This window comes from Amorphus sp. MBR-141 (assembly GCF_053628695.1).
On sequence record NZ_JBRJGW010000011.1, the window covers coordinates 56368 to 168107 of the forward strand.

At 68.3% G+C, this 111740-nt stretch carries 101 protein-coding genes, 1 pseudogene and 2 riboswitches (2 of these 104 only partly in view); of the genes and pseudogenes, 38 read left to right on the forward strand and 64 right to left on the reverse strand.

Going from position 1 to position 111740, the window contains the following annotated elements; genetic code table 11:
* The 3 genes from ACSSVZ_RS15655 to ACSSVZ_RS15665 form a co-directional block, all read left to right on the forward strand.
* Window positions 1-286 carry the 3' end of a sarcosine oxidase subunit alpha family protein gene (locus tag ACSSVZ_RS15655; RefSeq protein WP_453971503.1) on the forward strand. 2720 nt of this gene lie to the left of the window's left edge, so the window shows 286 of its 3006 coding nt (coding positions 2721-3006); its start codon lies off the left edge, out of view; it ends in the stop codon at window positions 284-286.
* On the forward strand, window positions 279-887 hold the full coding sequence (locus tag ACSSVZ_RS15660) for a sarcosine oxidase subunit gamma (protein WP_453971505.1): 609 nt from the start codon (window positions 279-281) through the stop codon (window positions 885-887). Before ACSSVZ_RS15655 ends, ACSSVZ_RS15660 begins: the two co-directional genes overlap by 8 nt.
* A gap of 115 nt (window positions 888-1002) precedes the next feature.
* Entirely contained in the window at window positions 1003-1980 is a 978-nt protein-coding gene (locus tag ACSSVZ_RS15665) for a LysR family transcriptional regulator (RefSeq protein WP_453971507.1), read from the forward strand.
* Window positions 1981-2039: 59 nt separating this feature from the next.
* Here ACSSVZ_RS15665 and ACSSVZ_RS15670 read toward each other — a convergent pair whose 3' ends face one another.
* Together ACSSVZ_RS15670 and ACSSVZ_RS15675 are read right to left on the reverse strand one after the other, a co-directional pair.
* On the reverse strand, window positions 2040-2174 hold the full coding sequence (locus tag ACSSVZ_RS15670; protein WP_453971509.1) for a hypothetical protein: 135 nt from the start codon (window positions 2172-2174) through the stop codon (window positions 2040-2042).
* 244 nt (window positions 2175-2418) lie between these two features.
* Window positions 2419-4008 carry a gamma-glutamyltransferase family protein gene (locus ACSSVZ_RS15675; protein WP_453971511.1) on the reverse strand — a complete coding sequence of 530 codons (1590 nt, stop codon included), beginning with the start codon at window positions 4006-4008 and terminating at the stop codon, window positions 2419-2421.
* A gap of 213 nt (window positions 4009-4221) precedes the next feature.
* Here ACSSVZ_RS15675 and ACSSVZ_RS15680 point away from each other — a divergent pair, with 213 nt between their 5' ends.
* The 3 genes from ACSSVZ_RS15680 to ACSSVZ_RS15690 all read left to right on the forward strand — a co-directional run bounded on the left by ACSSVZ_RS15680 (window position 4222) and on the right by ACSSVZ_RS15690 (window position 7850).
* Window positions 4222-5910 (forward strand): DEAD/DEAH box helicase, encoded by a 1689-nt coding sequence (locus tag ACSSVZ_RS15680; RefSeq protein ID WP_453971513.1) that lies wholly within the window; start codon window positions 4222-4224, stop codon window positions 5908-5910.
* 166 nt (window positions 5911-6076) lie between these two features.
* Window positions 6077-7177 carry a diguanylate cyclase domain-containing protein gene (locus ACSSVZ_RS15685; RefSeq protein ID WP_453971515.1) on the forward strand — a complete coding sequence of 367 codons (1101 nt, stop codon included), beginning with the start codon at window positions 6077-6079 and terminating at the stop codon, window positions 7175-7177.
* 163 nt (window positions 7178-7340) lie between these two features.
* Window positions 7341-7850: a hypothetical protein gene (locus tag ACSSVZ_RS15690; RefSeq protein WP_453971517.1), complete on the forward strand. Its 510-nt coding sequence runs from the start codon at window positions 7341-7343 to the stop codon at window positions 7848-7850.
* Between the two features lie 119 nt (window positions 7851-7969).
* Here ACSSVZ_RS15690 and ACSSVZ_RS15695 read toward each other — a convergent pair whose 3' ends face one another.
* From ACSSVZ_RS15695 to ACSSVZ_RS15740, 10 genes are all read right to left on the reverse strand, one after another.
* Window positions 7970-8323: a TfoX/Sxy family protein gene (locus ACSSVZ_RS15695; RefSeq protein WP_453971519.1), complete on the reverse strand. Its 354-nt coding sequence runs from the start codon at window positions 8321-8323 to the stop codon at window positions 7970-7972.
* Window positions 8324-8415: 92 nt separating this feature from the next.
* Window positions 8416-9081, reverse strand: a complete 666-nt coding sequence (gene tenA / locus ACSSVZ_RS15700) for a thiaminase II (RefSeq protein ID WP_453971521.1) — start codon at window positions 9079-9081, stop codon at window positions 8416-8418.
* Window positions 9082-9084: 3 nt separating this feature from the next.
* Window positions 9085-9459: a Fe-S cluster assembly scaffold SufA gene (gene sufA / locus ACSSVZ_RS15705; RefSeq protein ID WP_453971523.1), complete on the reverse strand. Its 375-nt coding sequence runs from the start codon at window positions 9457-9459 to the stop codon at window positions 9085-9087.
* A gap of 39 nt (window positions 9460-9498) precedes the next feature.
* On the reverse strand, window positions 9499-9900 hold the full coding sequence (locus ACSSVZ_RS15710) for an SUF system Fe-S cluster assembly protein (RefSeq protein WP_453971525.1): 402 nt from the start codon (window positions 9898-9900) through the stop codon (window positions 9499-9501).
* An 11-nt stretch (window positions 9901-9911) separates the two neighbouring features.
* Window positions 9912-11171, reverse strand: a complete 1260-nt coding sequence (locus ACSSVZ_RS15715; RefSeq protein ID WP_453971527.1) for a cysteine desulfurase — start codon at window positions 11169-11171, stop codon at window positions 9912-9914.
* 7 nt (window positions 11172-11178) lie between these two features.
* On the reverse strand, window positions 11179-12510 hold the full coding sequence (gene sufD, locus ACSSVZ_RS15720) for a Fe-S cluster assembly protein SufD (protein ID WP_453971528.1): 1332 nt from the start codon (window positions 12508-12510) through the stop codon (window positions 11179-11181).
* Between the two features lie 11 nt (window positions 12511-12521).
* Window positions 12522-13268 (reverse strand): Fe-S cluster assembly ATPase SufC, encoded by a 747-nt coding sequence (sufC, locus tag ACSSVZ_RS15725; RefSeq protein WP_453971679.1) that lies wholly within the window; start codon window positions 13266-13268, stop codon window positions 12522-12524.
* A 13-nt stretch (window positions 13269-13281) separates the two neighbouring features.
* The gene (locus ACSSVZ_RS15730; RefSeq protein ID WP_453971530.1) at window positions 13282-13626 is read right to left on the reverse strand and encodes a hypothetical protein; all 345 of its coding nucleotides are present in this window, start codon (window positions 13624-13626) and stop codon (window positions 13282-13284) included.
* Between the two features lie 9 nt (window positions 13627-13635).
* Window positions 13636-15153 (reverse strand): Fe-S cluster assembly protein SufB, encoded by a 1518-nt coding sequence (gene sufB, locus ACSSVZ_RS15735; protein ID WP_453971531.1) that lies wholly within the window; start codon window positions 15151-15153, stop codon window positions 13636-13638.
* Window positions 15071-16384, reverse strand: coding sequence for a cysteine desulfurase family protein (locus ACSSVZ_RS15740; protein ID WP_453971533.1), 1314 nt, complete (start codon window positions 16382-16384; stop codon window positions 15071-15073). The genes sufB and ACSSVZ_RS15740 overlap by 83 nt, the downstream gene beginning before the upstream one ends.
* A 237-nt stretch (window positions 16385-16621) precedes the next feature.
* Between ACSSVZ_RS15740 and ACSSVZ_RS15745 the strand changes: the two genes are divergently transcribed.
* Window positions 16622-17275 (forward strand): alpha/beta hydrolase, encoded by a 654-nt coding sequence (locus ACSSVZ_RS15745; RefSeq protein WP_453971535.1) that lies wholly within the window; start codon window positions 16622-16624, stop codon window positions 17273-17275.
* 18 nt (window positions 17276-17293) lie between these two features.
* Here ACSSVZ_RS15745 and ACSSVZ_RS15750 read toward each other — a convergent pair whose 3' ends face one another.
* A complete protein-coding gene (locus ACSSVZ_RS15750) occupies window positions 17294-18379 on the reverse strand; it encodes an anhydro-N-acetylmuramic acid kinase (protein ID WP_453971680.1) in 1086 nt (361 codons plus the stop codon).
* A 125-nt stretch (window positions 18380-18504) separates the two neighbouring features.
* Between ACSSVZ_RS15750 and tyrS the strand changes: the two genes are divergently transcribed.
* Complete coding sequence (tyrS, locus tag ACSSVZ_RS15755; protein WP_453971537.1) at window positions 18505-19758, forward strand: tyrosine--tRNA ligase; 1254 nt, start codon at window positions 18505-18507, stop codon at window positions 19756-19758.
* Window positions 19759-19834: 76 nt separating this feature from the next.
* Here tyrS and ACSSVZ_RS15760 read toward each other — a convergent pair whose 3' ends face one another.
* Window positions 19835-23167, reverse strand: a complete 3333-nt coding sequence (locus ACSSVZ_RS15760; RefSeq protein ID WP_453971539.1) for a hypothetical protein — start codon at window positions 23165-23167, stop codon at window positions 19835-19837.
* 244 nt (window positions 23168-23411) lie between these two features.
* Between ACSSVZ_RS15760 and bcp the strand changes: the two genes are divergently transcribed.
* Both bcp and ACSSVZ_RS15770 read left to right on the forward strand, forming a co-directional pair.
* A complete protein-coding gene (gene bcp / locus ACSSVZ_RS15765) occupies window positions 23412-23879 on the forward strand; it encodes a thioredoxin-dependent thiol peroxidase (RefSeq protein ID WP_453971540.1) in 468 nt (155 codons plus the stop codon).
* On the forward strand, window positions 23876-24727 hold the full coding sequence (locus ACSSVZ_RS15770) for a ferritin-like domain-containing protein (protein WP_453971542.1): 852 nt from the start codon (window positions 23876-23878) through the stop codon (window positions 24725-24727). The genes bcp and ACSSVZ_RS15770 overlap by 4 nt, the downstream gene beginning before the upstream one ends.
* Window positions 24728-24805: 78 nt before the next feature.
* Here the strand turns inward: ACSSVZ_RS15770 and prfB are convergent.
* From prfB to ACSSVZ_RS15785, 3 genes are all read right to left on the reverse strand, one after another.
* Window positions 24806-25937 (reverse strand): peptide chain release factor 2 gene (prfB, locus tag ACSSVZ_RS15775; protein WP_453971544.1). Its coding sequence is split into 2 segments (ribosomal slippage): window positions 24806-25867 and window positions 25869-25937, totalling 1131 coding nucleotides; the frame shifts between segments, so codons are not numbered across the junction.
* A gap of 110 nt (window positions 25938-26047) precedes the next feature.
* Window positions 26048-28552 carry a penicillin-binding protein 1A gene (locus ACSSVZ_RS15780; RefSeq protein WP_453971546.1) on the reverse strand — a complete coding sequence of 835 codons (2505 nt, stop codon included), beginning with the start codon at window positions 28550-28552 and terminating at the stop codon, window positions 26048-26050.
* Between the two features lie 275 nt (window positions 28553-28827).
* Window positions 28828-30060 (reverse strand): N-acetylmuramoyl-L-alanine amidase, encoded by a 1233-nt coding sequence (locus ACSSVZ_RS15785; protein WP_453971547.1) that lies wholly within the window; start codon window positions 30058-30060, stop codon window positions 28828-28830.
* Between the two features lie 663 nt (window positions 30061-30723).
* On the opposite strand from ACSSVZ_RS15785, the gene ACSSVZ_RS15790 reads away from it, so the two are divergent.
* Window positions 30724-33315, forward strand: a complete 2592-nt coding sequence (locus ACSSVZ_RS15790) for an Rne/Rng family ribonuclease (protein ID WP_453971548.1) — start codon at window positions 30724-30726, stop codon at window positions 33313-33315.
* 137 nt (window positions 33316-33452) lie between these two features.
* On the opposite strand, the gene ACSSVZ_RS15795 is transcribed toward ACSSVZ_RS15790, so the two are convergent.
* Window positions 33453-34568, reverse strand: a complete 1116-nt coding sequence (locus ACSSVZ_RS15795; RefSeq protein ID WP_453971682.1) for a pyridoxal phosphate-dependent aminotransferase — start codon at window positions 34566-34568, stop codon at window positions 33453-33455.
* 316 nt (window positions 34569-34884) lie between these two features.
* Between ACSSVZ_RS15795 and ACSSVZ_RS15800 the strand changes: the two genes are divergently transcribed.
* The 5 genes from ACSSVZ_RS15800 to aat all read left to right on the forward strand — a co-directional run bounded on the left by ACSSVZ_RS15800 (window position 34885) and on the right by aat (window position 40270).
* A complete protein-coding gene (locus ACSSVZ_RS15800) occupies window positions 34885-36354 on the forward strand; it encodes a M48 family metalloprotease (RefSeq protein WP_453971550.1) in 1470 nt (489 codons plus the stop codon).
* A 120-nt stretch (window positions 36355-36474) separates the two neighbouring features.
* The gene (locus ACSSVZ_RS15805; RefSeq protein WP_453971552.1) at window positions 36475-37224 is read left to right on the forward strand and encodes a DsbA family protein; all 750 of its coding nucleotides are present in this window, start codon (window positions 36475-36477) and stop codon (window positions 37222-37224) included.
* 459 nt (window positions 37225-37683) lie between these two features.
* Window positions 37684-38139 carry an acetyl-CoA carboxylase biotin carboxyl carrier protein gene (accB, locus tag ACSSVZ_RS15810; protein WP_453971684.1) on the forward strand — a complete coding sequence of 152 codons (456 nt, stop codon included), beginning with the start codon at window positions 37684-37686 and terminating at the stop codon, window positions 38137-38139.
* Between the two features lie 11 nt (window positions 38140-38150).
* Window positions 38151-39494, forward strand: a complete 1344-nt coding sequence (accC, locus tag ACSSVZ_RS15815) for an acetyl-CoA carboxylase biotin carboxylase subunit (protein ID WP_453971554.1) — start codon at window positions 38151-38153, stop codon at window positions 39492-39494.
* Between the two features lie 110 nt (window positions 39495-39604).
* Window positions 39605-40270 (forward strand): leucyl/phenylalanyl-tRNA--protein transferase, encoded by a 666-nt coding sequence (aat, locus tag ACSSVZ_RS15820; protein WP_453971555.1) that lies wholly within the window; start codon window positions 39605-39607, stop codon window positions 40268-40270.
* Here the strand turns inward: aat and ACSSVZ_RS15825 are convergent.
* The 8 genes from ACSSVZ_RS15825 to ACSSVZ_RS15860 form a co-directional block, all read right to left on the reverse strand.
* Window positions 40253-40738, reverse strand: coding sequence for a DUF2155 domain-containing protein (locus tag ACSSVZ_RS15825; protein ID WP_453971557.1), 486 nt, complete (start codon window positions 40736-40738; stop codon window positions 40253-40255). The genes aat and ACSSVZ_RS15825 overlap by 18 nt on opposite strands.
* Window positions 40739-40944: 206 nt before the next feature.
* On the reverse strand, window positions 40945-41697 hold the full coding sequence (locus tag ACSSVZ_RS15830) for a class I SAM-dependent methyltransferase (RefSeq protein WP_453971559.1): 753 nt from the start codon (window positions 41695-41697) through the stop codon (window positions 40945-40947).
* A 93-nt stretch (window positions 41698-41790) separates the two neighbouring features.
* Window positions 41791-42738 (reverse strand): amidohydrolase family protein, encoded by a 948-nt coding sequence (locus tag ACSSVZ_RS15835; RefSeq protein WP_453971560.1) that lies wholly within the window; start codon window positions 42736-42738, stop codon window positions 41791-41793.
* 46 nt (window positions 42739-42784) lie between these two features.
* A complete protein-coding gene (locus tag ACSSVZ_RS15840; RefSeq protein ID WP_453971562.1) occupies window positions 42785-43978 on the reverse strand; it encodes a M24 family metallopeptidase in 1194 nt (397 codons plus the stop codon).
* Between the two features lie 32 nt (window positions 43979-44010).
* Window positions 44011-44955, reverse strand: coding sequence for a D-2-hydroxyacid dehydrogenase (locus ACSSVZ_RS15845; RefSeq protein ID WP_453971564.1), 945 nt, complete (start codon window positions 44953-44955; stop codon window positions 44011-44013).
* A 115-nt stretch (window positions 44956-45070) separates the two neighbouring features.
* Window positions 45071-46375, reverse strand: coding sequence for a TRAP transporter large permease (locus ACSSVZ_RS15850; protein ID WP_453971566.1), 1305 nt, complete (start codon window positions 46373-46375; stop codon window positions 45071-45073).
* A complete protein-coding gene (locus ACSSVZ_RS15855) occupies window positions 46372-46923 on the reverse strand; it encodes a TRAP transporter small permease (RefSeq protein ID WP_453971568.1) in 552 nt (183 codons plus the stop codon). Before ACSSVZ_RS15855 ends, ACSSVZ_RS15850 begins: the two co-directional genes overlap by 4 nt.
* Window positions 46924-47031: 108 nt before the next feature.
* Complete coding sequence (locus tag ACSSVZ_RS15860; protein WP_453971570.1) at window positions 47032-48033, reverse strand: TRAP transporter substrate-binding protein; 1002 nt, start codon at window positions 48031-48033, stop codon at window positions 47032-47034.
* Window positions 48034-48332: 299 nt separating this feature from the next.
* Here ACSSVZ_RS15860 and ACSSVZ_RS15865 point away from each other — a divergent pair, with 299 nt between their 5' ends.
* A complete protein-coding gene (locus tag ACSSVZ_RS15865) occupies window positions 48333-49103 on the forward strand; it encodes an IclR family transcriptional regulator (protein ID WP_453971572.1) in 771 nt (256 codons plus the stop codon).
* Window positions 49104-49329: 226 nt separating this feature from the next.
* Entirely contained in the window at window positions 49330-50220 is an 891-nt protein-coding gene (locus tag ACSSVZ_RS15870) for a hypothetical protein (RefSeq protein ID WP_453971573.1), read from the forward strand.
* Between the two features lie 130 nt (window positions 50221-50350).
* Here ACSSVZ_RS15870 and ACSSVZ_RS15875 read toward each other — a convergent pair whose 3' ends face one another.
* The 5 genes from ACSSVZ_RS15875 to ACSSVZ_RS15895 all read right to left on the reverse strand — a co-directional run bounded on the left by ACSSVZ_RS15875 (window position 50351) and on the right by ACSSVZ_RS15895 (window position 58479).
* Window positions 50351-53173 carry a valine--tRNA ligase gene (locus ACSSVZ_RS15875; protein WP_453971575.1) on the reverse strand — a complete coding sequence of 941 codons (2823 nt, stop codon included), beginning with the start codon at window positions 53171-53173 and terminating at the stop codon, window positions 50351-50353.
* Window positions 53174-53422: 249 nt separating this feature from the next.
* Window positions 53423-54157, reverse strand: coding sequence for a PopZ family protein (locus ACSSVZ_RS15880; RefSeq protein ID WP_453971577.1), 735 nt, complete (start codon window positions 54155-54157; stop codon window positions 53423-53425).
* 232 nt (window positions 54158-54389) lie between these two features.
* The gene (locus ACSSVZ_RS15885) at window positions 54390-55757 is read right to left on the reverse strand and encodes a TolC family outer membrane protein (protein ID WP_453971579.1); all 1368 of its coding nucleotides are present in this window, start codon (window positions 55755-55757) and stop codon (window positions 54390-54392) included.
* A 247-nt stretch (window positions 55758-56004) separates the two neighbouring features.
* Window positions 56005-56682, reverse strand: a complete 678-nt coding sequence (locus ACSSVZ_RS15890) for a protein-L-isoaspartate O-methyltransferase family protein (protein WP_453971580.1) — start codon at window positions 56680-56682, stop codon at window positions 56005-56007.
* Window positions 56683-56793: 111 nt separating this feature from the next.
* Window positions 56794-58479, reverse strand: a complete 1686-nt coding sequence (locus ACSSVZ_RS15895; protein WP_453971581.1) for a hypothetical protein — start codon at window positions 58477-58479, stop codon at window positions 56794-56796.
* Between the two features lie 210 nt (window positions 58480-58689).
* Here ACSSVZ_RS15895 and ACSSVZ_RS15900 point away from each other — a divergent pair, with 210 nt between their 5' ends.
* A complete protein-coding gene (locus ACSSVZ_RS15900) occupies window positions 58690-59559 on the forward strand; it encodes a transglutaminase family protein (RefSeq protein WP_453971582.1) in 870 nt (289 codons plus the stop codon).
* Between the two features lie 30 nt (window positions 59560-59589).
* Here the strand turns inward: ACSSVZ_RS15900 and ACSSVZ_RS15905 are convergent, their stop codons facing one another.
* From ACSSVZ_RS15905 to ACSSVZ_RS15920, 4 genes are all read right to left on the reverse strand, one after another.
* On the reverse strand, window positions 59590-60903 hold the full coding sequence (locus ACSSVZ_RS15905; RefSeq protein ID WP_453971583.1) for a TRAP transporter large permease: 1314 nt from the start codon (window positions 60901-60903) through the stop codon (window positions 59590-59592).
* On the reverse strand, window positions 60900-61433 hold the full coding sequence (locus tag ACSSVZ_RS15910) for a TRAP transporter small permease subunit (protein WP_453971585.1): 534 nt from the start codon (window positions 61431-61433) through the stop codon (window positions 60900-60902). The genes ACSSVZ_RS15905 and ACSSVZ_RS15910 overlap by 4 nt, the downstream gene beginning before the upstream one ends.
* A gap of 185 nt (window positions 61434-61618) precedes the next feature.
* Entirely contained in the window at window positions 61619-62662 is a 1044-nt protein-coding gene (gene dctP, locus ACSSVZ_RS15915) for a TRAP transporter substrate-binding protein DctP (protein ID WP_453971587.1), read from the reverse strand.
* Window positions 62663-62742: 80 nt separating this feature from the next.
* Window positions 62743-64047, reverse strand: coding sequence for a hydroxymethylglutaryl-CoA reductase, degradative (locus ACSSVZ_RS15920; RefSeq protein ID WP_453971588.1), 1305 nt, complete (start codon window positions 64045-64047; stop codon window positions 62743-62745).
* A gap of 141 nt (window positions 64048-64188) precedes the next feature.
* Between ACSSVZ_RS15920 and ACSSVZ_RS15925 the strand changes: the two genes are divergently transcribed.
* Complete coding sequence (locus ACSSVZ_RS15925; RefSeq protein WP_453971589.1) at window positions 64189-65574, forward strand: aminotransferase-like domain-containing protein; 1386 nt, start codon at window positions 64189-64191, stop codon at window positions 65572-65574.
* Window positions 65575-65612: 38 nt separating this feature from the next.
* A complete protein-coding gene (locus ACSSVZ_RS15930; RefSeq protein WP_453971686.1) occupies window positions 65613-66506 on the forward strand; it encodes a hydroxymethylglutaryl-CoA lyase in 894 nt (297 codons plus the stop codon).
* Between the two features lie 86 nt (window positions 66507-66592).
* Here ACSSVZ_RS15930 and ACSSVZ_RS15935 read toward each other — a convergent pair whose 3' ends face one another.
* Window positions 66593-67630 (reverse strand): uroporphyrinogen decarboxylase family protein, encoded by a 1038-nt coding sequence (locus tag ACSSVZ_RS15935; RefSeq protein WP_453971590.1) that lies wholly within the window; start codon window positions 67628-67630, stop codon window positions 66593-66595.
* Between the two features lie 88 nt (window positions 67631-67718).
* Window positions 67719-68402 carry a GntR family transcriptional regulator gene (locus ACSSVZ_RS15940; protein ID WP_453971591.1) on the reverse strand — a complete coding sequence of 228 codons (684 nt, stop codon included), beginning with the start codon at window positions 68400-68402 and terminating at the stop codon, window positions 67719-67721.
* A gap of 208 nt (window positions 68403-68610) precedes the next feature.
* Here ACSSVZ_RS15940 and ACSSVZ_RS15945 point away from each other — a divergent pair, with 208 nt between their 5' ends.
* The 5 genes from ACSSVZ_RS15945 (at window position 68611) to ACSSVZ_RS15965 (ending at window position 73651) form a co-directional block, all read left to right on the forward strand.
* Window positions 68611-69396: a citryl-CoA lyase gene (locus ACSSVZ_RS15945; RefSeq protein WP_453971593.1), complete on the forward strand. Its 786-nt coding sequence runs from the start codon at window positions 68611-68613 to the stop codon at window positions 69394-69396.
* A 10-nt stretch (window positions 69397-69406) separates the two neighbouring features.
* On the forward strand, window positions 69407-70723 hold the full coding sequence (locus ACSSVZ_RS15950; RefSeq protein ID WP_453971594.1) for a phenylacetate--CoA ligase family protein: 1317 nt from the start codon (window positions 69407-69409) through the stop codon (window positions 70721-70723).
* A 50-nt stretch (window positions 70724-70773) separates the two neighbouring features.
* Window positions 70774-71778, forward strand: a complete 1005-nt coding sequence (locus ACSSVZ_RS15955) for a TRAP transporter substrate-binding protein (RefSeq protein WP_453971595.1) — start codon at window positions 70774-70776, stop codon at window positions 71776-71778.
* 117 nt (window positions 71779-71895) lie between these two features.
* Window positions 71896-72345 (forward strand): TRAP transporter small permease, encoded by a 450-nt coding sequence (locus tag ACSSVZ_RS15960; protein ID WP_453971596.1) that lies wholly within the window; start codon window positions 71896-71898, stop codon window positions 72343-72345.
* 4 nt (window positions 72346-72349) lie between these two features.
* Window positions 72350-73651 carry a TRAP transporter large permease gene (locus ACSSVZ_RS15965; protein WP_453971597.1) on the forward strand — a complete coding sequence of 434 codons (1302 nt, stop codon included), beginning with the start codon at window positions 72350-72352 and terminating at the stop codon, window positions 73649-73651.
* 57 nt (window positions 73652-73708) lie between these two features.
* Here ACSSVZ_RS15965 and ACSSVZ_RS15970 read toward each other — a convergent pair whose 3' ends face one another.
* The 6 genes from ACSSVZ_RS15970 to ACSSVZ_RS15995 all read right to left on the reverse strand — a co-directional run bounded on the left by ACSSVZ_RS15970 (window position 73709) and on the right by ACSSVZ_RS15995 (window position 79282).
* Window positions 73709-75019, reverse strand: coding sequence for a TRAP transporter large permease (locus ACSSVZ_RS15970; protein WP_453971598.1), 1311 nt, complete (start codon window positions 75017-75019; stop codon window positions 73709-73711).
* Entirely contained in the window at window positions 75016-75588 is a 573-nt protein-coding gene (locus tag ACSSVZ_RS15975) for a TRAP transporter small permease subunit (RefSeq protein ID WP_453971599.1), read from the reverse strand. The genes ACSSVZ_RS15970 and ACSSVZ_RS15975 overlap by 4 nt, the downstream gene beginning before the upstream one ends.
* Before the next feature lie 26 nt (window positions 75589-75614).
* On the reverse strand, window positions 75615-76691 hold the full coding sequence (locus ACSSVZ_RS15980) for a C4-dicarboxylate TRAP transporter substrate-binding protein (protein ID WP_453971601.1): 1077 nt from the start codon (window positions 76689-76691) through the stop codon (window positions 75615-75617).
* 20 nt (window positions 76692-76711) lie between these two features.
* A complete protein-coding gene (locus tag ACSSVZ_RS15985; RefSeq protein WP_453971602.1) occupies window positions 76712-77107 on the reverse strand; it encodes a YciI family protein in 396 nt (131 codons plus the stop codon).
* Between the two features lie 204 nt (window positions 77108-77311).
* Window positions 77312-78463 (reverse strand): CaiB/BaiF CoA transferase family protein, encoded by a 1152-nt coding sequence (locus tag ACSSVZ_RS15990; protein ID WP_453971604.1) that lies wholly within the window; start codon window positions 78461-78463, stop codon window positions 77312-77314.
* A 9-nt stretch (window positions 78464-78472) separates the two neighbouring features.
* Window positions 78473-79282 (reverse strand): citryl-CoA lyase, encoded by an 810-nt coding sequence (locus tag ACSSVZ_RS15995; protein WP_453971606.1) that lies wholly within the window; start codon window positions 79280-79282, stop codon window positions 78473-78475.
* A 126-nt stretch (window positions 79283-79408) separates the two neighbouring features.
* On the opposite strand from ACSSVZ_RS15995, the gene ACSSVZ_RS16000 reads away from it, so the two are divergent.
* Both ACSSVZ_RS16000 and ACSSVZ_RS16005 read left to right on the forward strand, forming a co-directional pair.
* Window positions 79409-80263 (forward strand): dioxygenase family protein, encoded by an 855-nt coding sequence (locus ACSSVZ_RS16000; protein ID WP_453971608.1) that lies wholly within the window; start codon window positions 79409-79411, stop codon window positions 80261-80263.
* 11 nt (window positions 80264-80274) lie between these two features.
* Window positions 80275-81090 carry an IclR family transcriptional regulator domain-containing protein gene (locus ACSSVZ_RS16005; RefSeq protein WP_453971609.1) on the forward strand — a complete coding sequence of 272 codons (816 nt, stop codon included), beginning with the start codon at window positions 80275-80277 and terminating at the stop codon, window positions 81088-81090.
* A 53-nt stretch (window positions 81091-81143) separates the two neighbouring features.
* On the opposite strand, the gene ACSSVZ_RS16010 is transcribed toward ACSSVZ_RS16005, so the two are convergent.
* From ACSSVZ_RS16010 to ACSSVZ_RS16035, 6 genes and pseudogenes are all read right to left on the reverse strand, one after another.
* Window positions 81144-82163, reverse strand: coding sequence for a transketolase family protein (locus ACSSVZ_RS16010; RefSeq protein ID WP_453971611.1), 1020 nt, complete (start codon window positions 82161-82163; stop codon window positions 81144-81146).
* Entirely contained in the window at window positions 82156-82995 is an 840-nt protein-coding gene (locus tag ACSSVZ_RS16015) for a 1-deoxy-D-xylulose-5-phosphate synthase N-terminal domain-containing protein (protein ID WP_453971612.1), read from the reverse strand. The genes ACSSVZ_RS16010 and ACSSVZ_RS16015 overlap by 8 nt, the downstream gene beginning before the upstream one ends.
* A gap of 153 nt (window positions 82996-83148) precedes the next feature.
* Window positions 83149-84234: a C4-dicarboxylate TRAP transporter substrate-binding protein gene (locus ACSSVZ_RS16020; RefSeq protein ID WP_453971613.1), complete on the reverse strand. Its 1086-nt coding sequence runs from the start codon at window positions 84232-84234 to the stop codon at window positions 83149-83151.
* A 188-nt stretch (window positions 84235-84422) separates the two neighbouring features.
* The gene (locus tag ACSSVZ_RS16025) at window positions 84423-85283 is read right to left on the reverse strand and encodes an enoyl-CoA hydratase/isomerase family protein (RefSeq protein ID WP_453971614.1); all 861 of its coding nucleotides are present in this window, start codon (window positions 85281-85283) and stop codon (window positions 84423-84425) included.
* Window positions 85284-85442: 159 nt separating this feature from the next.
* Complete coding sequence (locus ACSSVZ_RS16030) at window positions 85443-85859, reverse strand: NAD-binding protein (RefSeq protein ID WP_453971687.1); 417 nt, start codon at window positions 85857-85859, stop codon at window positions 85443-85445.
* A pseudogene (locus ACSSVZ_RS16035) lies at window positions 85860-86405 on the reverse strand (NAD(P)-dependent oxidoreductase); the annotation flags it as partial.
* A gap of 184 nt (window positions 86406-86589) precedes the next feature.
* Here ACSSVZ_RS16035 and ACSSVZ_RS16040 point away from each other — a divergent pair.
* From ACSSVZ_RS16040 to ACSSVZ_RS16060, 5 genes are all read left to right on the forward strand, one after another.
* A complete protein-coding gene (locus ACSSVZ_RS16040; RefSeq protein ID WP_453971615.1) occupies window positions 86590-87369 on the forward strand; it encodes a FadR/GntR family transcriptional regulator in 780 nt (259 codons plus the stop codon).
* Between the two features lie 319 nt (window positions 87370-87688).
* Window positions 87689-87877: a DUF3008 family protein gene (locus tag ACSSVZ_RS16045; RefSeq protein WP_453971616.1), complete on the forward strand. Its 189-nt coding sequence runs from the start codon at window positions 87689-87691 to the stop codon at window positions 87875-87877.
* A gap of 112 nt (window positions 87878-87989) precedes the next feature.
* Complete coding sequence (locus tag ACSSVZ_RS16050; RefSeq protein WP_453971617.1) at window positions 87990-88838, forward strand: SDR family oxidoreductase; 849 nt, start codon at window positions 87990-87992, stop codon at window positions 88836-88838.
* Between the two features lie 114 nt (window positions 88839-88952).
* Window positions 88953-89279: a hypothetical protein gene (locus ACSSVZ_RS16055; protein WP_453971618.1), complete on the forward strand. Its 327-nt coding sequence runs from the start codon at window positions 88953-88955 to the stop codon at window positions 89277-89279.
* Window positions 89280-89516: 237 nt separating this feature from the next.
* A complete protein-coding gene (locus ACSSVZ_RS16060) occupies window positions 89517-89792 on the forward strand; it encodes a hypothetical protein (protein WP_453971620.1) in 276 nt (91 codons plus the stop codon).
* A 168-nt stretch (window positions 89793-89960) separates the two neighbouring features.
* On the opposite strand, the gene ACSSVZ_RS16065 is transcribed toward ACSSVZ_RS16060, so the two are convergent.
* The 9 genes from ACSSVZ_RS16065 to ACSSVZ_RS16105 form a co-directional block, all read right to left on the reverse strand.
* Complete coding sequence (locus ACSSVZ_RS16065; protein ID WP_453971621.1) at window positions 89961-93416, reverse strand: CheR family methyltransferase; 3456 nt, start codon at window positions 93414-93416, stop codon at window positions 89961-89963.
* A gap of 79 nt (window positions 93417-93495) precedes the next feature.
* Window positions 93496-93930, reverse strand: coding sequence for a DUF6894 family protein (locus ACSSVZ_RS16070; RefSeq protein WP_453971622.1), 435 nt, complete (start codon window positions 93928-93930; stop codon window positions 93496-93498).
* A 66-nt stretch (window positions 93931-93996) separates the two neighbouring features.
* The gene (locus ACSSVZ_RS16075; RefSeq protein WP_453971623.1) at window positions 93997-95019 is read right to left on the reverse strand and encodes a chemotaxis protein CheB; all 1023 of its coding nucleotides are present in this window, start codon (window positions 95017-95019) and stop codon (window positions 93997-93999) included.
* Window positions 95020-95047: 28 nt separating this feature from the next.
* On the reverse strand, window positions 95048-95803 hold the full coding sequence (locus ACSSVZ_RS16080) for a Crp/Fnr family transcriptional regulator (RefSeq protein ID WP_453971624.1): 756 nt from the start codon (window positions 95801-95803) through the stop codon (window positions 95048-95050).
* 737 nt (window positions 95804-96540) lie between these two features.
* A complete protein-coding gene (locus tag ACSSVZ_RS16085) occupies window positions 96541-97476 on the reverse strand; it encodes a DUF6925 family protein (protein WP_453971626.1) in 936 nt (311 codons plus the stop codon).
* A complete protein-coding gene (locus ACSSVZ_RS16090) occupies window positions 97473-98276 on the reverse strand; it encodes an ABC transporter ATP-binding protein (protein WP_453971627.1) in 804 nt (267 codons plus the stop codon). The genes ACSSVZ_RS16085 and ACSSVZ_RS16090 overlap by 4 nt, the downstream gene beginning before the upstream one ends.
* Complete coding sequence (locus tag ACSSVZ_RS16095; protein WP_453971629.1) at window positions 98273-99277, reverse strand: FecCD family ABC transporter permease; 1005 nt, start codon at window positions 99275-99277, stop codon at window positions 98273-98275. Before ACSSVZ_RS16095 ends, ACSSVZ_RS16090 begins: the two co-directional genes overlap by 4 nt.
* Window positions 99274-100155, reverse strand: coding sequence for an ABC transporter substrate-binding protein (locus ACSSVZ_RS16100; RefSeq protein WP_453971630.1), 882 nt, complete (start codon window positions 100153-100155; stop codon window positions 99274-99276). The genes ACSSVZ_RS16095 and ACSSVZ_RS16100 overlap by 4 nt, the downstream gene beginning before the upstream one ends.
* Window positions 100155-102227, reverse strand: coding sequence for a TonB-dependent receptor plug domain-containing protein (locus ACSSVZ_RS16105; RefSeq protein WP_453971632.1), 2073 nt, complete (start codon window positions 102225-102227; stop codon window positions 100155-100157). Before ACSSVZ_RS16105 ends, ACSSVZ_RS16100 begins: the two co-directional genes overlap by 1 nt.
* Window positions 102228-102253: 26 nt before the next feature.
* Window positions 102254-102457, reverse strand: a riboswitch (cobalamin riboswitch).
* Between the two features lie 257 nt (window positions 102458-102714).
* A riboswitch (cobalamin riboswitch) is annotated at window positions 102715-102924 on the forward strand.
* Window positions 102925-103043: 119 nt separating this feature from the next.
* On the opposite strand from ACSSVZ_RS16105, the gene ACSSVZ_RS16110 reads away from it, so the two are divergent.
* The 5 genes from ACSSVZ_RS16110 (at window position 103044) to ACSSVZ_RS16130 (ending at window position 107113) form a co-directional block, all read left to right on the forward strand.
* On the forward strand, window positions 103044-104288 hold the full coding sequence (locus ACSSVZ_RS16110; protein WP_453971634.1) for an aromatic ring-hydroxylating oxygenase subunit alpha: 1245 nt from the start codon (window positions 103044-103046) through the stop codon (window positions 104286-104288).
* An 8-nt stretch (window positions 104289-104296) separates the two neighbouring features.
* On the forward strand, window positions 104297-105418 hold the full coding sequence (locus ACSSVZ_RS16115; protein ID WP_453971635.1) for a 2Fe-2S iron-sulfur cluster-binding protein: 1122 nt from the start codon (window positions 104297-104299) through the stop codon (window positions 105416-105418).
* 2 nt (window positions 105419-105420) lie between these two features.
* Window positions 105421-105840 (forward strand): hypothetical protein, encoded by a 420-nt coding sequence (locus ACSSVZ_RS16120; RefSeq protein ID WP_453971636.1) that lies wholly within the window; start codon window positions 105421-105423, stop codon window positions 105838-105840.
* A gap of 176 nt (window positions 105841-106016) precedes the next feature.
* A complete protein-coding gene (locus ACSSVZ_RS16125) occupies window positions 106017-106643 on the forward strand; it encodes a TetR/AcrR family transcriptional regulator (protein WP_453971638.1) in 627 nt (208 codons plus the stop codon).
* Between the two features lie 26 nt (window positions 106644-106669).
* Window positions 106670-107113, forward strand: a complete 444-nt coding sequence (locus ACSSVZ_RS16130) for an SRPBCC family protein (protein ID WP_453971640.1) — start codon at window positions 106670-106672, stop codon at window positions 107111-107113.
* A gap of 71 nt (window positions 107114-107184) precedes the next feature.
* Here the strand turns inward: ACSSVZ_RS16130 and ACSSVZ_RS16135 are convergent, their stop codons facing one another.
* From ACSSVZ_RS16135 to ACSSVZ_RS16160, 6 genes are all read right to left on the reverse strand, one after another.
* Complete coding sequence (locus ACSSVZ_RS16135; RefSeq protein WP_453971641.1) at window positions 107185-107958, reverse strand: SDR family NAD(P)-dependent oxidoreductase; 774 nt, start codon at window positions 107956-107958, stop codon at window positions 107185-107187.
* A complete protein-coding gene (locus tag ACSSVZ_RS16140; protein ID WP_453971642.1) occupies window positions 107955-109142 on the reverse strand; it encodes a zinc-dependent alcohol dehydrogenase in 1188 nt (395 codons plus the stop codon). Before ACSSVZ_RS16140 ends, ACSSVZ_RS16135 begins: the two co-directional genes overlap by 4 nt.
* A gap of 12 nt (window positions 109143-109154) precedes the next feature.
* Entirely contained in the window at window positions 109155-109907 is a 753-nt protein-coding gene (locus ACSSVZ_RS16145) for an SRPBCC family protein (RefSeq protein ID WP_453971643.1), read from the reverse strand.
* Window positions 109908-110296: 389 nt separating this feature from the next.
* On the reverse strand, window positions 110297-111118 hold the full coding sequence (locus ACSSVZ_RS16150; RefSeq protein ID WP_453971644.1) for a hypothetical protein: 822 nt from the start codon (window positions 111116-111118) through the stop codon (window positions 110297-110299).
* Between the two features lie 159 nt (window positions 111119-111277).
* The gene (locus ACSSVZ_RS16155) at window positions 111278-111601 is read right to left on the reverse strand and encodes a hypothetical protein (RefSeq protein ID WP_453971646.1); all 324 of its coding nucleotides are present in this window, start codon (window positions 111599-111601) and stop codon (window positions 111278-111280) included.
* A gap of 120 nt (window positions 111602-111721) precedes the next feature.
* Window positions 111722-111740, reverse strand: partial view of an AraC family transcriptional regulator ligand-binding domain-containing protein gene (locus ACSSVZ_RS16160; RefSeq protein WP_453971648.1) — the final stretch only. It continues 1010 nt past the right edge of the window; only the last 19 of its 1029 coding nucleotides appear in the window; the start codon falls outside the window, past its right edge; the stop codon is at window positions 111722-111724.

A 111740-nucleotide genomic window follows, 5' to 3' on the forward strand; every position in this document is an offset into this window, starting at 1 on the left:
CAAGACGATGGTGGGACTGAAGGCGCTCGACGACCGGCCGCTGCGGACCGGGGCGCATGTCGTCTCCGACGCCATGCCGGATGGCGTCACCAGCCTCGGCCACGTCACCTCGCCGACCTATTCGCCGGCGCTCGGGTGCCACATCGCCCTGGCGCTGGTCGCCGGCGGCGGGCGGACCGGCGAACGGCTTACGGTGGTCGACCCGATCCGCGGCGGCGATCCCCTCGCCGTCGAGGTCGTCTCGCCGCATTTCTTCGATCCAGAGGGAGACCGGCTCCATGGCTGACCCGAGAGACCCGTTCGGCGGACACCTGGACGCCGGCCGCAGCGGCGGACGACGGGGCGGCGCACCGGTCCGGATCGCCGCCATCGCCGGGATGGCCGCCGCGCAGATCCAGGCCTGGCCGGGCAAGCGGAGCGAGCTCACGACCGCGCTCGCCCCGCTCGGGATCTGCCTTCCCGACGGGCAAACGTTCGACGACCGGGACGGGCGGCTCTCCGGCCGCATCGCGCCGGGGCGTTACCTGGTGCTGTCGGAGGGCACGATCGCCGACGTCCAGGCGGCGGTGGCGGGCGCCGTGGGCGCGGTCGCCGACCTGTCGCACGCCCGGGCGGGCGTGCGCATCGCCGGCGCCAGCGTCGAGGCGCTGATGGCGAAGGCGGCGGCGATCGACTTTTCCGCGGCGGCCTTTCCGCCGGGGCGCCTCGCCCTGACGTCGATCCATCACATGGGCTGCCTGGTGCTCCGGCGCGCCGACGACGCATTCGACCTCCACGTGCCGACGAGCTTCGCCGTGTCGTTCGCCGACTGGCTGACGGACGCGGCCCGGGAGTTCGGCTGGATGACCGGGACGCCGGTGGGGCTGCGGGGGGGCGCCGACGCCTGAGGCAGACCCGCGGCCCACGGCTCCGCGCAATCCGGTTGATCGCGGCCTCGAAACCGAAGCAGGATGGCGGTCCCGCGGCCGCCCGCCGGCCCGCCGCTCACCCTGGATGCATGCCGTGACCGACTTTCCCACCGGCTTCGACCTGAAGGCGCTGCGCGTCTTCCTCGCCGTCGTCGAGGCGGGCGGCATGACGCCGGCCGCCCAGCGGCTGGGCATGACCCAGTCGGGCGTCTCCCAGACCATCGCCAGCCTGGAGCAGGCGGTGGGGGCGACGCTGTTCGACCGGTCGCTCAGGCCGATCGCGCTGACCGGGGCCGGCACGCTGCTGTTCGAGCGCAGCCGGGCGCTGGTGAGCGAGGCCGGTGGGGCGCTCGCGGCGCTGCGCGGCATGGAGGCGCGGCCGCGCGACTGCATCACGCTGGCGATGGCGGAGAGCATGGCGGGCACCACCGGGCCGGCGCTGGTGCGCCGGCTGGCCGGGCTGTCGGAGCGCTGGCGGATCTGGTCGGGCATCTCGCCCGATCACCACGCGGCGCTCTTGTCGCGCGCGGTGGACTTCGTCGTCTCCGCCGGCGAAGAGCTGGACGGGCTCGACGGACTGACCCGCCACGAGATCTGCACCGAGCCGTTCGTGCTGGTGGCGCCGAAGGACGCGGCGCTGCCGGAGGGCAGCTTCCCAGACCCGGCGCGGCTGCCGTTCATCCGCTACACGCTGCGCTCGTCGATCGGCCGCCAGATCGAGCGGCAGGTGAGCCGGCTGGGCCTCGACCTGCCGAACCGGGCGGAGTTCGACACCGCCACCGGCCAGATCGCGGCGGTGGCCGACGGCATGGGCTGGTCGCTGACGACGCCGCTGTGCCTCGCCCAGGAAGCGCACCGGCTGGACGGGCTGGTGGTGACGGCGATGCCGCGGGGCACGTTCACCCGGACGATGGCGCTGTTCGGCCGCTCCGACGACCCGGGCGACCTCGCCGGCCGGATCGCGGAGGAGCTGCGGCGGATCCTCGACGCCACGGTGCGGCCGCGGCTGGCGGCGGCGCTGCCCTCGATCGGCGCGCTGCTGTCGATCGCCGGGGCGCCCGGGAGCCGGTGAGGCCGGCGGCGATCGCCGGACCGGTGGTCAGTCGCTTCGGAGGTGAGCCGTCCCGTGCGTCAGGGACGATCGGTGCCGCCCTGGCCGTTGCAGGCGCGGCGGGCGGCGGCAAGGCGCGCGTCCTCGGCGTCGGTCCGGCGCGCGCGCTCCAGCAGCGCCGAGATTTCCTCGCTCAGGTCCCAGTCCGCACCCATGACATCCTCCGCCGATGTTTCCCCCGCCCTCGCAAGTCCGGTGCCAGACCGGCTGCGACCGCGCGGGATGTCCCGTCGCCTCGCCTGGCGAGCGGCCGGCGAAGCATCGAGGATGAGGATGCCGCTGGCGGCGCGACGATGCTGTGACGATCGTCACAAAAGCGCGGGTCGCAATGATCGGGGCGGAAGACGGCGCTGACGCGGCGAGGTCCCGCGTCAGCGATCGACGATGCCGGCCCGGCGGTCAGAAGCCGACGGCCTGGCCGTCCTTGCGGTGGTCGGAGCCGGCGACGTAACCCGTCGCCAGACGCCGGATCGCCTGGGCGCCGCCGAAGCCGAACGCCTCGCCCGGCGCATCGAAGGTGACCTCGTGGCCCATTGCCTCCAGGCCCGCGAGCGCCTCCTTGCCGATGTCCGGCTCGATGGCGACGCGCCTGGCGTCCAGCACCCGCCAGCGCGGCGCGTCGATGGCCGTCTGCGGGTCCTGGCCGAAATTCTCCATCCGGAGCACCATCTGGACGTGGCCCTGGGCCTGGATCGGCCCGCCCATGACGCCGAACGCGGTGAGCGGCGCGCCGTCCTTCATGATGAAGCCCGGGATGATGGTGTGGAACGGCTTCTTGCCGGGCGCGACCTGGTTCGGGTGGCCGTCGGCCAGGCTGAAGCCGGCGCCGCGGTTCTGCAGGCTGATGCCGGTGCCCGGCACCACCACGCCCGAGCCGAAGCCGGCGTAGTTGGACTGGATGAAGGACACCATCATGCCGTCCGAATCGGCGGCGGAGATGTAGACCGTGCCGCCGTCCTGGGGCTTGCCGGGATCGAAGGTCTGCGCCTTGCCCGGATCGATGAGCTTCGCGCGCTTCGCCAGATAGGACTTGTCGAGAAGATCGGAGGCCGACACCGCCTTCATGTGTGCCGGATCGGCGACGTAGGCCCCGAGGTCGGCAAGCGCCAGCTTCATCGCCTCGATCTGGAAATGCAGCGACTGGGCACTGTCCGGCTCGGAACCGAGGTCGAGGGTCTCGAGGATGCCGAGCGCCATCAGCGCGGCGATGCCCTGGCCGTTCGGCGGGATCTCCTCCAGCGACACGCCGAAGGCGTCCATGCCGATGGTGCCCACCCATTCGGCGTTGTAGCCGGCGAGGTCGGCCTCGGTCATGGCGCCGCCGCAGCTGGCGGAATGGGCGGCGATCCTGCTCGCCAGTTCGCCGCGGTAGAAGGCTTCGCCGCTGCTGCCGGCGATCAGTTCCAGCGAGCGGGCGAGATCAGGCGCCTGGAAGCGTTCGCCCGCCGCAGGCGCCCGCCCGCCCGGCATGAACATCTCGGCGAAGCCCGGCTGGCTCGCGAGTTCGCGCGCGCCGAGTTCCCACAGCTTGCCGATGATCGGGGTGACCACGAAGCCATCGCGCGCGTAGTGGATGGCCGGCTCGAACAGATCGGCGAAATCCAGCCGCCCGAACTTCTGCGACAAAGCGGCCCAGGCCGACACGGCGCCCGGAACGGTGACCGCCTCCCAGCCGCGAAAATGCATGGCGGTGCGGCCGGCGAATCGCTCCGGCGTCCATCCGGCCGGCGCCGGACCCGACGCATTCAGCCCGTGCAGCTCCGATCCGTCCCACAGAATCGCGAACGCATCGCTGCCCAGACCGTTGCCGGTCGGCTCGACGACGGTCAGGGTGATGGCGGCTGCAAGCGCCGCATCGACAGCGTTTCCGCCCTTCGCGAGCATCGACAGGCCGGCCTGTGCGGCCAGCGGCTGCGACGTGGCGACGACGTTTCCGGCGAACACCGGAGACCTCCGCGAGGGGTAGCGGGCGGTCGGATCAAAGCGCATCGAACATTCTCCTCCATTCGGCCGGCGCACTTTGATATGTGATGCGCGGCTGCGCCACCCTTCTTTGATCTGCCCGTTTCCGGCCGAAATTCGTGCGGATCACGTTGACAACACCTGCCAGATGCTTAGGTAAGCATGTGACCAAGCAGCCGCGGGTCACTTATCACGACGTTATCTTTGACCAAGCGGCAGAAAGTGGCATTACCCACCCACATGAGTTTTGAAACGCTCGGACTGAGCGAAAAAGTGCTGAGCGCCGTTCTCGCGGCCGGCTACACCGAGCCGACGCCCATCCAGGCCGGCGCGATTCCGCACGTGCTGGAACGGCGCGACGTTCTCGGACTGGCGCAGACAGGCACCGGCAAGACCGCGTCCTTCGTGCTGCCCATGCTGACGCTCCTTGAAAAGGGACGCGCCCGGGCACGCATGCCCCGCACCCTGATCCTGGAGCCGACGCGCGAGCTGGCGGCCCAGGTCGAAGAGAACTTTTCGCGCTACGGCGTGAACCACAAGATCAACATCGCCCTGCTGATCGGCGGTGTTTCGTTCGAGGAACAGAACCGCAAGCTGGCGCGCGGCGTCGACGTGCTGATCGCCACGCCCGGCCGGCTGCTCGACCACTCCGAGCGCGGCAAGCTGCTGATGCAGGGCATCGAGATCCTCGTCATCGACGAGGCCGACCGGATGCTCGACATGGGGTTCATCCCGGACATCGAGCGGATCTGCAAGCTGCTGCCGGCGACGCGCCAGACGCTGTTCTTCTCGGCGACCATGCCGAAGGAGATCCAGCATCTCGTCGACAAGTTCCTGACGAACCCGGCCCGCGTCGAGGTGTCGGCGCCGTCGTCGACCGCCGAGAACGTTGCGCAGACCCTGGTCGCCTCCCGCGACGATCCGAAGGACAAGCGCGCCGCGCTGCGCCGTCTGATCGAGGACGCCAAGGATCTCACCAACGCGATCATCTTCTGCAACCGCAAGCGCGACGTGGGCGTCGTCGCCCGGTCGCTGGAGCGACACGGCCTCAACGCCGGCGCGCTGCACGGCGACATGGACCAGCGCTCGCGCACCAACATGCTCGACGGCTTCCGCAAGAACACGCTGACCTATCTGGTGGCCAGCGACGTGGCGGCCCGTGGCCTCGACATTCCGGCGGTGAGCCACGTCTTCAACTACGACGTGCCGCACAGCCCGGAGGACTACGTCCACCGCATTGGCCGGACGGGCCGCGCCGGCCGCGCCGGCACGACCCAGATGATCGTGACGCCTGGCGACAAGCGCGCCGTCGACAACATCGAGAAGCTGATCGGCAAGAAGATTCCCTGGGAAGGCAACGCGCCGGCCGCTCCGGCGGCCGACGACGACGCCGCTCCTGCGGCGCGCAGCTCCGGCCGACGCCGCAGCGGCACGTCCAGCCGACGCGGCCGGGACACCGAGGCGAAGCCGGCACCGGCCGAGACGGTCGATGCCGCGGACACCGCCGAGACGAAGCCCGTCGAGACCCACGCCGAGCCGGCCGCCGAAACCAAGGCCGAGACGAAGCCGGCACCGCGGTCCCGCAGGGGATCGCGCAGCAAGCCGGCCGAGGCCGCCCCGCCGAAGGAGCCGGCAGCCGCCGCTCCGACGCCGCCGGCGCCCTCTGCTCCGGCCCCTGCGCCCGCCGCCCGGACCGCACCTGCAGCCCGGGATACGGGCTCGCGGGACACCGGCGCGCGAGATCGCTCCTCTTCCCAGCGCGGCGGCGGACGCCGGTCGCGCCAGGAGGCCGAGCCGGTGTTCGGCGAGAGCGAGTTCGTGCCGGCCTTCCTGCTCCGGCCCGTGCGCCCGAGCCCGGCACCGCAGCCCTCCACCGACGACGAGGACGGCGGCGAGGAAGACACCAGCTCGGACACGCTGGTGGACTGAGGGCCGCACCGGCCCTCGCCTCCCGTTCCGTCCGCCTGCGGCTGCCGCCTCGCCTTTTCGCGCGGACATGCCCGCCGGTTAACCCGCGGTTAACCGAGATTTAGGAGAGTTCCCCAGGACCGTCGTACGGCCTCGTGCCGTTCGACCGCGTGATGGGGAACTCGAGTTGACCAACGCCGCCACCGATACGTCGATCTCGCTCGCCCGGATGGCCATCCAGGAAGCGCAGCGGCGCGGCTTCTCGGTCGACGCCGACACCTTCCGCGTCTGGTTCGCCTACGTCACCCAGGAAGACCCCATCGTCACCGGCTACATCGACCGGATGGACGGGCGCGGCCAGGACATCACCCGCGACGACATCGACCGGCTCCTGATGCTGCTGCCGAGCGAGCCGCCGGCAGCCGCCGGCATGGCCGCCGAGCCGGCCGTGGAACCGGTGCGCGCCGCCGCACCAGCGCTTGCGGCCGCCACCCGGACCGCCGTGTCGGAGGCGTTCCACGGCCTGTCCCGGGCGCCTGACCGCACGGTCGAGCCGCGCCACCGCCAATCCGACGTTCCGACCCGAGATCATCCGCCGATCCGCCTGTCGCGCCCGGCAGCGCCGCAGCTGCAGGCCGAGGCCCGCCCCGCCCCGCCGCGCCCGCGGCCCGTCGAGGGCAGGTCCGACTCGTCGTTCGTCCGCGCCACGCCGTTCGACAAGCTCTCGGAGCTTCCGAATCGCCACGCCTTCTCCAAGGACGTGCGCCGCCGCTGGCTGCACCCGGACGCCAAGAAGGGGCCGCAGACGATCTTCCTGTCGTCGTGCCGCCGCCCCGGCGAGGCGAAGGCGGAGAACGAGCTGCTGATTGCGCCGATGCAGGCGGTCATGCTGGTGGCGCTGACGCGGGTGTTCGAGAGGCTCGGCCCCGTCTACCGCTACGACGCCCAGACCATCGGGCTGATCCTGTCGGGCGTGACGCTGCGCCAGACCGTGTCGATCGCCGAAGCCGTGCGCCGCAGCCTGGAGGCCAAGAAGGACCTCGCCGAGATGCACGGCAACACGAAGGTCATCTTCGCCTCCGCCGCCGTTTCGCTGATGGCCGACGAGGACCCGGCGAAGGCCATCGCGCTCGCCGACCGCTGCCTCACCGTCGCCGCGCGCAGCGGCGAAAGCCGGGTGATCTGCGAGACCGACCCGGAGATGCAGCCGCCGGCCGATCCGGCCCGCGCCAACCGGCCGATCGAGGACCAGTACGCCCGCATCCGCACACTTCTGAACGTGCGCTGAGGTCTTAGCCCGCCACCACTGAATACTGCGGGGCGAACGTCGGCGCCTGACAGGTCAAAGCGTCATGATTGGCCGGCCGGCGCGCTTATGATCTCCCGGAAGCCTTGATAATCTGCTTTGCGTGGAACTATGTTGCCAAAGGATCTGCTTTGGTGGGCGTTTGATGAAGATTTTTCTGACCGCACTCGTGTTCCTATTTTTTGTCCCGTCAGCGCAAGCTGGAACGATGCGCTACGGACCGGTTAGTCTGGAACATACGATCGCCGAAACGGCTAAAAATCTAAGTGAATGGTTCGATTTTAAATGCGTGGAACGTGAGCACTCGAAGACATCGGCTCACTTTACATGCTACGATCAAGCAAAAGCGAACCGATTGGGCCGCGACACCCCTACTGTTACCATGGTACGTGGTGTAATCCGTATCGACTGTCGCGTCTTTGAGGATGTTGAAGACTGGTGCGGAGAGACCGCGGACTCGATCGAGAGTGGCTTGGTGCAGGCGGGACGTAGGCCTAAACGCGTTCATCATAGCGAACTTCGCAATGGTCATTTCGTCGACGGAAAGAACATCGTTCGTTGCATGTATGTAGACGGCGATGATGCGTTATGTATTGTCCGGCCGGAGAAGCTACTGACAGAAAATCACCACTATATATATTTGCTTGAAGACTAAGACAGAATCCAGCGCCTCTTCTTGGATTCAGGAAGCCGGCGCGCACCTGCCAGCCACCCGCCGGGCCCTCCGAGCGGAGGCGGCGAGCAGAGCGAAGCCGGCGTGGGCGCTGAGGATATTCACTTGCTCTTTCGGGGCTTACGGGCCAGGCCCTTCGCCGCAGAGCGCCGCGCCGCATCCAGCGCCAGCTCCGCCCATTCCCGCAGGGCGTCGGGATCGTCGACGGCCTCTTCCGGCATCCGCCAGTACGACAGGCTGACCGACTTGCCCTTGCGGTCGTAATCGAACGGCACCGAGCCTGCTGCCTCGAAGCGCGGCACCGTCTCCGCATCGGCCTTCAGGTAGATGTCGCCGCGCAAGACAAGCGCGATCATCAGGTCGCCGAAGCGCACCCCCTGCCCGCCGAACATGCGACGCACGGTGATCGGCCCGAACGGGGCGAACAGATCCTCAAGGTAATCCTGATCGAGCAAGGGTCGGTCCCGGGCTTCGCCAGGCCGCGCTCAAGCCGGCGATCCCGCCATGATGGCAGCGGAGGCGCCGCAGCGCCATCGCCGTCAGCGCCCTACTGGGAGAGCGTGATGCCCATGTCCCAGAACTCCGCCTCCAGCCGGGTGGCCTGGCGGAAGATGCCGACGAGGTCGGGCCAGCGGCTTTCGGTGAGCCGCTCCCGGGCCAGCTTGTCGAGGGCGGCACGCGCCTCGGCCGCGGCCCTCTGGAAGGCCTCGCCGGAGTATTCCGCGACCCATTCTCGGTAGGGGTTGGCCGAGCCGAGGGCACCGGGCACCTCGGAAAGCTCCGCGCCGATCTCGGCGTAGCCGATCATGCAGGGCGCGAGCGCGGTGTAGAGGTCGAGCAGATCGCCGCGCTGGCCGGTGTCGAGGACGTAGCGGGTGTAGGCGACGGTGGCGCGGGCCTCGACGGCGCCGGCCAGATCGTCGCGCGTCAGACCCCAGCGGGCCGACATGCGCACGTGCAGGTCCATCTCAGTCTCGACGATGGCCGACACGCCGCGGGCCGCCGTGCGCAGTTCCTCCAGCGTCGTCGCCTTGTAGGCGGCGAGCGCATAGGCGCGCGCGAACTGGATGAGGAACAGATAGTCCTGGACGAGGTAGTGCTTGAAGGCGCCCTCATCGAGTTCGCCCGAGCCGAGGCCCTCGACGAAGGGGTGGCCGACATAGGCGGCCCACTCGTCGGCCGCCTCGTCCTTCAGGCGGTCGAAGACGTCCATGGGTCAGGCGTCTTCGAGACGGGCCGGCTTCAGTTCGACCGATTCGCCGCAGCCGCAGGCCGACACCTGGTTGGGGTTCTCGAAGACGAATCCCGCCTGCAGCTTGTCGACCTTGAAATCCATGCGGGTGCCGAGCAGGAACAGCACCGCCGACGGATCGACGAAGACGCGCACGCCCTTGTCCTCGACGCAGTCGTCGGAGGGCTTCGCCTCCTCGACATACTCCATCGTGTATTCCATGCCGGCGCAGCCGCCCTTCTTGACGCCGATGCGCAGCCCGGCGACGGACGTTTCGGCATTGCCCATGATCTCGCGCACGCGCTCGGCGGCGGCGTCGGTCAGGGTGATCACCTGTGGCTTCGGTCTCGCTACGGTCATGGCTGAACTCTCCAGCAAACCCAACTCGTGTACCCGGAACTATCCAAAGAAATCGAGGGCGACGCGCGCCTCGTCGGACATCCGGCTCATATCCCACGGCGGATCGAAGACCATCTTCACCCGCACGTCGCCGACCCCCTCGACCGTGGAGACGGCGTTTTCCACCCAGCCCGGCATCTCGCCGGCCACCGGGCAACCCGGTGCGGTGAGCGTCATGTCAATGTCCACCGTCCGGCTGTCGTCGATGTCGATCCTGTATATAAGACCGAGTTCGTAAATATCGACCGGGATCTCGGGATCATAAACCGTCTTTAGAGACGCTATAATGTCGTCGGTCAGCCGGTCGAGTTCTTCCGTCGGGATGGTCGAAACCTGCCCGCCGTCGCGTTCAACGTCGGCCACGGCCGCATCCGGAGCGGATTCGAGCGTCGTTTCATTCATTCCGGCTCTCCTCACACAAAGAATCTATGGGCTTTCTCGATGCCGTCCGCAAGGCGGTCGACTTCCTCGAGAGTATTGTAGAGCCCGAATGATGCCCGGCACGTGGCGGTGACGCCGAATTGCGCGAGCAGCGGCTCGGCGCAATGGGTGCCGGCCCGGACCGCGATGCCCTCCAGGTCGAGGATGGTCGCCACGTCGTGGGCGTGGGCGCCGTCCATGTCGAACGAGAAGATCGCACCCTTGTCCGGCGCGTTGCCGTAGAGCCGGATCATGTTCATGCCCTGCAGACGCTCCTGAGCGTAGGCAGTCAGCGCGCGCTCATGGGCGGCGATGCGGTCGCGGCCGAGCGCCTGCATGTACTCCAGCGCCGCCCCGAGCCCGATCGCCTGGACGATCGGCGGCGTGCCCGCCTCGAACTTGTTGGGCAGGTCGCCGTAGGTGATCGTGTCGCGGGTGACGCTGCCGATCATCTCGCCGCCGCCCATGTAGGGCGGCATGGCCTCCAGATGCTCGCGCTTGCCGTAGAGCACGCCGATGCCGGTCGGCCCGTAGAGCTTGTGGCCAGTCATCACGTAGAAGTCGCAGCCGAGGTCCTGCACGTCGACCGGCATGTGGACGGCCGCCTGGCTGCCGTCGACCAGCACCGGAATGCCGCGGGCGTGGGCGATCTCCACCACCTGCTTCACCGGCACGACGGTGCCCAGCACGTTCGACATGTGGGTGATGGCGACGATCTTCGTGCGGTCGGAGAGCGCGCGCTCGAAGGCTTCCAGGTCGAACGAGCCGTCGTCGCGCACGTCGACCCACTTGAGGACGGCGCCGTTGCGCTCGCGGTGGAAGTGCCACGGCACGATGTTGGAATGGTGCTCCATGATGGAGAGCACCACCTCGTCGCCTTCGCCGAGCACCATGCCGCCGTAGCTGGTGGCCACCAGGTTGATCGCCTCGGTGGTGGAACGGGTGAAGATCACCTGTTCGCTCGACGGCGCGTTCAGGAACGCCGTGACGGTCTCGCGGGCGCCCTCATAGGCCTCGGTGGAGGCGTTGGCGAGGGTGTGCAGGCCGCGGTGGACGTTGGCGTAGTCTTCCGCGTAGGCGCGCCGGATGCGGTCCAGCACGGCGTTCGGCTTCTGGGCCGAGGCGCCGTTGTCCAGGTAGACCAGCGGCTTGCCGTGGATCTGGCGCGACAGGATCGGGAAATCCCGGCGCACCGCCGCCACGTCGTAGGCGCCCGTCGCCTGGCCGCTACCGATGTCGATGGCGTCGCTCATGATGTCCTCATTCCGTCTCGAGGGCGGCACGCATGCGCGCCGCGAGGACCTCGGCGAAGTCGGCGTCGCCGATCCCCTCGATGGTCGCCAGCAGGAACGATTCGATCAGCAGGCGTTCGGCATGGCGCCGTGGGATGCCGCGCGAGCGCAGGTAGAACAGCGCCTCTTCGTCGATCTGGCCGGACGTCGCCCCGTGCGCGCACTGAACGTCGTCGGCGTAGATTTCCAGCTCCGGCTTGTTGACCACCTCCGAGCCCTCGCTGAGGAGCAGGGCGTTAGACATCATCCGCGCGTCGGTCTTCTGGGCGTATTGCCAGACGTTGATGCGGCCCTGGACGACCGCCTTGGCGCTGTCGTCGACGACGGTGCGGAAGCGCTCCTGGCTGATGCCGTTGGGCACCTTGTGGTCCAGGACCAGAGTGATGTCGGCGTGCTGGTCGCCGCGGACGAAGGTCGACCCGTCGAACGACGCCTCGACGTTCTCGCCCTCGATGCGGGCGAACACCTGGGAGCGGGCGAGCCTGGCGCCGAGCGTCACCGTGAGGTGGGCGATGCGGGCGTCCGCGCCCACCGCGGTGGTCATCGTGCCCACGTGGGTCGCGGTCAGCGGCTCGGCCTGGAGCTTGGCCCAGACGACGGAGGCCTTGGGCGCCACCTCCAGCTCGATCGCCGCGTTGGTGGTGTGCGCAACCTGTCCGGTCGCCTCGTGGCGCTCCAGGATGCGCACCGAGGCGCCCTCGCCCACGAACACCGCGTGACGGGGCATGGTGGTGAGCGCGGTGTCGCCGGCAATGACGTGGAGCAGCTCGATGGGGCGGGCCACGGTGGCGCCGGCGGCCACCGTGATGACCACGCCGCCGTCGAACAGCGCCGTGTTGAGGGCGAGCATCGGGTCGTCGACGCCGGCGGCGAGCGCACCGAGCTTCGACAGGACCGGCTCGGCGCCGGCGAACAGTTCCGAGAAGCCCTGTACGGTCACCGCGCCGTCGAGGCCGTCGAGATCGGAGAGCGCCCGCTCGAAGCGGCCGTTGACGATGGCGATGCGCGCCGGCGCGAGGCCGCCTTCCAGGGCGGGCACGGCGGCGAGGGCCGCAGCGGCGGCCTCCCGCATCGCCGGTTCGGCCGACGGCGGCAGCGTGCGCAGCGTGGCGCGCAGGTCGGTGTACTTGTAGGCCTCGACCCGGCGGTGCGGCAGGCCCTGGCCGCTGAAGCGGTCGAACGCCTCGGCGCGCATGTCGCCGACCGGGCCCTCGCCGGCCCGCTCGCCCTCGCCGGCGGCGAACCATTCGGCCAGCGCCGTCTCGGCGGGCGTGCGGTTGATGTCGGGGGTCTGTGCCATGTCAGCCTCCCTCACGCGGCCTCGACATAGTCGGCGTAGCCGCGCGCTTCGAGTTCGAGCGCCAGCTCCTTGCCGCCGGTCTTGGCGATGCGGCCGCCGGCCAGCACGTGCACCACGTCCGGCACGATGTGCTCCAGCAGGCGCTGGTAGTGGGTGATGACGATGAACGAGCGCTCGGGCGACCGCAGGGCGTTGACGCCGTCGGCGACGATCTTCAGGGCGTCGATGTCGAGGCCGGAGTCGGTCTCGTCGAGCACCGCCAGCTTCGGATCGAGCACCGCCATCTGCAGGATCTCGTTGCGCTTCTTCTCGCCGCCGGAGAAGCCGACGTTGACGGGCCGGCGCAGCATCTCCTGGCTGATCGCCAGCTTGTCGGCCGCCGACTTCACCCGCTTCATGAACTCCGGCGTCGACAGGTTCGGCTCGCCGCGCTCCTTGCGCTGGGAGTTCAGGGCGGTCTTGAGGAAGGTCATGTTGGCAACGCCGGGCACCTCGATCGGATACTGGAAGGCGAGGAACACGCCGGCCGCGGCCCGCTCTTCCGGCTCCAGTTCCAGCAGGTCGACGCCGTTGAAGCGGACCGTGCCCTCGGTGATCTCGTAGTTGTCGCGTCCCGCCAGCACGTGGGAGAGCGTCGACTTTCCGGAGCCGTTCGGCCCCATGATGGCGTGCACCTGGCCGGCGCCGACCTCCAGGTCGATCCCCTTCAGGATCTCCCGGTCCTCGACCCTCACGTGCAGGTTCCTGATTTCGAGCATGTTCGTCATCGTCTCAATGTCCGTTCGTTGCGTCGGGACCGTCGGCCGGCTCGCGAGAGGCATCTCGGAGCGGCGCCGGGCCGGTTTCATCTGCGTTCGGGCGCCAGGCCCAGTCTCCGTCGGTGCGGGCGCGGGCGATCCCCAGGAAGCCAAGGGTCCAGATGACCACGAAGCCGAGAAAGATGGCCGTGGCGGCGATCGCCGGGCCGGTGTGGGCTTCCGTCAGGGCGGCGATGAAGCCGAGCGTGGCGACGAAGACGACGGCGAGGTAGATGCCGACCGCCGTCCATCCCCGCCAGTCGACGGGCACGGCGCCATAGCCCCACTTCTTAGGCCTGAACCAGAAGCGCGCGTCCATGGCCCGAAATCAGCCCACGGACCCTTCCAGGCTGACCCCGATGAGTTTCTGCGCCTCGACGGCAAACTCCATCGGAAGCTGCTGGATGACGTCCTTGACGAAGCCGTTGACGATCAGCGCGACCGCCTCCTCCTCGCCGATGCCGCGCGACCGGCAGTAGAAGAGCTGGTCGTCGGAGATCTTCGAGGTGGTCGCCTCGTGCTCGAACTGCGCCGAGGGCGTCTTCGCCTCGATGTACGGCACCGTGTGGGCGCCGCACTGGTCGCCGATCAGCAGCGAATCGCACTGGGTGAAGTTACGCGCGTTGGTGGCCCGCCGGTGCGCCTGCACAAGACCGCGGTAGGTGTTCTCCGATTTGCCGGCGGCGATGCCCTTGGAGATGATGCGGCTCGAGGTGTTCCGGCCGAGATGGATCATCTTGGTGCCGGAATCGATCTGCTGGTGACCGTTGGAGATGGCGATCGAGTAGAACTCGCCACGCGAATTGTCGCCGCGCAGGATGCAGCTCGGGTACTTCCAGGTGATGGCGGAGCCGGTCTCGACCTGGGTCCAGGAGATCTTCGAGTTCGCGCCGCGGCAGTCGCCGCGCTTGGTCACGAAGTTGTAGATCCCGCCCTTGCCGTTCATGTCGCCCGGGTACCAGTTCTGCACCGTCGAGTATTTGATCTCGGCATCGTCGAGGGCGATCAGCTCGACCACGGCGGCGTGCAGCTGGTTCTCGTCGCGCTGGGGCGCCGTGCAGCCTTCCAGATAGGAGACGTAGGACCCCTTGTCGGCGATGATCAGCGTCCGCTCGAACTGGCCGGTGTTCTGCTCGTTGATGCGGAAATAGGTCGACAGCTCCATCGGGCAGCGCACGCCCGGCGGCACGTAGACGAACGAACCGTCGGTGAAGACCGCCGAGTTCATCGTCGCATAGAAATTGTCGGTGACCGGGACGACCGTGCCGAGGTACTTGCGGACCAGGTCCGGGTGTTCGCGGACCGCCTCGGAGATCGAGCAGAAGATCACGCCCGCCTTGGCGAGCTCCTTCTTGAACGTCGTCACCACGGAGACGGAATCGAACACCGCGTCGACCGCCACGCGGCCCGACGGCGCGCTCAGGCCGTCCTCGTCGAGGGTGCTCGCCTCGCCCTGCTTGCGGACGCCGGCGAGGATCTCCTGTTCCTTCAGCGGAATGCCGAGCTTCTCGTAGGTCCGCAGCAGCTCCGGATCGACCTCGTCCAGGCTCTTCGGTCCCGCCGCCGTCGACGGCGCGGAATAGTAATAGAGGTCCTGGAAGTCGATCTTCGGGTAGTGCACCCGCGCCCAGGTCGGCTCTTCAAGCGTCAACCAGCGCTTGTAGGCCTCCAGGCGCCACTGCAGCATCCAGTCCGGCTCTCCCTTCTTCTGGGAGATGAAGGCGATGGTGGATTCATCGAGGCCCTTAGGCGCCTTGTCGGACTCAATGTCCGTGATGAAGCCGTACTTGTACTTGTCTAGATCGATCGACTGAACCTGGTCGATCGTTTCCTGCACTGCTGGCATCGGTCTCTCCATCCATGGCGGGTTCAAGGCCCGCTGGTTGTCGAAGACGATCTGAATGCGGCGCCGGTTCGTCCGGACGCCGCGCGAAACGGTGGCTGACGGTCTGCCACGCGGAGAGGAGCCGCTCGATCTCCTGATCGGAGGTCGAAGGGCCCAAGCTGACCCGGATCGCGCCCGCCGCTGTCCCGGCCGGCACGCCCATGGCGCCGAGGACATGGGAGGCGGAAACCTTGCCCGACGAGCATGCCGACCCGGAGGATACGGCGACGCCGGCAAGGTCCAGCGCGATCACGGCCGTCTCTGCGCTCACGCCGGGCACCGAGAAGGCCGAGGTGTTGGGCAGCCGGGCGACATTCGCGCCGAAAACCGTCACACCGGGGGAGATAAGCATGAGCGCCCGCTCAAACCAGTCCCTTTGGGCCGAAACCCGCGTTTGTGACGCGAGATCGTCGATCGCGCCCCGGGCAGCGGCCCCGAAGCCGGCGATGGCCGGCGGATTTTCCGTGCCGGCGCGGGACCGGCCTTCCTGACCGCCGCCGGTGAGCAGCGGCGCGATGGCGAGGCCCGGACGGCCGCGCACCACGGCGCCGGCGCCCCGCGGACCGCCGATCTTGTGGGCCGACAGCGTGACCACGTCGGCGCCGAGATCGGCCACCGACAGCGGCAGGCGCCCGGCCACCTGGACCGCGTCGACGTGCAGCAGGCCGCCGGCGGCGTGCACGATGTGGGCGGCGTCCGCCACCGGCTGGATCACGCCGGTCTCGTTGTTGGCCGCCATCAGCGAGACCAGCACCGGCCCCTCGCCGTCCGCCAGCATGCGCTCCAGCGCCGCCAGATCGACGACGCCGTCGGTGTCGACCGGGACGATGCCGACCGCATCTGCCGGAAAGCGGCCGCCGGCCATGACCGAGGGATGCTCGACTGCCGACACCAGGAGCCGCGCGAAGCGGACCGGCCGGCCGTCGATCTCCATCGAAGGCGAAAGCGCCGTCTGGTTGGCCTCAGTGCCGCCGCTGGTGAAGGTGACGGCTGCCGGAGCCACGCCGCACAGCGCCGCGACGGAAGCGCGGGCGGCCTCGATCAGCCCGCGCGCGGCACGGCCCTCGGCGTGAATCGAGGACGGGTTGCCGGCGAGCGACAGGGCGTCGACGACCGCATCGCGGGCGGCAGCCGTCAACGGCGCACCCGCGTTCCAGTCGAAGAAGACCCGGCTCATCGCCGTCGTCGCCATCTCAACCCCGATCCGTTCCGGAAAAATCTTGCAATGGGCGGCCTGGCTGTGGATAACCCGCCCACTTCGTCGCCATCCGACATCAAAGGATGTGCGCCGCAAGGCGCGCTATCGATTTCGAACGGTTCCAGATTATCTTAGTGTAGGAAGGTGACCCTTGCCGTCAAGATTTTCATATCTTGCGGCGACCCCGGTGCCGACCTTCCCCCGCAACAGTCTCCTAAAGGATTCGATCCTATGCCCGAAGTGATCTTCGCAGGGCCGGCTGGCCGCCTCGAGGGCCGCTTCCAGCCCGGCAAAAGCCGCAACGCGCCGATCGGGATCGTGCTGCATCCGCACCCGCAGTTCGGCGGGACGATGAACAACCAGATCGTCTACAACCTCTTCTACATGTTCCAGAAGCGCGGCTTCGCCGTGCTGCGGTTCAATTTCCGCGGCGTCGGCCGCAGCCAGGGCACCTTCGACCACGGCTCGGGCGAGCTTTCCGATGCCGCCGCCGCCCTCGACTGGGTGCAGACCATCCATCCGGACGCCCGGGCCTGCTGGATCGCCGGCTTCTCGTTCGGCGCCTGGATCGGCATGCAGCTTCTGATGCGCCGCCCAGAGGTCGAGGGCTTCATGTCGATCGCACCGCCGGCCAACCTGCACGACTTTTCGTTCCTGGCGCCCTGCCCGTCGTCCGGCCTGATCATTCACGGCGACCAGGACAAGGTCGCGCCGATGAAGGACGTCCAGGTGCTGGTCGACAAGCTGAAGACCCAGAAGGGCATCGTCATCGATCAGCAGATCGTGCCCGGCGCGAACCACTTCTTCGAGGATAAGATCGACATCCTCATGGAGCACTGCAGCGGCTATCTCGACAAGCGGCTGGGCGCCGACGGCCACCTCTGAGAGACGGCGGCCCGATCGTCACGGGCGGACGATCACGCCGCCGGTGGTCGGCGCCGGCACGCCGGTGGTCTTCGGGAAGGTGATCGGCAGGCCCTTCAGCGCCCGCACGGCCAGATAGCCGAACGCCTGGGCTTCGAGAAACGCCGCCGACCAGCCGAACGCATCGGCGCTCTCGGGAACGAGGCCCGTCGCCCGTTCCAGCGCCGCCATCAGCGTCGGGTTACGCGCGCCGCCGCCGCCGATGGTCAGGCTCTTCGGCATCGCCTGCAGCATCGACAGGCCGCGCGCCACCGCCCCCGCTGTGACCTCGACCAGCGTCGCGGCCGCGTCCTCAGTCGACAGGTGATCGACGAGGGATCGGTCGAAGTTGCTGCGGTCGAGGGATTTCGGCGCCGGCCGGTCGAAATAGGGGTCGGCGAGATAGGCCCGCACCACCGCGGCGTCGGCGGTGCCGGCCGCCGCCCGGACCCCGCCCGCATCCATCAACTCCCGGTGCCGGGCCTCCATCAGATCGTCGAGCAGCGCGTTGCCCGGACCGGTGTCGAAGGCGACGATGTCGCCGTCCGCCCCGACACAGGTGACGTTGGCGACGCCGCCGATGTTGAGCACCGCGGCGGGAAGCGGCAACCCCGCCTGCAGCACCAGCGCGCGGTGGAAGACCGGCACCAGCGGTGCCCCCTCGCCGCCGGCGGCGACGTCGGCGGCCCGCAGATCGTAGACGACCGGGATGCCGAGCCCGCGCGCCATCGCCGCACCGTCGCCGAGCTGGATCGTCATGCCGCGCTCGGGCGCGTGCATCACCGTCTGGCCGTGGAAGCCGACGACGTCGGGCCGGCTGTCGAGACCGGCGACGAAGGCGGCCACCGCTTCGGTCTGGGCGCGGGTCACCCACGCCTCCGCCTCGGCCAGCGGTTCAGGCCGGGCCGTGCGGTCGTCGAGGCCGAGGGCAACCGCGTTGGCACGCTTCAGAAGCCCGCGAAGCTCGGTCGGATAGGGCGTGAACGCGGTTGCGCCAAGGACCACCCGGGCATCGCCGTCGGTCTCCACCAGCGCCAGGTCGACGCCGTCCATCGAGGTGCCGCTCATCAGGCCGATGGCGCGCATCACCCGGTCGTCGCGCATTTCGAGGCTCAATATCCACTCCGCATCTGGAATTTGTCGGCAAGGCTGGTAAACCGCGAGGCCACGGGGCGGTCCGGCCCCGACCGATACCACAGGATCTCCGTTCCATGACCGGCTTCAAGTCAGACTTTCTGGCGACGCTCTCCGAGCGCGGCTTCATCCATCAGGTCTCCGACGAGAGCGGCCTCGATGACCTGTTCCGCACCGAGACCGTGACCGCCTACGTCGGCTATGACGCCACCGCGACCAGCCTGCACATCGGCAACCTGATCTCCGCGACGATGCTCCACTGGCTGCAGGAGACCGGCCACCGGCCGATCGCGCTGATGGGCGGCGGCACCTCGATGGTCGGCGACCCGTCGTTCCGCGACGAGCAGCGGGGGCTGCTGACGCCCGAGGCCATCGACAGCAACATCGACAGCATCAAACGGATCTTCGCGCGCATCCTGCGCTTCGGCGACGGGCCGTCGGACGCGCTGATGGTGAACAACGCCGACTGGCTGATGAAGCTGAACTACGTCGAGTTCCTGCGCGACGTCGGCCGGCACTTCTCGGTCAACCGGATGCTGTCGTTCGACAGCGTGAAGCTGCGGCTCGACCGCGAGCAGTCGCTGTCGTTCCTCGAGTTCAACTACATGATCATGCAGGGCTACGACTACGTCGAGCTGAACCGGCGCTACGGCTGCCGGCTGCAGATGGGCGGCTCGGACCAGTGGGGCAACATCATCAACGGCGTCGACCTCGGTCACCGGATGGGTACGCCGCAGCTCTACGCGCTGACGACGCCGCTGCTCACCACCGCCTCGGGCGCCAAGATGGGCAAGACCGCCAACGGCGCCGTCTGGCTGAACGAGGACGTCTTCAGCGCCTACGACTTCTGGCAGTACTGGCGCAACACCGAGGATGCCGACGTCGGCCGCTTCCTGAAGATCTTCACCCGCCTGCCCCTCGACGAGATCGCCCGGCTGGAGGCGCTCGGCGGCGCCGAGGTCAACGAGGCGAAGAAGATCCTGGCGACGGAGGCGACCGCCATCGTCCACGGCCGCGAGGCCGCCGACAAGGCGGCCGAGACCGCCCGCCAGACCTTCGAGGCCGGCACGCTGGCCGACGACCTGCCGACCGTCGCGGTGGCGCGCGGCGAGCTGGAGGCCGGCATCGGCGTGCTGGAGGCGTTCCGGCGCGCCGGACTTGCCGCCAGCAACGGCGAGGCGCGGCGGCTGGTGAAGGGCGGCGGAGCCCGGGTCAACGACCAGGTGGTCGACGACGACCGGCGCGCGCTGGGCACCGGCGACCTCACCGGCGATGGCGTCATCAAGCTGTCGCTCGGCCGCAAGAAGCACGTCCTGCTGAAGGCGGAGTGAGCGGGACCGCCCGCGCTGCCGGCGGACCGGACGACCTGCCCCCGCGTCGACGTCGCCCCGGCGTCGGCTGGACCCTTCAGTAGCGGTTGTTGCGGCCGTCGCGGGCGGCGGGGGGGGCGAAGGCGGGCACCCCGTCGGCGTCCTGCTGCTCGAAGATGCGCCGGAAGATGCCCGGCGTCACCGCCGAGACCGGATTGAACGAGAAGGACGGGCTTTTCAGCGGGCCGTCGAGGCGGAAGGTGACGCCGAACAGGCCGCCGTCCTTGCCGCCACCTAGGATCTCGCCCAGCACCGGCACCCGGCCGAACAGGTTGTTGATGGCGTAGGCCGGGATCACCGTCCCGCTGATCTGCATGCGGTCGGTGTCGAGATCGAGCACGCCGCCGGCGGTGCCGCCGATCGACGGCCCCTTCAGGACGGCGTCGGTGATCTCGATGCGGCCGCCGCTTTCGCGGAACGGCACAACCAGCTCGTCGAAGCCGCCGCCCGACCGGGCCGCCTCGGGACGCTGGAACGCCAGCGGACGCGGGTCGGAGTTCGCCCGGCTGCCGCCGCTCACCGTCTTGTCGATCAGGTTGGCGACGGCGGGATCTCCCGACACGTCGAAGTGCCGCACGGTGACCATGCCGGTGGTGGGCTGGCCCTGCTGCAGCGTCGCGTCGAGGCTGCCCTGGCCGCCCACCAGGCGCTGGTAGATGCCGAGGAACTTGAGGACGCGGCCGGTGTCGCCCGTCGTCACCGACAGCGCCTGGCTGCCGCCGGAACGGGGCGCCAGCGTCGCCACGACGTCCTTGGAGCGACCGCCGTTGCTGGACCCCGTCAGGTCGAGGGCACCGAGCTTGTCGCCGTTCAGCCGCACCGTCCCGTTCAGGTCCGTCAGGTCGATGCCGCCGTTGCCCTGAACCGTGTCCAGCGCGACGCGGAGGTTCAGCGGCCCGCTCATCCCGGAGGCGCCGCTGCCGTCGCCGTCGGCCCGCTCCTTGAGCGAATTCAGAAATCCGCGTCCGTCCAGGGAGCGCCCGGCGAGCGAGACGTCGTAGCCGCCATTGGCCGCCCGCTGCACCTTCAAGGTCGCCTGGTCGTTCGGCCGCAGGGCGAAGCGGTCGAACACCGCGGAGGCGAGCTGGCCGTCCTCGATGCGCACGGAGCCGACCACGTCGAGACCGTCCGAGCTGACCTTCAGGTCGTTGACCTCGACCGTCTTGTCGCTCTCCACGAGTTCGAACGACGCCGTGGCGGGAACGCCAGCCCCCTTGGTCCATCCGAAGCCCGGCACCGTCAGCCGGGCGTCCTTCAGATTGGCCTCGACCCGGCGCTTGCCGTCGGAGGAATCGACGACGCTGATCTCGATCGGCCCGCCGAGCAGCGAGCCCAGGTCCCAGCCGCGCTTCTTGCGCTCGGCTTCGGTCAGCACGAACGACACGTCGCCCGCCTGCCCCTGGTCGTCGCCCGCGAACACGGCCGTGTAGTCGATGGTGGCGTTCACCCCGTCGACAGTCGCCTTGCCCTTCAGTGTCGCCTGGGTCTGATCTGCGACCACGGAAAGCGTGGCGCCCTTGACCGTCTTGCCCTGGATGGGGGCGGAACTGGAGACGTCGGTCAGCTGGGCGTCGACCGCCCATTTCAGGGCGTCGGGGGCGATGTCGTCGCCGAGCGGCCCGACGGCATCCAGGCTCGCCGAGATCGATCCGCTGAGGTCCGCCGGCGCCACGCCCAGCAGCTTCAGCGCGTCGATCGGCTTGAGGCTGGTCAGCGACGCCATCGCCGTGGCGGAGCCGTCGAGCCGCGTGCGGATCGTGCCGATCGGCGGCTGGGCGATCACCGAGGGAATGTCGGCGTAGAAGTCCGCCACCTCGATCCGCCCGCCCTCGGGCGGATCGAGCGCCGCGGTGCTGGCGTTGAGGGTCACGTGCTGGTTGGCGACGACCGCCGTCCCGGCTGCCGCCACCATGGCCGGCAATTCGCCCGGCAGGACGAGGGAGGCGTCGCGATAGGTGATGGCGATGTCGATGGTGCGTTCCATCGGGCTGTTCGACTGCGGGTCGCCGTCCATGTCGAGCGGCAGCAGCGAGAATTCCATCTCGCCGGTCTCGATCTGACCGCTACGCACGTTGTCGACGATCCACTTGCGGGCCTCGTAGCCGAGGGTCACCGGCCACAGGCGCAGGAGGGTCGCGGCCGACATCGGCGACAGGCTGAGGGCGGCGGCAAGGTTAGGGCCGTTGGGGCCGAAATCGAAGGAGCCCGCCCCCATCATCGCGCCCGACGTCGAGCGCGCGACGAATTTTTCGAAGGTGAGATAGCTGCGGCTCGGGATGATGGTGCCGGAAATGCTGAGCACCGGAATGTCCAGCGGCGGGCCGTCCACGTCGTCGGGCGCGAGCCGGGCGTGGTCGGCGCTGAGCTGATACTGCCAGATGTCGCTGTCGTCCGTCGGCGGGGTGAACGTGCCCTTGCCGGTCAACAGCGTCGAGCCGGCGACGATCTCGATCGGCTCGACCGTCACCACTTTGCTCCCGGCGTCCCAGGTGGCGGCGATCAGCAGGCGATCGACCGTGCGCGGAGGATCCCTGGCGATCTGGAACACGCCCTGGTCGACGCCGATCTGAAACCGCGCCCGGTCAAGCTTGCCGTCGGCGGAGAACCACGCCGTCAGCTCGGGCGACAGGGAAAAGCCGGATTTGATGACCGGCAGGTTGAGGAGGTCGGTGAGGCCGAGCCCGGTGCCGCCAGCGACCAGGCGCGAGCCGTCGGGATGGCTCGAGCGGTTCATGGTGTAGTGCCACGCTCCGGAGCTGGCACGACCGCGGACGTCGATGGCGACGTCGCCGTCAGCCTCGGGACGCAGGGTGGCGTTGATGTCGGTGAACACGCGATCCGGCAGACGCGCATCGGGGACCGGGACGCGCACCTCCCCGTCGACGATGCGGAACGTGGCCAGCCCGTAGTTGCGGGCGATCGTCGACAGCCGGGCGAGACGCTGCTCCATTTCCGGCAGGAAGGCGACCGGCAGCGGCGGGCCGCGATCGGCGGCGACCGTGCCCGGAGCATCGGCGCCGGCCGACGGGTAGTTGATGCTGAGCTCCGGCTTCTCGATGGCGATCGAGTGGATCTTGACCTCGCCGGAGAACAGCGATTTCGTCGACACGTCAAAGACGGTGCTGGGAGCGGTGAGCGTGCCGGCCGGCCCGCGCAGCACCACCTCCCGCACCACGATCTCGAACCCGCTCTTCTTCGCCCAGGCGATCGACACGCCGCCGACCTCGACGCGCCCGTTCTCGCCGGCGAGGCTGGTCAGGATCGACCGGACGGTGCGGTCGGCGATGGGGATGTTCAGCGGCGCGGTGAAGACGCGGACGACCAATGCGGCAAGGAGGACGAGGACGACGATGCCCGCGATCCCGGCCACGCGCGCGGCCTTGCGCGGACGGGACCGTCCACGACAGAAAAGATGGGCATGGAAGAGCCGGTTCGGCCCGCGTCCTTGTCTCATGCTCCCTTCAGCCAAGCTCCGCGCAACGCGACCGGCGGCGCGCCTTGACCGGCGCTCCGTTGCAGGCAACACCCCTTGCGAGGGGTGGCGTGGCCGTTCCCCAGACACATCATCGGCAGGCCGGGACGGATCCCGCGCCAGAGACAACGAGGCCCACCAGATGAGCACGCTTTCCGAAGGCGATCATGCACCGGATTTCAATCTCCCGACCGACTCGTCCGGCACGGTTTCGCTGTCTTCCTTCGCCGGCAAACCGGTCGTTCTCTATTTCTACCCGAAAGACGACACGCCTGGCTGCACCAAAGAGGCCGTGACATTTTCCGGGCTGATGCCGCGATTCGCAGAGCACGGCATCGAGATCATCGGAGTTTCACCCGATTCCGTCGCCAGCCATATGAAGTTTCGCAACAAGCACGACCTCGGCGTGACGCTCGGGTCGGACGAAGACAAATCGGTATGTCAAAGCTATGGCGTCTGGGTGGAGAAATCCATGTACGGGAAGACCTACATGGGCGTCGAGCGCGCGACGTTCCTGATCGCCCCGGACGGCACGATCGCCCGCATCTGGCGCAAGGTGAAGGTGCCGGGCCACGCGGAAGCGGTGCTTGAGGCCGCCGTGGCCCTGTGACCGACGATCGTCCTCCCGTTCCGCCCGCCTCCCCGCCGCCGGCCTCGCTGGCGGCGGCCGCCCGCACGATCGTCGCCACCGCCGATCTCGACGCGAAGATCGCCCTGTCGCACCGCGCGGCAGCCCATTGGTTTGCCCGCGACCTCTCGCTCCGTCTGCCGTCGCTCGATCCGCCGGCGCCCAAGCGCCCCGGCCGGCCGGCGGAGCCGCGCCTGCTGGCACCGCGCGACATGCCCCGCCGCTCGTCCGACAGCCGCAAGGGCCACATCGCCCTTCTGCACGCCATCGCCCACATCGAGCTCAACGCCGTCGACCTCGCCTGGGACATCGTCGGCCGCTTCGCCGGCGAGCGCATGCCCCGCTCGTTCTTCGACGACTGGGTGACGGTCGGCCGGGAGGAAAGCATCCACTTCGGCCTGCTGTGCGACCGTCTCGCCGATTTCGGCGCGCGCTACGGCGACCTGCCGGCCCATGACGGCCTGTGGCAGGCGGCCGAGGAGACCGGCGGCGACCTGACCGCCCGCCTCGCCATCGTGCCCCTGGTGCTGGAGGCGCGCGGGCTCGACATCACCCCCTCGATGATCGCCAAGGCCGAGGCGCGCGGCGACCTTGCCGACGCCGCCGTGTTCCGCCGGATCTACGAGGACGAGAAGAAGCACGTCTATTTCGGGGCGAAATGGTTCCGCTTCCTGTGCGACCGCGAGCGGCGGCCGGCGGAGGCGACCTTCCACGCGCTGGTGCGCAAGCATTTCAGGAGCCCGCTGAAGCCGCCGTTCAACGACCGGGCGCGCTCGCAGGCCGGCCTCACCCCCGGCTTCTACCGTCCGCTGGAAACCATCCGGACATGAAAAAGGGCGCCCGCGGCGCCCTCTTCCGGTTCACTTGATGGGCGCCGCAGGGACGCAGGCCGCCTGCGGCTTGCAGCCTTACTCCACGTCGGCGATCTCGACGCTGCCATCACCGTAGGCGCGCTGGGCCAGCGAGGCCTCCATGAAGGCGTTCAGGTCGCCGTCGAGCACGTCGGAGGGCGAGGTGCTCTCCACGCCGGTGCGCAGGTCCTTGACCAGCTGATAGGGCTGCAGGACGTAGGACCGGATCTGGTGCCCCCAGCCGATGTCCGACTTGGATGCCGCTTCGGCCATCGCCTTCTCCTCCCGCTTCTTCAGCTCCGCCTCGTAGAGGCGGGCGCGCAGCATGTCCCAGGCGGTCGCCCGGTTCTGGTGCTGCGACCGGCCCGACTGGCAGGCCACCACGATCCCCGAGGGCGCGTGGGTCAGGCGGACGGCGGAGTCGGTGGTGTTGACGTGCTGGCCGCCGGCGCCGGACGAGCGGTAGGTGTCGACGCGCACGTCGGATTCGTTGATGTCGATCTCGATGGAATCGTCGATGACCGGATAGATCCAGAGCGACGCGAAGCTGGTGTGCCGCCGCGCCTGGCTGTCGAACGGCGAAATCCGCACCAGCCGGTGGACGCCGGACTCGGTCTTCAGCCAGCCATAGGCGTTGTGGCCCTTCACGTGGATCGTGGCCGACTTGATGCCCGCCTCTTCGCCGTCGTGAACCTCCAGCGTTTCGACCTTGTAGCCGGCGCGCTCGGCCCAGCGCACGTACATGCGCAAGAGCATGTTGGCCCAGTCCTGGCTTTCGGTGCCGCCGGCACCGGCATGGACTTCCAGGTAGGCGTCGTTGGCGTCGGCCTCGCCGGACAGCATCGCCTCGACCTGGCGGCGCGCAAGCTCGGCCTGCAGCGCCTTCAGCTGCTTCTCGGCGTCCTCGACGATCGTCGCTTCACCTTCGGCCTCGCCGAGTTCGATGAGATCGACGGCGTCGGTCAATTCCTGCTCGAGCCGGCGCACGGCGCCGATCTGGTCCTCCAGCGTCTGGCGCTCGCGCATCAGGCCCTTGGCGACCTCGGGGTCGTTCCAGAGGCTGGGATCCTCGGCCTTGGCGTTGAGCTCGTCGAGCCGCTTCAGTGCCTGATCCCAGTCAAAGATACCTCCTCAGCAGGCCCAACGCCTGCTTGATTTCCTCGACCGTGTTGATCGTGTCCGTTCGCATCGCAAATGTCCGATTGGAGTGGCGCGGCCCCGCCGCGCGGGCGGGACCACCGACATAAGGGGTCGGGACCGATCGCACAATCGGCGAGCGGTCCGCACAGCCGCGGAGGGCTAGTACAGGCCGCCGGTGCCCGAGAGCACGGCCCGTTCGCTCTCGCGCGTCACCGAGGACCGCGACGACTTGCCGTTGTTGCTCATGCCGATGACCGAGAAGGTGTCGCCCGGCGCGGTGCCCGGCTTGAACGCCTCGAGAATCACGCCCGGCCCGCCGTTGGGAGCCGGCTGCCCCGACTTCGCATAGACGGGAACAAGCTTGATCCCCTCCGGCACGCGGAACTCAACGCCCGGCGTGTCGGCGAGCGCCTCCTTCATGAAGTCGATGAAGATCGGCGCGGCGATGGTGCCGCCGGTGGCGCCCCGGCCCATCGGCCGCGGCTGGTCGTAGCCGACATAGACACCGGCCACCAGATCCGGCGTGAAGCCAATGAACCAGGCGTCGCGCTCGTCGTTGGTGGTGCCGGTCTTACCGGCGATCGGCTTACCGACCGCCTTGACGCGAACCGCGGTGCCGCGCTGGACCACGCCCTCCATCATCGAGGTGATCTGGTAGGCGGTCATCGGATCGAGCACGTACTCGGATTCGTCGATGATCGTCGGCTCCGGCTGGTTGTGCCACTCGTCTGCCACGCAGCCCTGGCAGACGCGGTCGTCGTGGCGATAGATGGTCCGGCCGTAGCGGTCCTGGATACGGTCGATGAGGGTCGGCGTGACCTTCTGGCCGCTGTTGGCGATGATCGAGTAGGCCCCGACCATCCGCATGACGGTGGTCTCGCCGGCGCCGAGCGACATCGGCAGGTACGGCTTCAGATGGTCGTAGATGCCGAACCGGCGCGCGTACTCGACCACGAGCGGCATGCCCATGTCCTTGGCGAGACGGACGGTCATCACGTTGCGCGAACGCTCGATGCCATACCGCAGCGTCGACGGACCGGCGAACTTGCCGCCGTAGTTCTTCGGACGCCAGACGGCCTGTCCGGCGCCCGGGTCGATCTCGATCGGGCCGTCGAGCACGACGCTCGCCGGCGTGTAGCCGTTGTCGAGGGCGGCGGCGTAGACGAACGGCTTGAACGACGAACCGGGCTGGCGATAGGCCTGCGTGGCGCGGTTGAATTCGCTGTCGGCGTAGCTGAAGCCGCCGACCATCGCGAGAACGCGGCCGGTGTGCGGATCCATCACCACGATGCCGCCCGAGATCTCCGGTACCTGGCGCAGCCGCCAGACGTCGTTGCCCTCCTCGGAATCCTGGACCTTCTCGACGTAGACGACGTCGCCGCGCTTCACCAGATCCGTCATGTTCCGCACGCCGGTGTAGCGGGCTTGATCCTGGCCGCGCTTGGGACCGTCCTGCAGCCGGCGCCACGCGGTCTCCTTGTAGGGGATGCGTCCGCGATTGCGCTCGATCGACAGCGCTCCGGAGGCCAGCCGCGGCGGCTGCAGGCCGATCGAGGCCTCGGTGTCGTCGACGGACAGGACGACCGCCAGGCGCCATTCCGGAACGTCGGAATAGGCCTCGACCTCGCCGACACGGGCGCCCCAGTCGGCGCCGTTGTCGAGATCGACGGTGGTCACCGGGCCGCGCCAGCCCGTGCGCTTGATGTCGAAGTCGATCAGGCCGTTCATCAGCGCGTTGCGCGCCATCACCTGATACTCGGGATTGAGCGTCGTGCGGACCGAGAGGCCGCCCTGATAGAGGCCCTTCTCGCCATACATGGAGGCGAGCTGGCGACGGACCTCCTCGGCGAAATATTCCGACGCGAGCAGATGCGATCCGGTGTCGCGCGGGGTCACCCGCAGCGGCTCGTTCTTGGCTTCCTGGGCCTGGGCCTCGGTGATGAAGCCGTTCTCGAGCATCCGGTCGAGCACCCAGTTGCGACGCTCGATCGCCCGGGCCGGCTCGCGGAACGGGTTGTAGTTGTTCGGCGCCTTCGGCAGCGCCGCGAGGTAGGCGACCTCGGCGATGGTCAGCTCGTGGACGGACTTGTCGAAATAGACCAGCGCGGCGGCGGCGACGCCATAGGCGCCCATGCCGAGATAGATCTCGTTGAGATAGAGCTCGAGGATCCGGTCCTTGGTGTAGGCCTGCTCCATGCGCAGCGCCAGGATCGCTTCCTTGATCTTGCGCTCGATGGAGACCTCGTTGGTGAGCAGGAAGTTCTTCGCCACCTGCTGGGTGATCGTCGACGCACCGACGGGCCGGCGCCCCGTCCCCCGGTTGCGGAAGTTGGTGACGGCGGCCCGGAACACGCCGCCGACGTCGACGCCGTTGTGGACGTAGAAGTTCTTGTCCTCGGCGGAGAGGAACGCCTCCTTGATGATCGACGGGATCGCCTGGATCGGCAGGAACAGGCGACGCTCGGTCGCGTATTCCGCCACGAGGCTGCCGTTCGACGCGTGGATGCGCGTCATCACCGGGGGTTCGTAGTTGCGGAGCTGGGTGTATTCCGGCAGGTCTTCCGACATCTTGGAGATGTAGAAGCCGACGGCGCCGGCCGCGATCAGGCCGAGCACCACGCCGATGCCGAACAGGTAGCCGATGGTGTTCAGTAGGAAGCGCATCGTGCCGTCTCAACTCCAGTGTCGTACCGGGACCCGTCGCCCGACGCGTCCCCCGAACGCCAGCACCAGTCCGATTGCCGTGTCATGTGCGGGCCAGGCCAGGCGCGGTGCCGGCCCAGCCTGCCGATAGCCCGCCTGCGCCGTCGGCGCACGTCAATTCATCGCGATGGCGCAGGCATAACGCCCGCACCCACCGGCTCGCAAGACATTCCGACGCAACGCGTCCCACGCCGCTGCAGGCAGAATGCGTCCGAAAAGTGGTGTCATCGCGGCACTCACTGCGTGCTGCCTTCGGTTTTTTCGCGGGCGATCCGCGGAGCGAAGAAGCGGTCGACCGCCTCCGTCAGCGCCCCGGCCGCCCGCTCGCGCCACTTCTCGTCGGTCAGCAGCTGCTCGTCGTGGATGTTCGACAGGTAGCCGAGCTCGATCAGCACCGACGGAATGTCGTGCGCCTTCAGCACCCGAAACCGCGCCGACCGGTGCGGATTCTTGTGCAGCTGCACGGCGGTGCCGAGTTCGTCGATCACCTCCTCGGCGAAATGATGGGAGAAGACCTTGGTCTCGCGCCGGGCCAGGTCGATGAGGATGTCGGTGACCTCGTCTGTGGCCTCGTCCGCCTCGATGCCGGCCAGCACGTCGGAGCGGTTCTCCCGCGCCGCGATCGCCGCCGCCTGGGCATCCGACGGGCGCTCGGAGAGGGTGTAGACGGTGGCGCCGCGCACGTAGTCCTGGGGCGCCGAATCGGCGTGGATGGAGACGAACAGATCGGCGCCGAAGCCGCGCGCCACCTCGACGCGCTGGCGCAGCGACAGGAAGCGGTCGTCGTCGCGGGTCATCCGCACCTCGACCTCGCCGGAGGCCATCAGATTGTCCCGGAGCCGCATGGCGAACGACAGCACCACGTCCTTCTCGAACACGCCGCCCTCGCCGACGGCACCGGGATCGACGCCGCCGTGGCCGGGATCGAGGACGACGACGGGCCGGTTGCCGGTGACCGGCTCGCTCTTGTTCGTCAGCGCCGGCTCGGCGCCTGCCCGCTTGCCCCGGCTGGTCTTGACCGCTTCGGCGAACGCCGCCTCGCTCGTCGACACCAGATCGAGGATCAGCCGCCCCGGCTGGTCGGCGACGGGCGGCAGGAAGAAGGCGTGCTCGACCGCCACCGGGCGGTCGACGTCGAGAACGACCCGGGCCTGGCCGGCGGCGAACTGGCCGTAGCGCCAGGCGCTGACCATGCCGCCGGCATTGCTGCCGGCCTCGGGGGGAAGATCGAAGGTCACATTCGCGAGATCGATGATGACGCGATTCGGATCCGGCAGGACGAAGGTGCCGAACTCGACGCCTTCGGAGAGCTCGATGACGAACCGCGTCCGCTCGCCGTCGCCGCTGACCCGCGCGCCGGACGCGACGACGGGCGCGCCTTCGGACGCCGCGACGGCCGGCCCGGCACCCCCCGCAGCCAACATGCAGAAAAGACCCGCGAGCACCGCCACGGCCACGGTTGAACGCATCAAAGTCACACCTCGTACTCCGGCAGCCCACCGCCGGTCGCTATAGCCGATAACCGCATCGCCGTTAACCGCGCCTTGACGCCGCCCGCCCATCGGAGGCGCACCGATCAATTGCTTGCCAATTGCATGCGACACCCGTAAATATCTGGACTGCGGATGATTTCCTTTGTCCGAGCCTCGCTCTTCCGCGTGAAGAGGGAGGCGCTGCCCTTCCCCCTTTATTCGGGCGACGGTCTTTTGCGGGAGGTTCCCGCGCCGTCAGCTGTCTATCGGACGGTGGGCAAGCCGGACTTGGAGGCGCTGCTTGCGCCGGACCCGTTCTTCCGACGACCGTGCAACCGATGCGGTCCGGGCGGACGTGGGTTTCGGGGCGCAGCAATGTCCTGCCGAACAGATGAACGTCGGCACATCCGCCCATGGCGTCAGTCACGTCATGGCCTATCCATTGAGTTTGCTTGAGCGCGTGATCGATGCAGTCCCTGTCCACGAGCACTTACGAGGCTAAGCCGGTCCGTTCGGACCGAGCCGCCCTGTGCTTCGGGGCACGCCGCCGCGCTTGTACCCCCATCATCGTCCAATCGACACAAATCGTCTCCGTCCGGCTTCTGGCGCGCGCAGGACCGCCGCCGTTGTCCCGGTGCGGAGGCAAGGAGTTTGCGCCCTATGGCCAACAAAATGCTCGTCGACGCAGCCCACCCGGAAGAAACCCGAGTTGTCGTCGTCCGCGGTAGTCGCGTCGAAGATTTCGACTTCGAAGCCGCCGCCCGCAAGCCGCTCCGCGGCAACATCTACCTGGCAAAGGTGACCCGGGTCGAACCGTCGCTGCAGGCCGCGTTCGTCGACTACGGCGGCAACCGCCACGGCTTCCTGGCCTTCAACGAAATCCACCCCGACTACTACCAGATCCCGCACGCCGACCGGGCGGCGCTGCTGGCAGAAGAGGCCGAGGAAGCCGCCGAACAGCGCCGGCATGACGATGCCGCCCACAAGGCGAACGGCGATGGCCCCGACAAGGCCCAGTCGTCCGACGCCTCGGGCGACAACGGTGACGGCGGGGACGAAGACACCGTCGAATCGGTCGGCGCCGAAGACGCCATGGACGAGGTCCAGGACCGGCGGAGCCGGCCTCAGCGCAAGACCTACAAGATCCAGGAAGTCATCAAGCGGCGGCAGATCCTGCTGGTGCAGGTCGTCAAGGAAGAGCGCGGCAACAAGGGCGCGGCGCTGACCACCTACCTGTCGCTGGCCGGCCGCTACTCGGTGCTGATGCCCAACACGGCGCGTGGCGGCGGCATTTCCCGCAAGATCACCAGCCCGCAGGACCGCAAGCGTCTCAAGGAGGTCGCCGGCGAGCTCGAGGTCCCGGAGGGGATGGGCGTCATCCTGCGCACGGCCGGTGCCAGCCGCACCAAGCCGGAGATCCGGCGCGACTTTGAGTACCTGCTGCGCCTGTGGGAGAACGTCCGCGACCTGACGCTGAAGTCGGTGGCGCCGAACCTCGTCTACGAGGAAGGCAGCCTGATCAAGCGCTCGATCCGCGACCTCTACAACAAGGACATCGACGAGGTCCTCGTGTGCGGTGAAGCCGCATACAAGGAAGCCAAAGACTTCATGCGCATGATCATGCCGAGCCATGCGAAGAACGTGAAGCCGTACCGCGAGATCACGCCGATCTTCACGCGCTTCGGCGTCGAGGCGCAGCTCGACGCGATGTTCTCGCCGCAGGTGACGCTGCCGTCGGGCGGCTACATCGTGCTCAGCCCGACCGAGGCGCTGGTCTCCATCGACGTCAACTCCGGACGGGCGACCCGCGAGCACAACATCGAGGCGACGGCGCTTCAGACCAACCTCGAAGCATCCGAGGAAATCGCGCGGCAGCTGCGCCTGCGCGACCTCGCCGGCCTGGTCGTGATCGACTTCATCGATATGGAGGAGAATCGCAACAACCGGTCGGTCGAACGCAAGCTCAAGGAATGCCTGAAGGTCGACCGGGCCCGCATCCAGGTCGGACGCATCTCGCACTTCGGCCTGATGGAGATGTCGCGCCAGCGCATCCGCCAGGGCGTGGTGGAAAGCTCGACGACGCTGTGCACCCACTGCCACGGCACCGGCATCGTGCGGTCCACCGATTCGGTGGCGCTGTTCGTGCTGCGCACCCTGGAAGACCATCTCCTGCGCAATGCCAACCATCATCTGAACGTGCGCGCCCCCGTCGAGGTGGCGCTCTACATCCTCAACCAGAAGCGCCAGCATCTGGCTGACCTGGAGACCCGTTTCGGTCTGACCATCTCGGTCACGGCGGACGACGGCCTCGGCACCAAGCACATGGAAATCGACAACCGGGAGCTGGTCGAGCGTCCCGAGGGCGTGGAACCGCCCCAGGCGATGATCATGGTGCACCCGGAAGAGCCCGACGAGCCGGTCGACCTCACCGAGGACGACGAGAGCGAAGACGACGGCGACACCCCGGCCAAGGCCGGTTCCAGCCCGAGCGAGAGCGACGGGGAAGGCGGTCAGCGGCGCCGCAAGCGGCGCCGGCGCGGTCGCCGCAGCGGGTCCGAAGGCGAGCCGGCAGCTGCCGGGCAGCGCGACGAGACGAGGACCGATACGGCGTCCTCCGAGCCCGGCGATGACAGCGACGAGCAGTCCGACTCGGCCTCCGAAGCGACCCAGGCCGACGGCGACGACGAGAACCGCCCGCGCCGCCGGCGGGGTCGCCGCGGCGGACGCCGCAACCGCCGCGAGCGCGGCGAGGGTGAGGGCGAGACGCAGGACGGCGAGAACGGCGACACGGCCGCTCGGTCCGAGGAGCGCTCACCCGCCGAAGCCGACGCCGAGCCGGCCATCGCTGCCGAGGAAGCGGCTGCGGGCGACCAGCCCGCCGAGCGCCCGGTGGAAGCCGCCGAGCCCGCCATGGAGACGCCGGTTGCCGAAGCAGCCGAGGCCCCCGCTCCCAGCGAAGCAGGAGTGGACGAGGCGATCCTGACGGCCGCCAACGACGCCGACCCCGCGGACGACGCCGCCCCGGCCGAGACGCCTGCCGCGCCGGAACCGGCACCCGCAGCCGCCAAGGCCGACGAGCGTTTGGCCGAACCGGAGGAGCCGGCCCGCAAGAACAGCCGACACCGGATCCACGGCACGCCGGCGCCGGAAACCGAGACCGCCACGCAGGAGAGCGAGGGCGGCGACGGCGAGACCGAAGAAAGCAAGTCCCGCTCGAAGCGCGGCTGGTGGCAGCGGCGCAGCTTCTTCTGAGATCGCCTCAGGCCCAACCGATCGAGAAAAAAGGCCCGACGCGCACTGCGTCGGGCCTTTTTCGTTGGCTGGGTGCCCCTCGATCGCTCCCTTGTCAGTCAGGCGGTTCCGCCGGGTCGGAGGAACCGGTCGCCCTTTCAGGCGCGACCTGCCAGGAAGCGGGCGAGACGATCCATGCCCTCGACCATGTCGGCATGGGGTCCGGCGAGCGAAAACCGCACGAACTGGTGCCCATGGAGACGGTCGAAGTCCGGCCCGGGCGTGACCGCCACCCCGGCCTGCTGCAGCAGGTCGCGCGCGAAGACGACGGAGTCCGCGGCGAACGGCGTGATGTCGGCATAGAGATAGAAGGCACCATCTGCCGGCAGGATCGTCTGGAAGCCGAGCTGCGGAAGACGATCGAGCAGCAGCGCCCGGTTGTCCGCATAGACTCCGCGCACGCGCTCCAGCTCGTCCTTCGCGTCGAAGGCCGCGATGGCGGCCCGCTGGGAGACGTCCGGAACCGATATGAACAGGTTCTGGGCGAGCCGTTCGATGGGGCGGACCAGGCGGTCGGGCACCACCATCCAGCCGATCCGCCAGCCCGTCATGCAGTAGTATTTGGAGAACGAGTTGACGACGATCGCGTCAAGCGACGTCTCCAGTGCGCTGGCGGCGCGGCGCCCGTCATAGGCAAGCCCGTGGTAGATCTCGTCGGACACGAACCACATGCCCAGGTCGTGCGCCCGCGCGACCAGGGCGGCCAGCGCATCGGGCTCCATCATGGTGCCGGTGGGGTTGGCCGGGCTCGCCACCAGCACGCCGGCAATCGGACCATCGGCGCTGGCGCGGTCGAGATGCTCGGGCGTCAGGGCCCAGCGGGTCTCCGCCGTGGTCTCGATCTCGACGGGAACGAGATCAAGCGCCTTCAAAATGTTGCGATAGGCCGGGTAGCCGGGCGATGGCAGAGCGATGCGCGCACCCGCATCGAAGCCGGCGAGAAATGCCAGCACGAAGCCGGCCGAGGAGCCGGTGGTGACCACCACGTTGTCCGGCGCGACCTCGACCCCGTAGGCCTCGCGATAGTGGCGCGCGATACGCCCGCGGAGTGCGCTGCGCCCCAGCGCCTCGGTGTAGCCGAGCGGGCCGTCGAGGGCGGCCCGGGCCGCGGCCAGCACCGCCGACGGGGCGGGCGCGCCCGGCTGACCCACCTCCATGTGGACGATCGACCGCCCGGCCCGCTCCAGCCGCGTCGCCTCGGCGAGCACGTCCATGGCGAGGAAAGCGTCGACGTCGCTGCGCGCTGATGGTCCGGGTCTCACAAGTCCACATCCTTCCTGTCGGGCGGTCCGGCATCGGCGCTGCCCCGTTGTCGCCCCAATTCGACGGTGGGTTGATCGCAACGTGTCATTGCGGGCATCAAAGCATGTCGGGATGGCCCGTCCCTGCCGGGGCGGAAAGCCAGCCGCCCCGACTGCAGGGTGGCCGCCGACTGGGCCGCGTCCATCCGTTCGAGTAGTCTTCCGCCTCCTGGTACCGTCGGTCGGGCCAGGAAATCCAGACGTATCGCATCCGCTCATTGGGTCCAAAATGGCTGATCCGCACCATTCGCCGCAGCCCACTACCGGTGGCTCCCCCTCGCCCGCCCAGTCCGGCTCGTTGCGCGCCGCCCGTCCGTGCCGCGTCCGCGCCCTGCTGTCGGCCACGCTCGCCGCGCTGGCCGCCGGACATCTCGCGCTTGCGCCGGCGCCGGCCGCGGCCCAAGGCCGCAGCCTGTCCATCGTGCGCGACGCTGAAACCGAGCAACTGCTGCGCGACTACACCACCCCGATCTTCCGCGCCGCCGGGCTCTCCAGCACGAACCCCGAGATCATTCTGAACAACGACGATTCCTTCAACGCGTTCGTCGCCACGCCCCGACGGATGTTCGTCAACACCGGCGTCTTCTCCCGATCCGACACGCCGAACGAGGTGATCGGCGTGCTGGCGCACGAGACCGGGCACATGGCCGGCGGCCACCTGATCCGCCTGCGCGACGCGATCGCCAGGGCGCAGGTGATGGCCGCGCTGGCGACCGTCGCCGGCGTCGGTGCGATCGCGGCGGGAGCGGCGACAGGAAACTCCAGCGCCGGCGCCGGCGGCGCCGCGATCATCGGCGGCGGCATTGGGGCGGCGGAGCGCTCACTGTTTTCCTACCAGCGCACCGAAGAACTGACCGCCGACCGGGCGGCGCTGACGTATCTGGAGCGCACCAAGCAATCCGCGAAGGGGCTGCTGAAGACGCTCCGCGACATCGCCGACCAGCAGCTCTTCTCGTCGCGGTACGCTGACCCCTACGCCCAGTCGCACCCGATCGCGCGCGACCGCATCGCCCAGCTGGAAGAAACCGCCAAAAAGAGCCCCTACTGGAACGCCACCGATTCGCCCGCGCTCCAGCACCGCCACGACATGGTGCGCGCCAAGCTGATGGCATTCACCAAGCATCCCAACCAGGTGATGCGCGCCTATCCGCGGTCGGATACCAGCCAGCCCGCCCAGTATGCCCGCGCGATCATCGCCTACCGCACCGGTAATCCGCGCGAGGCGCAGCAGGTGATCGACGCGCTGATCCGCACGGAACCGTCGAACCCGTATTTCTGGGAGCTCAAGGGTCAGGCCTGGATCGAGTCCGGCAATCCGCGGCAGGCGATCGAACCGCTGCGCAAGTCGGTTTCGCTCGCCCCCGCCCCCGGCCTGATGCGCATCATGCTCGGTCAGGCCCTCGTCGCCGCCAACGATCCGAACCTCCTCGGCGAGGCCACCCAGCAGCTCGAACTGGGCCTGAAGGCGGAGCCGGATTCCGGGCTGGGCTACCGCCAGCTGGCCATCGCCTATGCCCGGCGCGGCGACATCGGCCTCGCCGACGTGGCCACCGCGCGCTCGATGATGATGCAGGGGCAGTTCCAGGAGGCGAAACGCTACGCCAGCCGCGCTCAAGCGAAATTGAAGCGCGGCACGCCCGGCTGGCTTCAGGCTGACGATATCCTGGCGTATAGCCCACCCAACATGCGAACGCGGTAGGGCGCGCAGACACCATCGATTCCAGGGCCGGCGCGCCGGCCCCTACCCCGATACGCGCCTCCGGATGAGCGGCGGCGTGGACACACAGACCGGCGCGATGCGCCCCACGGAGTTCAGCCCATGCGGCTTCTGACCGCCTGTCTCGCAGCCTCCCTGGCCTTCCTCGCCGTGCCGGCGTCTGCCGCCGAGTTCAGCGACAGCCAGAAGACCGAGATCGAATCCATCGTCCGCAGCTACCTGCTCGCCAATCCGGAGGTTCTGGAAGAAGCGTTCACCGCGCTCCAGGAGCGCCGCCGCGAGGCCGAGAGCGTCGCCCAGCGGGACGCGGTCGGAGAGAACAAGGAAGCGCTCTTCAATTCGCCGCGGCAGGCCGTCCTCGGCAATCCCGACGGCGACGTCACCCTGGTCGAGTTCTTCGACTACAACTGCGGCTACTGCCGCCAGGCGGCCCAGGACCTCGACAAGCTGATCTCCGAGAACCCGAACCTGAAGGTCGTGCTGAAGGAGTTCCCGGTTTTGGGGCCGCCGTCGGTCGAAGCCTCCCAGGTCGGGATCGCCGTCAACGAGGTCGCCCCGGAGCGCTACGGCGAATTCCACGACGCGCTGCTCGCCTCGGAGAGCCGGGTCGACGGCAAGACCGCTCTCGCCCTCGTCGACAAGCTCGGTATCGACCGGGCGGCGGTCGAGAAGGCCATGGACAGCGACACGGTCCAGGCGACCATCGAGGAGGTCTACGCGCTCGCCAACACCCTCAGCCTGACCGGTACCCCCTCCTATGTGGTCGGCGATGCCGTCTTCGTCGGCGCGGTGGGCTACGACACGCTCCAGGGCCAGGTGAACAAGCTGACCTGCGGCGAAGCCACCTGCTGAGCCCCATCCGGCGGGGGCTGCGCCGGGGCGCCCGCCCCGCGCGCGGCCCGGCGCGTTCGTTCCGATCGGACCTCCACCCTTTCTCTCGGCGCCGCGACATCCTATAAGACCAGCGTCCCCATGGTCGGAGACGGTGCCGTTCGGCGCGTTGCGCAGTCCATCGTGCGCTACGCCGGACGCACCGCATCCGGGTCGGGCGGGACGTCAGACGGCCGGCGTGGAGCCATTCCCGTTCGGAATATCGCCTCGGGGACGATCGCGTTTACCGAACGTTGAAGGGACCGGGCGCAGCATGCACGCCATGACAAGCGTGCGGTTATCGCCTGCGCCTTCCAGTCTTTCGCCGGATCACGGGCCGAATTCGGCCGGACGGGTGGGGATCCAGTCCACTTTGTCCCACCGAACACGATCGGCCCTGAAATGAAAAAGCTCTTCCCGCAACGACAACCGCCAGCGGACATGTCCAAGTCAAAATCTCCGATCGACCAGGATCTCATTCGCGCCCTCGCAGCGCTGCTCCACGAAACCGACCTGACCGAAATCGAGGTCGACCAGGAGGGGCTGCGGGTGCGCGTTTCCCGCAGCGCGCCGGCGGCCACCGTGGTCGCCTCCGCGCCTCCGGCCGAGCGCAGCGCGCCGGCCGGTGAGCCCGCACCGTCACGCCCTGCCCCCGCCAGCGACGCCGGTGCGGTGAAATCGCCCATGGTCGGCACTGCGTACATGTCCCCCGAGCCGGGTGCGCGGCCTTACGTCGAGGTCGGTGACGCCGTTCAGGAAGGCCAGACGATCATGATCGTCGAGGCCATGAAGACCATGAACCAGATCCCGGCCCCCCGCGGCGGCAAGATCACCGCGATCTTCGTCGAGGACGGCCAGCCGGTCGAGTACGGCGAGCCCCTGGTGGCCATCGAATAGCGGGCAGCGACATGTTCTCGAAGGTCCTGATCGCAAACCGCGGTGAAATCGCGCTGCGCATCCAGCGCGCGTGCAAGGAACTCGGCATCCAGACGGTCGCGGTCCACTCGACCGCCGACGCGGACGCCATGCACGTCCGGCTCGCCGACGAAAGCGTCTGCATCGGGCCGCCGTCCGCCCGCGACAGCTATCTGCACATTCCCGCCCTCGTCGCCGCCTGCGAGATCACCGGCGCCGAAGCGGTCCATCCCGGCTACGGCTTCCTCTCCGAGAACGCCCGCTTCGCGGAGATCCTCGAGGCGCACGGGATCGCCTTCATCGGCCCGAAGCCCGAACACATCCGCATCATGGGCGACAAGATCGAGGCCAAGCGGACTGCGATCGAACTCGGCATTCCGGTGGTTCCAGGCTCCGACGGCGGCGTGGAGGACGAACAGGAAGCGCTCCGCATCGCCGACGAGATCGGCTATCCGGTCCTCGTCAAGGCGGCCGCCGGCGGCGGCGGGCGCGGCATGAAGGTGGCACGCCGGCGCGACGAGCTGCTGAACGCGCTGGCCAACGCCCGGGCCGAGGCCCAGTCGGCCTTCGGCGACGCGTCGGTCTATCTGGAGAAGTACCTGTCCACGCCGCGCCACATCGAGATCCAGGTTCTCGGCGACGGCAAGGGCAACGCCGTCCATCTCGGCGAGCGCGACTGTTCGCTGCAGCGCCGGCACCAGAAGGTCTGGGAAGAGGCCCTTTCCCCCGCCCTCAACGCCGACCAGCGCGAAGAGATCGGCGAGACCGTCGCCGCCGCCATGCGCAAGCTCGGCTATTCGGGCGCCGGGACCGTCGAGTTCCTCTACGAGAACGGCGAGTTCTACTTCATCGAGATGAACACCCGCCTGCAGGTGGAGCATCCGGTGACGGAGATGATCACCGGCATCGACATCGTCAACGAGCAGATCCGCATCGCCGCCGGGGCCTCGCTGTCGTTCAGCCAGAAGGACGTGCACTTCGACGGCCACGCGATCGAGTGCCGCATCAATGCCGAGGACGCGCGCACGTTCATGCCGTCTCCGGGCAAGATCACCCACTTCCATACGCCCGGCGGGTTGGGCGTGCGGGTCGATTCGGGCGTTTATCAGGGCTACGTGATCCCGCCCTATTACGACAGCCTGATCGGCAAGCTGATCGTCCACGGCCGCAACCGGGTGGAGTGCCTGATGCGCCTCCGGCGCTGCCTCGACGAGTTCGTGGTGGACGGCATCAGCACCACGATCCCGTTGTTCCGGGCGCTTGTTGACCATCCCGACATCGCCGACGGCCGCTATGACATCCACTGGCTGGAAGGCTATCTTGCCGAGACGAGCTGACCGCGCCACGCGGTGAGACGGCCGGGGCGTCGGCGCATGTCCCGTGCCGATCGAACCGATCGATGCGGAAGCGAGTTGCCCAACGGCTGGAAGCTGGAGCCGAGGCCTGCATGGCGGAACCCCAGGACGTCCCGTTCGAGATCACGCCGCAGGTGCTGCTGAAGGCCTATGCCTGCGGGATCTTTCCGATGGCCGAATCCGCCGAGGATCCGGGCATCTACTGGATCGAGCCGGAGCGGCGCGGCATCCTGCCCCTCACCGACTTTCACGTTCCGCGCAGGCTGCAGCGGACGATCCGCCAGGACAAGTTCACCATCCGGATCGACACCGCCTTCGATGCGGTGATCGAGGGCTGCGCGGCCCCCGGCGAGAACCGGCGGCGCACCTGGATCAACGGGCGCATCCACCGGCTCTATTCCGATCTGCACCGGCTCGGCCATTGCCACAGCGTCGAGGCGTGGCAGGAGGGCGCGCTGGTGGGAGGCCTTTACGGGGTGCGCCTCGGCGGGGCGTTCTTCGGGGAAAGCATGTTCACCGGCGTCCGCGACGCCTCGAAGGTGGCGCTCGTCCACCTGGTCGCCCGGCTCCGTGCGGGCGGCTTCACCCTGCTCGACTCCCAGTTCCTCACCGATCATCTCGCCCGCTTCGGCGCGATCGAGGTCAACCGGCGCGTCTATCAGACGCAACTGGAGGCGGCGCTGGCGGAAACCGCAGACTTCTTCACCCTCGACCGCCAGGCCAGCGGCGCCGACGCGCTGTCAGTCCTCGACCTCTGACGCGTCGGGCTCCTGGTAGGTCTCGGTGGGAGGCCGCGGGCGCGGCAGCGGGAACCAGCCCTCGGGGCGGGTGATCAGGCCCATGGAGTCCTGCGCGTATTCCGAGGTGTCGAAGCCCTCGGGCGGCGGCACTTCGGAGGTCACCGTGCAGTCGGTCAGCCAGACGTCGTAGACGGCGTGGTCGACGGCGTTAAGGCCCGGGCTGGACGCCAGCATCCAGCCGGTGAAGATGCGCTGGATCTTGTTGTCGAGGGTGATTTCGTCGACCTCGACGAAGGCCGTCGTCTTCGGCTCCTCGCTGGGCGGCTGGGTGTGGCAGGCCCGCGGGGTGACGCGCAGCGCCCCGAACTGAACGGTCTCGCCGACATAGACGTCGAAGGAGATGATCCGGCCGGTGATCTTGTCGAGGCCGGAGAACCGCGCGACCGGGTTCTGGATCGGCTCGGCCCGCACTCCACTCGCGGCCATCGTCACCGCCAAGGCCAGGGCGGCTCCACCGACGATGTTCCGTACGCTCAACACCATGATGGAGGCAGACCTCTTGACTCGTTTCCAGACGGCCGCCACCGACCGTCGCATCTGAACGGGCAATTGCTTACCACTTGACCGGCAGGTGGAAAAGGCCGGTTGCGGCCGCAGCGTCCCGGCATGCCTCCGCCCGCTCTCCCCGCATCTCAGGCAGGCTTCGTGGCTTCGACCCTGAGCCGGACGTAGTCGGCCGTCCAGTTGCCCTCCTCGTCGCAGAGCGACGGCTTCAGGAGCGCCACCGCCTCGTCGAGCGCCGCGTCCCTGCCGTCGCCGCACGCGTCGAACAGCGGCGCCCGAAAAACCTCGATCCAGGCCCGCATCCCGGCCGGCACCGGAGTCGGCCGCGGAAAGCGGAGCACCCGGTCGACCCTGAAGCCGGCCCGCTCCAGCACCTTCGAATAGGCCGCTTCGGTCGGGAAATACCAGGGCTTGGCGAGCTCGGCGGCAAGGCCGCGGGCACGCGCGATCGACTGGAACGCGGTGACGATCGCGGCACAGTTGGCGAAGCCGCCGAACTCGGCGACGAAACGTCCGCCGGGCTTCAGCGCACGAAAGACGCCTTTCGCCACCGCATCGGCGTCCGGCATCCAGTGCAGCGCCGCGTTGGAGAACACCGCATCGAACTCCGGACCGAAATCGAGCGCCTCGCCATCGACGCGGTGCGCGTCGAGGCCCCGGCCCTTCGCCGCCGCGACCATGTCGGCGCTGGCATCGACGCCGACGACCGTGGCCCCGGAGGCGGCGATGTTGACGGTCAGCGCGCCATCGCCGCAGCCGAGGTCGAGGATCCGTTCACCCGGCTTCGGGGCCAGCCATTCGGCCACGCCCGCCCCCAGTGTCGCCACGAACCCCGCATCGCGCACGTAGCGCTCCGCCGACCATTCCTGCGCTTCCGCCATCCCGACCCGTCCTTCGAAAACCTCAACCTGCGCATGGTCTACAGGCTTCGGGCGTGCCGCGCGATCTCCCGCGCGACGATTCCCGACCTTGCCTTACAGTTGCAGCAGGCGCTCGGCGTTCTCGTAGGCGACCGCCTTGCGGACGCTCTCGTCGAGCGGCACGGTGTCGAGGAATTCACCCGCTTCTTCGGCCTCCTCGAACGGATAGTCGGCCGCGAACAGCACGCTCCGGCTGCCCAGCGCGCTGAGCGCACAGGTGAACGGCTCGGCCGACGACATGCCGGACGTCGTCACGATGATGTTGTCGCGGATGTAGTCGGACGGATTGCGCTGCAGCTCCACGCCGTAGAGCCTGGCACGGCTGTCGAGCCGCCACAGAAGGTAGGGCAGCGTCTCGCCGAGATGGCCGAGGCCGAGGCGGGCCTTCGGGAAGCGGTCGAACAGGCCGCCGAAGACAAGCCGCAGCGCGTGGCTGCCGGTCTCCAGCGTCCACTCCCACGTCGCGCGGCGCAGTGCCGGATACCCCTCCAGCGCGGAGAACATGGAGACAGGGTCGGCGGGGTGCAGATAGACGAGTGCGCCCGCCTCCTCCGCCGCCTCCCAGAACGGCGCGAACTCCGGCGCGTCGAGATAGCGGCCGTTGGTGTGGCCGTTGATCATGATGCCGGCGAACTTCAGCTCGCCCATGCAGCGGCGCACCTCGGCCGCCGCGGCCTGCGGATCCTGCAGGGCGATGTGGCCGAAGCCGGAATAGCGGTCCGGCCGCCTGGCGACGGCCGTGGCGAGAAAATCGTTCGCCTCGATCGCCTTGCGGGTGGCGACCGCGGTGTCCGGCTCCATCTGTACGCCCGGCCCCGCTGCCGACAGCACGGCGCGCTCGATACCGGCCGCGTCCATGGAGCCCAGGCGCGTCTCGCCGAAATCGTTCAGCTTCGCGTAGATCGCATTCCTCAGCTCGGCCGGAACGTTGGCGACGGTCGCGCCCCAGTATTCTTCCAGACCCGGTGCGAGGAAATGCTCCTCGAGCGCGATCTTCTTCATGTGGTGGCCCCTTCCCTGGCTGGCCCCGCGTGGCGGGTCCGCTTTCTCAGACTTCGAAGATTTGCTTGTCGGTCGCATGAAGGCATGCGCCCGGACCATCTGCCTCGATCATGTAGTTGTCGCAGATGACCGCAAAGAGCGTGTCGGTCTCGTAGCCCGGGTGGACCGCGAGGCACATTCCCTCCTCCACCGTCATCGTCTCGTCGGCGCGGATCAGCGGCCGCTCGACCATGTCGTAGCCCTGCCCGTGGGCGTAGAGGCGCGTCTCGGCCGGCAGGCCCCGGGCGGTCATGTAGCGGTCGTGGGCGGCCGCGACGTCGCGGGCCGGCGTCCCGGGCTTCAGCAGCGAGAGCGTGTGCTCCTGAGCCTCCCTGACATCTTCAAACGCATCGAGAAGCGTGTCGGACGCCTTGCCGAGCACGATGGTGCGGGCGATCTCGGTGTAGAACCCGCCGGGACCGTTCACCTCGATCAGCAGCGACAGGTGATCGCCGGCCGCGAGCGTGCGGCCCTGGAGATAGCGCGGCATGAAGGGCGAGCGGATGCCGACGGGCGCCGAGGCGCCGAGCTGGATGCCCTGCTCGCTGCCGAGCCGCTGGCCCTCGGCCTGGGCGAACGAGGTGACGTCGATGTCGCGCAGACCCGGCCGGATATGCTCCAACACGCGGGCGAAGACGGTGTCCTGCAGCGCGGCAGCACGGCGGATCAGGCCGATCTCCTCCGCGCTCTTGACCGCCTTGATGGCGTCGACGTCCGCCGTGGCGTCGACGATCTCGGCTTCCCCGGTGAAGGCGTCGTAGAGCGCCGTCACGAGGCCGGTCGGGAGCGCCCCCGGCCCGAGGAGACCGATCGATTTCACCCCGTGGCGCTTCAGGTCCGACACGACGAGATCGCCGTCGTAGGAATGGGTGTAGTCGATGGAGAAGAACGACGGCGTGGTCAGGATCGTGCCGACGCCGCGATGAAGATCGTCCTGTCCGCCGAGGTCGCGGCGGCCGTCGAACACGCCCATCTCCACCACGCTCATCGGGCCGTCGGCATAGAAGACGACGCTGCGCGGATAACCGTTGGTGGCGGGCACGTCGGTGAACCATTTCACGTATCCACCGAGCCAGTCGCTGGCGTTCTGCATCACCAGCGCGTCGATGCCCCGCGCCGCCATCGCAGCGCGCACGAGGCTCCAGCGCCGCTCCAGCTCAGCGGTCGAAATGCGGGTGGTGATGCGATCGGCGGGCGACATGGCGAGGCCTCTGGATCCGGGGGCGACGGGCGTCAATGGGAGATGAGGTTGCGCATCTCGCCCGGCCGGCCGGCGAGATAGAGCCGCATGTTGTCGACGATCAGCGGGAGCACGTAGGCCTCGTACTCGGTGAAGTAGCCACCGATGTGCGGGCAGACGACGACGTTGGGCATGTCCCAGAGCGGACTGTCGGCGGTAAGCGGCTCCCGTTCGTAGACGTCGAGCCCGGCCCCTGCGATGCCCTCCGTCACCAATGCCTCGATGAGGGCAGCCTCGTCGACGGTCTCGCCACGCCCGACGCTGATGAAGTGCGCCGACGGCTTCATCGCGGCGAACACCGAGCGATCGATGCGGTGCCGGTTCGCCGCACTGCCGGGCAGGACGCTGATCAGGTAGTCGGCCTGAGCCGCCGTCTCCAGCAGCGCGTCCCCGCCGACCACCCGATCGAACCCCTCGGCGGCGCGCGGCGTACCGCTGACACCGATCACCTGCATGCCGAAGGCGCGCAGGAGCTCCGCGATCGCCGAACTCGCCAGGCCGACGCCGACGATGGCGGCGGTCTTGCCGGCCAGCAGCGTCCACGGGTTGCGCTGCCAGACGTGGTCGATCTGGTTGCGGGCCAGCCGGCCGACCTGGTGGCTCTGGTTGAGCATCAGGAAGGCGACGGTCTCGCGCATGGCGGGGCCGTGAATGCCGCGCGCCGAGGTGAGCCGCGTTTCCTTGCGCAGGTGCGGCGAGTTCAGGAAATGGTCGACGCCGGTGGCCAGCGACTGGATCCAGGAAAGGCCGGTGGCGCGGCGCATGAGATCGTCGGTGATGGCGATGCCGAAGGCGACGAGCACATCGGCCTCGGCCGGGTCGATCGGAACGTCGGCCGCGGTCTTCGCGGCATGGAGAGTGATATCCGGGAAGGCCCGGCGGAGTTCGGCCACGTACATGTCGGCGTAGGTGTCGAGGATCAGCACGGATGGGGTCATCGCGGTGGTTCGCTCCGCTGGATCGGTGCCGGCACGCCGGTCGGTGGTGGAGCGCCGCGCGCGGCCCGCGGACCCAGCCGGGGCAGCACCACGACGGCTTCGCTCCCGGTCATGCTCAGCCGTAGAGCCGTGCCGGCAGCCAGAGGGCCAGTCCGGGGAACAGCATCAGCAGGACGATGAGGACGAGCGGGGCGATCAGGAACGGCAGGATGCCGCGGTAGATCGCCTTGATGTCGATGTCGCCGGCCTGGGCCTGGATGACGAACAGGTTCATGCCCACCGGCGGGTGGATGAGCCCGACCTCCACGACGATCACCACGATGATCGCGAACCACACCGGATCGTAGCCGTAGCCGACCACGAGGGGCAGGAAGACCGGCACGGTGATGAGGATCATGCCGATGCCTTCGAGGAAGCAGCCCATGACGATGTAGGCGAGGATGATGAGCAGCAGCAGCGCCGTGCCGGGCAGGTTCAGCGCATCCGCCCAGCCGGCCAGCATCGACGGCAGCTGGGTCTGGACGATGAAGTAGGAGAACAGGCTGGCGCCGATGATGATGGCGAACAGCACGCAGCTGACGACCACCGAATTCTCGATCGCCCGGCCGATGGTGGCGAGGCTGACGCGGCGGCCGACGATGCCCAGCACGATGGCGCCGAAGGCCCCGACGGCTGCGGCCTCGGTGGGGCTGAAGACGCCGGCGTAGATGCCGCCGATGGTGCCGGTGAACAGGAGCAGGAACTGCCATGGCTGCCTGAGCGCGGCGAACCGCTCGCGGGCGGTGACCTTCTGCGAGGCCGGCGCGCTCTGGGGCCGCAGGTGCGCCACCGCGATCGCCACCAGGATGTAGAGGCCCGTCAGCAGCAGGCCGGGGATGAGGGCCGCCGCAAACAGGCGCGGCACCGACTGCTCGGCGATGGCGGCATAGATGACCAGGATGATCGACGGCGGGATGAGGATGCCGAGGCTGCCGCCGGCGGCAAGCGAACCGGTGGACAGGCCGTCGTCGTAGCCGGCCTTGCGCAGCTCCGGCAGGGCGATGCGCGTCATCGTCGCGGCGGTGGCGACCGACGAGCCGCAGACGGCGCCGAAGCAAGCCGACGCCGCAAGCGTCGCGACTGCGAGACCGCCGCGCACGCCGGACAGCATGATCCGCGCGGCGCTGAACAGCTCGGCCGACAGCCGCGTGCCCGAGGCGACCTCGCCCATCAGCACGAACAGCGGGATGACCGAGAGATTGTAGGCGGACGCCATGTCGAACGGCGTGGTGCCGGCGATCGCCAACGCCGCCTGCGGACCCGACATGACGTAGCTTCCGAAGAAGCCGACGACCATCAGCACGACCCAGACGGGCACCCGCAGGAACAGGAAGACGAACAGGATGAGGACGCCGAAGGCGCCGATGGCGGGGGCGCTCACTCGGCTGTGCTCCGCGGATGGCTGTCCGGGTCGGGACCGACGACGAGGGCGGCGACGGCCGCCAGGATGACGCCGACCATGCCCGCCAGCGCCGCGATCCAGAGGAGATAGACCGGAAGGTCGAGATCGATCTTGCGGTCTCCGTATTCGTAGACCTGCCAGGCGGGGCCCGTCATCGCCCAGAACAGCAGGCAGAGCGCGGCGATGGAGACGACGTCGGCGAAGCGGGTCAGCAGCGCCACGAAGCCGCGCGACACGAAGCTGTCGATCAGGTCGATCGCGATGTTCTGGCGGCGGAAGAACACGCCCGCCATGCCGTGGAACACGAACACCACCAGCATCACCTCGACGATGTCGTAGGAGCCGCGGATGGGGCTGTTGAAGAGATAGCGCAGCGTGACGTCGGCCACCGTCACCAGCATCATGACGATGAGCGCCGTCGCCGCCAGCCTGAGCTGGGCGCGCTGCAGGCGCGCCACGGCGGCCACGAAGGCGGACCGCGGCGGCGCCGGCGAAGACGGTGAGGTGTTGGAACCGGACCCTGTCATGCTTCACGCCGCAGCTCGGGATCAAAGCGCCGGCGGCCGATCGGGCTCCGCCGGAGGATGGACACCCCGCGGGCGAGGCCGCGGGGTGTCCAGGAGCTTCGCAGCCCCCTACTTCGTGTAGGCGTCCAGGAACGCCGTGCCCGGCTTGCCGGCGTCGTCGACCGCCTTCACGGCGCCTTCGACCTGCGCCTCGGCAATGGCCTCGACCTTGGCGAGTTCGGCATCGGGCATCACGATCAGTTCGACGCCCTTGGCCTGCAGCTTTTCCTTGCCCTCGACCTCGGCCGCATCCCAGCTCGCGCCGTAGGCCTCGGCCGCATCCGGACCGGTCGACGCGTCGATCAGCGTCTTCAGATCGTCGGGCAGCCGGTCATAACTGTTGGGGTTCATGACGAGGGCGAACGTGGCCGAGGCCACGCCCGGCTGCAGCGCGTACTTCGCGACAGTGCCCAGATCGAAGCTGGACGCGCCCTCGAACGGGAAGGTCGCCGCGTCGATGATCCCCTTCGACATGGCATCGGTCGTCTCCGGCGGCGGCACCGGAAGCGGAACCGCGCCCAGCGCGTCGATCAGATCCTTGAACTGGACACCGGCGTAGCGGACCTTCAGGCCGCCGAAGTCGCCGACCGAGCGGATCGGCTCCTTGGAGAAGAACATCAGCCGCGGCGTCACCGCCATCCAGAGGATCTTCAGGCCCTGGTGCTCGTCGGCGAGATACTCCGGCGCGAGTTCGGTGAGGCGCCGCGACATCGCGGCGCTGGTCACCTCGCCCGAGGGCGCGACGAACGGAAGGCTCGCCAGCTCGGTGGTGGCGTAGCGGCCCGGCGTGGCGCCGTGCAGTGTGAAGGAGATGTCGCAGATGCCGTTGCGGGCGGCATCGAACTGGCGGTTCGCCCCGCCGCCCAGCTGGCCGGCCGGATAGATGGTCAGCTTCAGCTCGCCGTTCGACTTCTGGGCCAGCTCCTCGCCCCACGCCGTCAGCGCTTTCTGGACCGTGTGGTTCGGCGGCAGGAAATGGCAGGCCTTGAGCTCGGTGGCAGCGTGAGCCGGCACCGTCGGCGCGATCGTCGCGCCCGCCAGGCAGATCGCTCCGACGGCAAGTGCGGTCACAAATGGAATCCGATTGATCGGCACGGTTTCTCCTCCCCTTCGTCGGACGCCTTGGTGCGCCCGCTTTGTTGTCGCTGCGACTTTTTTCTATATCGCATTATGGAACAGGTGTACCACTTGATGGGCGACCCTGCAAGCGGGCGCCCGGCCGCCAGGCTCTGCCGGTGCGGGCGGCAGCATCCGCGCCGCGCGACGCGGCCGGAAAATCGGCCGGCCGGCATTGCCCGAAATTCGAGGAGATCGGCGTTACTGTGGGACGTGCTTGTACGATTCGCCGCAGGTCGACCTGGAAAGGCCCAATGACGTCAGCCCCCGGAACGGAAAAGAGTTCGGTTCAGGTCATCGCCCGCGCGGCCGCGATCCTGCGCGCCCTGGAGGAACAGCCACAGGGCCTGAGCCTCGGCCAGATCGCCCAGCGGGTCGACCTCGCCCGCTCGACCGTGCAGCGGATCGTCGGGGCGCTGGAATCGGAGAAGCTCGTCATCGCCGCATCACCCACGGGCCGGGTGCGCCTCGGCCCGCTGATCCTGCGGCTGGCGGATTCCGTGCGGACGGATTTCACAGCGATCATCCGGCCGTATCTGCTGCGGCTGTCGAGCGAGCTGCACGAAACGGTGGATCTGGCGGCGGTGAAGAAGGACCATCTGGTGTTCGTCGACCAGGTCGTTGGGCCCCAGCGCCTCAGGACCGTGTCGGCCGTGGGCGAAGCGTTTCCGCTCTACTGCACGGCCAACGGCAAGGCCTATCTGGCCACCCTGTCCGACGCGCAGGTGGTCGCGCTGATCGGCAAGACGATGGACGCGCGCACCGAGCATACGCTGACCGACGTGCGGGATCTGCTCGACGAGCTCGCGCGCGTTCGCCAGACCGGGGTCGCCTTCGACATGGAAGAACACGCGGTCGGCATCTGCGCAGCCGGCATCGCCTTTCGCGACACGCTGGGCAACGAGCTGGCGATCTCGGTGCCGGTGCCGACGCACCGCTTCCTCGTGTCCCAGACGTTTATCGCCGACAAGCTCGCCGAGACGAAACAGGCGCTCGAAGGCCACCTGTCGCTCGAGCCGGCGTGACCCGCGCCCCGGAGGCCGAGGACTGTTCGGTCAGCGGGCCCGCGCGTTCCGGCCTCCTCTGAGCGCCAGACTGGTTTCAGTAGCCGCACCGGGCATCTCCCTGCCCGTCAAAAGTGTCGAATGTCATTCTTTCGACGACGCACATCCGCGCATTCGGAGGTGCCGATTCACACCAAATTCAGACTCTCAGGGATAACAATACTGCGCATGGAAGCGGGGGCATCACATGCGTGTCCTGATGGTACTGCTCATACTTGTGGCAATTGACGGATCTATATCGTCCGACGCCGCCAGGCTATGCTGCAAAATCACGTCGCCATACAGCTTGAATGGAACATGGGTAGCGACCTCTTCTAAGAGAATATTTCAACGAAGCATAGAGTATCTGCAATTTAACAAACTAACTGTCACAAATGGCACCGTATACCTGGACATCAGTCACGATTACGACTGCTGGACATCCGCCCAATGCGATCGGTTCCAGCTCGGCGCCAACCGCGGGCGCGGCCACAGCGGCACATACGAAATCCATCATGACACGGTTGCCTTTCAGGCACTCGCGCAAAACGACCCCGACAGCAAGCATTACCCCTCGAACCAACTCACGCTATTCAAAAGACACCCAAAAATCGTTCAGCACGAAGATCATTTATATATCGATAGAACCGAATATATAAAAGTAAACAAAGACTATTTTAGCAGATACATCACAATGTACGCGATGCTAGCGGACCAAGACAGAAGCCACACCCTCTACCATGCAAATATAGAAAAAATATACCGCTGCATTATTCGACCGTACAACAAATATCCGGAAGAACCCGAAATCGTCACTTCATTTGCAAGCGTATACTATGGCCTCCTGAACGAAAATTTCAGAGTCTATGAGGCCGGAGCAATATACAATCGCGCAATTTCGTACATTTACGGAAACATATCCACCCTTCCAGAAAGTGACTACGTTGATCTAGCGACTTTTTCCATAAAGCGCGCCGATATAGACGCTGTAAAAGTATTCGTCTCCTGGTTTCAAAAACCTGAAACGAGCAAATCAAAATTACTAAGCGCCCTCGGCGAATGCGATATTTACAATAGCCCGGGCCTGCTTAACCTCTAAGCGCAGCCGAAAGGCTCCAAAGCCCCTATCGATCGGGTGGAAGCGCCTGATCAATAAGCAATGGCTGCAGATTCAAACCCTTGTGCAATTCCTTGTCGTTCAGATCGCTGCGATCTGAACGGGAAACGCTCTACAGCCGGCCCAGCGCTTCCTCGACCTTGACGCGGCGACTGTCGGCCTCCTCGCGGCGCTCGCGCTGCTCCTCCACCACCTCTTCCGGTGCCCGCTCGACAAAGGACGGGTTGGAGAGCTTGGCGTCGATCTTCTTGATCTCGCCGGCGAGCCGGTCGAGTTCCTTGCGGAGCCTCGACCGTTCGGCATCGAGATCCACCACGCCCGACAGCGGCAGGCAGACGGCGACGTCGCCCAGGATGACCTGAGCGGACTGCGGCGGCGGCGCATCCGCCTCGGAGATCGCCTCGACCCGGGCGAGCCGCTTGATCGCGGCCTCGTGGGTGGCGATCCAGCCGCGTTTCTGGTTGCTCGCCCCGACGAGCACGATCGGGATCTGCGCCCCCGCCGGCACGTTGACCTCGGCGCGGACCGACCGGATCTGGCTGATCAGATCGACAAGCCAGTTGATCTCGCGCGCCGCCGGGTTGTCGGCGACGGAGAGCTCCGGCCACGGCGTCAGCGCCAGAAGGTTCGCGCGGGTGATCCCGGCTTCCTCGGCCGTCCGGGCCCACAATTCCTCGGTCAGGAACGGCATGAACGGGTGCAGGAGCTTGACGATTTCGTCGATGACCCAGGCGGTGACGGCCTGCAGCTCGGTCTTCGCCGGTCCGTCCTTCCCCTGCAGGACCGGCTTGGAGAGCTCCAGGAACCAGTCGCAGAACGAATGCCAAGTGAAGGAGTAGACGGCGCCGGCCGCGTCGTTGAAGCGATAGGTCTCGATCGCCTCGGTGACGGCGGCCGCCGTGCGGGCCGTCTCCACGACGATCCACTGGGAGAGCGTCTCGCGCACCGAGGAAGGATCGAAGCCGGCGACCGGCTTGCAGCCGTTCATCTCGGCGAAGCGGGCGGCATTCCAGAGCTTGGTGGTGAAGTTGCGATAGCCCTGGACGCGGGCAGGCGCCAGCTTGATGTCGCGGCCCTGGGCCGCCATCGCGGCAAGCGTGAAGCGCAGCGCGTCGGCGCCGAACTCGTCGATGAGCTCGATCGGGTCGATCACGTTGCCCTTCGACTTCGACATCTTGGCGCCCTTCGCGTCGCGGACGAGGGCGTGGATGTAGACGGTGCTGAACGGCGCCTGCTCGGTGAAGTGCAGGCCCATCATCATCATCCGGGCGACCCAGAAGAAGATGATGTCGAAGCCGGTGACCAGCACGCTGGTCGGATAGTAGCGGGCGAGCTCAGGCGTCTTCTCCGGCCAGCCGAGCGTCGAGAACGGCCAAAGCCCGGACGAGAACCAGGTGTCGAGGACGTCCTCGTCGCGGTAGATGGCGACCGTGTCGGCGGACGGGCTTTCCCAGGCGGCGACGGCCTCAGCCTTGCCCATCACGGCCGCGGGGCGGCCGAACGCCTCGGCGGCGGCTTCCAGCGCCTCCGCCTCGGACTTGGCGACGAAGATGGCACCGTCTGGACCGTACCAGGCCGGGATCTGATGACCCCACCACAGCTGGCGCGAGACGCACCACGGCTGGATGTTCTCCATCCACTCGAAATAGACCTTCTCCCAGTTGCCCGGAACGAAGGTGGTGTCGCCGCGGCGCACCGCCTCGATCGCCGGCTTCGCCATGGTGGCGGCGTCGACGTACCACTGGTCGGTGAGGAACGGCTCGATCACCACGCCCGACCGGTCGCCGTGCGGGACCGTGTGGACGTGCGGCTCGATCTCGGCGACCAGGTCGCGCGCCTCCATCAGCGCCACGACCGCCTCGCGCGCCTGGAACCGGTCGGTGCCGTCCAGCGCCATGACGTCGGAGAAGTCCGCGTCGTCGCCGACGCCGTCGAGGAAGGCGTCGTTGTCGCGCAGCGCGATGCGCGCTTCCTCGTCGAGGATGTTGATCATCCGCAGCGCGTGACGGCGGCCGACCTCGAAGTCGTTGAAGTCGTGCGCGGGCGTGATCTTCACCGCACCGGACCCCGTCTCCGGATCCGCGTAGTCGTCGGCGACGATCGGAATGCGACGGCCGACGAGCGGCAGCACCACGTGCTTGCCGATCAGGCCGGCGTAGCGCGGGTCGTCGGGATGAACCGCCACCGCCGTATCGCCGAGCATCGTCTCCGGTCGCGTCGTGGCCACGACGATGTAGTCGCGGGTCTCGAATTCGGTCGGCTCGCCGCTCTCCTCGTCCCAGGCGATAGGTGCCTCGTAGGTCTCGCCGCCCTCGATCGGGTAGCGGAAGTGCCAGAGGCTGCCCTTCACCTCGACCTGCTGGACCTCCAGGTCGGAGATCGCGGTCAGGAAGCGCGGATCCCAGTTGACCAGCCGCTTGTCGCGATAGATCAGCCCGTCGCGGTGGAGCGCGACGAACACCTCCAGCACGGCGGCCGACAGGCCCTCGTCCATGGTGAAGCGCTCGCGCGACCAGTCGCAGGAGGCGCCGAGCCGATGCAGCTGGTTCTGGATGGTGCCGCCGGATTCGGCCTTCCACGCCCAGATGCGCTCGACGAACGCCTCGCGGCCGAGCGCGCGCCGGTCGGGCTCCTGGCGCTCGGCGAGCTGGCGCTCGACCACCATCTGGGTGGCGATGCCGGCGTGGTCGGTGCCGGGCTGCCAGAGCACGTCGCGGCCGCGCATGCGCTCGAACCGGACGAGAACGTCCTGGAGCGTGTTGTTGAGCGCGTGGCCCATGTGCAGCGAGCCGGTGACGTTGGGCGGCGGGATCACGATGGTGAACGGCTCGGCGCCCTCGCGCGCGCCGGCACCCGCCCGAAAGGCGCCCGCCTCGTCCCACAAATTGGCAATGCGCGGTTCTGCGGCCGCGGCGTCAAAGGTCTTGTCGAGCATGGAATGCGGATCCGGGGTGGCCGTTGGGGGCGAACGATCGGTTCGTAAAGCCCAATCGGACGGGCGCCGTCAACATCGGCGCGGTTTCAACAGGGTAGCAGGCCGGGAAGCAGTGCACCACGGCGGAGCCCAATCGGCAGGCTCGCGGGCAGGTGCGGCACCGTCGCCCGGGGATGGGCATTTCGCCGCTGGCCGGGGCAAAGGGCCTCCTCCGCCCGTCACGCAACGGAGCGCAGGGACCAGACCGCCTCAGCGCCGGCGCGAGACGCGGACGATTTCCTGCTGCACCATCCGCTCGACGATCGGCGGCAGGTTCTGATCCAGCCACGCGCGGAGCATCGGGCGGAGGCAGTCCTGCACCACCTCCTCCAGGCCGCGGGATGCCGGCGCATCGACCGACCGCGCCAGAGCGTCGAAGGAGGACCCGACGGTCTCCCCGCTCCGCTCGGACAGAAGACGGTGGATCTCCTCCGCGTCCGGGACGAACGGTTCGGCCGCCCCATGCGTCTCCCAGGTCTCCGAAAAGTCGAAGTCCTGGTTGGCAGGCCGTGAAAACGGTTCGAAGCTGTGGCTGTCTGTCGATCGCGTCTGGGGCGCGCCGCCCCAGCGGTCCGGGGTCTCGGCCGGCGACGGCGCGTCGTACCCCGCCGCGTCGTCCTCGAACGTGTCCTCTTCGAGCGCCGCCGAGAACGCCGCCATGTCCGGCGCAGCCCACGCTCCGTAGGCGTCGTCGGAGGCATAGGCATCGTCGGCCGGGAACGCCTCGCGGATGCTCTGCTCGATCAGGTCGGGAAGCGTGGACGGATCCAGGCCCGCAAAGTCGTCCTGCGGCGCCATCTCCTGTTCGAACGCATCGGCGAAGCCGTAGTCCGGCGCCTGGGCCTGGGCGTGCGCGGCCGGCTGGTCGTCATCGGAAATGATCCGGCGGATCGAGGCGAGAAGCTCTTCCATCGACGGATCGTATTTCGGCTGGGCCGTCGCCATCGTTCTCCCCGAACCCCCTGCCTCGGACGCAACCGGACCGGTCCGTCACGAATCACATCGTGTTAACCATGATAGCAGCCGGCACCGGCGCCACGAACGCGTATCCGCGAAAATTGAGGGAGCGGGACGGGATGGGACGTGGGGAACGGCGCAGAAATGACGCGCCGCACCGGCCAGGAAGCGGGCCTCGGAGCGGACACGCGGGGGCGACCCGCGCGCCGTCGCCGATCGATCAGCGGCCGTCCGGCGTCCGCATGCCGATCCACTTGTCCTTGACCGCCTGATAGTGCTGCTGCGGCTGATAGCGTGCAACGCGCAGGTCGAGCATATCGACGCCAAGCTGGCCGGTTGCCGACAGCAGCGAATAGGCGGCGACGACCTTGTTGCGTTCGGCCTGGACGAGCGTCACCTGGGCGTCGACGAGGTCGCGCTGGGAATCGAGGACGTCGAGGGTCGTGCGCTGGCCGACCTTCTGCTCCTCGATCACCCCCTGGAGGGCCAGCTGCTGGGCGAACACGCCGGTGCGGGCCGCCTGGATCGAGGCGACCGAGGCCTGATAGTCGGCCCATGCCTGCACCACGGCCTGACGGACCTGGTCGCGCAGGATGTCGACCTGGATCCGGGCGTAGCCGAGATCTTCCTTCGCCTGCCGCACCTGCGCCGAGACCCGGCCGCCCTGGTAGATCGGAATGTTGACGTTCAGGGTGACCTGCGCGGAGTCGGCATAGTCGGCGCTGCCGTTGTCGTAGGTCCGGCCCACCGAGCCGTTGAGCGACACATCGGGGAGGAACTGCCCCTCGAGCGTCTTCACGTTGAACTGCGCCACGTCGACGTTGTGGATCGCCGACTGGACGGCCGGATGGTTGTCCTGGCCGATGGCGAGGGCGCGATCGAGCGACGGCGGCAGCTTCGCAGCGAGGTTCAGGTTGTCGACGAGGTTGCGGGCATCGAGCCCGGTCACCTGCCGGAACGTCGCCTTGCTGGACGCCAGGTTCGCCTCGGCAAAGTTGAGATCCGACTGCGCCTGCGCATAGCGCGCTTCGGACTGGCTGACGTCGGTCCGGGTGCCCTCACCCACGTCCAGCCGGTCGTTCGACGCCTTCACCTGCTCGTTCAGGAAGGTGACGTCGCTCTTGCGCAGGCCGACGATCGAGGTGTTCTGGATGACGTCCTCGAACGAGGTTGCCGCGTCGAGCAGCACCGATTGCTCTGAGTTCCGCAGGAGCTCGCGCTGCGCGCGGACAGCCGCCTCGGCCTGCAGCACCGAGTTCTTGGTCTGGAAGCCCTGGAAAATCGGCTGGGTGAAGTTGAGGCTCATCCCGATCGGGTTGTTTGTACCGCTTGTGTTGAACTTCTGGTTCGACAGCGATGAATAGGCGCCGTGCAATCCCGTGTACTGGGAGGACGCGGAAAACGAGCCGTAGACCTGCGGGCGAATGCCCGACTTCGCGATCGGCACGCCCTCGTCGATCGAACGAAGCTGCGCCCGCGCCTGATTGAGAGACGGGTTGTTCGAATAGGCAGACGAAAGCGAATCCTTCATCGTCTGGGCGGCGGCGGGCGCCGCACCCAGAAGACTGACCAACGCAACAATTGCCACCGGGGCGAAAATCCCCGTGCTTTTGGACGATCCTGTACGCAACAAAGCCCCCTTTGCAGCGGCGACGGTGGCCCCGCTGGAAATGGTATTAACGGACCATTAACAAAGGTGTAGCCGCGATTTTTCCGAACGAAAATCCGCTAGTCGACGGATCGGGACATTCGCCGGGCCGATGCGGCAATTCGGCAACAGCCCGGACGCGGCGGCGTCTCGGAAAAAGGTGCGGAAATCCTAGGGATTTCGCGCCTCAGAAGACGAATTCCTTCGGCTTCTCAAAGCCGGGGAGAATCGGGGCCGCGGCATTGAAAGCCGGCCAGCTGCCGACGGTGTCGCCGCTGCGGCGATAGACGCAGGCCATCGCGGAAAGGCCGCGGCCGTTGACGACGACGAGGCGTCCGCCGTCCTTCAACTGCCCGGTCAGCGTATCGATCGGCGTCTCCACCGCGCCGTCGACGACGATCACGTCATAAGGCGCCTCCGGCGCCCAGCCGGCCTCCAGCGGGCCGACCACGACGGCCGCGTTCTCGATGCCGAGCTGCGCCAGTTTGTCGCTCGCCTGGTTGCCCAGATCCTCGTCGCATTCCAGCCCGACGACGGAGTCGGCAAGCTGGCCAACGACCGCACACGGATAGCCGGTGCCGGCACCGACGACGAGAACCACGTCCGTGTGCTCGATTTCGGCCTTCTGCAGCATCTTGGCGAAGACCGCGGGCCGGGTCAGAAACCGTCCGAGCTTGCCCGGCTCCTGGTCCACCAGCGCCACCGGCTCATCGAGATAGGCCAGCGGCCGCCGGCTCATCGGCAGGAACACCTCGCGCGGAATGTGCCCCATCGCATCCTGGATGCGACGATCCGTGATGTCGAAGGTCCGCAGCTGGTGCTCGACCATCCGGCTGCGAAGGGTGGCGAAATCGACCATGATCATCGTCCCGGCTCGTGAAGCGTCGTCCAATGCCTTAGCGGCGCAGCCCTGCCGAGGCAAGCATCCCACCTGGACGCATTCGCCCCTCCGCCGCGGCAGACGCGAAAGGCGAAATCAGCCGGGTGCACCGACGGTCCAGCGACGCTCCTTGAGGTCGAGACCGCACAACCCATCCGTGATCCCTTTCCGCTCGGCGTAATCCGTGACGCGGGCGAGATAGTCGGGCTCGAACGGTGCGGTCAGGCCCCAGTCGTTCGGCCAGAACGTCGCCATCCCGTTGACGGTCGGCAGCTTGACGTAGGCGGCGATCATCATTGCATCCACGCCATGGGCGTAAAAGCGATCGACCGCATCGTCCCCGGTCGGACCGATCCGCGGATCGAACACGTAGAAGCTCCGGCAGGCCTCCGGCGGCCGGCCGACGGCCTCCAGCAGCGCCTGCTCCGCGTGCCGGTCGAGCCGGAACGAACTCTCGTCGTGGCCCTGCTCGGCCAGGATGAACAGCGCCACCACCGCAACCGCAACGGCAGGTGCCCGGCCCCGGCGTGCGAACAGATCCATGGCGCACGCGGTGACCAGGGCGACCACCGGCACGATGAAGAGGAGGAAACGCACCGGCAGCCGGATCGCGGAAGCGCCCGGAACCGCCACGAACACCGGCTGGAAGAGCGCGACCGGCCCGACGTGGAAGGCGAACAGGCCAAGCACGACGGCGCCGAGGCCGAGCGCGCAGGCGAAGGTCACCCGGTCGACGTCGCTGGCCGGCCGGTTACCCGCGAGCCTGCGGTGGCGACGGACCAGCGACACAAGCCACACCAGAGAGACGGCGAAGGCGACGAGAAACACCGGCGACAGCCCGTAGGGATCGTTTGGGTTTCCGGAGAACAGGCCCATAAGCGGCGGCATCAGCCACCCCCAGATCCAGTTCGACCCGCCGACGTTGAAGAGCTCCACGAAGGTGCGCGTGCCGGACTTCATGCTGGAGACGCTGTGCCCCCCGTGACCGGACTGGCTGTAGAGCGCGAAGACTGCCACTGCCGCCACGGCAAGCCCCACCGCCAGCACGATCAGCGCTGGCTGCGGCCGTCGCACCGCGGCCCAGGCCCGTGCGCGCAACGGCACGTCGAGCAGGATCGCCACCGCGAGCACGACCACCATGAACAGCGTGAACGCGAACAGCGAATAGAACGACGTCATCGCCCAGACGTAGAACAACGCGATGATCGCCAGCGCCTGCAGGACCGGTCCGGCGCCGGACGGCGACCGGCCGCCTGATCGGGTCAGCGCGAGGAAAAGCGGCCACACGAGCAGGATCCCGACCGGAAAGAAGGCCGCGTAGAGAAGCTGCGCATGCATGGCCCGGATGGCCAGCGAATTGGCCACAAGCCCGACCATCGCCGCAAACACCGCCAGCACGATCGACACCCCGAGCAGCCGGCGCGCGACGAGATAGCTGGCCACGAAGCCAATTCCGCAGACGACCGCGTTGGTGATCTCGAGGCTCACGAACGGATCGAAACCGAGCGAACGCGGGAGCGCGTAGACGAGCCCGCCGAACAACAGACCGTCGCCGTAGCTCAGGGTGTACGGATACGGATAGAAGTGGTTCGGTGAGAGCGGCGCGTTCAGGCCGAGAAGGACGCCGTACCAGTGTTCCAGCACCGCGACGAAGATGCGCCCGTCGAAGACGTCGCCGCTCACCCTCGGCAGTCCTTCCTGGAGCGCCGGGCCGTACAGAACGGCCAGCCCGGCGGCGAGGGCGACAGCAACGACAACGGCCTCGAAGGGGCGAAAACGCATGGGTGAGGGAATCACTCTGACAGGGGTCTCGAAGCTTCGGCGCGCCTATTAGGCGTGGCCCGACCGGTCAATCAAGCAGGCCTGCCAACTGCCATGCGTGAATCGTGGCGGTGCGCATGCAACCAATCAGGCTCGGCGCAGTTGCTCCCTGCCCTCGCGCCTTCCCTCCCCGATGCGGACGGGCATGTCCCAGGATCCACGGCGTCTCAGATGAAAAAACTGCATATCAGCCACCACACCCGCTACATCTACGACAAGCCCGTCACCTTCGGCACGCACCGGCTGATGGTGCGCCCGCGCGACGGCCACGACATGCGCATTCTGGGCTCCAACCTGGTGGTGTCGCCGGCCGCGGACGTGCGCTGGGCCTACGACACGTTCGGCAATTCTGTCGCCTTCCTGACCTTCTCTGAACCAGCCGATCAGCTGGTGATCGAAGCGGAACTGCATCTGGAGCGCTACGGGCTGGACGAGGCGGTGCGCACTTTCGAGCCGTACAGCGGCACCTACCCGTTCTCCTACGATTCCGACGATCGCATCGACCTGGCGCCGGTGATGATGATCGAGTTCCAGGAGGACCGGCCGACGGTTTCCAAATGGCTCGAAACCGTCATGCCGACGCTGCCGGATGGGACGCTGCAGGTCCTCGACCAGCTGTCGAGCGCCATTCACGGCAACTTCGAGTACCGCCGCCGCGACGAGGAGGGCGTGCAGACGCCGGCGAAGACGATCGAGACCGCCAGCGGGACCTGCCGCGATTTCGCGGTACTCTTCATGGAAGCCGCCCGCGATCTCGGCTTCGCGGCCCGCTTCGTCACCGGCTACCTCTACGACGCGGCAACCGACGACGGCGACATCCTCACCGGCGGCGGCGCCACCCACGCCTGGGCGGACGTCTTCATTCCGGGCGTCGGCTGGGTCGAGTTCGACCCGACCAACGAGATCGTCGCCGGCCACGAGCTGATCCGCGTGGCGGCGACCCGCTCGTCCGCGCAGGCCCAGCCCCTCAGCGGCAGCTTCTCGGGCGACGGCAAGTTCGTCGGCATGGAGGTCAAGATCGGCGTGAAGAGCGAGGCGTAAGCGCCGCGCTCCCGGTTGCGCCTGCCGCCGTCATCGCCCCATCAGGGTCGGCAGGAAGGTCACCAGCTGCGGGAAGGCGACGCAGATCAGCAGGCCCACGAGCTGCAGCACGAAGAACGGCAGGATCCCCCGGTAGACGGTTCCCATGCCGACATCCTTCGGCAGCGTGCTCTTGATGTAGAAGAGCGTGTAGCCGAACGGCGGGCTGATGTAGCCCATCTGGATGGTCAGGGCGTACAGCACGCCGAACCAGATCTCGTCGAAGCCGAGAAAGCGGACCACCGGCAGGAACACCGGCACGGTCAGCAGGATGATGCCGATCTCGTCGAGCACCGTGCCCAGGAACACCAGGATCAGCATCATCACGGCAAGCACGAGATAGGGGCTCACCTCAAGCGCCTCGATCGAGCCGAGCAGGGCGTCCGCGCCGCCGAGGCCGGTGAAGATCGCCACGTACGCCTTCGCACCGATGGTGATCCACAGGATCATCGCCGTCGACTTCAGGGTCACGCCGGAGCTCTGGGTCAGCATCGAAAGCGTGAGGTTTCGCCGCATCGCCGCCGCCACGCACGCCCCGAGGACGCCGACCGCCGCCGCCTCTGTGGGCGTGGCGATGCCGAAGAAGATCGAGCCCAGCACCATCACGATGATCAGCGTCGGCAGGACCAGGGTCTTCAGCGACGCCAGGCGCGCGCGCAGGCTGGCGCGGGGAACGTCCGAGACGTTCGGCGCGAGCTCCGGCTTCAGCCACGACGCGACCAGGATGTAAGCGATGTAGAGCGAGGCCAGCAGGATGCCGGGCACGATGCCCGCGATCAGCATCTTGCCGATCGAGACCTGGGCGGTGACCGAATAGACGATGGTCAGCACCGACGGCGGGATCAGGATGCCCAGCGTGCCCGAGGCGCAGATGGTGCCGGTCGCGAGGCGGGCGTCGTAGCCGCGCCGGAGCATCTCCGGCAGCGCCAGGATGCCCATGGCAGTGACGGCGGCGCCGACGACACCCGTCATCGCCGCCATCACCACGCAGATGACGACCGTGCCGATGGCAAGCCCGCCCTTGAGCCGGCCGAACCACAGCTCCATCGCCCGGTAGAGGTCCTCGATCACGCCGGACCGCTGCAGCACCACCGCCATGAAGATGTAGAGCGGGATCGCCAGCAGCGCTTCCGACCGCATGGTGTCGAAGATCTGCAGGATCAGGATGATGAGGGCGTTCGGGTCCCAGAACAGGACGGTGAACAGGACCGAGAGGCCGCCGAGCACGAAGGCGACGGGCAGCCCGGTCAGCAGGAAGACCGTCAGCCCGCCGAACATCAGGATGAGAATGCCGGTGGAATTCATACCGCCTCTCCGAACGCGTCGGAGACCGGCGGGGCCGGCTCGTTGAAGATCACCCGCATCCACTCGGCGAACGCCTGCAGGAGCAGCAGCAGCAGCGCCAGCGGAATCACGAACTTCACCGGCCAGATGATCGGGTTCCAGGAGGTGTAGGACGTCTCGCCGAGATCGTAGGACTGCACCGCGAACGGCCAGGCGTAATAGAAGAGGATCACGGCATAGGCGCCGATGATCGGAAAGTTCACGAGATCGAACAGCCGGTTCACCCGGGGCGAGACCGACCGGCGCACCAGATCGAGGTTCACGTGGCCGCCGGTGTGCAGGAGGTACGGTCCGCCGAGCAGAAAGAACGGACCGAACAGCAGCGTGGCGAGCTCCAGCCCCCAGCTTGACGGCGAATTGAAGAGATAGCGGGCCGTCACCGCGTAGAGCATCACCGGCACGATCACGAGCATCAGCAGGCTCGCGAGCCGATACAGCAGATGGTTCAGGGCCGTTATCCAGCGAACGACGGCGCCGATCGGGCGGGGCATGGCAGGTTTCCTCGGGTGCGATGCGCCAGGCGGCGGGTCCAGGCGCAAATCCCGTCCGGATCGCCGTGATCCGGACGGAATGCCTTCAAGCGCCGGGTTCGTGAAGCAGGTCCCCCAGAGCCCGGCACGTCAACCGGGCCTGGGGCAGCGCCCCGACCAGCTGCTTCCTCGTCAGCGAGCAGCGCCTACTGGATCAGCCCCAGCTCCTGCATCTGCTTGACCTGGGAGTTGAGGATGCGGGTCGCGAGGTCGTTGCCCTTGGTCGCCTTGCGCCAGGAGTCCACCGCCTTGACGCGGGCGGCGTTGACGTCGTCCACCTTCAGCTCGATCACCTCAACGCCCTGCTCCTTGAAGGCCTCGAGCGCGCTCTTGTCGCTCTTCGTCTTCGCAGCCTGATAGGCATCGGAGACCTCCTTGGCGGCCGTCGCCAGCGCGTCCTTGTAGGCGTCCGGAAGCTTGTCGTAGGCCGCCTTGTTGGCGACGTAGGAGGTGGCGGTGGTCGGCTGGTGCACGCCCGGCAGGATGATGAACTTCGCCACCTCGCCGAGGCCGGCGTCGAGGTTCGCCTGCAGGTCGCCACGGTCGGCGATGTCGATCAGGCCCTTGTCGAGGGCGGAGTAGACCTCGCTGGTCGGCAGCGGCGACACGGCGACGCCGAAGTCGGTCATCACCGACGAAGCCAGACCGACGAACCTGCCCTTCTTGCCGTTGAAGTCCTCGATCGTCTCGATCTTCACCTTCGAGTGGATCGGCTCCTGATCGTAGACCATCGGCGCGATGTACTGGAGGCCGGCCGGAGCATAGGCCTCCTGCGCGAACTCGATGCCGCCGTGCTTGTAGAACCAGTCCGAGTACTGGCTGGCCTCCGGATAGCCGAACGGGATGGTGCTGGTGAAGGCGAGCGCCGGGATCTTGCCGGCCTCGTAGCCGTCAAAGGTCTTCATCAGCTGGAAGGCGCCGCCGCGGACCGCGTCGAAGGCCTGGGCGGGCGGAACGATCTGGCCGGCCGAGAACAGCTCGATCTGGAACTTGCCGTCGGTGAGCTCGGCGACGCGGTCGACGTACATCTGCTCGAACTTCTGGGGCGTCGTGCCGCCGTCCCACAGCGCCTGCATGCGCCACTTCACCGGCTCGCCGTCCTGGGCCATGGCGGGGGCGCCGAGGGCCGCGAACGCAACCGTTGCCGCCGTCAGCTGGAGCGCCGCGCGGCGCGAGAAATGCGTCTTCATGGGTGTTTCTCCTTCAGTTTCCGGATCGTTGTTGTTCTTGTTTCCGCCCGCATCGCGGCGCGAAAGTCGGTGTGGGGCCGTCAGTCGGCCCCGCGAAGTTCGGCGATCAGCTCGCGCGCCCGGTCGGTGCGCACGTCGTGGGCCTCGGCGAGTTTGCCGGCCACGATCTCGATCTCGTTGCCGACCGCGCCGGCGACGATGGCGATGTTGCGGGCATGCAGCGCCATGTGGCCGCGCTGGATGCCTTCGGTGGCCAGCGCACGCAGCGCCGCCATGTTCTGGGCAAGCCCGACGGCCACGGTGACCTCGGCCAGTTCCTGCGCCGTCTCGACGCCGAGGATCTTCAGCGCGGTCTGGGCAACCGGATGGGTCTTGGTGGCGCCGCCCACAAGGCCGACGGCCATCGGCATTTCCAGCGTTCCGACGAGGCAGCCACCGGTGTCCACCTCCCAGGTCGACAGCGACGTGTAGACGCCGTTGCGGGCCGCATAGGCATGGGCGCCGGCCTCGATCGCCCGCCAGTCGTTGCCGGTGGCGACGATGACCGGGTCGATGCCGTTCATGATGCCCTTGTTGTGGGTCGCGGCCCGGTACGGATCGATCACCGCGAGCTCATGGCCGTCGAGAATGCCGTCGATCATCCGGCGGCCCGAGAATTCCTTGGTCGCGAGCGCCGCCTCCGGAACGCGCACCCGGGCACGCGCCAGCCGCCGGTCGGCGAGATTGGAAAGGATGCGCAGGCGCACCCGGCCGCCCGTAAGTTCTTCCACGGTCGGCGCGACCGCCTCGGCCATCGTGTTGACGGCGTTGGCGCCCATGGCGTCGCGCACGTCGACGACGAGATGCAGCACGACCATCGGGCCGCGCGCCGTCGCCGGGAAAACATGGACCTCGATGTCCTTGCAGCCGCCGCCGAGCTTCACCAGGAAGGCGTCGCGGCTGTTGGCGATCGCCAGGATCTCGTCGCGCGCCGCCAGCAGCTTCAGCCTGGCGCCGTAGGGATCGGTGATGCCGAGCACCTGCACCTGGGCGCGCATCACCGGGTCGGTGGAGGACGTTTCGAAGCCGCCGTGGTCGCGGGCGATCCGCGCCATGTAGGACGCCGCCGCCACGACGGAGGGCTCCTCGACCACCATCGGGATCAGGTAGTCGCGGCCGTTGATGGTGAAGTTGGTGGCGATGCCCATCGGCAGCTGGAACGTGCCGACGACGTTCTCGATCATGCCGTTGGCGCGGGACACACCCAGCGCACCCGGGTCGCCGATCGTCGCGGCCGCATCGGCGTCGAGCCCGACCGCCTCCGAAAGCATCTCCAGGCGCTGCTGCGGCGTCTTGTTGCGGTAGCCTTCAAGACGCGAATTCACGGCACGCGGCATAGCAGCCATCTTTCGTTTCCACCCACACTCAAACCAGCATCTCTTGCTTGGATGCCGGGCGGAATTGTCCTAGTATAATGAGGACAATCAAGGGACAGTTTGGATCAATCGCGCCGTGACTGTACCAGCAAAATTTCTGGCACAATTCCCGTGACGCGGGCCGGAAGCCGCGTCGAAGCCATCGTCGGACTGGTCTCCGAGAGGCTTGCCAAGGGCGCCTACAAGGTGGGCGAGCGCCTGCCGTCCGTCCGGCGGGCGGCCGAGGACTACGGCGTCTCCAAGAACACGATGGCCGAAGCCTACGACCGGCTGGTCGCGCAAGGGATGCTGGAGGCCCGGCCGGGCTCCGGCTTCTACGTTTCCCACCTGGAACTGCCGCGCACGAGCGCGCCGCCGCCACATGTGGCCGCCGCCGTCGACCTCGTCTCGCTGCTGCGCGAGCAGCTGGACCGAAGCTACGCGGTGCGCCCCGGCGACGGGCGGCCGCCCGCCTCCTGGATGGAGGGGTCGGAACTGCGTCGGCACTTCGCCGGCTTCAAGACGTCCGGGCCCGACACCATCGACTTCGGCTACGGCAGTTCCCGCGGGTTCGAGCCGCTGCGCGACCGGCTGCGGCTGATGCTGCTCGACCGGTCGATCTCGGTGGAGCCGGACGGGCTGCTGCTCACCTACGGCGCCAACCACGCCCTCGACCTGATCGTCCGCCATCTGCTGGAACCGGGCGACACGGTGCTCGTCGACGATCCGGGCTATTATCCCCTGTTCGCCAAGCTGACGCTCGCCAAGGCGCACATCGTCGGCGTCAGGCGCAACGCCGACGGCCCGGACCTCGACGATCTCACCAGCAAGTTCGCGACGTTGCGGCCGAAGGTGTTCTTCACCCAGTCCCAGGCCCACAACCCGACCGGCAGCTCGCTGTCGCCGCCGGTCGCCTTCGGGCTGCTCCAGGCGGCCGAACGCTGGGGCGTGCTGGTGGTCGAGAACGACGCCTTCGCCGACATCCTGCCGCCCACCCTGCCCCGGCTCGCGGCCCTCGACCAGCTCAACCGGGTGCTCTATGTCGGCACCTTCTCCAAGACGCTCTCGGCGAGCCTGCGCTGCGGCTTCGTCGCCGGACATCCGTCGCTGGTCGGCGCGCTCGCCGACCTGAAGATCCTCACCATGGTGGCGACGTCCGACTATGTGGAGCGGTTCGTCTTCAACCTGATCCAGGGCGGCCAGTATCTGCGCCACATCCGGCGGCTCCGGTCGCGGGTCGAGACGGCGCACCGCAAGGCGGTCGGCGAGCTGGAGGGCATAGGCCTGCGCCTGAGCGCCAGCAAGACGCCCGGCTTCTATCTCTGGGCCGAACTGCCCGACCACGTCGACGATTTCGAGCTGTGCCGCGCTGCCGCCGATGAAAGCATCTTCCTGGCGCCGGGAAGCGTTTTCCGGCCGGACCGCACGGGGGACCGCCCGGCCGCGATCCGCGTCAACGTCGCCTACGGGTCCGACCCGAAGCTCCTCGACTTCCTGTCCCGCGCCACTTCCCGCTGACACCTTATCTTCAGAAACACCGAGCAGATCCCATGAGCATGGCTTTCCCCTCCGAAGTCCGCATCGTCGAAGTCGGCCCCCGCGACGGGCTGCAGAACGAGGCCGAAATCGTCCCGGCCACCGTCAAGGCGGAGCTCATCGACCGGCTGGCCGCGGCCGGGGCACGGACCATCGAGGCCGGCAGCTTCGTGTCGCCGAAATGGGTGCCCCAGATGGCCGACACCGCCGAGGTGCTGTCGCTGATCCAGCGCAGGCCCGGCGTCGGCTACCCGGTGCTGGTGCCCAACATGAAGGGCCTGGAGGCGGCGATCGCCAGCGGCGTCGAGGAAGTCGCGGTGTTCGCCGCCGCCTCCGAAGCCTTTTCCCAGCGCAACATCAACTGCTCCATCGCGGAAAGCCTCGAGCGCTTCCAGCCGGTGATGGAAGAGGCGGCACGCCAGGGGCTCAAGGTGCGCGGCTACGTGTCGTGCGTGCTCGGCTGCCCCTACCAGGGCGAGGTGCCGCTCGCCGACGTCGCCAGGGTGTCGCACCGCCTGCTGGAGATGGGGTGCTACGAGATCTCGCTCGGCGACACGATCGGCGTGGGCACGCCGCTGAAGGCCGTCCGCATGGTGGAGGCCGTCATGGAGGACGTGCCGACCGAGAAGATCGCGCTCCATTTCCACGACACCTACGGCCAGGCGCTGGCCAACATCTACGCCTGCCTGGGCCTCGGCGTGTCGGTGCTGGATTCCGCCGTCGGCGGTTTGGGCGGTTGCCCATATGCGAAGGGCGCCACCGGCAACGTCGCCACCGAGGATCTCGTCTACATGCTGGACGGTATGGGCATCGAAACCGGCATCGACCTTGCGGCGCTCACCGACACCGCCCGCTTCATCGCGGCCGCCATCGGCAAGGCCCCCGCGTCCCACCTGGCGCGGGCGAACGGCTGACGCTCGGCCATAAGAAAAGGGCGCCGGCCAGTTCGGCCGGCGCCCCCTCAAGAACGCTTCACTCCGCCAGCAGGCGGGCGATCCGATCAGGAAAGCGACTTGCGGACGATCGCCGCGCCGTCGACCATCGCCTTCATCTTGTTGAAGGCGACATCGCGCGGCAGGTACTTCAGGCCACAGTCGGGCGCGACGGTGATCCGCTCCGCCGAGACGTACGGCAGCGCGCGCCGAATGCGCTCGGCAACCGTCTCCGGGGTCTCGATCTCGTTGGTGGACAGATCGAGCACGCCGAGGATGATCTTCTTGTCGTCGAGGCTCTCGAGGATCTTGCAGTCCAGCGACGACTGGGCGGTCTCGATGGACACCTGCCGCACCGCCGAGCCGGAGAGCTCCGGCAGGAAGTTGTAGCCCTCGGGACGCGCATGGATGATGGCGGCGTAGCCGAAGCAGATGTGCACGGCGGTCTCGCCGTCGATCCCATCGAGGGCCCGGTCGAGAACCTCGACGCCATACTCCTTGGCTTTCTCAAAGCGCGCCTGCATGTAGGGCTCGTCGACCTGCACCACGTCGGCGCCGGCCGCGAAGAGATCCCGGATCTCCTCGTTCACCGCCTCGGCGTAGTCCAGCGCCATCTCCCGCTCGCTCTCGTAGAAGTCGTTCTGCGCCTGCTGCGCCATGGTGAACGGGCCGGGCACGGTGATCTTGATGCGGCGGTCGGTGTTGGCGCGCAGGAATTTCACGTCCTCGACCTCGACGGGGTGCATGCGCTTGATCTTGCCCACCACGCGCGGAACCGGGTTCGGATGGCCGCTGCGGTCGAGCGCCGTGCCGGGATTGTCGATGTCGACGCCCTCGAGCGCCGTCGCGAAGCGGTTGGAGTAGCTCTCGCGGCGCACTTCGCCGTCGGTGATGATGTCGAGGCCGGCGCGCTCCTGATCGCGGATGGCGATCAGGGTGGCGTCGTTCTGGGCTTCCTCGAGCCATTCCGGGGCGATGCGCCACAGCTCGTTGGCGCGCACCCGCGGCGGAAACCGCCCACCCAGCTTGGCGCGGTCGATCAGCCAGTCAGGCTGCGTGTACGATCCCACCAGCGAGGTCGGAAGCAGCGTGTTGATGTCGGTCATGGAACGTTTCCTCCGTTGAAATTTGTTGGGAAGGTGAGGCAAGGACGACGCCCCGTCCACCCGTCCGATGCGAAAATGCCGACGCCGATCAGCTTCTGAAAACCGATTTCGGCATGGCCGACGCGATTTCATGGGCGCGCCCGAGATGGTCCCGGATGGCCCGTTCGGCCGCATCGGGATCGCCGTCGAGAATGGCCGTGGCGATGCGCCGGTGCTCGGCCACCGAATCCTCGTACATCGCCGGCGTCATCGCGCCGCTCAGCTGCAGCATGATCAGCGGCAGCTGCAGCTGCCGGCTGAGCGACGCCAGCTGTGCGTTGTCGCAGATGGTCAGAATCGCCTGGTGAAAGCGCCAGTTCTCCTGGTGATAGGCTGCGCCCGACAGGCGGGTCGCCTCATCCCAGATGGGGGCGATGTCGGCCGCGAACCGCGCCCGGTTGTCGCCCCGGTCGATCGCCGCCGCCGCCAGCCGCACCGCGAGCGCTTCCAGCGCCGTGCGGATCTGGAACAGCTCGATGGTCTCCTTGTAGGAGAGCTTGCGCACGAGCGCGCCGCGGTTCGGCACGATCTCCAGCAGCCCCTCGGCGGAGAGGCGCCGGAACGCTTCCCGCAGCGGGCCGCGGCTGACCCCGAAATCGCGCGTGAGGTCGGCCTCGATCAGCCGCTGGCCGGGCGCGTAGCGGCTGTTGAGAATGCCATCGCGCAGGCCCTGCACCAGACGGTCGACCGTGCCGCCGCGCGCGGATTCGGTCGCAGCAATCTCTTCCGCCATCGGAAACCCATTCGTGAACATGCGACCGACTTAGCCGCCAACGGAGGCGGAAGGCAAGGTTGACGCCGACAGAATTGCCCTACAATAATGCAGGGCAGAACGAACCGTCGGCGTCCCTGACGCACGAATGGTCAGAGGAAACGCCAGGCATGGCGGGTGAGCGGGGCGGCGCCTCGCTCCAGCCAGCGCCGCTTGAGGAGACGCCAGATTGTTGATCGGCAAGCACGTCGACGCCGTATCGGGCATCTGCACCGCAGCCGCCGACAGCATCACGGTTCGCGGTCGCGACCTGTGCGGCGACCTGATGGGCCGGCTGACGTTCACCGAGTATTTCTACCTCCTCGTCACCGGCCGCGAGCCCACGCCGGAGCAGCGCGACTTCCTCGACCTGTTGCTGGTGGCGATCGCCGAGCATGGGCTTACGCCCACGGCAGTCGCCGCGCGCATGACCTACGATGCCGATCCCCAGTCCCTGCAGTCGGCCGTTGCTGCCGGCATTCTGGGCTGCGGGCCGGTCGTGCTCGGCACCTCCGAGCTGTGCGGCAGGCTGCTGACCGAGGCGCAGGCGCGCATCGACGACGGTGAGAGCGTGGCCGAGGTCACCCGAGCGATCGCGACGGAGACGCGCAGGTCCGGCGGCAAGATGCCGGGCTTCGGCCACCCGCTGCACCGGCCGGTCGATCCGCGCACGCAGCGCATCCTGTCGCTCGCCGCGGAGCGTGGCGTCAGCGGCCCCTATGTGGCGCTTTCGCGCGCGTTCGAGGCGGCGGTCGCGGAGGCCTGGGGCAAGCCGCTGCCGATGAACGTGTCGATGCCGATGGCCGCGGTGATGCTCGACCTCGGCTTTCCCGCCGCGATGATCAAGGCCATCCCGCTTCTCGCCCGGACCGGCGGTCTCCTCGCCCACCTGGCGGAGGAACAGAAAAGTCAGATCGGCTTCCTCATGGCATCCCATGCCGAAGAGGCGATCTCCTACGAGCCCAGTCACGAGTAGGCCGCGCCAGATGATGCACGAACCCGAGATCGAGTCCCGCCCCTGGCCGGAACAGCTGCGCCTGGACGATGCGCTCTACCGCGAGCAGGTCGCCTACCTCCTGGCCCATTCGCGCTTCTATCAGGCGAAGCTCGAGGCGGCCGGGTTCGACACGCCCGACAAGATCGGCGGCCTGGAGGACATCGGGGCCCTGCCGATGACGGAGAAGGACGAGCTCCGCGCCACGCGCAGCGCCGCCGATCCGATCGGCACCCAGCTCGCCGCGCCGATGGAAGACCTCGCGCGGATCTACTCCACCAGCGGCACCACCGGCACGCCGAGCTACATTCCGCTCACCGCCGGCGACCTGGAGAACTGGGTGCGCACCTCGTCGCGCAGCTACGCGGCCTCCGGCATCGCGCCGGGCGAGCGCATCATCAGCACCTACAACGCCGGCCCGTTCGTCGCCGGCTCGGCGCTGGACTCCTTCAACCGGCTCGGCCTGTGCCACATCCCCGTCGGCACCGGCAACACCGAGCGGCTGATGGCGGCGGTGGACATGCTCACGCCGCAGGCGCTCGTCTGCACGCCGTCCTACGCGCTGCACCTGGCCGAATGGGGCACCGCGCGCGGCATGGACCTGCCCGCCAGCTCCGTGACGCGCATCCTCGTGGCCGGCGAACCGGGCGGCGGCGAGGAGGCCATGCGCGGCCGGCTTCAGGAGGCGTGGGGCGCCCAGGTGACCGAAGCCATGGGCATCGGCGACATCGGCGCCTCCCTGTGGGGCGAATGCGAAGCCCAGCAGGGCATGCATTTCTGCGCCCGCGGCTTCGTGCACATCGAGCTGATCGATCCGGAGACCGGCGCCAGCGTGCCGATGGAAGACGGCGCCACCGGCGAGCTCGTCTACACCCACCTCGCCCATCGCGCCGCGCCGATGCTCCGCTTCCGCTCGCGCGACCACGTGATGGTGCGCACCGAGGCGTGCCGCTGCGGACGGACGTCGCCGCGCGTGCGCTGCATCGGCCGCACCGACGACATGCTGATCGTGCGCGGCGTCAACGTGTTCCCCTCGGCCATCCGCGAGGTGGTCAACGAATTCGCGCCGGCCGTCACCGGCGTCATCTCGGTCCGCCCCGGCAGCAAGGGTGTCAAGCAGAGCCCGCCGCTGAAGGTCATGGTCGAGCTCGCCGAGGGCACCGACGCAACCGACGGGCTGGCCGACAGCATCCGCCAGCGGCTGCGGGACAAGCTGGTGGTCACCACCCGCATCCACCTCGTCGCGGCTGGAACGCTGCCGCGCAGCGAGTACAAATCCAAGCTGATCGACTTCGCCGAGGCGACCTGACACAGGCGTCCGGCGGCGAAAAGAAGACTGACCAAAAAGGGAGGACTCTCATGAAGAAGATGACAGCCATTCTTGGACTTGCGGCCGTAACGGCCTTCTCGGGCCAGGCCCGGGCGGCCGAATACGAGCTCAAGCTCTCCACGATGTTCCCCTCCACCCATTTCATCGTGACCATGGCGATGGTGCCGTGGGCGGAGGAGATCGAGAAACGCACCGACGGCCGTGTCCACTTCACCGTCTTCTCGGCGGGCTCGGCGCTCGGCGATGCGACGAAGCAGTTCGACCAGGCCCGCGCCGGCGTGGTCGACGTCTCGGTGGGCATCCCGGCGATCCCGCGTGGCCGCCACCCGCGCTCGGTGCTCGTGGAGCTGCCGTTCACCGTTCCGGACGCCACCATCGGCACGTGCGCACTGATGAAGGCGCAGGACGAGGTGAAGGGCGACTATCCCGACACCAGGATCCTCTACCTGACGGTGACCGAGCCGAGCGCGGCCCACACCACCAAGAAGATCGAGACCCTTGACGACCTCAAGGGGATGCGGATCCGCACGCCGACGCCGGCCATCACGGCGATGCTCGAGGAAATCGGCGCCACGCCCGTCGGCATGCCGCCCACGGAGATCTACGAGAGCGTCGAGCGCGGCGTCGTCGACGGCAACATCATGCCGTGGGGCCCGGTGGGCGCGTTCAAGCTGGAGGAGGTGCTGAAGTATCATCTCGACGCCGGCATCAATCCGGTCGCGATGTACATCGTCTTCAACCAGCGCAAGTTCGACAGCCTGCCCGAGGACGTCCAGAAGGTGATCGACGAGGTGAGCGCGGAGATGTTCTCCAACTGGGGCCGCTGGTGGCACGAGACCGATCAGGTCGCCATCGACGCCGCCCGGGCAGCCGGCAACGAGATCATCCCGATGTCGGACGAACAGCGCCAGGCATGGCAGGAGCGGCTTCAGCCGGTCATCGACAACTACCTCGCCAACGAGTCCGGCCTCCCGGTCGACGAGGCGAAGAGCATCTACGCCGCGATGACCGACGCCGTTGCCGGGTGCGAGTGACCTGAACCGGTCCCGCCCGGGCGGGTGCGGACCGGACTTGCGACACAAGGGGCGGCGGAAGCGCCGTCCCTCCCCTCCTCTCGCACACGGGGCACGGCCTTGACCCGGTCAACCTTGATGCTGGCACTCCTCGGCACCGCGGCCTTCCTGGTGGCGGTCGGCCTCACCGTGACCGACATCGCATTGCGTTCGGTGAGCGGTCTGACGGTCCACGGGCTGACCGACATCGTCACCCTCTGCACGATGGTCGGCGCCATGCTCGCCATCCCCTACGGCTTCGCCACCGACCAGCACGTCTCCATCGACGTGTTCACCAGCCGCATGCCCGCCGGTCTCCAGCGCGGGCTGCGCGTGTTCGCGGCGCTGCTCGCCTTCGCCTTCCTCGGCGGGGCGTTCTGGTACGCCATCGCCCAGATGATGACCGCCTACACCTACGGCGACCGCAGCCAGTCGATCGGCATTCCGATGGTCTGGTACTGGCTGCCGCTTCTCCTCGGTCTCGGCGCCGCCGCCTTGGTGAACCTCTATCTCGCGGTGCGCGGGATCCTTCGGCCGGACAGGGGCTGAGCCGATGTCCGCACCTCTCGTCGGCGTTCTCGGCCTCGTCGCCCTGCTCGCGCTCATCGCCATCCGCGTTCCGGTCGCCATCGCCATGGGCGTCGTCGGCATCTGCGGCGGCGTCTATCTGAACGGCATGTTCAGCCTCGGCTTCATCCTCGGCTCGCAGCCGTTCGTGACCTCGTCCAGCTACTCGCTGTCGGTCATCCCGCTGTTCGTCATGATGGGCGCCTTCGCCTCGCGGGCCGGCCTCTCGGCCTCCCTCTACCAGTCGCTTCACGCGCTGATCGGCCACTGGCGCGGCGGCCTCGCCTCGGCGACGGTGGGCGCCTGCGCGCTGTTCGGATCGGTGTGCGGCTCCAGTCTCGCCACGGCCGCCACGATGGCGCGCGTTGCCATGCCCGAGATGACCGCCGTCGGCTACGACCGGCGGCTGACGTCGGGCGCGCTTGCCGCCGGGGGCACGCTGGGCATCCTCATTCCGCCGTCGATCATCATGGTGATCTACGCGCTGCTGACGGAGCAGTCGATCGGCCGGATGTTCCTCGCCGGCATGATCCCCGGGCTGCTGGCGGCGGCGCTCTACATGGCGACGATTTACCTGGTCGCCACGCTCAAGCCGTCCTGGGCGCCGCGCACGGCGCGCATTGCCGGCAGCAGCCGTTTCTCCGCGATCCGGCAGATGACGCCCATCCTGTCGCTCTTCGTGGTCGTCATGGGCGGCATCTACGCCGGCATCTTCTCGCCGACCGAGGCGGCCGGCGTCGGCGCGTTCGGCGCGATCCTTCTCGCCGCCCTGCGCAAGCGTCTCACCTGGCAGGTCGCCCGGGAGGCATTGGTCGAGACCGCCGTGACGACCGGCATGCTGTTCATGATCCTGATCGGCACGTCGGTGCTGCAGTTCTTCATCGAGACGTCGACGCTGCCGCAGGTGATCGTCGACTGGATCCAGGCGCTCGGCCTGCCGCCGCTCGGCGTACTGGTGATGATCCTGATCATCTACCTGGTTCTCGGCTGCTTCCTCGACAGTCTGTCGATGATGCTGATCACCCTGCCGATCGTGTTTCCGGTCATCACCGACCTCGGCTACGACCCGATCTGGTTCGGCGTCCTCGTCGTCTCGGTGGTGGAGATCGGCCTGATCACCCCGCCGCTCGGGATGAACCTCTTCGTCATCACCGCGGCGGTCGAAGACCTCCGCTTCGAGACGGTGGCGACCGGCGTGCTGCCGTTCCTGGCGGCCGACCTCGTGCGCCTCGCGCTGATCGTGGCGATCCCGGCGCTGTCGCTGGCCCTGCCCGCCATGCTGATGTGAGCCTGAACGACCTCCGTCCGGCGGACGGAGATCGTTCAGGCCCTCGACCGCCGGGCGCTACATCCGGGCGAGGAAGGTGGAAATCGACGGCACCGCGATCAGGATCGCCAGCGCGACGATCATCGAGCCGACGAACGGCAGCGCCCCCCTGAAGATGTCGCCGACCGTGACGTCGTCGTCGCCCAGCGCCGACTTGATCGTGTAGACCGACAGCCCGAAGGGCGGCGTGAGCAGGCCGATCTCGACCGCCACCACCGTCAGCACGCCGAACCAGATCAGGTCGAAGTGGGCCGCCTCGGCGATCGGCAGCGCGATCGGCAGCATGATCAGCATGATCGAGATGGAATCGATCAGGCAGCCGAGCAGGATGACCACCCCCAGGAACAGGACCAGGAAGCCGTAAGGGCCGATGGAGCTGCCCAGGATCGTGTCGGCCAGCGCCTGGGGCATGCCCGACATGGCGAGCATCCGGCTGAAGAACGTCGCCGCCATGATCAGGAACAGCACGGACACGGTGATCTGGCCGGTCTCGACGAGCAGGTTCCAGAACACACGACCGGTCAGCGACTTGCGCGCCAGCGCGATCACCAGCGCGCCCAGCGCGCCGACGGCGCCCGCCTCTGTCGGGTTGAGGAACCCGCCATAGAGGCCGCCGAGCACCAGCAGCACCAGCGACAGGATCGGCAGGGCCAGACGGACCGTCCGGAGCACGCTGACCGGCTCGGCAATCTCCTCGGTGTCGACGCGGTCGAAGACGAAGTCGCGCTTCCAGGTGGCGAGCATCAGGATGGTGACGCAGAAGATCAGCGACAGCAGGATGCCGGGCCCGATGCCTGCCAGGAACATGCGCCCGACGGATTCCTCGGCCAGCACCGCGTAGACGATCATCAGGAGCGACGGGGGGATCAGCATCCCCAGCACCGACGAGCCGGCGACGACGCCGGTCGAGAAGCGCTTGGAATAGCCGTGCCGGGTCATCTCGGGCACCGCGACACGGGAAAACACCGAGGCGGACGCGATGGAAATACCGGTGATCGAGGCGAACACCGCGTTGGCGAAGACGGTCGCGATGCCGAGCCCGGCCCGCACCCGGCGCAGCATCCGCTCGAACACGTCGAACGTGTCCTTGCCGACCCCCGAGACGGTGACGAGCAGCCCCATCAGGACGAACAGCGGCACCACCGCGAACAGGTATTCCCGCAGGCTGTCGTTGGCGACCTGCCCGATCATCCGCATCGCCACCGTGTCGTTGCGGATGAACGCCACGCCGGAGAACGACACCAGCAGCATGCTGATGCCGATCGGCAGTCCGAAATAGATGAGGATGACGAGCGCGGCGATCGCCAGCGCACCGATTTCGACGTTCATCGTGCGCCCCCGCGCGGCATCAGGACGTCCCGCAGCGCGATCACCGACTGGACGAGAAACTGGATGGTCGCCACCGCAAGCCCGGCGAGGATGACGACGCGGAATGGCCAGACCGGGAGCGTGAACAGCCCGGTCACGCCGATATATTCGCCGGATGACAGATCCTTGCCGACGATGCGCAGGGTCGCGACCGCCATGGCGCCGACGACCGCCGCGCTCACCAGGTCGAACACGAAGACGACCACGGCGCCGGCCCGCGGCCTGCGGCGGCAAAACCCGCCGAGGAAGAAGTCGGTCCGCGCGAGCCGGTCGTGGCGCACGGTGGTGCCGAGCTGCAGGTAGACGATCATCACCAGCGTAAGCGCGCCGAGCTCGGAGACCAGGGGCAGCGATCCCCCGACGACGTTGCGGGCGACCACGTCGCTGCTGATGATCACCATGAGCACGATGATCAGGGCGGTGCCGAGCGCGGCGAGCCCGTCGACGAGCCCGTTCCAGCCGCGCACGACCGGGTGCCGGCGCCCTCCCTGGGGGGCGCCGGTCTCCTGTTCAGGAATGGAAGTGGTCATGGTCGGGACCGACTGCCGTCCCGGACCTATTCCGCGCCCCAGTCACGAACCGGCTTTTCGCCGCGCTCGCGCAGGCCGTCCATGTAGGCGTTGAGGAACGCCTTGGCAGGAACGCCCTGGCTCTCCAGCTGGGCGGCCCACTCACCGGCCACGTCCGGCAGCGCGTCCACCCACTTCTGGCGCTCTTCCTGCGGCATCACGATGATCTCGACCGGCGGATTCTGGTTCGCACCGAGCTCGACCATCTTGTTGAGCGCAAACTCGTGACGCTCGAGAAGATCCTTGCCGTGCGCTTCGGTGTAGAACTTGCCGCCTTCGATCATGGCGTTCTGCACCTCTTCCGGCAGGTCGTCCCAGACGTCGCGGTTGATCGCCACCGCACCGGAGAAGGCGACGCCCGCGTCGAAGCGGTTGATGTACGGCGCCACCTCGTAGACCTTGGTCGGCAGGATGCCGAGAGCGAGCGACAAGGTCCCGTCCGACACGCCGGTCTGGATGTCGGTGTAGTAGGAGGTCAGCGAGCCGTCGACGGCGTTGGCGCCGGTGCCCCGCAGCCAGTTGCCGAGCACGCCCGGCGCCGACAGCTTCATGCCGTCGATGTCGGCGATGCCCTTCAGCGGCTCCTTGGTGTAGATGTCGTACATGTCGGTGCCGGTGAAGGCGAGAACCTTCAGATTGTACTGCTCCCACTCCTTGCGGAACGCCTCGTTGGTCTCGAACAGCTCTTCCATCACCGCGAGCTGGACCGGCGGATTGGCGGTGGCGAAGGGCGCGTAGCTGGACGCCTGGCTGAGCGGCAGCTTGGCCGGCTCCAGGAACGAGAACACCCAGCCGATGTCGGTGATCCCCTCCTCCACGGAGGTGAGCGTGGCGTTGGCCTTGTAGAGCTGGCCGCCGAAGGCCTCGTTCCACTCGATCTTGTAGTTGCCGGTCTCGGCGAGGATCTCGTCCGTCTTCGCCATGAAGTGGGACTTGATCATGCCCACCCACGGCACCACCAGCGGATGGCTGGATGCCACGGTGAGATTGATCGTCTCCTGCGCATAGGCCGCCGACGGAACCGCCATCGCGCCCAGGCAGAGTGCCATCATCATCTTCTTCATCGTCGTTCCTCCCTCTCGGATCAAAGTATTCTGAAGGTCTGGCTCGAATTATCGAGCCGCAACGTGACGCTACCCTCGTTGATCATCCACGGCCGGACCTGGAAGGTCCGCGCGCCCGATTTATGCATCGGGTCGCGCTCCGCGATGTCGATGGCCTCCTGGCGCGAACCTGCGCGGATGACCACCAGTCCGTCGCCTTCCCAGGCGGTCTCGTCGTCGGTCCACATCGGACCGGCAGCGTAGAGTATTCCGTCCGCTTCCAGCTGGACCTGGAAGGCCAGGTGCTCTCCCAGCCGCTCCAGGATCGGCCCGAGGCCGTCCGCCGGCGACGTGAAGATCGCGTAGAGCTGCTTCTGCAGCATCTCCTTGCTGGCTTCCTTCACGTCGGCGACAGGGATCGCGGTCAGCTCAGCCATGTCATGCCCCCACTCTCGGTTTCTCGGCGTCCGATGAAACTGTCCCTCTGGCCGGGTGCCCCAAGCGCCGCGGGCGAGCCCGGGGCGCATCGTCAGGATAAGGTTGTGGAAGAGCGCCGAAACGGTCCTCCCGATCGATGTGCGTCTGGTCCCGCCGGCACCCGCACGGCCCGTGTAGCGGCAGGACGCTCCGTCAGTCGGTCGTCAGCCCGCCTGCTTGGCCCGCTCGGCGAGTTCGGCGCGGATTTCCGCGCCGTGCTCGTCGAGGGTCGGCGGCGGCAGAAGATCCATGTCCGGTTCCCCGTCGAAGCTGTAGGGCGCGCGGACGGTGGTGAACGGTCCCATCTCGGGGTGCTGGGCGGTGACCTGGATCCCGAGATGACGGGCCTGCGGATCTTCCAGCGCCTCGTCGGAATCGTAGGCCGGCGAATGCGGGACCTCGTTCTCGCGGAGCCGCGCGCACCACTCGTCCCTGGTCCGTTCGCGGAAGATCGGCTCCATCGCGTCGATCAGCGCATCGTGGTTCTCGATCCGCGCCATCCGCTCGGAAAAGCGCGGGTCGGTGCCGATTTCCGGATGACCGAGCGCGCTCACCAGCCCGTCCCAGAACTTGGTCGGCGACGACAGGTGGAAGGCGATCCATTTTCCGTCCGCACACCCGAACGTGTACGACTGGGACACCTCCGGACGGCTCAGCGGACCCATCACCTGGCCGACGCTGAAATGGTGGGTGAAGCTGTCCAGGTTGAAGTGGGTCATCGCCTCCAGCATCGAGATGTCGAGGCGACGCCCCTTGCCGGTCTTGGTGCGCTCAAGCAGCGCCGCGCAGATGCCCAGCGCCGCGTACTGGCCGGTGACCGCGTCGGCGATGGCCGGGCCGATGACCCGCGGCCGGTTCGGCGGCGTCAGCAGGCGGAGATAACCGCTCGCCGCCTGGGCGACCGTGTCGAAGACCGGGCGGTCCCGGTACGGCCCTGAGGCGCCGAACCCGGTGATGGCGCAGTAGACCAGCGACGGGTTGACCTTGCGCAGGTCCGCCTCGCCCGCTCCCACCTTCTCGGCCACCCCCGGCCGGAAGTTCTGGATGAACACGTCCGCCGTCGCCACCAGATCGTGGAACACCTTCAGGTCGTCCGGCTCGCGGGTGTTCAGAGCGATCGAGCGCTTGTTGCGGTTGTAGGTCTGATAGTGCGGCGAATAGAGCCCGCCCTTGAACGAGCGGAACGGATCGCCGGTCCCGGGGCGCTCGACCTTGATCACGTCGGCCCCAAGATCGGCCAGGTGCATGCCGGCGGCCGGCCCGGTGATGTAGGTGCCGAGCTCAACGACGCGGAAGTCCTTGAGGATCTTCGCCATGGTGCCGCCTCAGCTCTTGCCCGGCGTCGGGTCGGACGGGGCCCCATCATAGGCGATCGCCGCGTCGGCGTGGTTCGACATGATGAAGCCGATGGAGCGCTGGCTCTCTTCGAAGAGATGCGCCACCAGGCCGCCGGTGCGCGCGAGCAGCGGGATGCCCTTCATCGCCTTGGCCGGCCAGCCGGCGTCGAGCATCAGCGCGGGGATCGCGCCAGAGACGTTGATGGGCAGCGGCCGGTTGATGATCTCCGGCGCGTGCCGCGCCAGGGTCTGCAGCATCTGGATGTGGGGGCCGACGATGCCCTCCTGCTCGGCAATCTCCAGCAGCACCAGCGCCCGCGGATCGCCGGCGCTGTGCTGCGGATGGCCGAGGCCCGGCACCTTCGCCCGCTTCGCCTTCAGCGCCTCGAGGCTTTCCGTGGCGACCGTATCGGCATCCCGCCCGCTGGAGCGCACCTCCTCGACGAGATCGACCAGGTACTGGCCGGCCGTTTCCGAGCTGCCGGCGACGACCGAGCCCATCCCCAGCAGCCCGGCCGACACCGCGCCCTGCCAGGCATCGGGCCCGGCGGCGAGCGTCATGCGCGCCGCCTGGACGCTGGGTACGAGGCCGTGCTCGGCGATCGCGATCAGGCAGGCGTCGGTGATCCGGCGCTGGACGTCGGTCGGGCGCTCGCCGATGACGAGCAGCCAGAAATAGGACGTGAAGTCCATCTTGCCGATGAGATCGCGGCAGAGGTCGTTGCCGCGCACGGTGATGCTGTGCTCGTCCGAAGTGGCGATGGCCGTAAACGCATTGTCCTGCTTGCCTATCCGCATTCCGGATCAACCTTTCGCATACCGAAAACTTTTCCTCTTGCCGCAGGATAAGGCTGCGATTACCGTTCCGTCAAGCGTACCAATCGCCTGCGCCGAGAACCGCAGAGGCAATTCCAGGGAGGCCGCATGACTGACGTCAACCAGTTCACGATCACCGAAGCGGTGAAGAAAAGCTTCGCCACCGAGCCCGACTCGCGCTTCGAACTGCTGCTGCAGAAGCTCATCGACCACATTCATTCCTACGTGCGCGAGACCAACCTCACGCACGACGAGTGGATGCGGATGCTGACGTTCCTCTACGACTGCGGGCAGATCTCCACGCCGGAGCGCCACGAATTCATCCTGTTGTCGGACGTGCTCGGGCTGTCGGCGATCGTCGACATGATCAACACCCGCGGCGGCGCGACCGAGGGCAGCAACCTCGGGCCGTTCTATCTGGAGAAGGCGCCACGCATGGAGCTGGGTGCCGACCTCGCCGGTCCACGTCCCGGCGTATCGGTGCTGTGCAGCGGAATCGTGCGCGACACCCTCGGCCATCCGCTGCCGGGCGCCACCATCGACACCTGGCAGGCGGACGGTTCCGGCACCTACCCGATCCAGGAAGTGGGCCAGGACAAGTACGACCTCCGGGCCGTGTTCAAGGCCGACGAGACCGGACGCTACTGGTACACCACCGTCCTTCCCAAGCCCTACACGGTTCCGTATGACGGCCCCGTCGGCGAACTTCTGCGCGCCGGCAAGCGTCATGCCTGGCGTGCCGCCCACCTGCACTACATCGTCTCCGCCCAGGGCATGCGCGGCATCACCACCGAGGTGTTCTTCGCCAACACCGAGTACATCGACAACGACGCCGTGTTCGGCGTACGCAAGTCGCTGATCGCGGAGCTCAAGCCCTTCGATGCGGCCGCGCACGCGGATCTGAAGCTCGAGCGCAAGCCCGACGCGCAGGTGACCTACGACTTCGTTCTCGCCCCGGCATAAGGCAACCCTCCATGTCCACGACGCCCGACCACGAGGACAGACCGGCGGAATTCGTCGAAGCCCTCGCAAAAGGCCTGGCGATCCTGGAGTGTTTCGACGCCGACCACGCCGAGATGAACCTCTCGGAGATCTCGCGGCGGGTGGATCTCACCCCCGCCGCGGTCCGCCGCAGCCTGATCACGCTGAAGTCGCTCGGCTACGTCGGCCAGACCGAAAAACGGTTCTATCTCCGGCCGAAGGTGATGAGCCTCGGCTCAGCCCTGTATTTTTCCGCGCGGATCGACGAGGTGCTGCAGCCGGAGCTGCGGCACTTCGTCGGCAAGTTCGGCGATGCGTCGTCGGTGGCGGCGCTGGTCGGGATGGAGGTGCTCTACATCGCCCACTATTCCGAGCAGCGGGCGCGGCGGCCGTCGGCCGTGGTCGGCGCGCGCTATCCGGCCCAGGCGACCTCGCTCGGTCAGGTCATCCTCGCGGGCCTTCCCGAGGCGGAATTCGAGGACTTCCTCGCCCGCATGGAGCCGATCTCGCTGACGCCGCGCACCATTGTCGACCGGGACGAACTGAGAACCGTGATCGCCCGCGTCCGCGAGCAGCAGTACGCGGTGACCGTCGACCAGCTCGACTACGGTATCACCGCCCTCTCCGTGCCGATCCGCGGCCGCGACGGGCACACCGTGGCGGCGCTGAACACCTCCGGCTACTCCGGCACCGTCAGCGCGGAGTTCCTCGTCGAGGAGCGCCTGCTGCCGCTGCGCCAGGCGGCGGCGCGGATCACCCAGACCTTCCAGCGCTATCCGGTCCTCGAGCGCATCATCGACCACGACTGAATCGGGATGACGACGGCCGGGGCCCCTCCTCCCGCCGGGCGGGCGGTGTGCCGTCAGACCGGCGCGTACTCGCCCGCCTGAACCGGCACGGACACGACCCGCGGCGCTTCCCCCGCCGCACCGATACCGGCGCGGCGCGCCAGCTCCCAGGCCGCATCGACGACGTGCTGGCTCGACAGGCCGTACTTGAGGAACAGGTGCGGCGCGTTGAGGGAGCCTTCCGCGTAGGTGTCCTGAAGCCCGACCCGGGTGAGCCGGACGCCGAGCCCCTCCTCCGCGATCAGCTCCGCCACCGCCGTGCCGAGCCCGCCGACCACGTTGTGGTTCTCCACCGTCACGACGGCCTTGGCCTGGCCGATGACCTCGCGGAGCGTGTCGACGTCCAGCGGCTTGATGACCGGCACGTGGACGAGGGCGGCCGAGACGCCCGCCGCGCCGAGCGCATCGGCGGCCTGGATGGCGGAGGCAAGCATCATCCCCGACGTGATGATGGCGACGTCGCCCGCCGGCTTGATCACCTCGGCCTTGCCGAACCGGAACCGATGGCCTTCGTCGAAGATCAGCGGAACCTCGCCGCGCTTCAGCCGCAGGTAGACGGGACCCGGCAGATCGACGATCTCCGATACGGCGACGCCGATCTCCCGCGCATCGGCGACATCGACGATGGTCATGCCCGGGATCGCGCGCATGATGGCGATGTCGTCGATCGCCTGGTGGCTGGGGCCGCCGGGCGTGCTCACCCCCGGCATGAAGCCGACGATGCGGACGGGCAGCTTCGGATAGGCGATCGCGTTGACGATCTGGTCGAAAGGCCGCCGCGTCGCGAACACCCCGAAGGTGTGCACGAACGGGATGAAGCCGCGGCGCGCGAGAGCGCCCGCCATGCTCATCATGTTCGCCTCGGCCATGCCGGCATGGATGAACCGCTCCGGCAGCGCCTCCTGGAAGAGGTCGATCTCGCACTGGCGGGTGAGATCGCCGGTGAGGCAGAGGATGTCGCTGCGCGTGCGGGCGAGGTCGAGGAGCGCGCGGCCGTAGGGTTTCAGCTCGGTCGGATACGGGGCGTCACGCAAGGCGGCTCTCCAGCTCTTCGGCAGCCGCTTGCGCGAGCTCCGGCGGAAGCTTGATGAAATGTCCGTCGGCATCGTCCGGCAGGCAGGCGAGGCCCGTCCGCGTCGACGTCCGGCCGATGATGATGGTCGGCCGATCGCTCTCCAGGCTGGCGCGCAGCGCCGCATCCACCGCGGTCCCGTCGTGACCGTCGATGTCGTGGGCAGCCCAGCCGAACGCCCGCCACTTGTCGGCGATCGGATCGAGGGTGGTGATGGTGTCGACCGGCCCGTCCACCTGGGAGTTGTTGGCGTCGAGCAGCACGACGAGCCGGTCGAGCCGGTTGTGGGCGGCGAACATCGCCGCTTCCCAGACCTGCCCCTCCTGCAGTTCGCCGTCGCTGAGGAAGGCGAACGTGAAGCCGGGCGCCCCCTTCAGGCGATTGGCCAGCGCCAGGCCGATGGCGCCGGACAGCCCCATGCCCAGCGATCCGCCGGTGAGGTCGACGCCCGGCGACCGCTCGGTGCCGATCGCCTCCAGGTCGGAATCGTTCTGGCCGTAGGTGCTCAGCAGCTCGGGATCGAGCCGGCCGACCTCGGCTTCCGCCGCGTAGAAGGCGACGATGTAGTGGCCCGGCGAGCAGACCACGTCGTCGATGTCGGGCCGGTAGGCGGACACGTAGAGGCCGGCGACCAGTTCGGCCGACGACAGCGCCTGGCCGAGATAGCCGAACCCCTGGGGCGCGATCATGCGGAGCGCCCTGAGCCGGATCGCATCGGCCAGATGCGCCGGATCCCGCCCGGCTCCGATCGGAAGGTCGTTCCGCCCCCTGCCCGGCATCGTGTCGTCAGTCATGGTCATCTCCGTCCAAGCAAGGGTCCGGCGCGATCGCAGCGGCGTGGATCGGCGGGCAGGCCGCCGCTCAGGACGGCCCGAGCGGCACCCGCGTCGCGTCGCAAAGGTCACGCCCCGGCCGCAACCGGCCGGGGCGCAAAGGATGGCGGAACGTCAGAGGTTGGCGGACCAGTCCCGCAGCGGGTCGGCGCCTTCGGCCACGACCGTCTCCATGAACGCCCGCATGATCTCGCGGGCGGGCACGTCGGGGCTTTGCACGGCGTCGACCCAGGCCTTGCCCAGATCCGGCATGCGCTCGACCCACTCCTTCTTCTGCTCGTCGGGCATGACGCGGACCGTCGCGCCCTCCTTCTCGAACAGCTCGAACACCTCCTTCTCGCGCTCGACGATGAGGCGGGCGTTCTCGGTCGAGTAGCCGGCACCGAGTTCGGCAAGCACCTTCTGGACGTCGTCCGGCAGTCCCTCGTAGGTATCGGAGTTGACGCCGAAGCCGCCGAAGGTCAGCGGACCGGTCTCGACCCGGGTCACGTGGGGGGCCACCTCGTGCAGGCGCAGCGGATAGGCGCCGGTGGCGATCAGCAGCACACCGTCGCCGACGCCGGTCTGCATCTGGCTGTACATCTGCGGAATGCCGGTGGCGATCAGCGTCGCGCCAAGCGATTCGACCCAGGGCGCCAGCACCGTGCCGCCGAGGATCTTCATGCCCTCAAGGTCGGAGAGCTTCTCGATCGGCTTCTTGGTGAACAGGCTGTAGCCATCGGAGACGCACGAGCCGAAGAACGAGACGTTGTTGCGCGCCCACTCCGCCTTCATCGCCGGCTGCTCGGCGTTCAGCCGGTTCATGGTGTTGATCGCCTGGGCCACCGTCTGGGTGGTGAACGGCGTCGAATACATGATGTTCTGCAGCGGCAGCGCCGACGGCTCGAACAGCGAGCCGATCCAGCCCATGTCGGTGAGCTGGGTCGAGACCGCCTCCAGCGTGTCGTTGAAGTTGTAGAGCGTGCCGCCGAACGCCTCGGTCCACTCGATGCGATGGTTCGAGCCCATCTCCTCCAGAAGCGTGTTGGAGCGGTCGACGACGATGGTCTTGAGCGGCTTCACCCACGGGATGGTCAGCGGGTGGCTCGAGGAAATCGTCAGCGGGACGGTGTCGGCGGCCAGCAGCTTCCGCGTTCCCAGCAGCGGCAGCGCCGTGGCCGAGATCATCCCCATCATGGCGGTTCGTCTGTTGATCAACATTGGCAGTCCTCCCTGAGTGTCACTTCGGTTTTTCTTTTGAGCGCACCGGATGATCTTCCGGTTTTATTGGCTAAGCCACTATGTGGCGCAGACCCCGCTGCGGTCAATGTCGATCCGCGACTGCGGCGGTCGCCATGCCGCCGCCCGGATCCCATCTGCGGCCGCGCCCAGCGGCGCGACCCTCCGCATCAGTCGAAGTTGTTCTTTTTGCCCTCGCGCACGTAGTCCACGACCGAGGAAATCCCCTGGCGGGTGTGGATCGCCTTCTTCTTGGAGACATGGCCGAACATCTGGGTGCCGAAACCCAGGTCGAGATCGTTGACGATCCGCTGCTTCCAGGGACGCCGCACGATCTGGGCGGTGAGCCGGCGGGTGGTGCGCGGCTGGGTCATGATGTGGTCGGCGATCTTGTAGGCCCGGTCGATCAGCTGGTCGCGCGGCATGATCTCGTTGACCATGCCCCATTCCAGCGCCTTCTCGGCGGTGATCGCCTCGCCGGTCAGCAGCGCGTAGGCGGCGCGCTTCACGCCGAGGAGCTCCTGGAAGCAGTTGTGGATGCCGTCGGCCGGCACCGAGCCGATGTCGTAGTGGAGATCGAACACCGTGGCGTCGTCGGCCGCGATGGTGATGTCGCACATCAGCACGATCTCGGAGTGGAAGCCCGGGCCGTTGAAGATGCCGATCGTCGGGATCTCCAGATCGTTGATGAGCGAGCTGACGTTGATCCGGCCATCCTTGAAGGCGTACTCGTACGCCCAGTACTCCATGTCCTCTTCTTCCAGCGCGAAGCCTTCCGGATCCGAATCCATCATGAACTCCTCGCCGGAGCCGGTGAGGATCATGATCTCGTTCTTAGGATCGGAGCCGACGACCTTCAGCATCTGGCCGAGCGCGCGGTGGTTCTGGACGCTGAGCTGGATCGGACCGCCGAGGGTGTGCGCCTCGACGAGGATCACGCCGTCGTCCCGGCGCGTCATCTTGAAGAAGTCCTTGAAGGCCTCCTTGTAGTCGTCGAACTCGGGCGTCGGCACGAACTTCTGAAGCGACATGGGTGTTTCCTCCTGCCCTGTCTGGATCGGACCGGCGCCCGCCTTCGACGCGGGGCCTTCTGGCCCCCGGCACCGGCACTCTGGATTTCGCGGACGCCACCGGCGGCCGGTGTCAGGTCTGGCCGGGCTGGCGCCCGTGCTGGCGGCCCCAGCGATCGGTCATTCCGGGTCGAGCGTCATCCCGGCGGATTCCGCCTGCACCTGGAACAGCGACAGGAAGTCGTCGTCGCGGTGGCCCCGTCCGATCGCCGCCTGGATGAGCTGCATGACGCCGGCCGCAAGCGGCATCCCCACCTCTTCCTTCAGCGCGATGTCGAGGCCGAGGGTGAAGTCCTTGCGCAGGAGCTCGGTGGTGAACGTCGGGGTCCAGTCCAGCGACAGCATGTCGGGCGTGCGCTTGCGCACCCAGTCGGAGCCGAGCACCGTGGAGTTCAAAAACTCCAGGAACGCCGCGCGCGGCACGCCGGACTTCTCCGCCAGCACCGTCACCTCCGACAGCGACTGGACGATGAGCCCGAGATAGAGGTTGTGGCAGATCTTCACGACCCGGGCCTGCTCGGCCTCGCCCACCCACACCGCCGTCTTGCTGATGGTGTTCAAATACGGTTCGACGACCGCGAACACATCCTTCGGACCGGACGCCATCAGGATCGAGTTGCCCTCGGCGACCACGTGCGGATTGCCGCTGATCGGCGCCGCGATGAACCCGACGCCGCGGTCCGCCAGCGCCTGACGGATCTCGGCCGATGCCTCCACGCTCACCGACGAACAGTCGACCACGATCTCCGGCAGCGTGCCGGCCGACAGCAGGCCGTTCGCGCCGGTCACCACTTCACGCAGGTCGTCAGGCGAGCTCACCATGATGAAGACGACGTCGGCCGCCGACAGATCGGCGATCGTATCGGCCACCTTCGCACCGGCCGCGGCCAATGCATCGGTCTTGGCGCGCGTGCGGTTCCAGACGGTGACGTCCTTGCCGGCGTCGACGAGGCGGCGCGACATGGCCGCGCCCATCCGCCCGGTGCCGAGCCAGCCGAGGGTCTTGTCTGTCATGAAGGTTCGCCTCCCCTTTGCGCCGTGTCGTTCGTCGTGCCGCCGGCTTTGCGTTTCGGCCTGCCGCCAGCGACGCGACGCCCCGGAGGGAGCCTGTCGCCCAAAGTGGCTAAGCCAATTAAGGGCAAGCTATGGCGAGACCCGGCGGCCGTCAAGGCCGATCGCGGCGCCGTGCGCCCGACCGTTGACAGGGGGCCGGATGCGGCTACACCAAGCAGACACAGCGATCCGACCGCGCACGTGAGTTGAATTCTTGGCGAGACCCAAAAGCGCAACCGACGAAACACTCTGGCATTCGCTCGACGTCCTGTCGCCCGTGGGTCCGGCAAGCAATTCCGGCGCCGCCGAAGAGATCGCCGACCAGATTCAGCAGACGATCATCAACGGAAACCTGGAGGAAGGCGCCCGCCTTCCCTCCGAGCGCGACCTCGCGCGGATCCTGTCGACCAGCCGCCCGACCGTGAGCCAGGCGATCCGCATCCTCGTCGTCAAGGGCATCGTCCACACCCGTCGCGGCTCGGGTGCCTTCGTGGCGCGCCGCTCCGGCGAAGGCCTGGCGGCCTCCGTCAACCTCATGCTGGGATTGGACCGGGTCTCCGCGCCGCACCTCAACGAGCTGCGGCTGTGGCTGGAGACCGCCGGCGTGACGGAGGCGATCCAGCGGGCGACGGACGACGAAGTCCGCGAGGGGGAAGCGGCCCTGCAGCGGCTGCTGGACAGCACCGGCGACACGTCGGCGTGGATGAGCGCCGACACGCATTTCCACGCCACCCTCGTGCGCGCCTCCCACAACCCCTATCTCGCCTCGATCTACGAGAGCGTGCATGCCGCGCTGATCCGCTACGAACATCGCGACTGGATCGACAAGGGCACGCTGCCCGCCTGGATGAGCGCCGACGACGCGGACGCCGTCACCGCCATCCACGAACCGATCCTGGACGCGATCCGCCGGCGCGACGAAGACGCCGGCCGCCGCGCCGTGCTGCGCCACCACGCGGCGATGGCGCAGCACCTGTCGGCCAGCCACGACTAGCGTTCGCCCTTCAGCCGGCCCCGGCGCTGGCGGAACGCCTTTTCAGGACCACGCCGGACTTCGGCAGGGTGGGCGCGGAATCTGGGTCACGAACTGCTCGGCATGCCTGCCGCCCGCGGCGAGGCGGCGAACCGGCCCCGGGTGGGCCGAGGTGATCTCTGGCGCGTCGGTCTTCGACCCCGCCCTCCTGGCGAAAGTTTCGAGAGGGCGCATCAGGCGAGCCCTCCCGACGCCGAAAGAGAGCGGTGGAACAATCCGTCCGAGCGCCAGTTTCCGGAAACTGGGACGGGGCGTTGTGTTCGATCGACAGGAGACAATGATGCCCGCGAAATCGAAGGCGCAGCAGAAGGCCGCAGGCGCAGCCCTCGCCGTCAAGCGCGACGAGGAAAAGGAGAGCAGCCTCAAGGGGGCGGCGAAATCGATGTACCGCTCGATGAGCGAGCGCGAACTCGATGAGCTCGCCTCCACCAGCCGGAGCGGCAAGCCCGAGCACAAATCGAAATCGTGAGGTCGATCGGGTCCACCCGATCTGCGGCCCGCCAGGCCCATTCGGCTCCCCATGGAGCCGGACGGTTGGCGCTCCCGGCCAGCCTTGCGAAACGGAACGGCAGGAACACACGATGACCGACAGCAAGCCACCCCAGCAGCAGGACCGCCAGCCCGGGCTCGAAGGCGACATGAGGCCCGACCCTGAGAGCGCGCCCCGGCACCCGGGATCGGGCCGCCTTGAGGGCAAGATCGCGCTCGTGACGGGAGGCGACAGCGGCATCGGTCGCGCCGTCGCCCATGCGTTTGCGCGCGAAGGCGCCGACGTGGCGATCGCCTATCTCGACGAACACGAGGATGCCGAGGCGACCTTGTCGGCGGTCCGTTCGGAGGGGCGCAAAGGGATCGCCATCCCGGGCGACATCGGCGACGCCGCACACTGTCGGGAGACGGTCGAAAAGGTGATCGATGAATTCGGGCGCCTCGACGTCCTCGTCAACAATGCCGCCGAACAGCACGAGGTGGAAGGCCTGGAGGAGCTGTCGCCGGAGCAGCTCGAACGGACCTTCCGCACCAACGTGTTCTCCTTCTTCTTCATGACCAAGGCGGCGCTGCCGCATCTCGGACGCGGCAGCGCGATCATCAACACCACCTCGATCACCGCCTATCAGGGGCATGCGACCCTGCTCGACTATTCGGCCACGAAAGGCGCGATCGTGTCGTTCACCCGGACGATGTCGACAACGCTCGTCGAGCGCGGCATTCGCGTCAACGGCGTCGCTCCCGGGCCGATCTGGACGCCGCTCATCCCGGCCTCGTTCGATGCGGATCATACCGCCGAACATGGCAGCAGCGCACCGATGGGGCGCGCCGGCCAGCCCAACGAGGTGGCACCGAGCTACGTATTCCTGGCCAGCGACGACGCCTCGTACATGTCGGGGCAGATCCTCCATCCCAACGGCGGCAGCCTGGTCGGATCATAGGTTTTCCGACGCTTGCAGGGTCGCCAACCGCGGGGCCGGCACCTTTGTTCCGACCCCGGCGCGGGAACAAAGGCATGCCGTGAACGCTTCCGCAGGTGTTATCGGGAGAGCGACATGGCGAAGCCATCAACGACGGCGGCACAGCTGCGCAAAAACATCGATGCGGGCCTGACCGGCGAAAAGGTTCCCTACGAGGATCCCGCCGCGGCACCGATGGGCACCGACGACGAGGCGGCCGGCACACCGCTCTCGGCACAGGCGGCGGAGCTTGCGGCGTCCGCGGAACCGCGTGGCGGAACGAGCCTCGACGCGCCTGGGGTGACGGAAGAGCGCTTTCGGCCGCCCCTTTCCTCGTCGGCGCCCAAAGGGGTGCGGTCCGTTCTCGCCGTACTGGTGGGTCTTGCCGCCGGAACGCTGCTTCTGGCACTGGCCCTGCTCTAGCTTCCGCAGGCGCAGCGCGCCGGCCGATCCCGTCCACGCGACCTCATCGGCACGAGCCGATCCTATCCCTTCGCCGCAACCGGACCGGTTGCCCGCCCGCTTTTTTACGACTTCGCGCCGGGGAATTAACCGGTGTTAGAGCAACCTCGGCTGGACGCCTCTAGCTTGATCGTCTTGCAAGTTGTCCCCGTCCGTTGACGACCAGCGGTGCGTGGGCGCGACCAGAGAGCGATCGACATGACGGATTCAGAGGATGAAGGTCTCACCGAGCACGTCCGGCGGTCCGTCGCGAACTGCGTGAAGGGCCGCGGCATCCTCGACGTCAGCCAAGTCGCGACGTGTTTCGTCGCGGAACACGGCGAGGTTTCGCACGCCATGGTGGTCAGGGAACTCATCGTCGCCTGTATCGCCGCCTCGGTGCCCATGGAAATCGGGGCGGCGACCCGGAGCACACCCACCCAAGGCGACGCGGAAGCAGCAAACGGAGACCGCCTCGACCAGGCGGCGGAGTAGCCGTCTCTCCACGCAGGCCCATCGCACGCGCACCGGCCGCGATCGGTGTCGCCGCCAGCGCGGCCGGCACGCCGCCGCCCCGCCTGACAGCCGAGACCGCCATCCAGACGAACCAGCGATCGCCGCCGGAACCAATCCGAACCGGCTGCTGCTTCGCCTCGAAAGGCCCTACTGGAGCGAGATCCCGGCCGCGTCGGACAGCGGGATCGTCAGGGTGCACGCGACGCCGTCCTCCCCGCTGGCCACGGTCGTCGCGCCGCCGAGCATGTGCGGCACGATCTCGCGGATCAGGCGCGACCCGAAGCCGCCGCCGTGCGACTGCCCCTTCGCCGCACCGCTCTCCTCCCAGGACAGCCTGAACCGGGGCGCCTCCGGACCCCCATCGACCGACCACCGCACGTCAAGCCGGCCGTCCCGTCCGGAGAAGGCCCCGTGCTTGACCGCGTTGGTCGTCAGCTCGTGGAGCATCAGCGCGAGGCCTTGCGCGGCGTGGGCGGAGAGCCGCACCTCCGGCCCCTCGATCGACAGCCTGTCGGCGCTGCTGACGCTCTTCAACTCGGCCTCGACAAGCTCGCGCAGTCCGATGGTGTCGCTCCGCGTGCCGATGAATTCTTCGGTCCGGACGATCGCCGTGATGCGCTCCTTGAGCTCGTCGGCGAATGCGGCGACCGAGGTCTTTCCCTCCTGGGACAACGAGACGATCGCCAGGATCTTCGCCAAGAGGTTCCGGACCCGGTGGCGCAGCTCCGAAATGAGCACCTCCCGTTCACGATCGGTGGCGCGGCGGGCCGTGACGTCCTCGATCGCGACCAGGATCAGGCTGCCGGCGTCGAGCCAGCGGGCATCGACATGCAGCTCCTTGTGCCCGAGGTCGCGGAAGTCGTGCGACAGCACGAGGTCGGTGAGCTTGCCGGCGTCCGGCATCGCCTCCCGGAGCGCCTGGCGCAGTTCGGGAATGTCCCAGTCGCCGTTGCCCACCTCGAACAGAACCTTGCCTTCTATCTCCGCCGGCTGCAGGCGGAAGCACTCGTAGAAGGCGTGGTTCGCCGAGTGCACGATGAGCTGCTGGTTGAGGACGACCAGCGGCTGGCGGGTCGTGTCCACGATCCGCTCGGCGTAGAGCTTCGCCGCCGCCAGAGCCTCCTCGAACCGCTTGCGCCCGGTGATGTCGGTGAAGGTCGCCACCACGCCGTCGATGCGGTTGTCGTCGGTGCGGTAGGGAAGGATCCGCCGCAGGTGCCAGCGCGCGTCGGCTGCCGCCACCTCCTTGTCGCGCGGCTGCAGCGTGCGCAGCACGTCGTGCGCGTCGCTCAGGAAGCTGTCGTCCTCGAAGCGCTGGGCGAAATCGGTGATCGGCCGCCCCAGATCGGAGTGGCGGATCTGGAACAGGCTGCGCGTCGGCGGGCTGAACCAGCGGATCCTGAACTCGTCGTCGAGGAACAGCGTCGCGATGTCGGTCGAGTTCAGCAGGTTGTCGAGGTCGTTGGTCCGGTCCTCCAGTTCCCCGACCTTGCCCTGCAGCTGCGTGTTGACGGTGCTCAGCTCCTCGTTGAGCGACTGCAGTTCCTCCTTCGTGGTCTCCAGCTCCTCGTTGGTCGACTGGAGCTCCTCGTTCATCGAGGTGATTTCCTCGTTCGACGCCTTGAGCTCTTCGTTCGACGTCTCCAGCTGCTCCACCGACAGGCGCAGGTCCTCCCGGACGGCCTGCAGTTCCTGCTCGAGCTGACCCTGCGAGAGCGCCAGGCCGTCGCCCTCGTCCAGCGGCGCCACCATCAACGGCGGGAGCGTCCGAGGCTCGAAGCTGACGAGCACGCGGCCAAGGGCGGTCGCGGTGGACAGCGGCGTCACCGTGACGGTCACACGCTGGCGGTTGCCGGAGCGGAGCGTCGCTTCCGCAGCCACCCGCATCCCCTCCTTGCGGGCCTGCCGGAGGGCGGCGCGCACCTTTGCCCGCAGTTCCTCCCGCACCATCGTCGGCAGGTCCAGCGTCGGCTCGCCGGTGGGCATCTGCAGGAACGATCCAAGCTCGCCGTGGAAATACAGAATGCGGTTGTGCTCGTCGATCAGCACCGAGGGCGGCGCGAACGCCGAGAGCAGCGCGTCGCGCGCCTCGTTGGCGGGGGTGTGCCGCGAAACGGCGCTCGTCAGGGCGCTGAACGGGCTTTCGCCGAGCAGCGGGAAGTCGACCAGCTCGTGGCGGGTCGCGCCGAGGCGCCGATAGATCCGCCACTTCTTCGATACCGGCTGGAACAGCGCCTCGTGGCGGCCGACCGTTTCGGCCGTGCCGAGGAACAGATGGCCCCCTTCCCGCAGCGAGAAGTGCAGGAGGGCGATGACCTTCTCCTGCACCTGCGGCTCCAGATAGATGAGGAGATTGCGGCAGCTGACGATGTCGATCTTGGAGAACGGCGGATCGCCGAGCAGGTTCTGGGGGGCGAAGATCACCGCCTCGCGCAGCCGCTTCTTCGCCCGGTAGAGATCTCCCTCCTTGTCGAAGTAGCGGGTGAGGAGATGCGCCGGGATCGCCTCGGCGATGCTGCCCGGGAACACCCCCTGGCGGGCCCTGACGAGCGCCTTCGGCGCGGCGTCGGTCGCAAACACCTTGAATCCGAGGGGCTTGTGCACGTTTTCCGACTGCTCCAGCAGGAGCATGGCGATCGTGTAGGCTTCTTCGCCGGAGGAGCAGGCCGGCACCCAGACCCGTACCGTCCCGTTCTGCTCCCGGGCGCGGATCAGGGGCTCGATGACGGTTTCCCTCAGCGTCTCCCAGGCTTCCTGGTCCCGGAAGAACTCCGTCACGTTGATCAGCAGGTCGGAGACCAGCGCCTCCACCTCCTCGTGGTCGTCCTGCAGCTTCTCCGCATAGGCGGCGAGGCTCTCGGCCCCCACCAGCCCCATCCGGCGCAGGATGCGGCGCACCAGGGTCTTCTTCTTGTACGGCGAGAAGTCATGGTGTCCGAGGCCGCGCAGCACGGACAGGATGGCGTTGATTTCGCTCTCGGCGGACTTGGGCAGCTGATCCTCGCTGGCGAGGAGCAGTCCGGCGCGGTTGCCGTTCATGATGCCGGTGAGGATGGCCGGCATGGCGTCGGGCGCTAGCGTCAGGTCCGCCAGGCCCGACAGGATGACGTTGCTCGGCATGTCCGGGTGGTCGGCGCTCTGCGGATCCTGCACCAGCACGATGCCTTCCCGCTCGCGGATGGCCTGCGCGCCGGCCGAGCCGTTCGAGCCGCTGCCGGAGAAGATGAGGCCGATCGCCTGCGCGCCCCGCTGGTCGGCGAGCGACTGGAAGATGGCGTCGATCGGGTGATGGCGCTCGACGATCCCGACGGGTTTGCGCACCCGCAACCGGTCGTCCGCCAGCGTCAGCACCAGGCCCGGCGGGATCACGTAGACGCAGTTCGGCTCCAGCTTCGCCGAGGCCTTGGCCTGGACGACCTCCATCTGCGTCGAGCGCTGCAGGATCTGGGTGAGATGGCTCTCATGGTCGGGCGACAGGTGCAGCACGACGATGAAGGCAAACCCCGAATCGGACGGCATCGCCTCGAAGAACTGCTGAAGCGCCTGAATGCCCCCGGCCGACGCCCCGAGCGCGACAATGGGAGGTGAGCTGTGTTCGTTCATTGACCATGTCCGCAGAGGCGCGTTCGGTGGGTCCGCATCCGGGTATCAGCACCAGGCGCCGCGCGCCCGGCCGCCTCGGCTATGGCTGCGGCGCCCTCCGCCAGCGGCTGCCGCTCGAAGGCCCCGGACCCAGTTGCGCCTTGATGCGGTCGAGCGCGTCCTGCGTCTGCCGAAAGCTCTCCGACACTTCTGACCTCAGGCGCACGGATCGGTCAATCGTCGTGGCCACTTCGGAATAGTCCGGACGCGTCCTGGCCGGGGGGCCGGCATGGCGGCGGACGCAGGAGTCCAGCACCTCGGTGAACGGCACGGTCATCAGCAAGAGCCCGCTCTCGTCGCAAATCTCGAACGCGCAGTCCCGGGGGTCGCACCGCGCCGAAAGCAGCTCCTCCCACATCTCCTGGATCGCCCGATGGACGTCGAGATAGGCGTCCTCCAGAGAGGCGAAATCCGATCCCTCCTCGTCCCGCGAAAGCTGCGGACCTTGCCGGAAATGAAAGAAGAAATGAACCATGGTCGCTCTCCGGAGCTACTGCTCCCCGCTCAGGATGCAGACTAGCAAATAGGGCGCGTGCTTTCTCTAACTTAGGATATTCGCATTTTGCTGCATGACCGGGCGCCTGTTTTGAAAGCCGGCCATCGCCGACTGACGCAATAGTTCGGACTGCTGTCGATATTCGGCAGCCCGAATCGCGAACGACGCTGCCGCGGCATGGCGCCCGTGGGCGCGCGCCTCTTCCGCCATCTTTTCGGTCAGAACCGCGCGCTCTTCGACGATGCGCAGAGCGACCCGGATCGCCTCGTCCACCGAGCCCTCCTGCTCGCCCGCCAGCGCGGCGGCCGAATAGGCATGGCCCACCTGACAGCGGAACCGCAGCGGTTCGCCGTTGATCTGCGACATGACGCCTCCGCAGGCCGGGCAGGTCAGTTCGGTGGGTCCGGCGAACCGTTTCAGCGCTTCGCCGATTCCCGGCCGGCCGAGCGCGATGTCCACCTCCAGCAGGATCTCCGCCGGAGCCGGCGCCCGCGGTTGGAGATCCCTCCGGGCCAGCCTGTCGATCAGCGCCGCCAGGCCCGAGGCGGGCGCCCGGTGGTCGATGTCGCTCGCTCTCAGCGCCGCGAGGGGCATGTCGGCGGCTGCGGCGTCGGCCGGGTCCTGCACGACGGTACAGCCGCCGCAGCGCTTCAGGTCCGCGAGCCCTGCAGCACCGTCGCCCAGGAGCCCGCTCAGGACCACGCCCACCGCATTGCCACCGGCATTGACCCCGACGGACCGCAGGAGCGGATCGATGGCGGGCCGCGACAGGTTCTCCCGGGGGCCGCGTCCCAGCCTCACCGTATCGTCGACGACCAGCAGGTGATGCTCGGCAGGGGCGATCACGATCCGTCCGGGTGCGAGGGGCACGCCATCTTCGGCCACCGCCACCGGCAGTCCGCTGCCGCCAGCCAGCATCTGCGCGAGCCCCGACCGTTCGGTCCGGCCGGTGTGGACGACCACCAGCAGCGCCGCCGGAAAGTCCCGAGGCAAGTCCCGGCAGATCGCCGAAAGCGCGTCGATCGCTCCCCACGACCCGCCGATGGCCACGCAGGCGGTTTCTGACATGCGGTCCTCCACGACCCGTTGTCCGCGATCAGCTCCGCTCCGGCAGCAAGTGCAGGTAGCTCGGGTCGAACTCCGCAAACCGCTGCAGGCGCCCCAGATCCGGCAGCACCACCGTGCGGTTCGCATAGACGATGAGATCGTCGCTGCGCAGGGACTGCAATGTCCGGTTGACGTGAACGGTGGACATGCCCAGCGCCTCCCCGAGCACCTGCTGGGTCAGCGGCAGCTCGAACTGGGTCTGCGTGGCGCGTCCAACCGTGGCGAGCCGGAGCTGCAGTTCGCAGAGCAGGTGCGCGATCTGCTGGTCGGCGGGTCGGTGGCCGATATTGACCAGCCACTCGCGCAGGATCGCCTCGTCGACCAGGGTCGACCAGTGGAGCGCCTTGGTGATCCGCGGGCTCTGGGCTTTGAGCTCTTCGATCGTCTTGTCGGCGATGCGGACGATGGTGCAGGGGGTGAGGGTGGAAATCGTGTGGTCCATCTCGCCCAGGATCGCCACGTTGAGGTCGCAGAGGTCGCCGGGCACGAAAAACGCCATGATCGACCGCCGGCCGCCGGGCAGGTCCTTGTGCCGGGCGGCGATCCCGTCGACGACCAGGTGCATCGAAGCCGGCTTCTCGCCTTCGGAGATCAGGGTCTCCCCGGCCTCCACCGTGGTCCGCCGGGCTCCGGTGACCGCTTCGAGAAGCGCGCAGTCCTGCGCCGTCAGCGCCGCCCCGCGCCGCAGCTTCATGATCAGGGGATTGCTCAACGCTGCATCGCCGGACCCTGCATCGATTGTCATTTGCTGCCCTCGCAAAAGCTGCATCCTACAACCTCCAGACACATCCTCCGGTCTCCAGAAACGCATGGCAACCCCGGAGGGTTCGACCGCCGGACGGCAGATCCCTTCGAGCTGCACCGGAAAAGGCTGTAGGCATCGCCGAAGTCGCTTCGGCGGCTCGCCTCGAACCGTCGGCCATCCCGTCACCCGGCCCTCTCGGCTTGGGGAGACGTGCTTTCGGCTGGCCGCGAATTGCCCGCAACCGACGCCGTATGTCTCGGGGTGAGGCGGCGCTTTCGGTCCTCGACGGCATGGCCCGACGGTCCGGATTGCGGGTCTGCGTCTGAAGCACGAACCACGGCGGGTTCGGTTGGTTCCATCGCCCATGGCATTGGCCGCCAGGAGCCGGCGGGCCGGCGGCAGGCCGCCGGCGTTCGTGGCCCAGGACAAGGGCTTGTTCGCCGACAACGGCATCTCCATCGACATCACCCCCACCCCCGGCTTGAAGTTCCAGCTGGTCGGGCTGATCGACAGCGACTTCGACATCGCCGCCGCGGCCCCTCGAGCAACTCCCGGTCGGATCGAAGCGATCCGACCGAAAGGAAATTGCTCGAGGTCCCGGTCGTGGGGCCGTATCCGGTTGCCCGGATGGGACCGTCCGGCCGGAAGATACTCCGATCGGCCGCGCTTCGCGCCCGGCCGGTCGGCGTTGCGCAGCCGCGCCCGCGCGGCCGGCACCAGATGCATCGCCGGGCGCTTCATCGTCCGCCGGTGTGCGCAAATTGCGCCATGGCGACCCGTGCTGCGGCCCGCTCCGCGCGGCTGACGGGTCCTGTCGGCGGGCGCTCCCGCGCCGCCGAGGCGAGCGCCTCCCAGGTGGCGCGCTTCACGGCGACCAGTCGCTCGATCCCGAAGACCGCCAGCACGTCCTGGAACGCCCGATGCGCGGCCGCATCGAAGGGCCAGGTGCGCCCGAAATGGTCCTTGAGGGGATGCGGCGGATAGAGATGCGCGCACGGCACGAGACCTGCCGGGATCGGATCGTTGGCGGCGTGGGTGCGGCCGGTGTTGAGCAGTTGCGGCAGCACATGGGTGTGCGGGCCCTCCGGGCTGCGCTCGTGCGGCGCCGGTATCGGCTGCCTGACCTCGCCCCGCCCGAGCCGGGTGACGAAGACGCGATGCGGCGACAGCGCCGGCAGCTCCGCCATCAGCGGATTGTCCGGTTCGGCGAGCGACCGTCCGGCGCCGGCCCGCAGCCGCTCGACCACCGCCGGATCGGCGCTGCGCACGCAGACGTCGACCTCGAGCGCCGCCAGTCCGAGATCGAACAGCACCGCGTCCCGGTCCTCGACGGCGACGGCCCCGGTGTCGGGCCCCAGCTCGGTGACGACCGCCCGGCGGTTCATCGCCACCCTGTCCCGCGGCAGGCAGAGGGCGACGGCGTGGTTCCAGCTCGCCGGGTCCTTCGAAGGCGTCTCGTAGGCGACGAGCCGCATCTCCGCCGCGGGTTCGATCCGCACGGCTCCCCGCGCCGTCGACACCGACAGCCCTTCGCCACGCACCGCCGCCTCGCCGGGATCGCGCAGGAACTCCGCGATCGCCCCGAAGGTGCCGACGCTCCATCCGGCGCGCGGATCGTCCAGCATCTGCCGCAGCAGCGCGGTCTCGGCCGTTGCACCCTTCTCACCCGTCATCGAGACGCTGCTTCGGTCGGATCGCGCGGCAGCCGCCGCCAGGGCAGCACGAACCGGGCACCCTCGTGGGCGCCGAGGAGGACGCTGACGCCGTAGGCTTCGGCGATCAGGGCATCGGTCAGCACCGCGCCGGGCGATCCGCTGGCGATCACCCGCCCGTCCTTGAGCAGCACCAGGCGGTCGCAGAAGCGGGCCGCCAGCGTCAGGTCGTGGAGCACGACCACCACGCCGGCGCCGTCCCGGACCGTCCCGGCCAGCAGCTCCATCACCTCGATCTGGTGGTAGGGATCGAGCCCGGCGACGGGCTCGTCGGCGAGCAGCATCTCCGCTTCCACCGCCAGCGCCCGGGCCACCAGCACCCGGGTGCGCTCGCCCCCGGACAGCGTGTCGACGGGCCGGTCGGCGAACCTCTCCACGTCGGCCGCCCGCATGGCCCGGCGGATGGCGGCGCGGTCGCGCCCGGCGTCGCCGGTGCCGAACCGGCCGGCATGGGGAAGCCGCCCCAGCGCGACGACCCGCTCCACCGTCAGCGGCCAGTCGACCCGCCCCGACTGGGCGAGCATGGCGAGCCGGCGCGCCAGAGCCCGCGTGTCCGCGGTTCCGGCAGGCAGGCCGTCATAGGTCACGGTGCCGCCGTCCGGGGCCCGGAGCCGCGCCAGCACCGAGAGCAGCGTCGACTTGCCGGCACCGTTCGGTCCGATCAGGCCCACCAGCTCACCGGGAGCCGCCGCGATGTCCACCTCCGAGAGGATCGCCCTGCCCCGGATGCGAACGGTCAGGTTGCGGCCGTCGATCCTCATCGCTCAAGTCTCCGGTAGCGCCAGACGAGCGAGAAGAGGAACGGCGCGCCGACGATGGCCGTGACCACGCCGAGCTGCAGCTCCGGCCGCGTCGGGATGAGCCGCACGGCGATGTCGGCGGCGAGCGTGAGCGAGGCCCCGCCGAGCCCGCTGGCGATCAGCAGCCGGCCCGGCCGATGCGCGACGAAGGGGCGGATCAGATGCGGCACCACCAGCCCCACGAAGCCGACCACGCCGGCCACCGCGGTGGCCGCGCCGACGCAGAGCGCCACCCCGGCGACGAGGGTCGCCCGCACCCGGCCCAGGCCGAAGCCGAGCGTGCGGGCGGTGTCCTCGCCGAGCGTCAGCGCATCGAGCGCCCGGCCGGTCGCAAGCAGCATCGCCCACCCCAGCAGCATCGGTCCGAGCGCGATCCAGACGTGGGCGAAGCTGCGGTCTGCGAGCGAGCCCATCAGCCAGAACATGATTTCCATCGCCGCGTAGGGATTGGGCGCGAGATTCAAGGTCAGCGCGATGAGCGCGCCGGCGAGGCTGTTGATGGCGACGCCCGCCAGGATGAGCGTCGTCGTGCTCATGCCCCGGCCGGCGACGGCGAACAGCAGCCCGCCGACGACCAGGGCGGCGAGGATCCCGCCGAGCGGCAGCAGGACCGGCGACAGCGCCGCCAGCCCCGAATAGAACACCAGCACGGCACCGAGCGCCGCGCCGCCGGAAACGCCGACCACGCCGGGCTCGGCGAGCGGATTGCGCAGGAAGCCCTGCATGACGGCGCCGGCGAGCCCCAGCGTGAAGCCGACCAGCAGGCCGAGCACGGCCCGCGGCAGCCGCAGCTCGACCAGCACCAGCGCGCCCAGCGTCTCGCGCCCGTCGAGGGCGTCGGCCGCCGCGCCGGCGAGGTCGAGGGGGGCGTAGCCGATTGCCAGCGACACCAGGAAGAGCCCCGCGCAAAGCGCCGCCAGGATGAACAGCAGGCCGCCGTAGGGCAGCGTCTTGGCGCTCATGACCGCCGCCCCCCTGCCCGTCCGGCCGCGTCCGTCAGGATCGACAGCGCCCGCACGATTTCGGGGCCGGCACAGGTCCACAGCTTCGGCGACAGGCGGACGATCACCGGCCTGCCGGGGAGCTTGCGGAGCGCCGGATGGTGCAGCACCTCGAACGCCCGCGCCGGCGACGTTTCGTCGGCGTTGACGATGAGCACGTCGGGCGCGAGCGCCATCAGCCGCTCCAGCGGGAGGTGGCGGTAGGCGCCGAGATCCTGCTCCGCCCCGAGGTTGCGCAGGCCCGCCGCCTCGATGATCGCGTGGACCAGCGACCCCTCCCCCACCGTGAACCCGTTGGGGGCGAACACGACCGCCGTCGGGGCATCGCCCGCCGGCGGCCCTTCGCGCCCGCCGAAGGCGGCCTCGATCTCCGCGATCATCGCATCGGCGCGCGCCGGATTGCCGAAGATGGCGCCCAGCGCCCCGATCTGGCTCTCCACCTCCGGCAGCGTCGCCGGCACGTCGAGTTCGACCACCGGCGCGCCGACGCGGCGCAGGAGATCCACCGCGGCGCGCGTCGTGGAGCGGCCGGCCAGGATCAGATCCGGATCGAGGCGGAGGACTTCTTCGGCCCGGCCGTGGTTGGCCGGGTGGAGCCGGGCCTCCGCCGCCACCGTCGACTGGTCCGGATCCTGGGAGAGGTACGTCACCGACGCGACCTGGTCGGGATCGGCGAGCCGCAGCAGCAGTTCGTCGGCGCACAGATTCATCGAGACGACGCGCGCCGGCGCCGCCGGTGGCCCGTCGGCCGCCGCCGGTCGCGGGCCCGCCGCGGCCGCGAAAGCGACGGTGACGGCCGCGCCGAGCGCGGCCGCCGCATGTCGGCGCATCGGCGCCATCAGAAGGTCAGCTTCACGCCAGCATAGGCGGCGATCCCCTCCGTCCCGTACCCCCACACCTCGTAGTAGTCTTCGTCGAGCAGGTTATCCACCCGCCCGTAGATCTGCGTATGGGGGTTGATGTCGTAGGACGCCGCCAGGTTGACGAGGGTGTAGGCGTCGAGGTCGATGACGGTCTTCTGCGTGTAGGAGGCGTTGTAGACCCAGTCGGTCTGGGCGCCGTTGTAGTCGATGCCGAGGTTGACGTTGGCCCGGCCGTCCAGGAACCGGTAGTTGATGTCGAGGCTGGCGACGTTGCGCGGCCGACGCACCAGCTCCGCGCCCGTGGAATCCCGGCCGTCGGTGTAGGTGTACGACGCCCGCACCGTCAGCGGGTCGATGGGCGTGACCGTCAGGCCGACCTCCACGCCGTCGATCTCGGAGGTGCCCGGCATGTTGATCGAGGTCTGGCCGGAGCCGGTGATCAGGTCGGAGATGCGCTGGTTGAAGTAGGTCGCGTCCGCCACCGCCGTGCCGCCGAAGAGCTCCTGGTCGACACCCACGTCCCACCCGGTCGCCTGCTCGGGCTTCAGGTCCGGGTTGCCCCGATAGGTGTTGGTGTAGCCGTAGAGTTCGAACATCGTCGGGTTCTTCACGCCGGTGCCGAACGAGCCGCGCAGCTTGGTGCCGGTCCGGTCGATGCGGTAGGCCGCCGTCGCGCGGGCGGTGGTGGCGTCCTCGAAGAGCTCGTTGAAATCCTGCCGGACGCTGCCGGTGAGCGTCAGCGCGTCGAACACCTCCAGCTGATACTCGCCGACGAGGCCGGTCGAATGGATCGAGCGGTCGAACGATGCATAGGCGCTGTCGGAGGTCACCGTGTCCTCCTCGTCCTGCACGGCGACCGTGAGCACGTGCTCGGCGTCGGCGATCTCCGGCGTCTCGAAGAAGAAGGTCGACTGGTAGTCGAGCCGGCGCTTCTTGCCCTGGTAGATGCTGGTGACGGTCGTCGGATCGAGATCGCGGTACTTGGTCTTCTGGTCGGTGTAGGTGATCCCGGCCGTCTGCTGCCAGCGCCGCTCGAACAGGCTGAGGCGCGCCTGCAGGCGGCCGTAGAGGTCTTCTCCGACCGAATCCTGCAGCGCGTCGACCGGACCCGTGTGGCCGTAGGCCGGCAGGAAGGCCTCGCTGTCGAGATCGGCCTTGGTGCCGGTGTAGCGGACGACCCCGGTGACGTCGACGAGCTCGTTCGGCGAGACGGTGCCCTTGGCGAAGACGGTGCCGTTGCGATAGCCGTCCTTCTCGGTGTTGCCGAGATCGGAACTGGCCGCCGAGATCCCGTCGGTCTTGAACCCCATCGCGCTGGCGATGAAGTTTGCATGCTCGTTGGCGCCGCTCACCGAGGCGCTGCCGTTGACCGTGCCGAACGAGCCGCCCTCCAGCCGGGCCGAGACCTGGGTGCCGGGCTGCCCGGTGCGGGTGATGATGTTGATGACGCCGCCCACCGCGTCGGAGCCGTAGAGCGCGCTCTGGGGCCCGCGCAGCACCTCGATGCGCTCGATGTCGTCGGCAAGCAGGCTGGAAAAGTCGAATTCGGACCCGAACGCCGGATCGTTCACCGGAATGCCGTCGATGAAGACCTTGGTCTGGTTGCCCTCCGACCCGCGGATGCGGACCTGGGTCAGCTGCCCCGCCGGCCCCGTCCGGTTGACGGCGAGCCCCGGCACCTGGCGCAACGCATCGGTGACGAAGCGGATCTTCTGCTGCCGCAGGTCCGCGCCGGTGATCACCGTGATGGCGCTGCCGACCTTGTCGCGTGCGGTCGGAGCCAGGTTGGCGGTCACCGAGATCTCGGGAAGCGCCACCACGGCGGCGTCGCCCAGGTCGGCGTCCTGGGCATGGGCGGCAAGCGGAAGCGACAGTGACAGCGGGCAGAGAACGGCGGCAAACGCCGCGGCATGGCGAACGGCATCGGGCCGTCCACGGATGGACGTCGGGAAGAAGGTCATGTGGCAGTCCTCGAGCGGCACGCGGCCGGATGGCACGTCACCGCGATCGAGGCGGCTCCATGGGAGGACCATGGAGACCGTACCCATCGAGACACCCCGCCCGATGCGACCGCGCGTGACCACGGATGACGGCAGGTCTCCTGACTCGCGGGTCCTCGTCGCTCCGCTGCCTTCCCAGGGCCGGACCGGCTCCAGTGGCATTCGCGCGGATGACTCGCCGCTCACAGTTGCGGGGGCAGTCGCGGATTCGGCGCGCAGGCGCGCCTCACCGTGTTCCCTATTGAGCCCTTGCGGGCACCGTCGACCGTCAGGGATAGTGGCTGGCGGATCGGAGTCAAGCCGCGCGCAGGCAGGCTTGCTTTTCAACGCCTTGGCCCCGCCGCGGCGGCCCTCGCCCGACCCTCGGGCCACGTCCGTCCGGGCCGTTCTTTCGCGATTCCCGCCAGCACCAGGCCGCCTCCGCGGGCCCCGACCGCGCCATGGGCCGCCCCGTTCCCGGCCACGCCGGCGCGCCCATGTCGCCGGTCGTCCATGCGACGTCGCTTTTGCGCGCGCCCCGCCTTGCGCGCCGGGCGATGGTGGCCGGGTTCAGGGTGCCCGGTCCTCGCTTGGAAGGCCGGGAGAATTGGGAATCCGGTGAAAATCCGGAGCTGCCCCCGCAACGGTCAAGGGAGTCAACGTCGCGACAGGGAGTTCCACTGGGCAGATGCCTGGGAAGGAATCGCGACGGTCCTCGAAGAGACGCTCCTTCAGCCCGGAAACCAGCCCCGAACGGTGACACGTCCCGACTGATCGCGGTGGGCGATCGGGTCCTTGCCTTGCGGAAGCATCGTCTCTCCGCGCGGGCCGGTTCCCTTCCGTCCGCGCCGCGCTCTGCGGGCCCAGCCGAGGATGGACGGGGACATGGGTTCACGCGACGACATCTTGAACCGGATCGCGGCGCGCCGCCCGGGCTACAGCCTCGATCAGCCCTTCTACACCGATCCGGACTGGTTCGCCGCCGACCTCCAGCACGTCTGGTACCGCGAGTGGCTGTTCGTCGGCCACGCGTGCGAGCTCGCCCGTCCCGGCGCCTTCTTCACGCTGCAGGTGGGCGACTATCCGGTGATCGTCGTGCGCGACCGCGAGGGGCGCATCCGTGCCTTCCACAACGCCTGCCGCCACCGCGGCTCGCGCATCTGTTCCGCCGCCAGGGGCACTTCGGCGCGGCTCGTCTGCCCCTACCACCAGTGGACCTACGACCTCGACGGCCGCCTCGTCTTCGCCCGCCAGATGGGCGACGGCTTCGATCCCGCCGCCTTCGGCCTCAAGCCGGTCGCCTGCGAGGCCGTCGCCGGCTACGTGTTCCTGTCGCTCGCCGACGCGCCGGCCGACTTCGCCCCCACCCGGGCGCTGATCGAGCCCTACCTCGCGCCGCACCGCCTGCAGGACGCGAAGGTCGCCTTCGAGACGACCATCGTGGAGAAGGGCAACTGGAAGCTCGTCTGGGAGAACAACCGCGAGTGCTACCACTGCTCGGCCAACCATCCCGAGCTCTGCAAGACCTACCCGGAAGCGCCGGGCGTCACCGGCGTCGCCGGGGCGATGGACGACCCGGAGATCGCCGCCCACTGGGCCGCCTGCGAGGCCCGCGGCCTGCCCGCCGCCTTCCGCATGGCCGAGGGCGGCGCCAGCCGCATCACCCGCATGCCGCTCCTCGGCGAGGCGGTCAGCTACACCCTGTCCGGCCGCGCCGCGGTGAAGCGGCCCCTTTCCGCCGCCGTCGGCTCCGCCCGCATCGGCGCCATGCTGCTGTTCCACTATCCGACCACCTGGAACCACATCCTGTCGGACCACGCCGTCACCTTCCGGGTGCTGCCGCTGGGGCCGGAGGAGACCGCCGTCACCACCAAGTGGCTCGTCGACCGGGAGGCGGTGGAAGGCGTCGACTACGACCTCGCCGAGCTCACCCACGTGTGGACCGAGACCAACGACCAGGACCGCCGCATCGTCGAGGAGAACGCCTTCGGCATCCGCTCGCCCGCATACGAGCCCGGCCCCTACTCCCCCGAGCACGAAGGCGGCGTCGAGCAGTTCGTCGACTGGTACTGCCGGACCATGGCCGCGCGCCTCGCCGAGGGCGCCTCCGCCGCCCTGCGCGTCGCCTGAGCCCCGCCATGCTGGACACCATCGCCGCCGCGCCCGGGAGCCTCTACCGGCATCTCGACGAGATGCAGCCCTGGAACGACCATCTCCAGGTGCTGGAGTGCATTTCGGTGACCGACGAGGCGCCGGACGTGAAGACATTCGCGTTCCGCTCCGACAACCAGACCTGGTTCCGCTACAAGCCCGGCCAGTTCGTCACCCTGGAACTCCCCGTCGGCGACGAGCCGCTGCTGCGCACCTACACGCTGTCGTCCAGCCCCTCGCGGCCGTTCTCCATCGCGGTGACGGTGAAGGCCCAGGCGGCGAGCCTCGGCACGCGCTGGATGTTCGACCATCTCGAGCCCGGCCAGCACATCAAGGCCTACGGCCCGGCCGGCGGCTTTTCCATGCACGAGCATCCGGCCGGAAAATACTTCTTCCTGTCGGCCGGGTCGGGCATCACGCCGATGATGTCGATGCTGCGCTGGCTGAACGACTGCGCGCCGCTCAACGACGTCGCCTTCGTCAACTGCGCGCGGCGGCCGGAGGAGATCATCTTCCGCTCCGAGCTGGAGCTGATCTCCACCCGCATGCCGGCGCTGCAGCTGGGCTTCCTCGTCGAGGAGCGCACCAACCGGCTGTCCTGGTTCGGCCCCACCGGCCGCATCGACACCGTGCGGCTCGGCCTGCTGGTGCCCGATTTCGCCGAGCGCGAGATCTTCTGCTGCGGGCCCGATCCGTTCATGCGCCAGGTGCGCGGCATGCTCCAGGCCTCCGGCTTCGACATGGCGCGCTACCACCAGGAGAGCTTCGGATCCGGACCGATCGAGCCGGTGCCGGCGCCGCTCGCCGAGGCCTCCGACGGGCTGCTGCCCTCCGAGCCGCCGGAGATGGCGACCACCCGCGTCCGCTTCGCCCTCTCCGACGTCGACGCGGAGGCGCTGCCCGGCCAGTCGATCCTGCAGACGGCCCGCGCCTCGGGCGTGCGCATCCCGGCCGCCTGCGAGCTCGGGCTCTGCGGAACCTGCAAGATCCGCTGCGAGGGACCCGTCGAGATGACCCACAACGGCGGCATCCTCGACGACGAGGTCGCCGACGGCTACGTGCTCGCCTGCTGCTCCCGCCCGCGCGGGCCGATCTCGGTCGAGGCCTGAGCATGCCGCCGCCCCGGCCATGCCGCTCCTCCACCGCAACGGCTGACGCTGCGGCGGCGGACGCAGCCGCCACGGCCGATCCGGCGCCGGGCGCCGCCGCGCCGAACGACGCGACGTGCGAGCCGGTGTGGAGCGATCCGACGTGGGGCGACATCGCGCCAGGCGATGCCGCGCCGGACGATCCGGCATGGAGCCATGCCGCGCCAGGCCATCCCGCAACGGCCAATGTGGCCGTCGGGCACCGGGCCCTGCCCGATCCCGAAGCGGTGTTCCTCGCCTGGCTCCTGTGGCTGCCGGACGGCGCCGACCCAAGCCGCCGGGCGGACATCGAGATCGCCCGCCTGGAACGGGCCCGGCCCCACCCGGCCGTCGCCCGGCTGCTGGCGCTGTTTCGCGACGCAGCGACCGCCGGCACCGGCTGAGGCCGCGGGCGCGTCGGCGGCCGAGGCGGCCGGTCCCGGGCGTCCCGTCCGCTGCGGCGCCCTCCGGCTCCCCGCTGCGCCACCCTCCGGCTCCCCGCCCTCCTCAGAACCGGATCAAACTCCTGCTGGACAACATACCAACTGGTCGGTATGTATCTTTCACCAAGGAGGACCTCATGCCCGCCAGCGCGCGCAAGCCGGACGCCCGATCGAAGCTGCTGGATGCCGCCCTGGCGGTGATCCGCGCCAAGGGCTACGCCGCCACCACGGTGGACGAGCTGTGCGCGGCGGCCGGCGTCACCAAGGGTGCCTTCTTCCACCATTTCAAAAGCAAGGACGCGCTCGCCGTGGCCGCCGCCGACCACTGGTCGGAGACGACGGGCCGGCTGTTCGCGGCCGCCCCCTATCACGACCTTCCCGATCCGGTCGACCGGGTCCTCGGCTACGTGGCGTTCCGTAAGGCGCTGCTGCAGGGCGCCGTGGCGGAGTTCACCTGCCTCGTCGGCACCATGGTCCAGGAGACGTTCGACACGGCGCCGGCCATTCGCGACGCCTGCGAGCGCAGCATCAGCGGCCACGCGGCGACGCTGGAGGCCGACATCGAGGCGGCGCTCCGCTCCCGCGGCCTGTCGCCCGCCTGGTCGGCCGCGTCGCTGGCGCTGCACACCCAGGCAGTGCTGCAGGGCGCCTTCATCCTGGCCAAGGCCCGCGGCGACGCCAAGGTCGCCGCCGACAGCATCGACCACCTCGTCCGCTACCTGACGCTGCTGTTTTCCACCGAAACGCCCACACCCCGACACTGACCCCAACCCCCTGCGAGGATCCCGTCATGCCGCATACCATCCGTCTGCACCGCGTCATCGCCACCCGCCCCGAGAAGGTCTACCGCGCCTTCATCGAGCCCGATGCCATCGCGAGCTGGATTCCCCCCTACGGCTATCTGTGCACCGTCCACGAACTGACGGCCGAGGTCGGCGGGCGCCATCGGATGTCGTTCCGCAACTTCACCACGTCGGAGAGCCACAGCTTCGGCGGCACCTACGTCGAGCTCGAGCCCGGCGCGCGCATCGCCTACACCGACGCCTTCGACGATCCGAACCTGTCGGGCGAGATGCGCACGACGATCACGTTCACGGCCGTGTCGCTGGGCACCGAGCTCTCCGTCGAGCAGGCCGGCATCCCCGACATGATCCCGCCCGAGGCCTGCTACCTCGGCTGGCAGGATTCGCTCGACAAGCTGCAGCGGCTGGTAGTGCCGGACATCCGGCAGTAGGCGGCAGTAGGCGGCCGGAGGCCGTACAGGCCTCCCTTCCCGCCCGGGAAACCGGCGTCGGGCCGCTCGGTCTATTTGGGCTCGGCCATGCGCCGATGCATCTCGGCCAGGACGCCGTCGGGGATCAGGCCGGCGAACGTCGCCTGCACCTTGTTCATGAACCCGGTGGTCACGCCGCTGCTGCCTTTCTGCATGGCCTCGTAGCCTTTGCGGGCGACCATGGCCGGATCGTCCTTGCGGTCGCTGGAGCCGACCGGCGTCGCCTCCATGTCGGCCCGTTCGAAGAACTCGGTATCGGTGGGCCCCGGCATCAGGCAGGTGACCGAGACGTCGGTCTCCTTCAGCTCGTTGCGCAGCGCCCAGCTGAAGCTGTCGAGGAACGCCTTCGACGCGTTGTAGACGGCCTGGAAGCTGCCGGGTATGAAGCCGGCGATCGACCCGGTGATCAGGATCTTGCCCGCGTTGCGCTCCCGCATCCGTCTGCCGGCGCGGTGGATCAGCGTGACGGTGCCGGTCACGTTGACGTCGATCACCTCCTGCGCCCGCGCCAGGTCCTGGTCCAGGAAGGCGTGGCCGAGACCGCGCCCGGCGTTCGCCAGGAGCGCGTCCACCGGCCGGTCGCCGATCGCGGTCATGAGGCGTTCGACACCGTCCGGCGTCCCGAGGTCGGCCACCAGGGCTTCCACCTGCGCACCGTCGCGCCGCAGCGCGCTGGCGGCCTCCTCGATCCGCGCTTCGTCGGCGCAGATCAGCGGATCGTAGCCGTCCGCCGCGCAGCATTTGGCCAGCTCGAACCCGATGCCGGTCGAGGCACCGGTGACGACGGCAAATGGATTGGCGGTCATTGCTGCGTCTCCTGCCAGGGGTTCAGCACCACCTTGGTCCACTCGTTGGCGTCTTCCTTGAAGTGCTTGTAGCCCGTCGGCGCCTCTTCGAGCGGGAGGCGGTGGCTGATCAGGAAGGTGGTGTCGAGCTCGCCGTCCAGGATCTTCTTGAGCAGGTCGGCCCCGTAGCGCTGCACGTGGGTCTGGCCGGATTTCACCGACAGCCCCTTCTCCATCAGCGCTCCGAGCGGAAACTTGTCGACCAGGCCGCCGTAGACGCCGGGCATCGAGATCCGGCCGCCCTTGCGGCAGGCATAGATCGCCTGCCTCAGCGCATGGGCCCGGTCGGCGCCGACGCCGATCTTCTGCTTGACGGTGTCGAGAATGCCGTCGGGGGAGAAGCCGTGCGCTTCCATGCCCACCGCATCGATCACCGCGTCCGGCCCGATGCCGCCGGTCATCTCCATCAGGGCTTCGGTGACGCTGGTGCGGCTGTAGTCGATCACCTCGGCGCCCAGCTGGCGCGCGAGGCGCAGCCGGTTCGGCAGGTGATCGATGCCGATGACGGTTTCGGCGCCGAGCTTGAGCGCGCTTTGAACGGCGAACAGCCCGACCGGACCGCATCCCCAGACGGCGACGGTGTCGCCGGGCTCGATTTCGGCGTTCTCCGCCGCCATCCAGCCGGTCGGCAGGATGTCGGAGAGGAACAGCACCTTCTCGTCCTCGATCCCGTCCGGAACGACGATCGGTCCGACGTTGGAATAGGGAACCCGGACATATTGCGCCTGGCCGCCGGGATACCCGCCGGTCAGGTGGGAATAGCCGAACAGGCCGGACATCGCGTGCCCGTAGAGGGTCTCCGACATGTCCTGCTTGTCCACCGGATTGGAGTTGTCGCAGGCGGAGAACTGTTCCTTGCCGCAGAAGTAGCAGTGGCCGCAGGCAAGCACGAACGGCACCACCACCCGCTGCCCCTTCTTCAGCTTGCTTTCCGATCCGGTTTCGACCACCTCGCCCATGAACTCGTGGCCGAGGATGTCGCCGGGCAGCAGGGCCGGGATGACCCCGTCGTACAGGTGCAGATCGGAGCCGCAGATCGCGGTCGAGGTGACGCGCAGGATCACGTCCTGCGGGTTGACGATCTCCGGGTCGGGGACGGTGTCGACGCGGACGTCGTGCGAGCCATGCCAGGTGAGTGCGCGCATGGGACCGACTCCTCAGTTGGAACGCTGGTGGGTGGAGGTCGCGACCTCGCCGGTTTCCATCAGCATCTTGAAACGCTTCAGTTCGCGGCGGGTCTGGATGCCGGGCTCGCGCTGCAGGACCTTCGCGGCCAGCCGGCCCAGCCCCCCCGCGGGCGGGATGTAGGCGATCGTGGCGGTGACGATGGTGCCGCGCTCGCCCGGGGCCTTCTTGAAGGTCACCCGGCCTTCCGTGTCGATGTCCGATCCGGGGATCGAGCGCCAGGCGATCAGCCGGTTGCCGTCTTCCTCGACGATCTCGGCCTTGATCGTCACCGTGCGGCCGAGCGGCGCCTTGATCGTCCAGGCGAAGGTCTTTCCGGAGATCTGCCGGACGTCCTCGACGCTCTCCATGAACCGCGGAAGGTTCTGGAAATCGCGCCAGAAGGCGAACAGTTCCGAGCGCGGCCGGGCGATCGTCACGCTCCTGCCCACCACGGCGTAGTCGCCGAACCGCCGGCGCCGCGCCGTCCGGCCGGGGGCGGAATCGGGCGGGTGCCGCAGCTGGCGCCGCCGGGCGGCGGCGGTGCCCAGGGCCAGCCCGGCAACGGCGACCAGGCCGAGCCCGAGGGCCGCGGCCGCGCGCCCGTTTCCGTCGGCGCGCGTGAACCCGGGACGAGCGTACGACGACACCTCGCGGGCCGCCCGGCCGAGCCCGCCCAGGCTGCCGTGCGAACGATGGGACCTGCCGCGGTCGAACAGGTCGTCGGTCGGAATGCGCCATGTCATCGGCGGAAATCCTTTCCTCGAAAACAGGGACGGAGCGCCTCTGAAGTGCGCACCCGCTCTCGGCCATGAAAGGATGGACGGCGCAGAATGTTCCATCGCCGGACGCGGGGCGCGCCTCATGGTCGGCCCCGCTGCCAGGGCTTGCCGGCCTCCTGGTCAGGGGACGCTTTCGCGGGATCGGCGGCGCGTGTGGATCGGCCGGCGCGACGGCGCGGCCGGGTCCGGCCGGGCGAGCGGGAGGCGCACGGCGTGCACGCACGCGGCCGTGCCGGCGGGCTCGGCGCTCGCCACCGTGCAGGCCGGCGTCCCGGCACCCTGCCGCCAGAGGCCGGCTGTCTCGGCCGGCCGCCCGCTAGGTCCGGGCCAGCCGGCCACCGCGGGTGGTCGCTTCAGAAGGTGAAGGAAGCGCCGATGATCGGCCCCTGGATCGTCGCGTCGAATTCGAACGGGCCGTCCTGGTAGTCGACGCCGATCGCCCGATAGCCGGCAATGGCGGAGATCCGGTCGGAGAATTCGTAGCCCAGCCCTCCCAGCAGATCCCAGCCGAACTCCGAGCCTCCCCCTCCGCCCAGAGCCATGCCGGTCAGGTAGACGTGGTCGGTGAGATCGACCCGCCCCTTGAGGCCGCCCATGGCGTCGACCCAGGTGGCGTTGTCCTCGAAACCGCGGCCGTTGAGGAAACCGCCGTTGAAGGAGAGCTCGTTCCTGACGGACCAGAGCCGGGCGCCGCCCACCACGTCGAGACGGACGTTGGAGAGGTCCACGATCGAATAGCCGGCGAGTGCCGTTGCCTCCATCGCGGTCGAGCCGAAGCTCACATTGGAGGCGGCGATGCCCAGCGGGGTCGTCTCCTTCGTCGAGAGCTTCAGATAGAGGAGATCCGTGCTGAGGCTGAACCGCCCGCGGCGCGCTTCGCCGGCGACCATCACCGAAAAGTCGAGGTCGCTCAGGATGTCGGAGAAGCTCATGTCGACGTCGACGTCCGGGGCGCCGAAGGAGGCGACGCTCCCGGACAGTCCGGCCGCCCAGAAATAGGGGGCGATGCTGAGCGTCCAGGCCGGCTCGGTCGCCGCCTTCGAGGCCGGCAACGGCGCGGCGGATCCACCGAGATCGGCCGCGTGGAGCGGGTTCGCGAACATGGCAACCGCCGCGCCGACGGCGGCCACCGCCGCCCGTGACGGCATCAGGCACTGCAACGAATGGATCCGCATGTCGCCCCCGGGCGCCTCCGTCTGATGAAAAGCCTGTGGCGCCTCCAGAAGCTCCCGGCATTCGGGATCTGCACTCGGCACGGCGTCAGAATACGTCCTGTCGATCAACTGCATTCACCTGGCCGGAAGGGCTGAAACCTCGCACGACGGCATCCCCGATCAGACGGCCGCATGGATCCGCTCGGCAACGTCGCGGGCGACGTAGCGGCCCTTCCAGGAGCGCCGGGGCGAGAACAGCCAGCTGAGCGCGCTCTCGGAGAGCCACGGAAAGAAGTCGCGGGTGATCTCGGCAATGAACAGCCGGTCGCCCGGCCGCACGGAGGTGCGCAGGCTGCCGTAGATCGTGTCGGATTCGCGCGCGGTGTCGATGAGCCAGAAGTCGTCGCTCACCTGGTAGGTGTCACCGAAACGCTCGCCGAGTTCACGGTCGAAGACGCACGCTTCCGCTTCGCCGGACGCGTAGTAGATCGCGTAGACCGTCATGCCCCATCCCCTGCTGCTACCCCCGGCTTGCAACGTCCAGCGACGTCGAGGCCGCGATCGCCCCATCCCCAAGCGATATAGGCAGCAGGCAGACATCCGGCTTGGCATTTTGCGCCATGGCTAGGGGCGACGGCGGGCC

What these genes read in the sequence shown, in the direction of transcription:
- ACSSVZ_RS15800 (WP_453971550.1), top strand. Translation starts at nt 34,885, where the DNA reads ATGGCTGATCCGCACCATTCGCCGCAGCCCACTACCGGTGGCTCCCCC.
- ACSSVZ_RS15690 (WP_453971517.1), top strand. Translation starts at nt 7,341, where the DNA reads ATGAAGATTTTTCTGACCGCACTCGTGTTCCTATTTTTTGTCCCGTCA.
- ACSSVZ_RS16145 (WP_453971643.1), bottom strand. Translation starts at nt 109,907, where the DNA reads ATGACATGGCGCATTCCGACCGACGACCTGTTCGACCGCGGCAGGTCC.
- accB (WP_453971684.1), top strand. Translation starts at nt 37,684, where the DNA reads ATGTCCAAGTCAAAATCTCCGATCGACCAGGATCTCATTCGCGCCCTC.
- ACSSVZ_RS16075 (WP_453971623.1), bottom strand. Translation starts at nt 95,019, where the DNA reads ATGTCAGAAACCGCCTGCGTGGCCATCGGCGGGTCGTGGGGAGCGATC.
- ACSSVZ_RS15790 (WP_453971548.1), top strand. Translation starts at nt 30,724, where the DNA reads ATGGCCAACAAAATGCTCGTCGACGCAGCCCACCCGGAAGAAACCCGA.
- ACSSVZ_RS15745 (WP_453971535.1), top strand. Translation starts at nt 16,622, where the DNA reads ATGCCCGAAGTGATCTTCGCAGGGCCGGCTGGCCGCCTCGAGGGCCGC.
- ACSSVZ_RS16095 (WP_453971629.1), bottom strand. Translation starts at nt 99,277, where the DNA reads ATGAGCGCCAAGACGCTGCCCTACGGCGGCCTGCTGTTCATCCTGGCG.
- ACSSVZ_RS15675 (WP_453971511.1), bottom strand. Translation starts at nt 4,008, where the DNA reads ATGCGCTTTGATCCGACCGCCCGCTACCCCTCGCGGAGGTCTCCGGTG.
- ACSSVZ_RS16155 (WP_453971646.1), bottom strand. Translation starts at nt 111,601, where the DNA reads ATGACGGTCTACGCGATCTACTACGCGTCCGGCGAAGCGGAAGCGTGC.
- sufC (WP_453971679.1), bottom strand. Translation starts at nt 13,268, where the DNA reads ATGCTCGAAATCAGGAACCTGCACGTGAGGGTCGAGGACCGGGAGATC.
- ACSSVZ_RS15875 (WP_453971575.1), bottom strand. Translation starts at nt 53,173, where the DNA reads ATGCTCGACAAGACCTTTGACGCCGCGGCCGCAGAACCGCGCATTGCC.
- ACSSVZ_RS15795 (WP_453971682.1), bottom strand. Translation starts at nt 34,568, where the DNA reads ATGGACGTGCTCGCCGAGGCGACGCGGCTGGAGCGGGCCGGGCGGTCG.
- accC (WP_453971554.1), top strand. Translation starts at nt 38,151, where the DNA reads ATGTTCTCGAAGGTCCTGATCGCAAACCGCGGTGAAATCGCGCTGCGC.
- sufD (WP_453971528.1), bottom strand. Translation starts at nt 12,510, where the DNA reads ATGGCACAGACCCCCGACATCAACCGCACGCCCGCCGAGACGGCGCTG.
- ACSSVZ_RS15715 (WP_453971527.1), bottom strand. Translation starts at nt 11,171, where the DNA reads ATGAGCGACGCCATCGACATCGGTAGCGGCCAGGCGACGGGCGCCTAC.
- ACSSVZ_RS15960 (WP_453971596.1), top strand. Translation starts at nt 71,896, where the DNA reads ATGCTGGCACTCCTCGGCACCGCGGCCTTCCTGGTGGCGGTCGGCCTC.
- ACSSVZ_RS15955 (WP_453971595.1), top strand. Translation starts at nt 70,774, where the DNA reads ATGAAGAAGATGACAGCCATTCTTGGACTTGCGGCCGTAACGGCCTTC.
- sufA (WP_453971523.1), bottom strand. Translation starts at nt 9,459, where the DNA reads ATGACCGTAGCGAGACCGAAGCCACAGGTGATCACCCTGACCGACGCC.
- ACSSVZ_RS15935 (WP_453971590.1), bottom strand. Translation starts at nt 67,630, where the DNA reads ATGACCGACATCAACACGCTGCTTCCGACCTCGCTGGTGGGATCGTAC.
- ACSSVZ_RS15965 (WP_453971597.1), top strand. Translation starts at nt 72,350, where the DNA reads ATGTCCGCACCTCTCGTCGGCGTTCTCGGCCTCGTCGCCCTGCTCGCG.
- ACSSVZ_RS16065 (WP_453971621.1), bottom strand. Translation starts at nt 93,416, where the DNA reads ATGAACGAACACAGCTCACCTCCCATTGTCGCGCTCGGGGCGTCGGCC.
- ACSSVZ_RS15780 (WP_453971546.1), bottom strand. Translation starts at nt 28,552, where the DNA reads ATGCGCTTCCTACTGAACACCATCGGCTACCTGTTCGGCATCGGCGTG.
- sufB (WP_453971531.1), bottom strand. Translation starts at nt 15,153, where the DNA reads ATGCCAGCAGTGCAGGAAACGATCGACCAGGTTCAGTCGATCGATCTA.
- ACSSVZ_RS16105 (WP_453971632.1), bottom strand. Translation starts at nt 102,227, where the DNA reads ATGGGTACGGTCTCCATGGTCCTCCCATGGAGCCGCCTCGATCGCGGT.
- ACSSVZ_RS16020 (WP_453971613.1), bottom strand. Translation starts at nt 84,234, where the DNA reads ATGTTGATCAACAGACGAACCGCCATGATGGGGATGATCTCGGCCACG.
- ACSSVZ_RS15900 (WP_453971582.1), top strand. Translation starts at nt 58,690, where the DNA reads ATGAAAAAACTGCATATCAGCCACCACACCCGCTACATCTACGACAAG.
- ACSSVZ_RS15730 (WP_453971530.1), bottom strand. Translation starts at nt 13,626, where the DNA reads ATGGACGCGCGCTTCTGGTTCAGGCCTAAGAAGTGGGGCTATGGCGCC.
- ACSSVZ_RS15710 (WP_453971525.1), bottom strand. Translation starts at nt 9,900, where the DNA reads ATGAATGAAACGACGCTCGAATCCGCTCCGGATGCGGCCGTGGCCGAC.
- dctP (WP_453971587.1), bottom strand. Translation starts at nt 62,662, where the DNA reads ATGAAGACGCATTTCTCGCGCCGCGCGGCGCTCCAGCTGACGGCGGCA.
- tyrS (WP_453971537.1), top strand. Translation starts at nt 18,505, where the DNA reads ATGACCGGCTTCAAGTCAGACTTTCTGGCGACGCTCTCCGAGCGCGGC.
- ACSSVZ_RS15845 (WP_453971564.1), bottom strand. Translation starts at nt 44,955, where the DNA reads ATGACCCCATCCGTGCTGATCCTCGACACCTACGCCGACATGTACGTG.
- aat (WP_453971555.1), top strand. Translation starts at nt 39,605, where the DNA reads ATGGCGGAACCCCAGGACGTCCCGTTCGAGATCACGCCGCAGGTGCTG.
- ACSSVZ_RS16120 (WP_453971636.1), top strand. Translation starts at nt 105,421, where the DNA reads ATGCCGCCGCCCCGGCCATGCCGCTCCTCCACCGCAACGGCTGACGCT.
- ACSSVZ_RS16045 (WP_453971616.1), top strand. Translation starts at nt 87,689, where the DNA reads ATGCCCGCGAAATCGAAGGCGCAGCAGAAGGCCGCAGGCGCAGCCCTC.
- ACSSVZ_RS15895 (WP_453971581.1), bottom strand. Translation starts at nt 58,479, where the DNA reads ATGCGTTTTCGCCCCTTCGAGGCCGTTGTCGTTGCTGTCGCCCTCGCC.
- ACSSVZ_RS15970 (WP_453971598.1), bottom strand. Translation starts at nt 75,019, where the DNA reads ATGAACGTCGAAATCGGTGCGCTGGCGATCGCCGCGCTCGTCATCCTC.
- ACSSVZ_RS15920 (WP_453971588.1), bottom strand. Translation starts at nt 64,047, where the DNA reads ATGGCTGCTATGCCGCGTGCCGTGAATTCGCGTCTTGAAGGCTACCGC.
- ACSSVZ_RS16090 (WP_453971627.1), bottom strand. Translation starts at nt 98,276, where the DNA reads ATGAGGATCGACGGCCGCAACCTGACCGTTCGCATCCGGGGCAGGGCG.
- ACSSVZ_RS15785 (WP_453971547.1), bottom strand. Translation starts at nt 30,060, where the DNA reads ATGCGTTCAACCGTGGCCGTGGCGGTGCTCGCGGGTCTTTTCTGCATG.
- ACSSVZ_RS15985 (WP_453971602.1), bottom strand. Translation starts at nt 77,107, where the DNA reads ATGGCTGAGCTGACCGCGATCCCTGTCGCCGACGTGAAGGAAGCCAGC.
- bcp (WP_453971540.1), top strand. Translation starts at nt 23,412, where the DNA reads ATGAGCACGCTTTCCGAAGGCGATCATGCACCGGATTTCAATCTCCCG.
- ACSSVZ_RS16100 (WP_453971630.1), bottom strand. Translation starts at nt 100,155, where the DNA reads ATGGCGCCGATGCGCCGACATGCGGCGGCCGCGCTCGGCGCGGCCGTC.
- ACSSVZ_RS16070 (WP_453971622.1), bottom strand. Translation starts at nt 93,930, where the DNA reads ATGGTTCATTTCTTCTTTCATTTCCGGCAAGGTCCGCAGCTTTCGCGG.
- ACSSVZ_RS16055 (WP_453971618.1), top strand. Translation starts at nt 88,953, where the DNA reads ATGGCGAAGCCATCAACGACGGCGGCACAGCTGCGCAAAAACATCGAT.
- ACSSVZ_RS16000 (WP_453971608.1), top strand. Translation starts at nt 79,409, where the DNA reads ATGACTGACGTCAACCAGTTCACGATCACCGAAGCGGTGAAGAAAAGC.
- ACSSVZ_RS16130 (WP_453971640.1), top strand. Translation starts at nt 106,670, where the DNA reads ATGCCGCATACCATCCGTCTGCACCGCGTCATCGCCACCCGCCCCGAG.
- ACSSVZ_RS16025 (WP_453971614.1), bottom strand. Translation starts at nt 85,283, where the DNA reads ATGTCGCTTCAGAAGTTCGTGCCGACGCCCGAGTTCGACGACTACAAG.
- ACSSVZ_RS15865 (WP_453971572.1), top strand. Translation starts at nt 48,333, where the DNA reads ATGACGTCAGCCCCCGGAACGGAAAAGAGTTCGGTTCAGGTCATCGCC.
- ACSSVZ_RS16085 (WP_453971626.1), bottom strand. Translation starts at nt 97,476, where the DNA reads ATGACGGGTGAGAAGGGTGCAACGGCCGAGACCGCGCTGCTGCGGCAG.
- ACSSVZ_RS15680 (WP_453971513.1), top strand. Translation starts at nt 4,222, where the DNA reads ATGAGTTTTGAAACGCTCGGACTGAGCGAAAAAGTGCTGAGCGCCGTT.
- ACSSVZ_RS16135 (WP_453971641.1), bottom strand. Translation starts at nt 107,958, where the DNA reads ATGACCGCCAATCCATTTGCCGTCGTCACCGGTGCCTCGACCGGCATC.
- ACSSVZ_RS15990 (WP_453971604.1), bottom strand. Translation starts at nt 78,463, where the DNA reads ATGGCGAAGATCCTCAAGGACTTCCGCGTCGTTGAGCTCGGCACCTAC.
- ACSSVZ_RS15910 (WP_453971585.1), bottom strand. Translation starts at nt 61,433, where the DNA reads ATGCCCCGCCCGATCGGCGCCGTCGTTCGCTGGATAACGGCCCTGAAC.
- ACSSVZ_RS15905 (WP_453971583.1), bottom strand. Translation starts at nt 60,903, where the DNA reads ATGAATTCCACCGGCATTCTCATCCTGATGTTCGGCGGGCTGACGGTC.
- tenA (WP_453971521.1), bottom strand. Translation starts at nt 9,081, where the DNA reads ATGGACGTCTTCGACCGCCTGAAGGACGAGGCGGCCGACGAGTGGGCC.
- ACSSVZ_RS15750 (WP_453971680.1), bottom strand. Translation starts at nt 18,379, where the DNA reads ATGCGCGCCATCGGCCTGATGAGCGGCACCTCGATGGACGGCGTCGAC.
- ACSSVZ_RS15670 (WP_453971509.1), bottom strand. Translation starts at nt 2,174, where the DNA reads ATGGGTGCGGACTGGGACCTGAGCGAGGAAATCTCGGCGCTGCTGGAG.
- ACSSVZ_RS15805 (WP_453971552.1), top strand. Translation starts at nt 36,475, where the DNA reads ATGCGGCTTCTGACCGCCTGTCTCGCAGCCTCCCTGGCCTTCCTCGCC.
- ACSSVZ_RS15855 (WP_453971568.1), bottom strand. Translation starts at nt 46,923, where the DNA reads ATGACAGGGTCCGGTTCCAACACCTCACCGTCTTCGCCGGCGCCGCCG.
- ACSSVZ_RS15840 (WP_453971562.1), bottom strand. Translation starts at nt 43,978, where the DNA reads ATGTCGCCCGCCGATCGCATCACCACCCGCATTTCGACCGCTGAGCTG.
- ACSSVZ_RS15940 (WP_453971591.1), bottom strand. Translation starts at nt 68,402, where the DNA reads ATGGCGGAAGAGATTGCTGCGACCGAATCCGCGCGCGGCGGCACGGTC.
- ACSSVZ_RS15880 (WP_453971577.1), bottom strand. Translation starts at nt 54,157, where the DNA reads ATGGCGACGGCCCAGCCGAAATACGATCCGTCGATGGAAGAGCTTCTC.
- ACSSVZ_RS15660 (WP_453971505.1), top strand. Translation starts at nt 279, where the DNA reads ATGGCTGACCCGAGAGACCCGTTCGGCGGACACCTGGACGCCGGCCGC.
- ACSSVZ_RS16140 (WP_453971642.1), bottom strand. Translation starts at nt 109,142, where the DNA reads ATGCGCGCACTCACCTGGCATGGCTCGCACGACGTCCGCGTCGACACC.
- ACSSVZ_RS15870 (WP_453971573.1), top strand. Translation starts at nt 49,330, where the DNA reads ATGCGTGTCCTGATGGTACTGCTCATACTTGTGGCAATTGACGGATCT.
- ACSSVZ_RS16115 (WP_453971635.1), top strand. Translation starts at nt 104,297, where the DNA reads ATGCTGGACACCATCGCCGCCGCGCCCGGGAGCCTCTACCGGCATCTC.
- ACSSVZ_RS15930 (WP_453971686.1), top strand. Translation starts at nt 65,613, where the DNA reads ATGGCTTTCCCCTCCGAAGTCCGCATCGTCGAAGTCGGCCCCCGCGAC.
- ACSSVZ_RS16060 (WP_453971620.1), top strand. Translation starts at nt 89,517, where the DNA reads ATGACGGATTCAGAGGATGAAGGTCTCACCGAGCACGTCCGGCGGTCC.
- ACSSVZ_RS15890 (WP_453971580.1), bottom strand. Translation starts at nt 56,682, where the DNA reads ATGATCATGGTCGATTTCGCCACCCTTCGCAGCCGGATGGTCGAGCAC.
- ACSSVZ_RS16125 (WP_453971638.1), top strand. Translation starts at nt 106,017, where the DNA reads ATGCCCGCCAGCGCGCGCAAGCCGGACGCCCGATCGAAGCTGCTGGAT.
- ACSSVZ_RS16080 (WP_453971624.1), bottom strand. Translation starts at nt 95,803, where the DNA reads ATGACAATCGATGCAGGGTCCGGCGATGCAGCGTTGAGCAATCCCCTG.
- ACSSVZ_RS15950 (WP_453971594.1), top strand. Translation starts at nt 69,407, where the DNA reads ATGATGCACGAACCCGAGATCGAGTCCCGCCCCTGGCCGGAACAGCTG.
- ACSSVZ_RS15740 (WP_453971533.1), bottom strand. Translation starts at nt 16,384, where the DNA reads ATGGCGACGACGGCGATGAGCCGGGTCTTCTTCGACTGGAACGCGGGT.
- ACSSVZ_RS16015 (WP_453971612.1), bottom strand. Translation starts at nt 82,995, where the DNA reads ATGACTGACGACACGATGCCGGGCAGGGGGCGGAACGACCTTCCGATC.
- ACSSVZ_RS15825 (WP_453971557.1), bottom strand. Translation starts at nt 40,738, where the DNA reads ATGGCCGCGAGTGGAGTGCGGGCCGAGCCGATCCAGAACCCGGTCGCG.
- ACSSVZ_RS16005 (WP_453971609.1), top strand. Translation starts at nt 80,275, where the DNA reads ATGTCCACGACGCCCGACCACGAGGACAGACCGGCGGAATTCGTCGAA.
- ACSSVZ_RS15975 (WP_453971599.1), bottom strand. Translation starts at nt 75,588, where the DNA reads ATGACCACTTCCATTCCTGAACAGGAGACCGGCGCCCCCCAGGGAGGG.
- ACSSVZ_RS15980 (WP_453971601.1), bottom strand. Translation starts at nt 76,691, where the DNA reads ATGAAGAAGATGATGATGGCACTCTGCCTGGGCGCGATGGCGGTTCCG.
- ACSSVZ_RS16150 (WP_453971644.1), bottom strand. Translation starts at nt 111,118, where the DNA reads ATGCGGATCCATTCGTTGCAGTGCCTGATGCCGTCACGGGCGGCGGTG.
- ACSSVZ_RS16050 (WP_453971617.1), top strand. Translation starts at nt 87,990, where the DNA reads ATGACCGACAGCAAGCCACCCCAGCAGCAGGACCGCCAGCCCGGGCTC.
- ACSSVZ_RS15835 (WP_453971560.1), bottom strand. Translation starts at nt 42,738, where the DNA reads ATGAAGAAGATCGCGCTCGAGGAGCATTTCCTCGCACCGGGTCTGGAA.
- ACSSVZ_RS15830 (WP_453971559.1), bottom strand. Translation starts at nt 41,697, where the DNA reads ATGGCGGAAGCGCAGGAATGGTCGGCGGAGCGCTACGTGCGCGATGCG.
- ACSSVZ_RS15995 (WP_453971606.1), bottom strand. Translation starts at nt 79,282, where the DNA reads ATGCGGATAGGCAAGCAGGACAATGCGTTTACGGCCATCGCCACTTCG.
- ACSSVZ_RS16110 (WP_453971634.1), top strand. Translation starts at nt 103,044, where the DNA reads ATGGGTTCACGCGACGACATCTTGAACCGGATCGCGGCGCGCCGCCCG.